This is a genomic window from Nitrosomonas sp. sh817 (assembly GCF_030908545.1).
Taxonomy (GTDB): Bacteria; Pseudomonadota; Gammaproteobacteria; order Burkholderiales; family Nitrosomonadaceae; genus Nitrosomonas.
This window is the reverse complement of sequence record NZ_CP133083.1, coordinates 1,614,031-1,729,373: the sequence shown is the minus strand read 5'-3', so window position 1 is coordinate 1,729,373 and position 115,343 is coordinate 1,614,031. Positions and strand designations below refer to the sequence as shown.

The following is a 115,343-nucleotide window of genomic DNA, read 5'->3' as shown; positions in this document are numbered from 1 at the left end:
GATAACTTGAGGAAGTACATTTGTTGGCGCGAGTTGGCGGTTTAACAAAAATGATGTTGTTTTTCCTGAATTTACCGGATCATCAAAATGGAATATGAATGAATTTGAAGTTTGATAGAACTGCATAAAAGAAATCGTGACTAGTCAATAGGGTATTTGTATCAGCTGAATTGTTCTAATACTTTGTATCTTTGCTGGCGAACTGTCTATTTATTTCCGATATCTTCTTGTAGAATGCTTCATTTGAGGAGGAAATCATGAAAAAAATCAATAATATTGAGAATAAAGTCAACATGTTTTCAAGTGCGAAACACTACTTGCTTGCTAATCCAACAGGAGGTATAGCGCAAATATTTGGTGTTATCGCCATGATGTGTTTAATGAGTATGGAAGCAATCGCAGCAACTGCAATAACAAGAGCGGCTGCGTGGCCGGCAAGTTGGGAACGGCCCTTGAAAAAAACTAGCTTGCAGGTAACAGCGAACTATGGAGCGCTGTCACTTGGGTGTCCGAATGCCATTAAGAATGGTGGTAATTATGAGTATTACCTCGAATCAGGACGGTCGAAGCATACTGGAACTGATTTTGCTGCAACCACAGAGGATGAAGCGCAAGCCATCGGTGACGGTAGGATAATAAAAGTAGGGGAATTGTGGGGTTCAGCATCACACGAAGTATTTTTGATTGAGTATTTTGACAGAAACGGCAAGTCACTGACTATCGCACATGCACATTTACAACTGGCTACTAACCCGCGTACTATTGATCCGGCCATTAAATAGTTTTAAGCGGCATATTTTACATATGGATCTTGGAAGTAAGAAGCAACACGCTCTGGATTGTTCTCCAGCATCGTCATGTGATCGTTGGCAGCGTTACGCAATTTTTCCTTGGTACGCGTCGGCACTTTAGAACCGATAGCCTGTTTCAAATCTGAATTTAATCGCTCTTCTGGATTTAATTCCGGACTGTAGCTGGGCAAATAAAAGCATTCGATTTTTTCCTTATTTTCTTCCAGCCAAGCCTTTACTGGTTTGCTGTGGTGTACTCTCAAATTATCCAGGATCAAGAACACTTTTTTCTCCGTATCTTTGATCAGAAGCTCAAAAAACTCAATGAGCCGATCCGAATTGAAATTGCCATCGATAATCTGCCACCGTGCACAACCTTTGTTTGTCACTGTGGCAATCATTGACAGTCGTTGTCGTGTACCAGGCGCATAGGCTACCGGCGTTTTTCCCTTGGGTGCAAAACCACGTCCTCGCACATCCGTGTTGACTAGTGCTGTTTCATCACCCCAGTGAATTTCACCGCCTTCAGTTCGAGCGCGTCTGGCTATCTCCGGGTATTGCTCATTGAGCCATTGCTTTACCGCTTCCGGGCGTTGTTCGTAAGCACGCCGGATCGGCTTCTGCGGGGTAAACCCCCATCGTTTAAGGTAGTGCCCCACCGTACGTATCGGCATGGATAGGCCACATTCCTGCTGGATTAACTGACTCACCGCGCCACGATTCCACAATGCAAAATCCATCTTCAGTTGCTCAGGACGCTTATCGCAAATAAGCCGTTGCAATCTCAACTCCTGCTCTTCGCTGAGGCTGCGCTTGTCACCCACGCTTCGTCCCCGTCTACCAGGTTTTAGTCCAGCTGCGCCAGCTGTTTCATAAAGTCGAATAATCTTCTTCACAGCCGTGTCGCTCAGTTCCGTTATTTGCGCTATTTGCACAGAAGTGCTGCCTCGCTTGTAAAGACGAATCACTTGCCGCCGCCGTTCATGCAGCGCTTCATCCTTTAAGGTTCTTGCATCTATTTTCTCCATTCTTCTATGGGCATGCAATATCACTCAAAGTTCAAACTATTTATTGGCCGGGTCTATAATCAAGATTGGAAAGAAGGTGATTATGTATTGAAGGGCGAAGTGCTAGGGAAGCCTGTCTACGCCTTTGAAGGAGTACATTTGCACGTTGGTATGGTAACAGGTACAAAAACATCGGTTGCAGCAACAGCAAAACCTAGAGACGTAAGCGGGGATTGCAAGTACAAATCAAACGGAACAGTCGATGTCGAAAAGGAGCTTGCAAAGCGAGTGCATGCGCCGATGAGCGGTAGTATAGTCGGCTGGAAAAATAGTGACGGATCGATTACAAGTTGGAGGGTGTACAAGGTTAATGGTGAACTTGTGCGTCGATGGATTCCGAGTCAGGAAGTCTATTGGTGTTTCAGGAACAAAAGTGTAATTGATCGTGGCCCGATGCCTGCAAAGTTTCTTGACCAACTTCCCGATCAGTATGGTATACACGCGTCATGTAAATGACTTCCTAAACCAGAAGTTCTTGGGGTGCGTTATTTTTTGATTTGTACACGTTTTTCTCTTAAGCAAATTCATTCTGGTAATACAAAAAAGAGCCAGAAATATCAGCGAGAAGGTCTATTTTTTATAGCTATGATTTGTCGTTATTTTTTGAGATGGAGATCAATAAGAATCATGATTTTCCGCGTGATAATTGACTCTGCTGCAACAAAAACACAAATTCATCACCGCTGCTGGTTTCCAGCCAGGTAAACGGTAATTGCGGAAATGCCAGTTCCAGGGCATCGCGGTTGTGGCCGATTTCGACGATAAGGATGCCGTCTTCGGTTAAGTGCCGGGCGGCATGCTGCAGGATTTGCCGGGTGGCATCGAGACCGTCTGCGCCGCTTGCCAGCGCGTTTTCCGGTTCATGACGGTATTCCTGCGGCAGTTGCGCCATCGATTCGGCATTGACGTACGGCGGGTTGCTGATGATCAGATCATAACGTTTTCCTTGCAGCGCCGAAAACAAATCGGATTCGATCAGGCTGATACGATCTTGCAATCCATAATCCTCCACGTTTTTATGCGCGACGGCGAGCGCATCCACGGAAATGTCGGCGGCGTCGATCTGCGCATTTGCAAAGGCGTGAGCCATCAAAATGGCAAGACAACCGGAGCCGGTGCAGAGATCGAGCGCCGATGTGACCTGGTCGGGGTCGCCGATCCACGGTGACAATTGCGTTTGCAGCAGTTCGGCAATGAACGAACGCGGGATGATGACGCGCTCGTCGACATAAAAACTGAATTCGCCGAGCCAGGCCTCATGCGTCAGATAGGCAGCGGGGATGCGCTCATGAACGCGGCGCTCGAGAATGGCGAGAACCTGTTTGCATTCGGTTGCGGTGACACGCGCATCGAGAAACGGTTCAAGCTGGTCGAGTGGCAAATAGAGCGTTTTCAGAATAAGATAGGCGGCTTCATCGTAGGCAGTGGCGGAGCCGTGGCCGGAATGCAATCCGGCTTTGTTAAACTGGCTGACAGCAAAACGTAACAAGTCGCGGACCGTGTGAAGATGTGTGTGCGCTTCGGAAAACATGGTGTCAATAATCGGCTGGTTTAATCAATGTGGAAAAACAATTTGAACCGGCGGTTTCCGCCTTTACGCGCTGCAATGTATCATAATTAATCATTTCTTTACCCAAAACTTTATCATTCCGGATTTAAGAGAACCGATGACGGAAGCGGATACACAATTTATGCAGGCGGCCTTGGCGCTCGCGCAACAGGCGCAGGCATGCGGTGAAGTGCCGGTCGGCGCGGTAGTGGTACAACGCGGCATCATCGTCGGACGCGGCCACAACCGCCCGATTTCCGCCACCGATCCGACAGCGCATGCTGAAATTATGGCGTTGCGCGATGCCGGCAATCATTTACGCAATTACCGCTTGCTCGATTGTACCTTGTATGTCACCTTGGAGCCGTGCGTGATGTGCATCGGCGCGATGTTTCACGCGCGCATTCAACGCCTGGTTTTTGCCGCAAACGATCCCAAGACCGGCGCATGCGGCAGCGTCATCGATTTGCCGATGGAAAACCGCCTGAATCATCATTTACAGGTCACTGCCGGCGTGCTTGCGCCGGAAGCCGGGTCGTTACTCAAACAATTTTTTGCGCAACGCCGCAAATCAACCGGGCCGTGCAATCATGCGCATTAATATTCATATTGCTGTTCAGGAGCTGGAATTATTCGATGCGCAAGAGCGGATTATCAAGCGATACCGCATTTCATCGGCCAGAAACGGCACCGGGCAGGAAAACGGCAGTTTCCGCACGCCGCTCGGTAAACATATCATCCGCGCCAAGATCGGCGCCGGGCAGCCGCTCAATACCGTATTCGTGCGGCGCCGCCCGACCGGTGAAATTTATTCGCCGCAACTGGCGGAACAATTTCCCAAACGCGACTGGATTCTTACCCGCATTCTCTGGCTATCCGGCTGCGAACCGGGATTTAACCGCCTAGGCCCGGTCGATACCATGCGCCGCTATATTTATATCCACGGTACGCCGGACAGCGTGGAAATGGGTAAACCGGGGTCGATCGGCTGTATTCGCATGCGTAATAGCGACTTGGTGGAGATGTTCGATCTCGTCGAGGCCGGCACGCCGGTTAAAATCATTGCATAGCTAATTTTAAGTTTTTCCCTTAAAATTCAGAATAATCTGACACGAGCTACGAGCCGGAGAAGCTGATGAAACTTTGCAAATCAAATATGAATTGGATTGGCTGGGTATGGATGTTTACCGGTTTGCTGGCAATGACGGCACCTGCGGCCGCCGAAGAATGGATTTATACCGTACGTCCCGGCGATAACTTGTGGAATGTCACCGAGCGGCATCTCAGCAGCATGCGCTATGTTCGCCAGTTGCAACAGCTCAACAAAATCCTTAATCCCTATGCGATTCCGCCGGGAACCCAAATCAGGATACCGGTAGCCTGGTCAAAACAAACAACTGATGGTGTCAGCGCCCGCGTGATCAATGTGCAAGGGACGGCGATGTTGAAGCGCTCCGATTCCGGTGAAAATATACCCATCGAACTGGGGATGCAGCTGTTCGCCGGTGATGAGATCCGCAGTGACAACGACGGTTTTGTCACTGTTGAATTTGCCGATCATTCGATTCTGCGCTTACAGGACGGTAGTCTGATCCGCATCAATGCGATGAAAATCTTCGGTGACTTCGGCCTGGTGGATACTTTGATAGATTTGCAGCAGGGAAGAACGGAAAGTGCCGTGCCGGAGAAATCGGAGACCGGTACGCGATTCCGGATTAAAACGCCCTCAGCGGTGAGTTCGGTGCGTGGTACGGATTTTCGTGTCGGCATGACCGGTATGAACGAAAGCACCAGCAGCGAGGTATTAAGCGGATTAGTGCAAGTGAGCGCTGAAGCCAAAGAAATCGGTGTTCCGGCCGGTTATGGAACTGTCACTGCGCAAGGATTGCCGCCGGGTGCGCCGGTCAAGTTGCTGCCGCCGCCGGATCTAAGCAGCACGCCATCGTTGTATGAACAATTACCGCTGGTCATTACCTTGAATCCGTTGGAAGGCGCGGTGGCTTACCGCGCGCAGATTGCCAGCGATCAAAATTTTGAGAGCCTGAGGACCGAATTTACCACCGGCAAACTGCCGTTCCGCGATGGCGATATTCCCGACGGTGATTACTGGCTGCGTGTTCGTGGCATTGATGTGAACGGCATTGAAGGCTATGACGCAGTGATTGCTTTCACATTGAACGCCCGCCCGGAACCGCCTTTCATTCTAGCGCCTTTGCCGGATGGCGTGGCGGACCCGGTGGCCCGGGAATTTCAATGGGCGGTGCAGCCGGAAGCCTCGCACTATATTGTGATGGTGAGCAAGGATGCCGGTTTCACGGATCTGATTGCGCAAGATACGCAAGTTAAAAACAACAAATTCCATTTGACCGATCCGCTGACGCCGGGCCATTATTTTTGGCGGATTGCATCGGTTTCTGAGACCGAGGGCATGGGCCCGTTTACCGATGCCATACCTTTCCGGATGCCTTATCCCGGGCCAGCGATGGAAGAAACCAAGTTCGATAAGTCGCAAATGACATTCGGATGGCGCGCGGGCGGCGAGGGACAGCGCTTTCATTTTCAACTGGCGAGCGACAAGGAATTCCAGCAAATTTTGCATGACGAGCAAACGCCGGCAACACGGCTGACGGTTCAACGCCCCGACGGCGGTACTTACTATCTTCGTACCAAAACCATCGAAGCGGATGGATTTGAAGGGCCTTGGGGGCCGCCGCAAGCCGTTGAAATACCCTATGCCAATCCCTATTGGCTGATATTGCCATTCGCGCCGCTCATTGATCTGTTGTTATGATCCAGTGGTTACACAGGATTTATCGCAGCACGTTTCTGCTGCGCGCATTTCTGTTGCTTTCGGGCGTCGGCGCATTGTCTTATTTCGATACGCTGGAACGGATCGATGCGGTTCTTTATGACCGGCTCACGGTCGTGCGGCACGACGTGCCCGACGATCGTATTGCCATCGTGGCGATTGATGAAAGCAGTTTGCAAATGTTAGGCCGCTGGCCTTGGTCAAGAAGCGTACACGCTGAGCTTATTCAACGGCTCCAACGTGCCGGGAGTCGCGTGATTGCGCTTGATTTATTGTTTGCGGAGCCTCAGGAAAATGATCGCTATGCGGATGAACTGCTTGCATCGGCCATGGCGCAGCATGGCGCGGTAATTTTACCGGTAGCGCCGGGTGAGAACGGTTTTGAACAAATTTTCCTGGTTGAGCCGCTGAATATCTTCCGGCAGCATGCAATTCTAGGTCATACGGATATCGAATTGGATAGCGACGGCATTGCCCGCCGTATTTATCTGAAAGCAGGAATCGATCAACCCGTCTGGCCGGCGCTGGGGTTTGCGGTCGCAAATTATGCCAAGACCGGACCGGTAACCGATGACTCTCAATCTTTTTCCGGTTACGGCAGCGCAGCCGCCGGAATTTGGGTACGGACCCAGGAGGTGTTGATACCTTACGCCGGACCGTCCGGCAGTTTCCGGCAATTTTCGTATGCGCAGGTATTGTCGGATGATCGCCTGCTTGCCGGTTTGCGAGACAAAATTGTATTGGTCGGCATGACAGCTGCCGGCATGGGAACAAGATTTGCAACGCCGGTTTCTCCGGTGAACCGGCAACCCATGAGCGGCATTGAATGGCACGCTAATGTGGTAAACATGTTGCTGCATGATCGTGCCGTTACGCCGCTTCCCAGTGTGATGGCATGTATCGCTTCAGCCACATGGGTATTGATGATTTTGCTCGTGGCCGGTATTTATTTACGCAGTATTTCCATCCCTTGGTTATCGGCTGCGCTGATATCCGGATTATTGCTGGTTTGGCTGTTATTGAATCATGGCCGTATCTGGTTTCCGCCAACGGCAGCCATGCTTGGCACCATTGCAATTTATCCATTGCTGAATTGGAAGCGGATCAACGAGTTCATGTATTCGCTGTTTCAAACCAAAGTCCAGTCGAGCGCAGCGTTGGAGTCTGTAGGAGACGGCGTTATCACCACCGATGCGCAAGATCAAATTGTCTATATGAACAAGGGAGCGGAGAGAATCCTTGGGTTGCCTTTAAATATGGTGCAAGGCGTTTTATTGACCAAGCTGATCAGGCTGAGTCAAATGCGCGATGGCAGCTCAACCGGACCGGATGATTTTGAATTGTTCCTTTCCGCCTCCGATGCGACGACGATGCAGTGTTATGTCAACACCACCGGTAACGAGAAACGCGCGGTGCGTATTTCCCGGCATGTGCTGCGCGATGAACAGGATGTCCTGATCGGCTACGTGGTGGCATTGGCGGATATTACCGATACCGTTGAGTTGACTCGGCAGGTCGCTTATCAGGCAAGCTACGACAGTTTGACCCAATTGCCCAACCGGGCTTTGCTAATGGCGCGATTCGAAGAAATGACGGCGGCCTCAATCCCGCAAACGATTGCCGTTTTTTTTGTGGCACTCGACGGTTTTAAAAAAATTAACGATGCCTTGGGTCATCGCGCCGGCGATGAATTATTGAAAATGGTTTCACAACGGCTTGTCGAAACCGTAGGGCCGGATCCGATCGCGGCGCGCTGGGGAGGCGATGAATTTGTTCTATTATTCAATTCTTTGGATAAAGAAGAAGGCGCGCTTCAGTTAGCGCAGAAAATTCTCGCTGCGATCCGCCATCAATTCCATTTGCTCGATCAGGATATATTCGTAACGGTGAGTATCGGTATCAGCTTTTTTCCGGACAATGGCGCCAATTGCGAAGAAGTTTTGGAGCGTGCCAGTACCGCGATTCATCGCGTAAAAAATGAGGGTGGCGACAATTTCGGATTTTATTCAAGTGAGTCGTCGATGGCATGGACGCGTGACCGGTTGGAGCTGGAGAAGGAATTGCGGCTGGCGTTAAGCCATGATGGATTGCTGGTGTTATATCAGCCGATCGTCGATGTGTACCAGCGGCGCATTGTGCGCTTGGAAGCGCTGGTGCGGTGGCCGCATCGCAGCCGGGGCGAATTATCCCCCAGCGAGTTTGTTCCATTGGCGGAAAGCGTCGGATTGATGGGGCAATTGGGAGAGAAGGTGCTGCGCACGGCGTGCCGGGATGCCCGGCGGTTAATTTCCGATGGGCGAGCCGTTCATATTTCCGTCAATGTGCACCCGCATCAATTGTTGCACGGTAATTTCGTGCACACCCTGTCGCAGGTATTAATGGAAACGCAATTGCCGCCGGCTTCGTTGATACTCGAAGTTACCGAAACCGCCGTCGTTTGCGATTTGGGGCGCGCTTCCGAGATTTTGGAGCGGATCCGGGCGCTGGGTGTTTTGATTGCGCTCGATGATTTTGGCACCGGGTATTCTTCACTGACGCTGCTGCGGGAATTGCCGATCGATATTCTGAAAATTGATAAGTCGTTTATCCGGGCTTTGGATCAGAATCTCAATGACTTAACCATTGTACAAGCCATCATCGGTCTGGGAGGGAATCTTGGGTTGGCGATTATCGCGGAAGGCGTTGAATCGGAAAAGCAGGTGCGGATATTAATGGATAATCACTGTCATTTGCAGCAAGGTTATTACTTCAGCCGCCCGATACCGTTTGACGCGGTGGTGCAACTGCTGAACGAAGCGAATCAACCCAATCCGGTTTCCATCGAGCGATTATGTGGTTTACTTGAAGTGAAGCAGTAGCTCCAATCCATTGATCTGTTACGAAGGCGTGACATCGCAATAATGCTCCAACAAGAGCTGCTGCGCCGAGCGGGGTTTTGAAGTACCGGGTTTTAGCCGCTTGTACGAACCGTCGCTTTGCAGCATCCACGCTTGCGTGTTGTCCGACAGATAGTTCAACAAGCCGTAATCCAATACCGTGTCGCTGGTGCGTTTTTCTTCGATAGGAAAACAGACTTCCACGCGGTAATGCAGATTGCGCGTCATCCAATCGGCGCTGGAGCAAAAAACCAATTCCTCGCCGCTGTTGTGAAAATAATAAACCCGGGTATGTTCCAGAAACCGGCCGACGATGGAACGCACGGTAATATTCTCGGAGACGCCTTTAATGCCGGGACGCAGACAGCAAACACCGCGAATGATCAAGTCGATTTTGACATTGGCTTGCGATGCCTTATACAACGCGGCAATGATCTCCGGATCGACCAGCGCGTTCATTTTGGCGATGATCCAGCCTTTTTTCCCCGCATTGGCTGCGCTGATTTCTTTTTCGATAAAGGTGAGGATGCCTTTGTGCAAAGTGAATGGCGACTGCAGCAATTTCTTCAGCTTGCCGGCGCGTCCTAAACCGGTCAATTGATGAAACAACTTATTGACGTCTTCGCCGATTGCCTTGTCGCAGGTTAACAAACCGTAATCAGTATAGATCCGGGCGGTGCGCGCATGATAATTGCCGGTACCCAGATGCACGTAGCGGCGCAACAGCCGGCCTTCGCGCCGGACCACCAGAATCATTTTGGCATGGGTTTTATAGTTGACCACCCCGTAAACCACGTGTGCGCCGGCATGCTGCAATTCACTCGCTAATTCGATATTGGCTTCTTCATCGAAGCGCGCGCGTAACTCTACCACGACGGTCACTTCCTTGCCGGCACGGGCCGCACCCTTCAGGATTTCGACGATCACCGAATCGGCGCCGGTGCGGTAGAGCGTTTGCTTAATCGACAGCACATTGGGATCGGCGGCTGCCTGGCGCAGAAAATCAATAACCGGCGCAAACGATTGGAACGGGTGATGCAGCAGGATATCGCCGTTATGCAGGACGTCGAAGATGTTGTTGTTTTTAACCAAGCGTCTGGGTATGTCCGGTGTGAAACCGGGAAATTTTAATTCCGGGCGGTCGACCAGATCGCAGATGGCGAGCAACCGTCCCAAATTGACCGGCCCCGTGACTTGATAGAGATCGCCGGATTGCAAATCGAATTTTTGCAGCAGGAATTGGCTCAGGTTGGCCGGGCAATTGTCGGCGACTTCCAGCCTTACCGCATCGCTGAACCGGCGTGACGGCAGCTCGCCTTCGAGCGCGCGCAGCAAATCGTCAATTTCTTCGTCGTCGATAAACAAATCGCTGTCGCGCGTAACTTTGAACTGATAGCAGCCGGTGACATTCATGCCTGGAAACAGATCGCCGACATGCGCATGAATGATTGATGACAGCATCACAAAATCATGACCGCCGCCGCCTACCTTCGCGGGAAGATGAATAATCCGCGGCAACGAGCGCGGCGCTTGCACGATGGCCATGCCGGAATCCCTGCCGAAGGCGTCTTTACCTTCCAGCGAGATGATGAAATAGAGGTTCTTGTTCAGCACACGCGGGAACGGATGTGCCGGATCGAGACCGATCGGGCTTAATACCGGTAGCACCTCATCCTTAAAATAGCGGTGTATCCAGCGGCTGGTTGGAAGCTTCCATTGCGAGCGGCGCAACAGCCGGATATTGTCCTTGGCCAATGCGGGAATGATCAGGTTGTTCCATACGCTGTACTGTTCTTCGACAAATTGATGCGCGGTTTCGCTGACGCGCGCCAAGACTTCCGAGGGCGACAGGTTGTCGGCGCCGGTTTGGGTTGAACCGTACTTGACTTGCTGCTTCAACCCGGCCACGCGGATTTCAAAGAACTCATCCAGATTGGTGCTGGCGATGCATAAGAAACGCAATCGTTCGAGCAACGGTAAGCTCTCGTCTTTGGCTTGTTCGATCACCCGGCGGTTGAATTCCAGCAGACTGAGTTCACGGTTGATATACAGCGCGGCATTTTTTAGATCGAGGGTTTCCATGGATGTCGATGACTGCTCGGATAGGGTTGTAGCGGGGGATTCCGGGTTTCGCATTGTCATTGAGATTGCTTGGGGGTCAGTTTGAGCAGTTTGCCGTTTTCTTCATCGGTCAGCAGGTACAACGCGCCGTCGGGGCCTTGTTCAACATCGCGGAAGCGTACGGTATTCATCAGTAATTTTTCTTCATTGCGTATTGTATTGCCGTCATGTGTCAGTCTTGTGACATGCCGTCCAACCAGCGCGCCGGCAAATAAACTGCCGCGCCAGCCCGGGAACAGATTGCCGGTATAAAAAACCATGCCGGACGGCGCGATCGATGGTGTCCAATGATGAATCGGCTCCTCGAAACCTTGTTCGGCGTGTTCGTCCTTGATCGGTGTTAAATCGTAATGCACACCATAGCTGGCTTTCGGCCAGCCGTAATTTTTCCCAGGTTTGGGAATGTTAATTTCGTCACCGCCTTTCGGGCCATGCTCGTGAATCCACAACTCGCCGGTTTTCGGATGAATCGCCGCGCCTTGCACGCTGCGGTGACCGTATGACCAGATTTCGGGTTTTGCTTTGGGATCGTTGGCAAACGGATTGTCGGCGGGGATCGATCCATCCGGGCGGATGCGGATAATTTTGCCGAAATAATTGTCGGTTTGCTGCGCTTCTTCCAAGTAATTGCCGCGGTCGCCCAAGGTGATGAACAGATTGCCGTCCGGCGCAAACGCTAAGCGCGAACCGAAATGCACGCCGCTTTCGGTTTTGGGCAGTTGCCTGAAGATTACTTTCAAATTTTCCAAACTGCCGTCCTTCAATTCCGCGCGTGCCACCGCGGTACCGGCTTTAAACCCTTCCGGCTCGGCGTACGACAGGTAAATCACCCGGTTTTTTGAAAAATCCGGATCCAGTGCGACATCCAGCAATCCGCCTTGCTGCTGCGCGAACACCGCCGGTACACCCTTGATAGGTTCCGACACGCGCCCATCCGGTGAAATCACGCGCAAGCGGCCAATTTTTTCAGTAACCAGCACATGGCCATCCGGCATGAACGCCATACCCCACGGAAATTGCAAACCCTCGGCGACCAAACGGACATCGAATCCGGTTTGGATGCGTTGCGCGTGTAACGGAGGTGAAATGGTAAAGCTGGCAAAGATAACGAAAAAAAGAATTTTCAGTTGAATCCGCATGATGATGACCGGTTGGTGGACGTTAACTTTTCAACTGTACCATTCCTGACAGACGGTCTCAATACCGGAAAAATAGCGCATGATCCGGTGAGTGCGCGGGCGCGTCCTTTGATAACCTTGTTCCGTTCATTTTCCTGTGTCTTGCCGGGGAGTTAGCTAAATCGCATCTTTTACGGACGGCCTGTGACAAAAATCATAGACAGCATTCCCGCAATTTATCAGAATGAGCAGCCTGGGGGCTTATTACCAATGATGACTGAGACTGCGAATCGTGAGTGAACCATCCAAAACCGACGGCAATTCTTCCCAGATTACTTCCGGAATAGCTTTTGTCGCGCTGATATTAGGGCTTTTTGCCGTCCAGAATACCATTTTTCAGCCAACCCGGCCGCCGATGGAAAATACCGACAGGGCATTCAACGAAAATGTTCGTTCGCGGCTCTGGCAGGATCCTTTTCAGGCAGTAGAAGAGCATCGCAAATTGCATCAGACTCAGAAAAATACAAGTCATCCGATGTTGCCTGCCGAGATATCCTATATCAAGGACAGAAATCTGCCGGAAGAAATTACTTTCAAGATATCGAAGGATCCGAACAGTGGAAAGAATATATTATTATTGATCCGGCCATTAAATAGTTTTAAGCGGCATATTTTACATATGGATCTTGGAAGTAAGAAGCAACACGCTCTGGATTGTTCTCCAGCATCGTCATGTGATCGTTGGCAGCGTTACGCAATTTTTCCTTGGTACGCGTCGGCACTTTAGAACCGATAGCCTGTTTCAAATCTGAATTTAATCGCTCTTCTGGATTTAATTCCGGACTGTAGCTGGGCAAATAAAAGCATTCGATTTTTTCCTTATTTTCTTCCAGCCAAGCCTTTACTGGTTTGCTGTGGTGTACTCTCAAATTATCCAGGATCAAGAACACTTTTTTCTCCGTATCTTTGATCAGAAGCTCAAAAAACTCAATGAGCCGATCCGAATTGAAATTGCCATCGATAATCTGCCACCGTGCACAACCTTTGTTTGTCACTGTGGCAATCATTGACAGTCGTTGTCGTGTACCAGGCGCATAGGCTACCGGCGTTTTTCCCTTGGGTGCAAAACCACGTCCTCGCACATCCGTGTTGACTAGTGCTGTTTCATCACCCCAGTGAATTTCACCGCCTTCAGTTCGAGCGCGTCTGGCTATCTCCGGGTATTGCTCATTGAGCCATTGCTTTACCGCTTCCGGGCGTTGTTCGTGAGCACGCCGGATCGGCTTCTGCGGGGTAAACCCCCATCGTTTAAGGTAGTGCCCCACCGTACGTATCGGCATGGATAGGCCACATTCCTGCTGGATTAACTGACTCACCGCGCCACGATTCCACAATGCAAAATCCATCTTCAGTTGCTCAGGACGCTTATCGCAAATAAGCCGTTGCAATCTCAACTCCTGCTCTTCGCTGAGGCTGCGCTTGTCACCCACGCTTCGTCCCCGTCTACCAGGTTTTAGTCCAGCTGCGCCAGCTGTTTCATAAAGTCGAATAATCTTCTTCACAGCCGTGTCGCTCAGTTCCGTTATTTGCGCTATTTGCACAGAAGTGCTGCCTCGCTTGTAAAGACGAATCACTTGCCGCCGCCGTTCATGCAGCGCTTCATCCTTTAAGGTTCTTGCATCTATTTTCTCCATTCTTCTATGGGCATGCAATATCACTCAAAGTTCAAACTATTTATTGGCCGGGTCTATAAAACCGGAGGATGATAGAAATAAGCATGCGTATGAACATGATGACCGGGAACCCAAGCCGGTTTGTTATGATGAGAGAATTGCAAAAAGAGATTCCGCCTATGACGATACCCAGGTGATTGCAAACTCAATCGAAGAATTGCAATGTCATATCAAGCTTGAGACAGAGAATCCCAATAAGCATTTGCAGATTCTTGCAGTCATGGTGCCGAACGGTCCTTACGCCGAAGACAAGGAATGGCGGTTACGCACTCGCTATGCTGTGGTGGCAGCACTGACAGAACTTGGTTATACGCCCGAAGACCCGGAACATATCGATTATGTTGACTTCGACAGAACCTGCAAGACGGCGCTCCAGGAATTACGCGGAAATCGTAATGATCAGGAATTAAAAAGAAAAACGCATTTCTGTCACATGGGTTCGGTGATGCCGTACGAATGGTTTTCTAAGAATAAACAAGAAACCATTTTGTTGCTCTGGCTGGATAATGGTGGATTTGTTAATCCCGATAATCGGATACCGTTAAAAATGCTGGGTTTCTTAAAGAGTGAAGTTCTCTCTAAATTTGATCGGAAATATAATTTTAATATCATCGGTCCGTTTGGTTCTGGTGCATTGGATACGATGTATCGTGAGGTATTCGCTCTTAATGAAAAGGATAAGAAATCAAAATATTATAATAACCTTGAGGATACTTCATTTTATGTGGCCGCCGCCACAGTCGATTTCGAAAAAGTCTATCCGGGGAGAAACAATAAGAATTGGCTTGATCAAAAAATTATCCGGACAATCGGTACACAAGATAACTTGGCCAATTTATTACTCTGCGAATTGGCATTGCGGGGAGTAACGCCGTACCATGTTGGAACCGGAACGACTCTGTCTGATAATTGTTCAGTAAGGCTGAGCTTAGATGAATTTAGGCATAGGGGATATGATTCACCGCATCATATCGTATTGATCGGCGAGAGGGATACCTATTATTCCCAACGATTGACAGATACTTTTTTAGATGCAATCAAAAAATTCGATGTAAAAGAGAAAGATAAAACTCCATGGATTCATACGTATAGTTACTTGCGCGGCTTGGATGGCATCACTTCGGAACATGCACCTTCCGGTCACAAGGAATCCAAAAATAAGAACCACGAACAACAAGCAAACAATACAAATGCCGCGGAAGCCCGGGAACAAATGGAACGTCCCGTTGGCCCGAGTCAACTCGATTATCTACTCAATCTAGCCGGGCAAATCAAACGGCTTGACAAGCAATATGCGCACGAAGGCGGTATCAAGGCCATCGGCATCACCGGGCACGATGCTTACGACAAGCTTCTGATCTTGCAGGCATTGCGCCTTCAGTTTCCCGGCGTGTTGTTTTTTACCACCGATCTCGACGCGCGTTTTTTGCATCCATCTGAAATTAAGTGGACACGTAATTTGTTGGTTGCGTCGCCATTCGGTCTGCAGTTAAACGAAGACTTCCAGAAAAAAACCCCGCCTTTCAGAGAGAATTATCAGACTTCTTTATTCTTAGCTGCGCAGCTTGCACTGTGTAAAGACAAAGAGAAGCAAAAAAATAGTGAGTGTAATTCTGATATTTTCAGAGTTGATCGCACAGAATGGACAGACAAGCCACGATTGTTTGAAATCGGTAATGAGGGTGCTGTGAATATTAGCCATGAGCCTAATAGATTTTTGGATTCCTATGATGGTGATTTTCAAAGATTTATAAAAGACTCACAGCTTATTACTATTGATGAAAAGATAAGGTTTGAAAAATATTACGATAACTACGAATTAAAAACATTGTTGAGTTCTTTCGCCATGATGATTCTAATGGCGGTGCTTGTTATTACTTTTTTTACACCCAAAGATTTTCGGAAACTTCTAATCTGTTTTGTTTTTGTCTTGGTGTTTTGTTCAGCGATTGCCTATTTTGTTTTTGAGATTGATTTCGAGTTTAAAAACCAGCTTGAGCCATTATCGTTTACCAATGGCACCAGCATGTGGCCTTCCGTGTTGATGAAGGTTATGGCGATACTTCTTGCCGCATATTTCTTCTACCGTATTCACAATAAATTATCGGTCAGCTTTGGAGATACAAGAAAACAATATCTTCAACCAGATGAGAAACAGGGTGATTTGGAAAATGAAAGAGATAAGACTTTCAATTGTAGTGGTGCAGAAAAGATATCGATTGATTGTTGGAGAGATGATTTATTAAATGAGAAAATTAAAAATAAGCGAGGAAATGAAGATGAACAAAAAATAAAAAATAATCAGAAAATTGAGGATAAAAAGCCCATTAAATTTTCCACGCTTTGGGATGAATATCGATGCTGGGGGAAGTGGGAATTTACATGGAAACGAGTAAGTATCGCTTTGTTAGTAACTTCAGCTTTAGTTATTGCTACATTATTTACTTCGCTCAATGATGTTACATTCCACCATATCCGCGGGCAAAGCAATTACGAGATCAACTTATGGTGGTTTGGGCTTGCGACTCTATCCTATGTGCTGTTAATTCTGTATGTCGCCGAGAGGGTGCATTTAAGCAGTCATTTCATCAGGTTGCTGGCCAACCCGAAAATTGAAATCGATTGGCCGGAAGCGGTAAGGAAAACCTACCGGAATAAATACGGTTTACCCGAGGAAGTCGTGCGTTATCGCATCTTGCTGGATTTCATCAACCATCATACCTCCGTGCCGAACAAGTTCATTTATTACCCGTTCTTTTGCTTGTTTCTGATCGTCATGTCGCGCAATTATTACTTCGAGAATTGGCCGACCACACCCTTTGTATTGGTCGTTTATGCGTTTTTCGCGCTCCTGACGCTGATCAGCGCGATCCGGCTCCGAGTTGCCGCGGTGTATGCGAGAGATCAGATCCTTGACAAACTTGAAAACAATTCAGCAGATGCACCTGTTAATGCCACCTGGCATCAAGACCAGGGCAACGCGTTCAAATTTCAATCGTTTATCAGCGAAATCCGGGATTTCAAGGAAGGTATCTACCGGCCGCTCGCATATCATCCGATGGTGCTGAACTTGCTCGTACCTTTCAGTAGTATCGGCGGCATTTATTTGATTGAATATCTGATTTAATCCTGCTGACTAATAAAGCCGATCAAAACACCACAATCCGCACCCGCATGCCGCCGAACAGATTGAGCGGCGGGCCGGGTTCGTAGTAGCGGCCAAGTGCCGCATTGATGCGGGTATTAGCGTTGTAGTCGGCATCGAATAGGTTGTTGACGCCGAAAAAGATCGAACTTTCAAAGTTGTTGCGCCGCAATTCCCATCCCGCCAGCAGTTGCCCGAGGATATACGCCGGATTGGTGGCGGTATTGACATCATTGACATAAAACTGGCCGACGCGGTGCACGTGCAGTTGCCCGAAAAAACCGAGCGGGTGCGAATAGCGCAGCAATCCTTCCCAGCGGTGCCGCGGAATGCCCGGAAAAGTATTGCCTTTCAGGTCGGCGTTGTTGACGGTATATTTTTCAAATTCAAAATCGGAGAAGGTATAACTGACTTCGCCGCGCAAACCTTTCCATTCCGGCGTTGCCAGCCGCGTTTCGACGCCGATGCGGCGCGATTGGCCGGCGTTGCGGAAAAACGCCCGGCCCGGCGAGGACGGCAGTTCAAAGGGCGTAATTTCATCCCAGGTTTTAATGAAAAATACCGCGGTGTCGTATTGGAATCCGGCGGTATTTCCGCGAAAGCCGAGTTCGTTGCTGAGCGAAGTCTGTGGATTCAGATTGGGATTGAATCCACCCCGGCCTGCCGGATTATTGAGCAATTCGGTGGTGGTTGGCGCTTCGAATACGGTTGCGGTGTGTGCGTACAATTGCTGCCGGTCCGAGACGTGATACACCAATCCGGCGGAGCCGCTGCCTTGCGAAACCGTGCGCGAACCGGATTCATTGCCGTCGTTCCGGAATTGATCCTTGACCTGATAACGCAACCAATCCCAGCGCCCGCCAATCACCAGATCCAATTTGTCCACGATGTTCCATTCATTGCGGATAAACGGCCCGATGCTGTGCACGCGTTCGATCTGACTCAGATTTAACGCATCGCGCTTGCCGAAATTGTTATTGAAGCGCTGCCGATCGTCATTCTGAACGCCGTAATCGGCGCCGATCAAAAAACGGTTGGGGCGGTTGAACAATTGATGATCGTTGACAAATTGCGCCATCAATCCGCCGACCAAGCGGTCGAACTGCACTTGCCCGCCGTCGAAAAACGGTTGCCGGCTTTGAAAATCTCGGTGCAGCATGTGCGCGGTGACGGTGAATTCCTTGCCGGCGGCAGGGCGCTGGCGGAAGCGGACGCCCATTTCTTCCTGACGGATTTCCTCGCCGGCGTTGTATTGCACGTTACGGGGCGATGCTTGCCGTGGATTCGCCTGCATTTCCGCATAAGTCAGTCCGCCCGGGTCTTTCGACAGCGGTGAGTAAAATTCGCGGAATACCAGCATCAAATCGGAATTCGCACTGGTTTGAAAATTCAATTTGGCTTGTGAAAAGGTATTTTGCATCGCGCTATGATCGCGCCAGCCGTGTTGCTGCAGATGCGAACCGTAGAGACTATAGCCGAAGCCGCCTTGCCGTCCGCCCATGAATAGCTCGGATTTCGTATAACCGTACTCTCCGAATACCTGGCGCGGCATGATGACGAATTTCTCGTTCGGCGTTTCTCGCGTGGTGATGTCGATCAACCCGCCGGAGGCATTACCGTAGAGCGCCGCCGATGGGCCGCGTACAATGTCCATGCGCTCGATCAACGACGGATCAATTGAGTCCAGTTGCGTTTGGCCGTCCGGCAAGGTGGCCGGAATGCCGTCGACACGCATTTGAATGCCGCGCACGCCGAACGGTGAGCGTGCGCCGAAGCCGCGAACCGAGATCTTTAAATCCTGGGTGAAATTGAATTGATTCTGAAAAAATACCCCTGGCGTGCCGCGCGCAAACTCATCCAGTGTTGCGCCGGGCTGATAGCTATGTTGCGTGTCGCGCTTGATTTGCGTGATGCTGTTCGGAATTTGCTCAGGTGTACGCTCGCTGCGGGTAGCAGTGATGGTGACCGGGCTTAGTATCGCGGAAATTCCCCCAGTTTGATCGTGCGCGGCAGCGGCGGGTGATAACACCATCAAGCCGATGAACGGCAGCCGGGACATAATCGACTGGTTTTCCGGAGAATTGCAATCGGAATTTTGATGATCGGTTATTGATTTCGACAACATGACAGCAAGTGTATCATTCCACTTTGCCGCATGAGGTCTACACTATGATTTGTAATTAGAAGAACTGAAACCGTGCCGCAAGTTTGTGCCGGGCGGCATCGCTCACGGAGCGGAGAAAAAACAAACGGCATTACTAGGAGTGATTTGCCGTTTGTTAGATAAATTACTGACAATAATTATTGTTTTTATAACTAATTTCAGACTTGTTATTGGATGAGTACATCGCAACCGGTCAGAAAAATTTTCTGAACTTGCCGTGCAAACATTTATTTTGCCGACGAGTGGTAAATTACTGATTTATCCTTTTCAATACAATAGCCTATCATGCCTGATTCCGTAGTCTCTTTGTCCTGACTTTGCCCTATGCCGTCGTTTTCCAATTTGAACAATAATTTCTAGCGAGCTAATAACCATGACCATGCAGAGGAACCGGATCATTCTGCTCGGCGCCAGTAATCTGACGCTGTCGTTGCGTCTGGTTATTCAAATTCTGCAGCGGCGATTGGGTGAACCCGGTGAAATTTTCACGGCAATCGGACATGGCCGGGCGTACGGTTGCTACAGCGAAATGTTGTTGCGCGGCTTGCCGGGTATAGCGGATTGCGGGTTGTGGCGGCAACTGGATACTTCAGATGAACAAAAACAACCGGTATATGCGTTGTTGACCGATATCGGCAACGATATTATGTACGAATTGCCGCCTGAGAGAATTTTGCTGGCGCTGGAATGGTGCGTTAAGCAATTGCAGCGCCTTTCCGCGCAGATTGTCATGACCGGCTTGCCGATGGCGTCGATCGAGAACCTGACGGAGAAACGTTTCACTTTCTTTCGCAATCTTTTTTACCCATGCTGCCGGTTATCCAGAAATGAGGCCATCGCTCGCGTGCGGACGATCCATGCCGGATTGGTTGAGATGGCGGCGCGTTATCGATTCACGTTGGTTGAACAGCAAGCCTGCTGGTTTGGCGCAGATGGCATTCATGTGAAATTTAAACGAAGGGCGGACTATTACCGCAATGTTTTGAGCGGATTCACTGAAGCGGATCATGAACCGGAACCCGGTTATGATGACCGTCCGTCATTGCCGTTTTGGCAACGGCGGGCGACCTTCGCATACAAGACGATTCTGGGACGGGAATTTGTTTGTCCGCAACCCAGCGGATTGCTGTTGAACGGTTCGAAAGTTTTTAAGTACTAAAGTGTAAGAACTCTCAGTGTTTCCGTTACTGCCAGCCGGTTACTTCATATCCCTTTTCCTGTAAGCAACGCGATACAAAGTTGATGTATGCGGAATTGGGTTTTGACGATCTTGAAGAAAATAATAAGCTGCGGAGGAATCCGGCCGTGGCGCCACTGGCTGCGCCGATCAACGAACCTTGTCCCGCTGCTCCGTAAATCGCGCCACCTACGGCACCGCTGGCGGCACCCACACCAGCCCCCATGGCGGTGCCGGTTGCAACATTACCCAGTTGTCCAGCACCTTCCTTGGCGCCGGATGATTCCGCTAATTCTCTGCATGCTTCAATATCCTGTTCTGCTACTTGTTTGCCGACCGATAGAAAATGCGAATTGGGATAGATGACCGGACCTGTAGTGGAGCACGCGGATAGGCTCAGAAAAATTAATCCAACCAGCGATATTGTCAGTATTTTCATGGCTGCAGTCCTTTATTTGCTTGAGTGCACAGTTATTCTGAATCAGTATAGCCGGAATTTTGAAAATCTATCAAAGAGAATCTCGTGTATTGATGTACAACCGCTAGGGAAGCGCTGATTAATTCAACGAACGTGATGAAGGGCGAGGCGCACGGAACGCAACACCGAGACATATCAATTTGATAGGCGAGGGAGTGAGTACCGCGCAACGAAGCAATTCGCTCGTGCAGTTAATTAATCAGCGCTTCCCCAGTCAAAGTGCGGTAGTTTAATTTTTTCAAAGTTGCTTGACAACGCGCATGATCGATACATCCTCGGCGCTGACGGTTCTTGCAAAGCCTAACCGGCGGACCAGTTCTAACATGGCGTGATTCGCTTCCAGCACTTCGCCTTCCATAATACGGATTCCTTTAGCACGAGCGGCATCGAACAAGCAGCTCATGAGCTTGTTGCCGATCCCTTTATTCTGCCACTCGTCAGCAACCACTAATGCGAACTCGCATGATTGACCATCGGCGCTGGCGATATAACGGCACACGCCGAGTTCTTTTTCCCGGTTATCCTGTTGCAGCACTGCAATCAGCGCCATTTCACGATCGTAGTCGATTTGGGTAAAGCGCACCAGCATGGTCTGCGAAAGCTCCTGCAGGGTATCCATAAAACGGAAGTATTTGGATTCCGCCGATAACCCGCGCACGAAATCCTGTTCAATTTCAGCATCCTCCGGCCGTATCGGGCGGATTATCAAATCGGTGCCATCCGCTAATTGCCAGTGTGTAATCAGGTGCGTAGGGTAGGGATGAATGGCCATATGCGCATAGCGGTCGGCTGAAGGCGGCAGATAATCGACGATGATACGGGCATCAACCGCGCATGCGCCATGTTCATCGACGATCAGTGGATTGATATCCATTTCTTTAATCCAAGGTAATTCACATACCATTTCCGATACCCGCAGCAGGATATTTTCCAGCGCAGCTATGTCGATTGCCGGCATGTGACGGAACTGTCCGAGCAATTTGGCGATGTGCGTGCGCTGTATCATGTCTTTCGTCAAGAAACGATTCAACGGCGGCAAGGCGACTGCCCGGTCGCCGAGCACATCCACCAGCACACCGCCGGCGCCAAACGTGATTACCGGTCCAAAAACCGCGTCAGTGGTGACGCCCACCATCAATTCCCGGCCATTAGGTTTTATGATCATCGGTTCCACCACAATCCCTTCGATGCGCGCATTAGGGCTGTGCTTTTGCACGGATTGGAGGATTTCTTGGTAAGCCGATCGCACGGCTTGCGCATTGCCGACGTTAAGGCGAATCCCGCCAGTGTCGGATTTATGCGTAATATCCGGGGAGTGGATTTTCATAACGACCGGAAAGCCGAGTTCTTCGGCAATAACTAGGGCTTCATTGGGCGAATGGGCAACCAGCGCTTTGGCGATCGATATCCGGAAAGCTGCCAGAATGGCTTTGGATTCAACCTCACTCAGGATTTTGCGATGCTCGGCCAATGCGCTTTCGATCAATAAGCGTGCGCCTTCTTCGTCTGGTTCGCTGTGATGCGCAAGTGGTCCCGGTGTTTGCAAAAGCAACTGCTGATTCTGATAGTAAGCGGAAATAAATGAGAACACTTCCACTGCGGGTTCCGGCGTACGGAAATTAGGGATTTTTGCTCGATCGAATACTTGCCGGCTTTCGGTGACTTGCACTTCACCCATCCAGCAAGCGATTAACGGTTTGTTAAATTGCGCGGCAGTCTCAACGACCGTGTTCGCCACTTCAAGCGGGTTTGTCATTGCCTGAGGGGTCAGAATCACCAGCACGCCATCAACACCGGCATCTTGCATGCAGCCGCTAATCGCGTGACGGTAGCGTTCGGCTGTCGCGTCGCCGATGATGTCCAACGGATTGCCGCGAGACCATGTATCCGGTAACTGGGTGTCGAGTTGCTGCAGCGTTTCATCGGCAAGTGTCGCAATGGCTACGCCCAGATCCGCGACCCGATCTGCGGCCATAACGCCGGGTCCGCCGCCGTTGGTGACTATTGCCAGGCGGTTGCCGCCGGGGCGGAAATGCGCCGCAAGCGCTTTGGCTGCGGAAAACAGTTGCACGATGGTTTCTACTCGTACGACGCCTGCGCGTTGCAAGGCTGCTTCAAACACGTCATCTGCGCCGACCAATGCGCCGGTATGGGAGAATGCCGCGGCCGAACCGGCTGCATGCCGTCCTGCTTTGACGATGAATATGGGTTTGATTCTGGCTGTCGCGCGCAAAGCGCTCATGAAACGGCGGGCATTTTGGATGCCTTCGATATACAACAGAATACTGTCAGTTAGCCGGTCGGTTGCAAGGTAATCGAGCATTTCTCCAAAATCCATGCTGGCAGCCGCGCCCATTGAGACAATGCAAGAGAAACCGACCCCGTTAGGTTTTGCCCAATCCATGATCGACGTGCAAAACGCGCCCGATTGCGAGATAAGCGCAAGATTGCCTGCTGGAACGCTGCCATTGCTGAATGTGGCGTTTAAACCGGACGCCGGGCACAGAATACCGAGGCAATTGGGGCCGATCAATCGAATTCCGTATCGGTGCGCGTTATCGATCACAGCGCGTTCCAGTAACGCGCCTTGCGTTCCTGTTTCGCGGAACCCGGCTGATAATACCAAGGCAAAGCGCACGCCGCGCTTGCCGCATTCTTCAATGATACCGGGCACGAGGGCGGCGCGCGTGATGATAACCGCCAAGTCTACCGGTCCGGGTATCTGCTCGACGCTGGCAAAGGCTTGGTATCCTTGAATCTCAGCATGATTGGGATTTACCGCATAGAGCTTGCCTTGAAAACCGTTACATCGCATGTTCCGAAATACGACACCGCCAACCGACTCATCACGATTGCTGGCGCCGATTACGGCGACCGACTGCGGGTGAAACATCGCATGGAGATAGTGTTGATTCACCGGCAGATCCTCAAGGCAATGAATGCCGATATGGTTGGTTAATAATCATTTTATATAATTATTAATAACATTTAATGTTTTAATTAAATTTAATTGTTTTTGAGAGAAACTTTGATCTTACCGGTTTATCAAATGGGCGTGTTTACGGATTCTTGGTTTTTCGATAGCCACTAAACTTTTTCAAAATGGCGGATCGGGAAAAAAGATGTTGCCAACGATAAAAGAATTCCCAGGCATAGGGAAAATGAGATTAACTCATCGATATTGAATGGATCGTAGATTATTTTTTGAGAGGAATAATGTGATGAATACAAGCGATCATGAAATAGTGGACGGAAACGTAAACCAAGCCAACGGAACAATCCGCAAAAAGTTGTTGTTTTTTACAGTTTTCATGTTCGGTTTCGGTTATGCGCTCGTTCCGATGTATGAAAAGTTTTGTGAAGTAACCGGAATCAGCAATCAGCGCATACCGATAGTTGCCGAAAATATGTCTGAAATCGATATGTCGCGGATAATCGCGATCGAGTTGGATACTAATGTCCGCGGCATGCTGTGGAAATTTAAACCGCTACAGACGAAAGTGAAAACACATCCGGGTGAACTGGTCGAAGTGATGTACGAGATCAAGAATGAATCGGATCATGAGATTACCGGGAAGGCAATACCCAGCTACAGTCCGCGCAATCTGGATCAGTATCTGAAAAAAATCGAATGTTTCTGCTTTACCATGCAAACACTCAAACCGAATGAAGTGAAACAATTGCCGGTTAAGTTCTTTGTCGATCCGCAATTGCCTGCCGGAATCGATACGGTAACGATTTCTTACACCTTTTTTGCGCAAGAAGCGAGTTGAGAAGCCGAAAAAGAAACACTCCCGCAGTTAATTTTGCGGGGGTGTTTGTATTTAAGTGTTACTTACTTGCTTTGCTGGTTAAAGAACCCAAGAAAGCTTTGACATCTTCGACAAATCCGGGGCCGACTTCGCGGCCCAGTTGATGTTCTGCCATTTCCTCAATGGCTTGTTCCAGCGTGGCGACGGAGCCGTCGTGGAAATAAGGGCCGGTTTTAGCGATGTTTCGCAGACTCGGCACTTTAAATACCTTCTTGTCCGTTTCCAAGCCGGTCACTTCGTATCTGCCGAGATCTTTGGTTTCATACGGTTCGACCAAGCCGATTTTTTTGTACGAATTACCGCCGATGGCTACACCGTTATGACAATTGGCGCACCCCATGTGAATGAATTTTTGTAAACCGCGTTTTTCAGCGTCATTCAAGGCTTTCTCATCGCCTTTAAGATAGTCGTCGAAACGTGAAGGCGTCAATAATGTGCGTTCGAAAGCACCGATGGCTTTACCGATATTTTTGTATTGAATCGGATCTTTTTCACCCTTGAAAGCTTCGGCAAACAGGGTTTTGTATTCGTCGATTTTTTTCAGCTTATTGACGACGGCTTCTTCGCTCGGCATACCCATTTCGATCGGATTCAGAATCGGACCAAGCGCCTGTTCTTCGACATCCTTGGCGCGGCCATCCCAGAATTGAGCGATATGCAGCGCGGCGTTGAAGGTGGTCGGTGAATTTCTGCCGCCGCGCGTGCCGTCATGCCCGGGCGAGGTGGGTTGGCTATCGACGCCGAAGTTAGTCAATTGATGACAGGAATTGCAAGAAATCGTGTCATTGATTGAAAGCCGGGGATCGAGATACAGCTTTTTGCCGAGCGCGATTAAAGCGGCATGCTTCTTCTCATCGATGATCGACGCTGGCAGCGGTTCGAAAAAATGTTTCAGCGTGGCTTTGTCGAGTTTATGGTGCCCGCCATGCATCATCATTCCACCCATGCCGTGATGATCGCCGCCGTGCATATCGCCATGCTGATCGCCTTTTTTCTGCGTTTCACCTTCATGATTATGTCCGCTTTGGGCATAACTGTAGGAACTGACTATCAATGCTAAAAATAAGAATACTTTCATAGAAACCTCCAGGAATTAATTGTTAGCACACCCTAGTCAACATCATGGGAAATTTCTTGATCGAATTAGCAGCAAGAGAAAGAATGATTAAAACTCGATTTCCTGTTTCCAATGAATGATTGACTATATTTTTAGTATACCCAGTTTATCTTTATTAAAGATTATAAGTTACATTTTTAGTGATCTTTGTCCGTTTTTAGCGACCGGTCTATCTGATACCGGCTTAGCGCGGATCTTAAATCGTTTCACCGTCCGATTACATTGACCGGTATTTTGAAATAAACAATCCCGTTATCTTCCGGCGGCGGCATTCGACCCGCCCGGACATTTAATTGAATCGAAGGCAACAGCAGTACCGGCGCTTCCAGTGTCGCGTCTCGCGCGGTGCGCATTACAAGAAATTCATCTTCGGTGACGCCATCATGTACATGAATATTATGCAATCGTTCTTCGGCGACCGTGCTTTGCCATTGAGCCGGACGATCTTTGGGAGGATAGTCATGGCACATGAATAATCTTGTTTCTGCCGGAAAATCAAGTATTTTACGAATGGATCGGTAAAGCTGGCGGGCATCGCCCCCTGGGAAATCGGCGCGCGCGGTACCGACATCCGGCATGAAAAGTGTATCGCCCACGAAGATCGCATCGTCGAATTGGTACGCCATGTCGGCGGGTGTGTGCCCCGGAGCGGCAATGGCTTTGGCGCTCAGCTTACCGACACTCAACAGCTCGCCGTCTGCGAAAAGATGGTCGAATTGACTGCCGTCCGTTGCAAATCCGGTTTCCAGGTTGAATAGCTTCTTGAAGACCTTCTGTACCTCGGGAATATGGCCGCCAATGGCGGTTTTTCCGCCCAGCTTTTCCTTTAAATAGTGTGCTGCGGTAAGATGATCGGCATGTGCGTGTGTCTCGAGTATCCAGCTTACTGTCAAACGCTGTTCATTAATGAATGCCATCAATTTATCCGCCGATGCGGTTTTGGTTCTGCCCGATTTTGGATCATAATCAAGAACGGGATCGATAATGGCGCAATGTCCATTGGGTTCATCGTACACAACATAACTGACAGTCCATGTGGCTGGATCAAAAAATGCTTTGATATTGGATCGCATGCTGATTTCCTTTTTAAAGTTAAATATTCTATTGCAATGATATATTTTATTATGTAATATTATTTTGTCAATAGATTGATTCGAATGGATCGCGCAATTTTGGCGCGGGAAGATCATTAAGCTTGCGCTTATCGGGTTGTGGGTTCGGGATATTGGTTGTTGTTTCTTGCATTACCTTCAAGTAATAAAGATGAGTGACTAATTTTTAGTATAACAATCAGCCAATGAATCAGTTTTTGTACAAACAACCGTATTGGAAATATCGGGAGTTGATACGATCTGAATCGACGCATTCTGGAGGAAAAAAATGAATATTATCACTAAAGAACTGGATGAGAAATTGTCGGTGACCGGTCAAATCACGGTTGAGGACTTGGTGGAAATTGCTGCAGCCGGTTATCAATCGGTTATCTGCAACCGACCGGACTACGAGGATGGAATCACACAACCCGCCAGTGCGGAATTGGAAAAAGCGGCGCAATCGCTCGGCATTAAATTTGTCTATCTGCCGGTCGCCATGGGACCGGTTTCCCTGGAAAAGAGTGAAGCATTCAACCGGCTGGTCGCGGAATTGCCGGGTCCCGTCCTTGCGTATTGCAACTCCGGTAATCGTTCGCGGAAATTGTACGAATTGAGCAAGCAAACGCAAACTGCCGAAGGCGAAGATGAATCGGTCACGGCGGCTTGCAGTTGGACCGGTGAGGCGCTGGAAACGATTCATATTCCCCACTTGCCAAGCGATCAATCGGCTGCGGCGGCAGCCGCTTGCAACTGGGGTAATGCATTTGACATTGTCGTCATCGGCGGCGGCGCGGCGGGGATCGGTGTCGCAGCCAGCCTTTTGCATCGCCATTCCACGCTTCGCATCGCCATCGTCGAGCCGAGCGATAAGCATTATTATCAACCAGCATGGACATTGGTGGGTGGCGGTGCTTACGATATCAAGGAAACGGTGCGGAACATGGCGGATGTCATTCCCCCGGAAGCGGAGTGGATACACGCGGCGGCAGCGGCATTCGATCCCGACAACAATCTGGTTAAACTGGCCGATGGCCGTTTCATCGGTTACCGGCATTTGATTGTTTGCCCCGGCATACGTTTGGCTTGGGAGAAGATCGAAGGTTTGACGGAAACGCTCGGTAAAAATGGCGTAACTTCCAATTATCAATTCGAGTTAGCGCCTTATACCTGGTCGCTGACAAAAAATCTCAAAAACGGCAAAGCCCTATTCACGCAGCCCCCGATGCCGATCAAATGCGCCGGCGCGCCGCAAAAAGCCATGTATTTATCATGCGATTACTGGTTGCGTAACCGGGTGCTGGATAATATCGAGGTCGAATTCAATACGGCAGGTGCGGTGCTGTTTGGTGTCGCCGATTTCGTGCCGCCGCTGATGGAATATGTGAAACGCTATCATGCGCATCTGGTATTCAATTCCACACTGGTGAAAGTCGACGGTGCCGCAAAAATTGCTTTTTTCGACGTTAAGGATAGCGAGGGAAATGTGACGCGTGTGGAAAAACCGTTTGATATGTTGCACGTGACGCCGCCTCAGGCAGCGCCGGATTTTATCCGGCAAAGCCCGCTGGCCGATGCCGCCGGGTTTTGCGAAGTGAATCCTAAAACGTTGCAGCACGTGCGCTATGCGAATATTTTTTCTTTAGGCGATGCGTGTTCCTCTCCCAATGCCAAAACCGCAGCGGCGGCCAGAAAGCAGGTCGTCATCGTCGCGGAAAATATTCTGGCTGCGCGAGAAGGGCGGGAATTGCCGGACGTTTATGATGGTTACGGCGCTTGCCCGCTGACGGTGGAGAATGGCAAGGTGATCTTGGCCGAATTTGGTTTTGGCGGTAAATTAATGCCGACTTTCCCACTGAATCCGGTAGTGCCTAGGCGATTCGCCTGGTTGCTCAAAACCAAATTGTTTCCCTGGTTGTACTGGAACAGCATGCTGAAAGGCCGTGAATGGCTCACCCGATCAGCCGGCGTCAGCTGAGAAACCTTATGGAAACCTATTTAATCAGCATACTACCGGGTTTATTGACGGGCATCGTGCTGGCATTGACAGGGGCGGGCGGTACCATTATCGCAGTGCCGTTGCTCATGTTCAGTTTACATTTAACCGTTGCGGAAGCCGCTCCCATCGGATTGCTGGCTGTGAGTTTATCGGCCGGAATTGGCGCAGTGATCGCATTCCGGCAAAGAAAAGTCCGTTACCGCGCTGCCAGCTTGATTGCATTAACGGGCGCGCTGGCTGCCCCGGCAGGACTATGGGCCGCGCAACATGTGCCCAATACGCCGTTGATTTTGTTATTCGCCGGCGTATTGATTTATGTTGCGATTCACATGTTCCGCCACAACCGGCTCGACAATGACGATGATGTCAAAACCTCTGCCGAGCCGCCTTGCCGGATCAACGATATTGACGGGCGTTTGGCTTGGAATTTTCCATGCTTTAGAGCATTGGTCCTGTCAGGTACGACGGCAGGATTTTTATCAGGTTTGCTGGGAGTGGGGGGCGGCTTTGTCGTGGTGCCCGCGCTCAGGAAAGCCACAAATCTCGACATGCCATCCATCATGGCGACATCGCTGGCGATTATCGCCCTGATTTCTTCCGTTGGAGTTGTTTCGGCGATATTGATCCATACCCTGCAATGGCCGGTTGCCATTCCGTTTTGCGTTGGAACGGTTGCCGGCATGCTGCTGGGTAGAATGTTTGCCGCGCGTTTTGCCGGTCAACGGCTACAGCAAGGTTTTGCGATTTTGGCGATTATTATTGCAATTGCCATGATAGTCAAAGTAGCTTGGAATGTTTTTTCTTTTTAGCGCCGCGCGTTATGGCGGCAATGGATTCTTTAACTATCAATTTGTTTTTAATAAATAACCCCGTGGCGAGACCACGGAGAATCACAAGTTCAAGGCAATGGGTAGACACAGTCGTTGAGCAAAACGATAACGAAGAAAGTGAAATTACAGCGGGTAAATAATGTCATTCAGTGCCATTGTTTAATCCGGGAGTAATTGCGAAGTTTATTGACAGCTTTTACTTTGCAAAAAAGTTTCAAATTTATCGACTGTCAAAGGTTTGCTGAAAAAATAACCTTGACCGTAATCACATCCCATTTCAAGTAACAGTTGTTTCTGCAACTCGGTTTCCACGCCTTCGGCAACGACTTTCATGCCAAGCCGGTGCGCCATGGTGATAACCGCCTCGCATAAAATGCGGTCGTGCGATTCACTATCCAGATTTGCGATGAACGATTGGTCGATTTTGAGGTAATCGATATCAAATTTCTTTAAATACGAGAGCGATGAATAACCGGTTCCAAAATCATCAATCGCGACTTGCACCCCGGCATCCCGGTAGTTGAGTAATTGTTTCACCACCAATTCATGCACATCGAGCAATAAATTTTCGGTTATTTCAACAATAATGCTCTTGCCATTGATTTTGTGCTCATTCAGATGATTGACCCAATCGCTCATTTTGCTGATGAATTGTTTGGGCGATTTGTTGATACTGATCTGAAAATCCTTGTTGTAATTTGTTTGCCAGTGCGAGACCTGGGTAGCCGCTTGTTTAAATACCCAATCGCCAATATCTGTGATCAGATTGATTTCTTCCGCAATGGTAATGAATTCCGTGGGGTAAATGATGCCGTGTTCCGGGTGCTGCCAGCGGATAAGCGCTTCGGCTTTATAGACCCGGCTGGTTGCAAGTTCCACGATCGGTTGATAGGTCAAGAAGAATTGCTCGGATCGCAGCGCATGGCGAAGTTCGTAGGCGGTTCGCGAGCGGATTTCAGTCGCGGTGCGCATATTGGATGTGAAACAGCTCCAGCAATTGCGTCCGCTATTTTTAGCGGCATACATGGCCTGATCGGCATTCTTCATCAATGACTCGGCATCGTTGGCGTCATCCGGAAAAAACGTGACGCCGATACTAGCCGATACGTAGGCTTGCTTGGAATTCAGATGAAAAGGCTTGGCCAACTCGACCAGAATCATCTGAATAATCATTTCCGCACAACGTTGATCGCTAATTCCGTTCAGGATGATGGTGAATTCATCGCCGCCCAAACGCGCGACGGTATCGGTTTCGCGCACACAGCGATTAAGCCGTTTGGCGGCTTCGGCCAATAACGCATCGCCGATGCTGTGGCCGAATGAATCGTTGACTTCTTTGAAACGATCCAGATCAATGAATAGCACGGCTAATTTTATACCGCTGCGCGCCGCATTTTTTATTTCGTGATCCAAACGATCGTGAAACATATTGCGATTCGGCAGCCCGGTTAAGGAATCGTAATTGGCTTGCCGCCAAATAATTTCATACGATTTCTTTTTGTCGGTAATATCGGAGAAATTGATCAGATAATAGTTGATGGCGTTATCCTTACCCAGCACTGGCGTAATGCTGAACCACGCCGGATATTCGAGACCGCGTTTATTCCTGCCCCATACTTCGCCTTGCCAATGGTTAAACTGCTTCACGCTCAACCAGATTTTCTGGAAAAATTTTGTGCCGTGACGGATCGAGGTTACGATCGATACCGGTTTTCCGATTACTTCCTCCGGAGAGTAACCGGTAGTTTTACTCAATGCCCGGTTAATGGAGATGATCATCTTATCGGCATCGGCAATCATGATCGCTTCGGGGCTATTCTCGAAAACTTTGCTGGAGAGATTTAACTGTTCATTGATTTTTTGTTGTTCAAGTGCGATGCCGATGATGAATGAGCCAATTTCCAGCAGTCTGCGATGAAACGGGCTCGGCAACCGCTTTTCGAAACTGGAAAGCGCGAAAGATCCGATGCATTCGCCGCCTTTGCTTCGTACCGGCATCGACCAGCATGAGAGAATATTAAAATCAATGGCTAATTGACGGATGCTTTGCCAGCGCGGATCATCGAGCGTACTTTCGATATATACCGGCTCCTGACGGAAAACCGCGTTGCCGCATGATCCGGCTTCAGGTCCCGGGCGCAAGCCATTCAGTTGCAGGATGCACGCTTCGGGAACGCTCGGCGCCGCGAATACATTCATACATTGTTTTTCCTTGTCCAATAGCATGACAGTCGCAACCGCATTATCCAGCAATCGCTCCAACAACAAACAAACGGTTTTGCAAACTTCTTTGCAATCATCGCCTAATACCACCAGCTGCAGAATTTCCTGCTGGAACTGAAGAATGCTTGCCTGCTCGGCTTTCGTCAGATCAAAATAATCGGCCGGGGTGAAATTATTGTGGAATAGATCTCTGGCAATAGGGATATTGGTGTTCATCACTGGCGATTAATTATTCTTATCATGCGAGTATTTTAAATAAGGCTGTTAACTTACTGAAATTATCATGATAAATCAATCTGATCTTGTTGCTTGCCGCCATTATCTAACACAAAGAATGCTTGCGCAGACGATTTATCAACATTTTCTTGAATTATTGGCATCGATAGGCATTGCCGATATGGATAATTTCTTTTTCTCCGCCGGGAACTTCATATTTCCCGGAGTTATTCGATCGAACGATATGTACGGTATCCCCGCCCAGTTTCTGGGTCACATCGACTAAACTGTTCCTTGCTTTCATCAAGCGTTCAGTATACGGAACATTGTTTGCTTGAACTTCTCCTTCTTTTGAAGAGCCAATGACTTTACCGAGCAATTCGCAGCCGCTTGGGCCTTCAGCGCCAACCATAATGATGACGGACTTGCTTTGTTCCGCTAGAGCGAAGCCATTTGCGAAACAAACAAAAGAAAAAATTAATAGCATCTTAAAGATCAGTTTTGAATGTGGTATTGACACGTCCATGAATGGTATCTCCTGAAAAATTGTCTGATGAATTTCAAGGTAGCATAGATAAACACGATATCAGCCGTCAATATACGGGTGATTTCCGACTCTTTAAATTTGAGAAATAAAGCCACTAGCCCTATCTTTTTGACTCTGCCATCAGCGGCTGGTTAAGTTATATTGGCCGGAAGTATTTAACAGGAGACAAGACATTGGATATGCTCATTTATACCACGCTCGCGGCAGTCGTCGTTGCTATTGTTTACGGTGTCATGTTGTATAACAATCTGGTCGATATCAAGCATTCGGTATCCCAAGCCTGGTCGAATATCGATATTCTGTTAAAGCAGCGCCATGACGAATTGCCGAAGCTTGTCGAGACCTGCAAACAATACATGGGGTTTGAGCAAGAGACCCTGAAGCAGGTCATTTCAGCCCGTTCACAAGTTGCCGCGGCACGGGAAACCGGTAACATCAACGCGCTGGGTTCTGCGGAAAATATGCTGCGCGCAGGATTGGGTAATTTATTTGCCGTGGTGGAAGATTATCCTGAATTAAAAGCCAGTGAAAAATTTCAACATCTTCAAGCGCGCATCACCGGACTGGAAAATAGTATTGCCGACCGGCGAGAATACTATAACGAAGCGGTTAAAATCAATAATGTGCGAATTGAACAGTTTCCGGACGTTATCGTAGCCAGTTGGTTTAAATTTAAACCGAGGGATTTGCTGGTATTCGCGGATAGCGAGAAGCAAGACGTCAATATCAGCAAGTTGTTCGGTTGATCCACGATCTCCGCGCGATAATGGCGGCATTGGAACTTTCCCCGGAAGAATACCATTTCACGCTGGGCATATTGCTGATGGCCGCATTGCTGAGTTTGTATTACTTTGCGCGTAACTGGAAGCGCTTCCGTCTCATCGAAGACACGCCCACCGCAAAACTGCGTTCCGCGCATCAAGGTTACATCGAACTCGTCGGAAAAGGCTTATCGATAGACGCTCAACCGATCTATGCGCCGCTGTCGAATCACCCTTGTCTTTGGTATCAAAGCCAAATTGAGCAACAGGAAACGTATACTGAGAAAGGCCGTACACAGACGCGCTGGAATGTGGTGTACAAAACGATTAGCGATCAGCGATTTAAATTAACTGACGGAACAGCGGTTTGCCTGGTCGATCCGAACGATGCGGAAGTGAATGGCCACGAGAAATTAGTGTGGTATGGAAACACCGAATGGCCCACTCGAACGCAGATATTCGAAAGTCAATCAATCATCCATGCAATGGCTAATCAATATCGATACACGGAATCGTTGATTTTGCCGGGACAACCGGTGTATGTGCTTGGGCAATACAAAACCTGGTCCGCTGCTTCGCAGCGAAGCGTTCGCGATGTGATGATTCATTTGATCAATGGCTGGAAACAGAATCAACAACAATTACGTGAACGCTTTGATACCAACAAGGACGGCAAAATCGACCAAGACGAATGGGAAGCTGCGCGCGAGGAAGCCTTATTGGAAGCGCAGAAACGGCACGATCAATTGGCGTTGGAACCGGATGAGAACATCATAGCCAAACCGGATCGCTCCGATCGTCCGTTTATTATTTCAGTTTATTCTCAAGCGGTGCTGGCGAAGAAATACCGCCGCCATGCGACGATTGCCGGAGCCGCTTGGGTTTTGGCCGTTGGTTATGCGATATGGCTGGTGCATGCGCATGGATAACGCCGGCACCGCTCAATCCATGCATTCAGGGATCGAGCAAAGGTTGTATTTAACGCCAGAATAATTTAGACGCCAGCAATTCTTCCCAAATCTCATGGGATACCCGGGCCGTCTGCTTGGCCTGGCATTGCAATACCCCGGACATTTGTCCGAGTGCAAAGCTGATCGATGCGGTTCGCTTCGGCAGCTTCTGCAATAGCTGCCGGGCAATCACGCGATCATTCGTTGTTCCCAGCTCATCTTGCAGCGCGGATAATGTGCTGATGAAACGATCGGTATGCTTAGGAGGATAGACCGGAGCAAAAATGTCGATGGCATAACGGAGTTTTTTAGCCGCTATCCGGGTTTCGTGGCGTCCGGCGTCACTCAATTTTGCAAAATTTTGCCCGCGCTCGAGTAATCTCTGCCAGCGAGCGTCGAGAACCGCCTGCGCCCAGGATTTTGCCTGGCGTTGCTGATCATCGGCGGGGAGCGATAACAGGTTGTGGCCGAGCCCGAGTATGAGTTGTGTAAATGCCGGTTTCGATAGCACTGCCTGCGCCCGCTGACGAGCTTGCGCAGCCGCATGATACAGCCTGTCCAGGACGATCTCATCCACTCCGGAATCGCCATCCGGCGTTTCGAGTGTTGTCAGAATCATGGGCAGAATTTCGTGCTGAAAAACATCCCAATCACGCGCCGGATTCGAGGTGATCATCAGTTGACGCAGCGGTTGATTAAATCCGCTGACGGTTTTGCGGAATGGCTTCCCCACCGCGACCGCGGTCAGCAACCGCCGGACGGCAACGCGCACCTGGTGCAAGTATTCAGCGTGATGCGCTTGTTCCAGAAAGCCGGGCACATTCGCCGTCAGATGAACCAGTGCGGCTTGCATGGTGGCATGCCAGACAGCACCGGCAAGCGGATTCTTTTCAAAGGCGGGGCGGTTGAATTTGACGGGCGACGAAGTCATTGCGCCACATAAGAGATAGCCGCGTTCAGCCTTGCTGCGCGGTTCAATCTGCAGCGGGACATGACGCAGTAATCGCTGCGCTGTTTCGAACAGAAATTCCGCTGCGCCTGACTTAAGCTCAATTTCGACTTCGCTGATCGTCCGGTTGGATTCTCCGGCGATTATTTTTCCGGTATCGAGCGCTACCTCGGCTTGCGCGTCATCATTCCCAACGAGCCAAGTAATTCGCTGAAATTCCGTGATAAATACCGGAACGACCCGGCGGTGCTCAATCCCGGCGAGCAGCTCCAATGCTTCCACCGGCAATGCGGTGAAATCCGGCTGGTTGCCGTCCGCCACCGTCATTTCCCATTCCGGACGGCTGGTCAAAGCACCAACAGAGCGTGTCTCGGCTTTCAGCGTTTGTATCCAGCGTTCTTCAACACGGCGTAAGCGTAAAGCGATACGGCGGCGGAATAAGTCAAATCCAGGGGTATCGAAGTAGACGCTATGCAGCGTGCGTTGTTGATGGCTGATGCGGCGCAGTAGCGGATGGCGCCGGAAACGATCGTGATGATCGGGATTGATGGCCAGCTTCAGTTCGATTTCCATCGCTGTTCTCCTGTTGTGCGCGCTGTTCGCTATCGGGGCATTACTCAATCTTCAGCGTATCGAAGTCAATATCGCTAACCGGAGGCGGCGTGGTGAGCTTCATGCATTTGAGCGCATCGATAATGCGATCGGCGATGACCAGATTGCGGTACCACTTGCGGTTGGCTGGGACGATATGCCAGGGTGCATGGGAGGTGCTGGTTGCAGCCAGCATGGTTTCAAATGCACGGATATATTGATTCCAGAATTTGCGCTCTTCCAAGTCTCCGGTATTGAATTTCCAGCGCTTCTCCGGGTTGTTGACGCGTTCTTCCAAGCGCTTTTTCTGCTCGTCTTTGGAAATATGCAGAAAGAATTTCAGGATTGTGGTGCCGTTCTCGGTTAATAATTCTTCGAATTCGTTGATTCGATTAAAACGTTGCTTGACTACCTTATCCGAGATTAAACCATGCACCCGGGTGATCAGCACGTCTTCGTAGTGCGAACGGTTGAAAATGCCGATTTGACCTTTGGCCGGCGCTTTCTGATGCACGCGCCATAAAAAATCGTGACCGAGTTCTTCCGCCGAAGGAGTTTTGAAAGTAACGACTTTGCAGCCTTGCGGATTGACTCCGGACATCACATGCTTAATCGTGCTGTCCTTGCCGCTGGTATCCATGCCTTGCAGCACAATCAACAATGCCCGGTTGTTATTGGCGTATAGCCGTTCTTGCAACGCACCCAGTTTTTTTACCAGTTTCTTCGTGACCGCTTTGGCTTTATCTTTGCCGTTTTTTGGGTAATCGCCAGTACTGTCGGGGTCGATTTGCGCAAGATTCAGTTGACTGCCAGGTGGTACAAGATGCGCTTTCATTGAATGATGACACTCCGGTTATTGTGAAATGCCGCAGGTTTTTGCGATAGCTCTGGAAAGTTAGGGCACGAACCTTTGACGATAATAAAGACTACTCGTCAAAAAATAAACCCCGGCGGTGAGGGCGGGGTTTATGAATAACAAACTTAAGGAAAGAACTTATACAGCTTGTTTTTTGCGGCGTAGCGAGAAACCGAGTATGCCAAGTCCGGCCAACAACATCGCGTAGGTTTCAGGCTCCGGAACAGGGGAGATCTCTAATGTAGGCGCAAAAAATTGACCGCCGTAATATCCGGATAAAATACTGGGCGGTAATGTCGCTTCCAAGCGCGCTGCAAAATACTGGCCGCTGCCCAGCGATGAATTGACGAGCGCAGTGACGTCCAGGCTCCAAGTTTCTCCACCCGCAAAGCTATTAACAGCAACGAAGGAGCCATTAAAACGGTCGTTCACGGAAATGATCCCGTCCGCATCGTTACCGCCATAGAGCGAAATGAATGCCGGACCGGAGCCGCCATATAATGAATTGAAATTCCAAGTGAGCACCGCGCTTCCTACAGAAGACGTTGAACCAAGGTCGAAAATCGCGTAAGGAATATCGATGAATCCGGGGTGGTTTAACGCGTAATTGCCGACACCTAACCCATCTTCCGCGCCGATGCTGTAGAAAGGATTATTATCGATGATAACTTGGTTATCGATGAGCGGCACCGAAGCAGCCATTGCGGTAGCAGGCAGCAGTGCCGACAAAGCGGTAATGCCGATCAGTTTATTAATTGTATTCATGTGAATCTCCACTTTCATAAAAATTAAAGCTACGAAAATTTGGAATTGCCGGGATAGGTATTGCGTAAACATCCAATAAATATAAGCGATGTAATTCAATAACTCCTGGCCCGTTTTTTTTGTTTTGATACACCGGCAGTGACCCAATCGTTTGAAAAGCGAACCCGGTATCTCTCTTGCTTTGCCACGTTGGTATTTTTAATCGCTTCTCAACGCGCGATACTAACACAATGTTTTATTTCCAAGAACATGCAATGTTGACTGCATTGCATAGTACATTTGTCCTGGTTTTGGTGTGCCTGGATTTTAGAAACAAACGATTTATCAGCCACGTACGCCGATTAATGAATCGTAGGCCCGGCATCCTTAAAAACCGCATCGATTGCCAGCGCGTCCAGCCGGTATTCGCGATTGCAAATGTCGTCGTTAATCACAACTTCACCGAATTCCTGCAAAATAGAATCGACTTCCTTACGCCCCAATGAGCGCAGCATTGCGTAAATTTTAGCCGGATTGGCCTGGCAGCCATATTGCACGTTTCTGGCATCAAAGATTCGAACGGTCTCTTGATAAAACAGGCGTATCAAAATTTCCTCAACAGGCAAATCGGACAATTGAAATTCATGGATCGTTGCGGCCAAGGCTTCAGCGCGGGTCCAACCGTCTGGATCGAGCAAATCGGCGTTAGGAAGTTTTTGCAGTAATAATCCGAAAATCGCGTTGTTGGTGGCGATCAGAAACATGCGGGTTTGTAATTGCTCGGATTGATTGAAATAATGCTCGAAGATTTCGGCGATGGTGCCGCCGTTAAGCGGTACGATACTTTGATACGTTTCCCGCATCGATAGCATGTCCAGTGTGAGAATCAGTTGTCCGTGTCCTAGTAATTCGGGCACTGAATCTGTTTCAATTTGCCGAGCGCATTTTGCCATGCCCCGCAGCTGTAAATTTTCCGTGCAATCCAGAACCAGCATCGAAACCGGACCATTACCGGTTAATTGAATGGTCAAACGGCCCGTTTGTTTGAGATTCTCACTCAATAGCAGGGTCACGGCGCTCATTTCTCCCAGTAAATGCGTAACAGGATCAGGATAGTTGCGGCCCGATAAAATATCTTGCCAAACCGAATCCAAATGAACGATAGCGCCGCGTATGTCGAGATTTTCCAGCAGAAAGCGCTGTACGTAGTTGCTCATTTCAAAACCTTTGCGTATGTGATTGAGCTGTTATTATAACCCTTTGCTTTGCAGCGCGACCCAAGCTTGCCCCAACGAGATCGCACGATCGTCAGGGGGTAATCGTTGCGGCAATAACACTTCAAGACCGGCAACGGAGAGTTTCCGTTCAAGACCTTGCCGCAGCACGGCATTATAAAAACAGCCGCCGCCAAGCGCGACGCTGGAAATTTGATAATGTTCCGCCGCTTTCATTACCCACTCGCTCAAGCCATCGACCAAGGTGGCATGAAAAAGAGCGGCTGCAAAAGCTTCATCATCTTTGTTATCACGGCAATCGATCAATGCCGAAAGGGTCGGCGAGAAATCCAATTCATTGTCCGCAGTGAGTCGATAGCCCTGAGTCAAGGGGGGAGTCGGCCCAAAGCGCTCTGCAAGTTGTTGTAGCTGAACGGCTGCTTGTGCTTCATGGGTTTGAATCAAGTTGATGCCAAGCAAACCCGCTGCGGCATCGAATAACCTGCCCATACTCGAAGTTTGAGAACAATTGAAGTTTTTCAGCAACATGGATGTAACCGTTGCGGCTGCGGGTTGACCGGCATAACGCAACATAATTTCATTGTGCCGGTTCAGCCGGGCAAGGGCGGCGGCTGCCATGCGCCATGGTTCGAGCGCTGCACGATCGCCGCCCGGCAGCGCCAAGGTTGAGAGATGACCGAAGCGCTCGAATTGCGCGCCATCGACCCATAGTAATTCACCGCCCCAAGGCAGATTATCGGTGCCAAGCCCCACGCCATCTAAAGCTAACCCGAGCACTGGCCGGATCACCTGATGCTCGGCGCAAATCGCGGCAATATGCGCATGATGGTGCTGCACCGGCAAAATAGGGATCTGCCGCTGCTCGCTAAAGGCCTGTGCAAACTGCGTGCTGTAAAAATCCGGGTGAAGATCGTGTGTTATCACATCTGGCAGCTCGGGATTGATACGGAGCATGCGTTGCACGGTGTTATCGAATTGCGCCCGGGCTTCGGCTGTGCCTAGATCGCCGATTAGCGATGATACGAAAGCGGTGCTACGGTGCGTCAGACAAACAGTATTTTTCAGCCAGGCGCCACATGCCAGAACGCTGCGATCGGCATTCATGAGCGGAATAGCGATGTCTTCAGACTGATTCAAGCGGCGTAGAATGGTTGTTAAGGGTTCCGGGTACGATAGCCGCGCGGCGGCAATTGGTTTCTATCCATTCGCACCATGCTTCCATGCCGCTTCCTTGCGTTGCCGAAATTTGAATCACCGGCAGTCCGGGATGAACGCGATGTGCGTAGTCAATGGCCAATCCGGTATCGAAACTCAGATAGGGCAATAGATCGCATTTATTCAGCAGCATCAGATCGGCGGCATGGAACATATCGGGATATTTCAGCGGTTTATCTTCGCCTTCGGTAACCGATAAGATCACGATTTTGTGCGCTTCGCCAAGATCGAAGCTGGAGGGGCAGACCAAATTGCCGACGTTCTCAATGAACAGCAAGCTGTTATTTTGCAGCGATAACTGCTGGATCGCTTGCATCACCATGTGCGCATCCAAATGACAGCCTTTACCGGTATTGATTTGAATTGCCGGAACACCCGTGGCACGGATCCGCGCAGCATCGTGATCGGTTTGCTGGTCGCCTTCAATCACAGCGATTGGAAATTTATCCCGCAACTCTTCAATAGTTTTAACCAGCAGGCTGGTTTTTCCGGAACCGGGGCTGGAAACCAGATTCAGTGCAAAAATCCCGCACTTCGCAAAGTATTGACGGTTTTCAGTGGCGTATTCATTATTTTTGTCCAGAATATCGCGTTCGATTTTAACCATACGCGCCTGACTCATTCCCGGTGCATGCATCCCCGCGATACCGGCGCCAAAATCAATCTTTTTCGGGCTTTCGGCAGTTGCCGGTGCGGTAGGATGATGCTGATCACCAAGATCTATGGAGCGGAATCGCAGCGGTTTACCGGAATTTTGCTGCGGCTCAATCGATTGACCGTTAATGCGAGTGTGACCGGTACCGCATCCGCAGGTTGTACACATAAAACCTCCTTACTCGACTTCCAATTCTAAAATACGCATCCCACCGCCTTGGGTGATCGCGCGGGCGTAACTGCCGCAATGCGAACAGGCCTGGTCATGCGATACAATGGGAAAACATTGCCGGCATTGCGTGCACAGCGCTTGTCCTGCGATTTCAATTATTTCCAGTTTAGCCTGCCGGGCCACGCTATCTTGCGTCACGATTTCAAAATAAAAACGCAGTGACTCCAATTCGACACAAGCCAGTTGCCCGATTTCCAGAAAAACCGTTTTAACTCGTGTAAATTGCTGTTCGTGCGCAGCATCCTCAATGATTTGCAGCAAGTTCTCAGCGAGAGAAAGTTCGTGCATCGGTTGTTACTGCAACCCAAATAAACCGCCTAGTCCCATTACCGCGACGAAAAGCAGCGGTATCGCCCAGATTTTGATTTTTAGTGTCAATTCTTTCATTTGCATTGTAATAGCCATTGCCCGATGGCCGCCGAAGCGGCTTGCAGATTGCTATCGGCTTGCTGGCTTAAGCGATCGCCTAACTCAAAGGAATATCCCCGGATGCGCAGTAACAATGACGGAGGCGGCGGACACCGGTAGATTTGCTGGAAAGTATAAAGTAAAGCTGCCGGTGTTACTGCATGACTGGTGTAGCTATCGTCTTTATTGGCAAATACTTCGGAAAACTCAAAAGGGATTTTGCAAGCCACATCGGCATCGACAAATACCACTTGGCCGTACCCCATCAAATCGGCAGCATGTTCGACCATCAGTTGCATATCGACAAGACTGGTTAAGTGCGGAAGCTTATATTGATTGATCCGCTCAATCAATAACGGCCCCAGCGCATCGTCGCCGCGGCTGGGATTGCCGTAGCCGAAGAATAACAATTTGTGCATGAATGAATGACTCTTCCTAAGAAAAGCAAGAATACCGGAGGTTTGGGGAAACGCTGATTAATTGACTGCGCGAGCGAATCGCATCAATGCGCGGTACTTGCATCCTTGCCTATCTTGTTGATATGTCTCGGTTGCTGCGTTCCGTGCGTCTCGTGCTTCATCTCATTCGTTGAATTAACCAGCATTTTCTTAGAGTATCACCGGTTTATCCGGCAACTCATTTTTTTCTTTTCCGATATCAGGCGGGAAATGTTTTTGTAATTGCATGCCAACTGCCCGGATTCCTTCGATGACGCCGGTTTTGAATTGCTGTTGCCGGAATGAAGTTTCCATCATGCGGCATATCGTTTCCCATTCTTGGGCGGTCACTTTGGCGTGAATGCCGCGGTCGGCGATGATTTCAACGTCGCGATCCGCGAGCAGCAAATAGATCAGCACACCGTTGTTTTGCTCGGTATCCCAGACACGGCGTTGCGAAAAAACCTCGATGGCCCGTTCGCGGGCGGTTTGGTTTTTCAGCAAGGAAGCCATGTTGAGTGATGCTTCCACGGCAAAACAAATTTCACCGCTATGTTGCGCTTCCGATTGCCGGATTGCCTGTTCGATGGCTGCGAGCGTATCGGTCGGGAATAACCGACGTACTGCCAATTGCCCGGTCAGAAAATGCTGCAGCATCCGCGATAAATTCATCTACCATCTCCCCGATGCGCCGCCACCACCAAAACCGCCTCCGCCGCCGCCAAAGCCGCCACCTCCACCGAATCCGCCCGAGCGGAAATTACGACCCGGCCAATAACCGCGATTACCCCGATAGATACCGCCGCCGGGATTTAAAAAGAGCGTTGCGATGAATCCGGCTATGGCAATGAAGATCGCGGTGATCAATGAAGAAAAGAGCAACCACCCGATGAGTCCCAGACCGATTCCGGTCACGGTTGCTCCGGCAAGCCTGCCGAGCATGACTTGTAAAATTCTTCCGAATACAAAAAGAAAAATCAGCAGAAAGACAAAGGCGTCGGAAAGCGATTCCGGATGACTCGGCCGGTTATTTTGCGCCGGAGGAAGCGATTCGCCTTTGATGGTTGCAAGAACCGCATCGACACCGGCATCAATACCATCGGCAAAATGACCTTGTTTAAAGTGCGGCGTGATGATTTCGGTGATGATCCGCTTTGCTTTTGCATCCGGTAGCGCGCCTTCGAGACCGTAACCGACTTCCAAGCGCAGCGACCGGTCATTTTTTGCTATCAGCAGCAATACGCCGTCATCAATGCCTTTGCGTCCGAGTTTCCAGGCTTCGGCGACGCGCATGGCATATTGTTCGATGGTTTCGGGTTTGGTGGTGGGTATTATCAGAACTGCGATCTGACTGCCCTTATTTTTCTCAAACGCTGCTAATTTTTGTTCCAATTGAGTAACTTCACCGGCGTTTAACGTAGCCGTCAAATCGGTAACGCGTGATTTAAGATCCGGGACAGCGACTTCCGCATGACTATGCGCAGCGAAAACGGATAGGCAAGCCGCGACTATCAGCGCATATAACCAATACCGGATCGTGTGATTGAATGTCATTTTGAACGTTAATCAACAACCGGTAAGTTCTAGAGAGTGATGTAGTGCAACGGTTTGCATGTCATTTTCCCGGTATGCCGGGCGCATGAAAGTCAACATCTGGAGGCGCGGAAATTTCTTGTTCATTTTTCACTGTGAAGCTGGGTTTTGTTTGAAAACCAAATATCATGGCAGTGAGATTACTCGGAAAAGACCGAACCACGGTATTATATTCTTGCACCGCTTTGATATATCGATTACGAGCAACCGCGATACGATTTTCCGTTCCTTCCAATTGTGCTTGTAAGTCACGGAAATTTTCATCGGATTTTAATTCCGGATAGTTCTCAACAACCACGAGCAGCTTTGACAGCGCACTCGTTAAATCACCTTGCGCTTGCTGAAACTTAGCAAAAGCGTCGGTATCATTGATCAGATCCGGTGATGCCTGGATACTTCCTACTTGAGAACGCGCCTGGGTGACATTCAGCAGCACTTCTTTTTCTTGAGTTGCAAATCCCTTAACCGTATTCACCAAATTGGGAATCAGATCGGCGCGGCGCTTATACTGATTCAAAACTTCCGCCCAGCTGGCTTTAATTTGTTCATCTGTGGATTGCAGCGTATTGTAGCCGCAGCCGCTCAAGAATAGCGTACTCAGAATGATCATTCGAAATAATAGCGTCCGTATCATCTTTCCCTCGATCAAATAGAAATTGATTAGTTAATTGCAGTAATGATCTTATTCGTGATAACTATAAATAATATGATTGAATTCAAGAAAATCAACGCATGCATTGCGAGTATTGATTTGCGGCGGTTGAATTAACTGAATGGCTTATGATAGTCCGTGTATTTTTATTGAAGTTCTGTAAAATAATCAGCCTGGATACAATGATTATAATCATACCGGTTTTAATTTTTTTATTAAGTGTCAGAATCCAAAGAAATTGACGATGTGCATCAAATAATTGTCTTAATGTATTAATTTTTTTAAAGGGAGAGTTTTATGAGTATGGAAAGTGAGATGAGAATGAGATTTGGAGGTTTTTGGAACTCCCTCATTTTGCTCATTGTAATTATTATTTGTTTACGCTTTTCAAGCCTTGAGTTTGCGGATGAAGGCTTAACAAAACGGATTTTCAGCGCCTTGCATCTCTTTTTAGGGTGTGTTGCGGCAGGCTTTTTATTGGGGATTTTTAAGATCTTCCTCGCATTTTCCAATCAAACGTATACACGCGCGCCGGCATCCGCAAATTTCGCATTAGGTCTTAAATATGGCATTGTGGCCGGTGGAATGTTGATTCTGATCGTGGGTATGTTGCAACTGGATAATTTCCTGGGGGTATTTCAACCGATCGTTACTGGTTTAATCGCAAAGTTGACGGCTTTTTTTGTATAAACAAAAACCGGGGTCAGTCAGAAACCGGCTGCCCCGGTGATATCAGTAAAACTCCTTCTTCATCGTTTTTCGTTCAAACCTGCGAGTTCTCGCCGCCATTACCGGAAGGATTGGTGAATTGATCGTTCAAAGCTTGAATGTAATCATTGGCTTCATTGATGACCTCATCAATCGTTTGTTGCGTGGTTTCATTCCAACCTGCTGGACCTGACAGGAACATCGGCCGGATTGCGGCGGTGCTTTTGTTGAAAGCTTGCATATATTGCTTATAGGTGTCTTGATCATTACCTAATTCGGCAGCCAGTTTCTTTAGTAAGCCATTGGCAACCGCGCGGCGGATGGAAAAATGAGTATACAGAATCGTGATTACTATCAAAGCTGCGATAACAACCGAAGTGGTATCGTGTTGTTGCAGATTTTCCTGAAAGGCCGGCAACAAACTCCAGGAATCCGTCAAGTGTAAAGCGGTTCCAGCTAATACGGCTAATGAGCTGAATGCCAAACCGTCAAACAGTATCACTTTGCTTTTCCATTTGCTCAGCATGTCGGAAAGTTTGACGACAAAATGATTCTTGATGCTCTTGGCGGTTTGCTCAAGTTTTCCGACGATACGGTATGAACGTTCAACCTCGATTTGACGAACGCGCGCGTTGATATCGGCCATGTCCTCTTCGCGCTTTTTCTCGAAACGTTGTCGGATATGCGGGTTGGTGATCGGAACAGCGGCGCTGGGATTATAAATGCGATAAAAACGGCCGCTAATCAAACCGACTTCGGCTAACGAACGCTGCCAAGCTGACACGACTTCTTCGGGATTGTCTTCTTGCGCAGTGACATCGATTTGATTCAGGATATATAAAAATTTATTGGCATCGGCGCGGTTTACGCTGGCCGAAACCAGATAAGCCAACGTATCCTGCATTGCCTTCGGTTCCGGGTGGCGGGCGTCGAAAAAAACCAGAACCAGATCGGATAGATTGATAATGTGTTGCGTTAAGCGCAATGTCGATGCACGTTGATTATCAGCGTCAAAGCCAGGAGAATCGATCAGAATTTTTCCGCGCAGGGTCTCTGAAGGGCAGGTCTTAAGTTGCAGGTAAGCATCAATTCGCTCTTGTCCGGCTTCTGAAATTTCTTCGATGCTGCGGCTAATCTGAAAAAAAGGAAAACGCGGATCAGCGTCTAATGCAATTCCAGGAAGGGTTTTCGCTTCATTGTGACGGCTGTAGCAGATCACTGTGAATTTATCATCGACCGCTTGATTACCGGTGCGCTGCAGCGGTAGTTCCAGATATGAATTGATAAAAGTGGATTTGCCGGCGGAGAATGTTCCCAGAACCGCGATCATCGGCCACCATGTCACAAAAGTCGCATAAGATTCGTCCTTACCCAGCAGTCCCATACTATGACCCACATAATCCATTTTCCTGAAGCTTTTGACAGCATTGGCCAGCGTCGGATTGTCCGGATGTTCGTCAGTCAAATGTTTTTGTAAGCTTTTGAGGTACTTGTTAATTTGTGATGAGCTTTGTGACATAACGATCAATCCCTTTTATTTTCTAAATATATTTCATGAACATTGGTTAAGTAATGCGGCGCGCGCTCATTGTTAAAACATTCATACTTTATACAGCGCGCATAGTGGTCAGTCATTGGATAAACAATCACTAAGGAAACGCCGATTAATTGACTATACGAGCGAATCACTTCGTTGCGCGGCACTCGCTTCCTCGCCTATCTTGTTGATATGTCTCGATTGCTATGTTCCGTGCGCCTCGCGCTTCATCTCGTTCGCCGAATTAATCAGAGCTTCCCTAAAAAACTCACCGGATTTTATCAAGAACACAGCTGGGTTGCCAGTCAATGCCATCGCATAGACTTATGATAGCTTGACGCTTAGTGATATTATCATAGCCAATTTCAGAAGAGCCAAATTTTGGTTAATCGCTCCATTCGAAATGAGATTGCCGGATTGGCATAAAACCGGTCGTATGCAATTCAATCAATCGTTAGAGAAAGAAATCTGGCCATGACAGCGGATAATAATCCAGAACAAAACACTGCGCGTGTCGCGCACATTGGGCGGTATATCCTTATCGGTTTTCTGACGGTTGCTCCTCTGTGGGTTACGTGGCTGGTATTCGATTTCTTGTTAAATTTATTGGCAAGTATCGGTGCCCCGCTATTAAAAGCAATGGCACGTGCAATACGCCCTTTCTCCGACACGACTGCCAGCTGGTTGCTGGATTCGAATTTTCAGCACGCTGTTGCGGCATTGCTGACGATCGCTAGCTTGTATGGAATCGGCCTGCTGGCTTCTTTTGTGATTGGCAAAAAAGTGATCGATATTTACGAAAAAATCCTGGCCAGATTACCGCTGGTGCAAACAATTTACGGCGCGACCAAGCGGTTTTTGCACACGATTAGCCAACCGCCTGTGACTGGCCAGCGTGTGGTTCTAATCAGCTTCCCGTCGTCAGAAATGAAAGCCGTTGGCTTTATTACCTGCGGATTCAACTTCGAAGTGCAACACCTAGCGGTGGCTTGGTATAGCGCACCGTCTTTCCGAAGAACACCTCAAACGGGGTTCTGAATCCAAGCACCTTGCGCGGTCGATGGTTGAGTCTATCCACCGCCCATTGTACTTGTTCCTGGGTCACCTTAATCAATTCCATTCCCTTGGGGAAATACTGCCGCAGCAGCCCATTGCTGTTCTCGTTCAAGCCGCGCTCCCATGAATGATAAGGATGAGCGAAGTAGATATCCACATTGAGTTTCGCAGCAATGGTTTCATGCTCCGCAAATTCTTTCCCGTTGTCGAATGTCATGGTGTGGCACTTGCGTTTATGGGGGCGCAGCAATCGCGTTACCGCCGCCGTTACGCCCGATGCATGTTTGCCGGGCACTTGGGCTGCCAGAATGTAGCGCGACTTCCTCTCGGCCAGCGTAACCAATGCGCCTTGATGGTTCTTGCCGATTACGGTGTCGCCCTCCCAGTCGCCTATGCGGTTCTTCTGATCCACGATCCCCGGACGCTCATCAATGCCGATCCGGTTCTTGATCGTGCCCCGGCGCTCTTGACCGCTCGCATAACGCTTCCTGCGGGGCTTCTGGCAACGCAAATGCCGCCACAGGTCGCCACCTCGACGCTTGTCTGCATATATGTGCAAGTAGATCGTCTCGTGACTGATCTGCAACACACTTTCCAAAGCAAGTCGACGGGCCGCTTGCTCCGGACTCATGTCCAGCCGAACCAATCGCTCAACTTCCGTCCAGTCCGACATTGATAAACGCTGGGCGTTGGCGCATTGTTTTCGGCGCTCGTTCCGTAATTCCTGCGCCTGCTTGGGATACCAGTCACGCCGACCCTTGTTCCGCCTGAATTCCCGCGAAATCGTCGACTTGCTCACGCCCACTGCATCCGCTATTCGCGATTGGTTCAAACCCGCCTTCTTCAAGCCGGAAATCTGGTATCGTTGCTCGCTGGTGAGCTGCTTGTAGTGCTTCATCTGTGCTCCTTCTACTTGGTCGTTTAAGAAGCTCCGATACTACCGCAGCTTGCTTCCTAAACTTCCTTACAAAAGTTGCACTTCAATTTTGAATCCACCACCAAAATCATGCGGGATAAAGACACTGGAAAACAACTGGCTGCGGTTTATGTACCGACCTCGCCGAACCCGACCTCCGGTTATATCGAAATCCTGCCAATGGAAAACGTGATATTAACCGATTGGACTACCGAGGAAGCGATGACATTTGTCGTGACCGGCGGCACCAATGCTCCCGAAAGTTTGCGTTTCTCGCAAAAAACAAAACAGCAAGAGCCAATTGATCAAAGATAACAGTGTGACCGGAACGAATGGTTCAGGCTGGCAATGGATAGGGTAGGGACCGGAATTCCAGGACCGGGCCCTGTAATGAATGGCAGTGGATTTCACTTGCATCATCACTGCTGCACTGCACGACGGCTAAGGCATCGAATCCGCCTTGTGGAGACGGCGCGGCATTCACGATATTTCCACTGGATTGATCGCCGGTTTCGACACTATAGAGAGCGTCACCGGCTGTGATCGCCGAGTTGGCTGCTACGTGAACCAATTGCATGCGCCGCTTGAGCTTTCCAAGATACTGCGTACGCGCCACAATTTCCTGTCCCGGATAGCAGCCTTTCTTGAAACTAACGCCACCGATTGCATCGAGATTAATCATTTGCGGCAAAAACATTTCCTGGGTTTCGGGCAAGATCGCAGGAATTCCCGCTTGAATCTCCAGCCAATCCCAACAACTAAATCCTACCGGTCTGGCGTGCCGGGCGAGCCGATCCCACAATATTTGAGCATTCTCTACGGTAGTGATAATTTCCACGCGATTGATTGAGTGATAAAGAATGCTTAACTTCTCGGTATGTTGCATGCACATCGGGCCGGAAAAATCGTTGAGGGAGTTATCCGCTTCCTGAACGAGTGCGATCGCATCAGGACCGGCAATGCCAAAGCGTATCCATTGATCACTGCAATCGGTGATGGTTACCTTTGCTCGCAATACATACAACGATAGCCGTTTTTGGATCGCATGCAGCATGCTAACAGGTAATTGCATAAACAGTTCATTGCCGTGTTGCCACACGATGAAATTTGCCAATACTCTACCTTTGGGTGTGCAATAACTGCCATATTTTGCTGTGCCCAAACCAATCTCATAAATATCGCAACTGAGCTGACTTTGCAGAAAAGCTTTTGCATCGCCACCGGAGAATTGAATCAAGCCTCGATGAGAAAGATCGGAAATAACCGTCGTGGTTTCTGTTGCAAGCAATTCAGCGGCGCTGTCGCCGAAATGTATTACCGAATCATCTTTGACAACCGCGGAATGTTTAGTTAAATAGTTCTGCCATTCAGTATTCATAATCTTGTCAGCATTCAAATTGACGAGATTATACGATAAGCGCTTTGACTATAATCAAGCGCGGGTTTTAAAAGAATTCGCTCAATTACAAAAAAACTTTCCCGACTTGACCATGGAAAATCTGATCATCCGCCGCAAGCCTTCGTATTTGCTGGCAGCGATCTTGATAATTGCGCACACGGCAACCGCCTGCGTATTATGGACGCTGGCGCTATCTTGGATATTGAAAAGCATGACAATCATTTTGATCATCATCAGCCTTATTCATTATGTGCGCAAAGATGCTTTGCTGATGGCGAATAATGCGGTGACTGAATTGGTTTTGACAGAGAATAGTCAATGCGTGGCAACAATGCGTTCAAATAAGAAAATTGTCTGTAATATCCTTAATAATAGTTTTGTGTCGCCTTATCTGTCTGTATTAATTTTGCAACCGGAAGGAAATTTTTTTACAGATAGCATAACCATCTTGCCGGATGGTATTGATGACGAAGCATTCAGGCAACTTCGCGTGTGGTTGCGGTGGAAGTGGAAACCGGGTGAATGAGGTGGTGTTGGATTGGTTGCCGCGAACGATTCATCAAATAATTAGCCTGACTAAGCGGCTTCGTCATGTCATCACTATTGCGATATACCGGAAAATAATCAGGAAATTTTTATCGATTCACCTACACGTACGCCAACCATGGTTAAATTAGTTGAAAATCTTTTTGCAGGGGCATTATTGCTATTCTTTTTAAATGGCTGTGGCTCGCTTGCAACCACCCATCAGCAACCATTTATCGATGTCAAGTTAATCGGTGTCTGGTCCGGTGAGTTCTTGGAAGAAGGCGGTTTGCTAAAACGCTGGACGCAGACTCGAAATGCCGATGGTTCCTACGCCATTGATTTTAGTTTCACCGACGCGAATGGTGAAAGCACGCATTTCAGCGAATCAGGCCGCTGGTGGGTCGAGAAAAGTTTGTTTCATGAGATTTCCTTGCCGGACATGAAATTACCCGAAAAATATCGATACTCCTTTAAAGAGAAAGATTGTGTCCGGTTTGACTTGATTGAAAGTGACGGATTGGCTGAAGAGCCGGGTAGTTATGTATTTAAAGAATGTCTGATTGCAGATTCGCCACCGGCAATCATCAGCAATACCATTTGACTATTGGATGAATATACGGAACGGTTGGCGGGAAAATAACCGGAAACCGCTCGCCATCAGATTATTAAATTACCAATCGGATGGCGAGAAAGAACCGCGTTAGCGCATATGTGATTCAACAAAAGCAGTTTCTCGGTTGAAATCATCCCATATATAAGCGGGTTTCACAAAAGGCGTTGTGGGAATTAAAAAAGTGGCGATATCAAAAGCACCGCTCAGTGAGCGCCCGACAGCATTTGCGATTCCTGTTAAAAAACCGACAGTCATGCCATGAACGACACCATCACGATTGCCGACAATCGTGATGGTTTTTGGAATTTCAGCGACACCGGTTACTGCATTGGCAAGCCCGTTACCAAGCTTTTCCATGACTTTATCAGGGTATTGCTCGGCAAGCGCTAATTGCGGCAGTGCTAAAGAAATTATGAATACTGCCAGAAGAGTTTGAAGCAATTTGATCATAACGAGTCCTTATAGTGTTAGAGATAATCAATTTAAGCCGATTGGCACCGGTTTATCAGTGTCCATAGTGCTGGGAAATACTGATTAATTGCCTGTACAAGCGATTTGCTGGGTCAAATGGTGCTCAGAAACTCACCTGTCTTTATAGATATAGATTTTGTTTTTCCCATTCTATCTGCCTTGCTGAGCAGGCTGCTTCAGAATTCCAGTAATCCGCTCAACCTCACGCTCTATTTGACTTTCCGGGTAATCCAGGTTTTGTAATTCAGTTCTGATTCGAAAAGCCATTTCAAGCACGAGCAGGTCGGTGACATTTTTATCACCGCGCTTTAACGCTTCCGGATATTCCGATTGGAAACGGCTGATCGCATCCATCAGCGGGCCGTTGTTGATTTTCAAACTGGATAGAATCGAATCCAGTTCGTATTTCAAATTTCCAGAGATAGCAGGTTGAACAGTTTGAGCCGTAGATTCCGGTTGATACGGTAGGTATTTGGGTACTAAAACTGAAACGATGATCAAAGCGACTCCTGAGCCAATTGTAGTTAAGACGAATTGCCAGAGCTTATATTCTTTGCCACGTAGTTTTACTATTTTGATTCGCTTCGCGCCAAATCGCACTTGGACAATTATTCCAACGAAAAACAAGATGGCGCCAAATGCCATGATTATAGGTACAATCGGATGCACAATTAACTCCTAAGTTATTATTCTAAAATATATTTATTCTAATATATTGGCAATGCATTAACGAATTGCGAATTATATCTGATTCAACAGGGTTATTTTTTTGATTATTTTAGCGCATTATCATACCGAGTTATTGCAAGTTCAATAAACCGGGAGTTATGCACCCGATAAGCATGCGAACCGCGACCTTTTTTAAAGCTTCTTCAGCGTAATGGCGGTGGCGGTGGATTTCCTGGCGGCGGTGGCGGCGGGATAAATTCGGGAGCCGGTGATACCGGGTTTCTAGCCCGACTTACGGGTGGGTCTTCAGTAATTCTGCCAGCTATGGGTACCCGATGACCTTTGGCGTACATGCATTGGATATAACCGATATCATAGCGTTGCTGATTGACATACGCGGAAGTGCTGGCGGTACCGGAGCCAACCAATCCTCCGGCCAATAACCCTGCGCCGGCACCCACAGCGGCTCCACCACCGCCAGCAATCGCCGCTCCCGCAGCCGCTCCCAGACCGGCGCCAATGGCTGCGCTTTCCAAACCGCTCGACTGCGCTGATTGCCGGGGAGTCGTGCCGCCCACCTGTTCATAAGCATAGCTGCGGCACTCGTAGTCATCCGCGCGGAACTGTTCAAAGCTTTTGCCGGTACCCGGTAACGCCATGACACTGGGTCCCGATGGCAAATGCACGCATGCAGCCAAAAAACACACGACACAAGCTGCACATAACGAATTGACTGTTTTCATTGAGGATTCTCTCTAAGGAAATACTGATTAATTGACTGCACGAGCGAATCACTTCGTTGCGCGGTACTCGCTCTCTCGCCTATCTTATTGATATGTCTCGGTTGCTGCGTTCCGCGCGCCTCGTGCTTCATCCCGCTCGCCGAATTAATCAGCATTTCCCAAATAATCATAGTGTGGCGGGTTGAGTACATTCCTTGATAACAGGATAATAGTCTCGCGGATCCTGATAAAAATGCCGGTAGCGTGTCTAGGATAGTAATTCTCCGGTTCATGTTGCTGTCTGTAAATGGGTGACAAAAAAAGAATCGTTACTACCGCCAATCTTGGATGATATTAGACTGCAATGAAACAGTAATAAAACAAATAACTGACCGGTTATCATTGCGTGTTTTTCATTGTGAATGCAATTGACGGCCAAAGATAAAAATTTTTCAAAAGTGTTGCGAATACTACAGGTAATTTATGCCTATACAGCGTCTTGGTATACAATAGTCACGAAATTTTAGGCAAAGTATCTGACCGGTATTATTTTTGTAAGTTTCCATACTTACATTTTCAATTTTGACGGCTTGATTTCCCGATTCTGATGACGCACGAAGCAAGTCATGGCTGCTGACTATCAACAGAAACAGTATCATAGCGATGCAAAATTTCCATCGAAGGCTAATATGGTCCGGTAATTTTATTATTATATTTTTAGGAGAAAATTAGAATGTCGCAAAAACACCCGGTTATCGCCGTTACCGGATCTTCAGGTGCAGGCACCTCAACGGTAAAGACCAGCTTTGAACATATATTCCGTCGTGAGAAACTGAATGCAGTGGTGATTGAAGGCGATAGTTTCCACCGATACGACCGCGAGGCGATGAAGCATGCCGTGGCGGAATCAGAAAAAAATAACGGGCGTCCGATTAGTCACTTTGGACCAGAAGCTAACGAATTCGAGAAACTGGAAGCGCTGTTTAAGGAATACGGTGAAAAAGGAACCGGTCAAAAGCGCTTGTATCTCCATAACGAAGAAGAAGCCGCGCCTTGGCAGCAAAAACCGGGAACGTTTACGCCATGGTCATCCATACCGGCGGGTTCCGATTTGCTGTTTTACGAAGGCCTGCATGGCGGCGCCAAGAGCGATACCGCTGATGTTGCAAAATATGTCGATTTGCTGGTCGGTGTTGTGCCCATTGTCAACTTGGAGTGGATTCAAAAAATTTATCGCGATACCAGTGCGCGCGGTTACTCGGCAGAAGCAGTGACGCATACCATTCTGCGCCGTATGCATGATTATGTGCATTACATTACCCCGCAGTTCTCCCGCACGCATATCAATTTTCAACGGGTGCCGACAGTCGACACATCTAATCCGTTTATTGCCAGGGAAATCCCGACATTGGATGAAAGCTTGGTGGTCATTCGTTTCAGATATCCTGAAATGGCCGATTTCCCTTACTTGTTAAGAATGATTCACGATTCGTTCATGTCCCGCCCCAATACGATTGTCGTTCCAGGCGGAAAAATGGGTATGGCGATCGAGTTGATATTGACGCCACTGATTTTGGATATTGTCGCCAAAAGCAGAGCTTAATCACGCTGGGGCAATTCCGGTTAATTCATGAATCGCGACGCATTGCGGCGATAACAGAATCGCGATTCTGAATTAACCAATGCGGCGCATTACGGATTATTTGTATTTTCAGATCAAGTCTGAGATTAATCGCAATATACAAGCTGCATGACATCCTTACTCACGGATCTTAATCCACAGCAACTGGAAGCGATTACCTTGCCGCACCAGTCCGTGCTGGTTCTGGCCGGTGCAGGCAGCGGCAAAACGCGCGTGCTAACGACGCGGATCGCGTATTTGATTCAATCCGGCCAAGCCAGTCCTCACGGCATTCTGGCAGTGACTTTTACCAATAAAGCCGCCAAGGAAATGCTGGCGCGCATTTCCGCGATGTTGCCCATTAATCCGCGAGGAATGTGGATTGGAACATTTCATGGGCTTTGCCACCGTATGTTGCGGGCGCATTTTCAGGATGCCGGGCTGCCGCAAACATTCCAAATCCTCGATTCCGCGGACCAATTGGGGCTTATCAAAAGAATCCTGAAAGATTTGCAGGCCGACGATAAAAAATTTCCGCCCCGGCAGGTGCAATGGTTTATCAATAATGCCAAGGAAGCCGGGTTGCGCGCGGCTTATGTGGTGGTCGAGGACGCTTTTTCCCGCCGTATGCTGGAATTTTATCAAGCGTACGAACTGCAATGCCAGCGGGAAGGCGCGGTTGATTTTGCGGAATTACTGCTGCGCAATTACGAATTGCTGACTCGCAATGAGCCGCTGTGCCAGCACTATCGCGCGCGGTTCCGGCATATCCTGATCGATGAGTTTCAGGATACCAATCAATTGCAATACAAATGGCTGAAATTGCTGGCCGGCACGGAAACCGGACATGCGGCTGCGGTGTTTGCCGTCGGCGACGACGATCAAAGTATCTATGCCTTTCGCGGCGCATACAGCGGGAACATGAAAGACTTTGAGCGTGATTTCGGTATTTCAACGGTGATCAAACTCGAACAAAACTACCGTTCGCACGGTTATATTCTCGATGCCGCCAACGCCTTAATTGAACACAATAGTGAACGTCTCGGTAAAAACCTCTGGACATCGGAGGGAAAAGGCGAACCCCTGCGGGTATACAACGCACCGAATGATTATGACGAAGCCGCTTTTATCACCGATGAAGTGAAGGCATTGCGGGATGACGGCGTTGCATTGTCCGAGATTGCCTTGCTGTATCGTTCCAATGCGCAATCGCGGGTGCTGGAACATAGCTTGTTCAATGCCGGCATACCTTACCGGGTATATGGCGGGATGCGGTTTTTCGATCGCCAGGAAATCAAACACGCATTGGCTTATTTGCGTCTGATTGCCAATCCCGATGACGATAGCGCGTTACTGCGGGTGATCAATTTTCCGGCGCGCGGGATTGGCGCCAGGAGTCTGGAGCAATTGCTGGATGACGCCAAAGTGCAAGGCATCAGCTTGTGGCAGGCGGCTCTCGGAAAAAGCGGCGGTGAAGCGGCGGTCTTGCAAAAATCTGCGGAAGCTTTAAAAGGCATAGCGGGTTTTGTGCAGAAGATGTTATTCATGAGGCGGGATTGCGCGGCGCTGCCGTTGCCGCAAATTATCGAACACATGCTGACTCACAGCGAATTATCGTCGCATTACGCAAAAGAGCGGGAAAGTGTCGAGCGATTGGAAAACTTGCACGAACTGATCAATGCCGCCGCCAGTTTTGTGCACGAAGCGGAAAATGACAGCCTGGCGGAATTTCTGGCGCATGCATCGCTGGAAGCCGGCGAGCATCAGGCGGGCAGCGGCCAGGACGCCTTGCAACTGATGACAATTCATGCGGCCAAAGGACTGGAATTTCACAGTGTATTCCTGAGCGGCTTGGAAGAAGGACTCTTTCCGCACGAAAATAGCCTCAATGAGATCAACGGATTATCCGAAGAAAGGCGTTTAATGTACGTTGCCATGACGCGCGCGCGCCGCCGCTTGTATTTGAGTTTTGCTCAAAGCCGTCTGCTGCATGGTCAGACGCGCTATAACATCGCATCGCGGTTTCTGGATGAAATACCGCAGGATTTTTTGAAATGGTTAAAATCTCCATCACCGCAAAATTTTAGTTTTGCTGCTAATACCACGAATTATTCTCCGGGTGCGCCTTCTTTTTCCGGATTTTCGCGTCAGCATCCAAAGAGTATGACCGGCCTGCCTTGGAAAATTGGCCAGAGTGTACTGCACGACAAATTCGGAACCGGCGTGATTATCGATTACGAAGGCAGCGGCGGCGATACCCGCGTGCAAGTTAAGTTTGCACAAGCAGGAACAAAATGGCTGTTGATGTCGCTGGCAAAATTGACGGCGCTATGAACTGATTGGACAATTAATCGTTTTCTGGCAGACTGTGCGGTATGCTTGCTTAATTGATTTGATCGGTCGTCATTTGATTAACTTCCTGAGAATTTATCGATGGATCGCCGGACTTTTTTACGACAAAGCGGCGCAATCGCTTCCACAGCCGTAACCACCCTTGCTTTTCCAAGGATTGCCAAAGCCTATAACCGGAAACCGACGATCAAGGTGCTCGGCACCCATGTGACATTGCAGGAAACCATCCGGATTCAGGCCGAAAAAGATCTTGGCATCAATATTCAGTTTTTTCCGGGTGGCGATGCCGAAGTATTGCTGAAAGCTGCAACCGATCCGCGTAGTTTCGACATCTATGAGCAATGGTCCGACAGCATCAAAGTACTCTGGATGGCGGATGCTATTCAGCCAATTAAAATCAATAAGTTGCAATACTGGCCCGAGATCAATGAACTCAGCAAAACCGGGCGGTTGACGACGGCCGGATCAATCGGACTTGGCGATGCGCCGCATAGAATATTGTACTTTCAACCGGATGGCAGCTTGGGATCAACGCCGGCAGACGTTATCAGTTTTTTGCCTTACGTGCATAATGCCGATTCCTTTGGCTACAATGCCGCAGTCATTCCCAGAGGCATTCCCTATGAAACCGAGAGTTGGAGCTGGCTGCTGGACAATCGTTACGCCGGGAAAGTAGCCATCGTTAATGCGCCCACTATCGGTATTTTTGATCTTGCGCTTGCAGCTCAGGCGCAAGGGCTGGTGGCATTTAACGATATGGGTAATATGAGCCGTGTGGAAATCGATGCGCTCTTTGAAATCGTTATCGCAAAGAAACGGCTTGGGCATTTTCGCGGTGTCTGGTCGTCCGTACCCAATTCCATCGAGTGGATGGCAAATGGCGAAGTCATTTTATCCAGTATGTTTTCACCGGCGGTCAGTGTTCTGAACGGTAGAGGCGTGCCTTGCATTTATGCGGCGCCAAAGGAAGGTTACCGGGCATGGCATGGCGTCATGTGTCTGTCGAGCGAAACGCAAGGGGAGCGTGAAGAAGCTGCCTACGCATTTATGAATTGGTGGTTGTCAGGGTGGCCGGGGGCTTTCATCGCGAGACAAGGCTATTACATTTCCAATCCGCAGCGCTCCAAAACCTTTATGTCGCAGGCAGAATGGGATTATTGGTATGACGGCAAGCCTGCGGCGGAATCGTTGTTAGGCACGGATAACAAGATTGCTGTCCGTCCGGGTGATATACGAACCGGCGGTTCCTACATAAAAAGATTTGAAAATGTCGCGATCTGGAACACCGTAATGGCTAACTATGAATATAGCTTGATGAAATGGAACGAGTTTCTCTTGGCGTGACATAATACTTTGATTAAATATCTCATTGACCATTTTAAGCTTCGCCAGCGCATTAATGCCGGTTATATTTTTGCGGGCATCCTGATTTTTTTTGTGATCGGCATTACTAATTTTACGTTTCATAAAACCACTGAAGATTTTCGTGATTTTGTTTCTTTCAGCACGAAAACCCGGATTGATTTGCTACTCACCGCGCAGGTTGCTGAAATACAGCGTCAGGCGCTCATTTATGCGCATTACGGACATCTGTCAGCGGCTGATGAGGTCATCCGTCATTACGAAAATCTGCTTGGTCAAATAGAGCAGAATTTAGAAACTGAATTACCGCTTACCACGCCACTCTTAAGTGAAATCAAACATCACTTGGAAAATTACTATTCAGCTTTTTTACAAGTAAAGCAACAACGAAGCCTGCAACAACAATTGCTCAATGTGGATTTTCGTGAGGATGCGACAAAAGCCGAACGCCTGATCCAAGAGCTGATCGCCCTGGAGGAAGAAAATCCGGGATTGCAATTGATACTGAAAAGCGTGCTCAATCGCGTGTTGCTGGTTGAAAAGAATTTGTTTCGTTACCTGGATTCCCTCGATTCCAGTTATGTGTTGGCGGGAAAACAAAATTTTATCGATGCGCTGAGTTTCTTAAATGCGCTCGACCATAGCGGAGTTGCCCATTCCAAGCTCGATCAAGTGTTTGATAGGCTTGATCGATATCAGCATCGCTTTAATGAATCCGTGCAACTGACGCGAGGCTATCTCTATTTGATTAATGTGGTCATGGCTGCGGAAGCCTATGAAATTCTCTATCAATCAAAAAAACTGTCAGCGCTGCTGGCGGATGAAATAGCAGTCAAGGAACATGGGTTTCTAGCGAATGTGAATGACGCGTTGCATTTGTTGCTGACAATGGGAACCGTTTTATTGCTACTGTTATTATTGTTCTCTTATGTGATCAGGCAAAGCATCATCCGTCCGATCTCGCGCATCGCGATGACTTTCCGGAATTTGGCGCAGGGCGTTAACAATGCGCCCATTCCAAATTATGTCGTGCGCGACGAGATCGGTGAACTGACTGAAGCTGCTAACGCTTACCGGAATATGAATATACGCACCGAGCAATTGCTGCACGAATCGATGGAATTAACACGCGCGCTGGAACAAAGCAACAACGATCTGGAACGCTCGAATGACGAACTGGAACAGTTTGTTCATACCGTATCGCACGATTTGAAATCACCCCTGGTAACCAGCATGGGTTTTATCAGCATGATGCGGAAGCTTGCCGATCAGGGAAACTATCAGTTAGCCATTGAAAAGCTGGAAAAAGTGATCACTTCGATCACACGCATGGAACAACTGATTAATGATTTACTGGATTTGAGCCGCGTAAGCCGGATCGAAACCGAGATGAATCCGATTGATTTGAATGTCCTGCTGCAACAGTTTGCCGAGCATCAAAGCGAGGAATTAAAGAAAGCGAATTTTGATTTAATCATCCATCCGGGATTGCCGGTGATCAATGGCAATGAAAGCCGCTTGCTGCAGTTATTTGAAAATATACTTTCGAATGCGATTAAATATGCGCATAATACGGAGCAAGGGCCGCGGCTTGAAATTGGCGCGATACACAGCGATCAGCAGTGGCTGATCTTTTGCCGGGATAATGGCGAAGGGATCGATCCGGCGTTTCATCAAAAAATTTTCGGCTTGTTTTATCGATTGAGTTCGCAGCAGGGAGGTTCCGGAATCGGATTGGCTATTGCTAAGAAAGTCATGAAGTTTCACGGCGGTGATATTTGGATTGAGTCATCTCCCGGAAACGGCGCGACATTCTGGTTGAAATTTCCATTGGTAAAAAAGGTTGAAAACGAGAATTCACCATGAAATCTGACCATCGGAACCTGCTACTGATTGAAGACAGCGATGAGCACGCGGAGCTGACCAGTTTTTACATTTCGGAGCATCGCCCTGATATCAATGTAATTCGTGTCGCAGACGGCGGTGCGGCAATGGCCTATTTTGAATCAGTCCGCAACCGGCAACAACCGATGCCATGGCTTTGCATATTGGATTTGCAGCTGCCGAAATACGATGGCCATGAGATATTGGCTGCAATTAAGACCGATGCATCGCTAAAAGTCGTTCCTGTAGTTGTTTTTACCACTTCGGCAGCGGCCAAAGATATCCACCGTGCGCTCGAAAATCAAGCCAACAGTGTGATTACAAAACCGATGGGTGCGGATCGTTATGAACAAGCGATTGAATCGATTTTGAGTTATTGGGAACTCAATCAACATCATTTGGCAATTCCGCGATCGTGAGACACCGGAATCTCGGCAATAAGATTTAAAAATAAAAGACTTATAACTGATAAATGAGGTAAATCATGCTGAAAGCGGTGTTAACGGACTTGATGCAACGAATTCCTGGAAAAGCCAGCCCCGAATGGCCTTCAGGCGAACCCTTCACGCTGGCTTTTGCGCATGGCACCATGTCGGTTGAAGTTTACGCTCCGGAAGGGACCGATATCCAGACGCCGCATGATCAAGATGAATTGTATTTCATTCATTCCGGTCACGGCGAAATCGTAGTCGCCGGGGAGCGTCATGCATTTGAACCGGGTATGGTTTTTTTTGTAGCGGCGCATGTGGAACATCGCTTCGAGAACTTCTCACCGGATTTTGTCACGTGGGTTGTGTTTTGGGGACCTAAAGGCGGTGAATAGCTTTAGAATAACCGCTAAATAATTGTTTATGATTAAATTATATGGCTATAAGAAATGCAGTACTTGCCGGAAAGCCGAGCAATTTTTGCAGCACGCCGGTGTTGCGTATCAATTTATCGATATTACCGAAAATCCGCCGGATGCCGTGGAGCTTGCCGCAATTGCCCGGCGTGCGAATGTATCCGTGAACAAACTCTTCAATACCAGCGGTTTGCAGTATCGTGAATTAAACATTAAAGAACGATTGACGGCATTGTCCGATCAGCAAAAGATCGATTTGCTGGCAAGTAATGGCCGTTTGATCAAGCGGCCGCTGATTGCGGACGGGGACCGCGCTACCGTGGGTTTTGATGATGAACAGTTTGCCGCGATCTGGTTGTAGGATGGTCGCTTTCACGCCGATTCGCTGGCTGGCAAATGCATCGCTTCCGCTGCAGCCGCTGGATCAAACTTGCGCTTTAGCGTTCATGCTTGTACTCTTCTATTCAAAATCAGCATCAGAAAAGCTAATCAATAACCAACCGGATTCGGCAGGAGGAGAAATTGAGAGATCAGCGCTTCTTAGTGCGTAAAGCAGCGGTACTTGGAGCCGGCGTGATGGGCGCGCAGATTGCAGCGCACTTGGTGAACGCGAATATTGAAACATTGCTGTTCGAGTTGCCGGGAGAAGCGGACAATCCCAATAGCAACGTGATCAAAGCCGTGGAAAAACTCAAAAAGCAAGAGCCTGCGCCATTATCGATTAAAAGCAAAGCATCGTGTATTCAACCGGCCAACTATGATCAGCATCTCGAATGGCTGAGAGATTGCGATCTGGTGATTGAAGCGATCGCGGAACGTATGGACTGGAAACGCGACTTGTACGCCAGGATTGCGCCTTATTTGGGGGAATCTTGCGTATTCGCCAGCAATACCTCGGGATTGTCGATCGATCAACTCGCCGAAGCATTTCCGGAAGATTTGCGTCATCGTTTTTGCGGTATTCATTTCTTCAACCCGCCACGCTACATGCACCTGGTTGAATTGATACCTTGCCAAGCCAGCGATGCGGACATGCTGGATCATTTGGAAGAATTTCTTGTAACCGGCTTGGGGAAAGGCGTTATCCGGGCGAAAGACACACCGAATTTCATCGCCAACCGCATTGGCGTATTTTCGTTGCTGGCAACGATGCATCATGGCCGGTCATTCGATTTCGGCTTCGATCTGGTCGATGCCTTGACCGGCGTATTGATCGGCCGGCCCAAAAGCGCGACGTTTCGCACCGCGGACGTTGTCGGATTGGATACTTTGGCGCATGTCATCAACACCATGCGCGATACCTTGCCGGATGACCCATGGCACCGGTATTTTGAGGCCCCGGATTGGCTGCAGGGATTAATCGAAACCGGGGCGCTCGGAGAAAAAGTTAAACGCGGTGTCTATCAAAAGCGCAACAATGAAATTCATGTTTTGGACCGGCATTCCAATGCGTATCGCGTATCGGGCGCGGAAGTCGACGAGGATCTGAAACGTTTGTTGAAGTATAGCAATCCAGTCGAGAGATTTGCTGCGTTGCGCAGCAGCCAACAGCCGCAGGCGCAATTTCTGTGGTCGATATTCCGCGATTTGTTCCATTACTGCGCGGTACAGCTGGAATCGATTGCCGATAATGCGCGCGATCTGGATTTGGCGATGCGGTGGGGGTTTGGCTGGAATCAAGGACCTTTTGAAACCTGGCAAGCTGCCGGATGGAAACAAATCGCCGGGTGGATTCAAGAAGATATCGACGCAGGCAAAAGCATGGCGCAGGTGCCGCTGCCGCCGTGGGTGATGACAATTGCCAATAACGCGCAGCCGGTGGTTCATTCCAATGCGGGATCCTTTGCGCCTGCCGCGGATCAACTGCATGCGCGGTCGCAATTGCCGGTTTACCGGCGCCAGCTTTTTCCTGACCGGTTATTGGGTGAGGATACTTCGTATGGTGAAACCATTTTTGAAACCAGCGCAGTGAGGTTGTGGCACACCGGCGATGAAATAGCCGTACTGAGTTTTAAAAGTAAGATGCATACCATCGGCATCGATGTGCTGGACGGCATACAACAAGCGGTTAAAGAGGCCGAACAAAACTGGCGGGCTTTGGTAATCTGGCAAACCGAGCCGCCTTTCTCCGCCGGCGCGAATTTACAAAAAGCCGCGGAAAAACCCAAACCTGAAGCGCAGCCGGGCAATGCGCCACCGCCGCCGCCCCAGCCGCCCACCGCATTCCAGATGCTGTTGAAAAAGTTGAGAAAAACAACGCAAACCGCGGTGCTGCAGGTTGCGCGTGAACTGGATCTTGCCGATGTCTTGATGGCCAAGAAACTGGTGGAAGTCGAAGCGATGATCCGGCAATTTCAGCAAACATCGCAAAGGTTGCGCTATTCGATGATTCCGACTGTCGCGGCTGTCGACGGCTTGGCGCTCGGTGGCGGTTGCGAATTTGTCATGCATTGTGACCGCGCGGTCGCAACCATGGAAAGCTATATCGGATTGGTGGAAACCGGGGTCGGGCTGTTGCCGGCGGGCGGCGGTTGCAAAGAACTGGCCATGCGAGCTGCGCAAAGCGCCAAGGATGGCGATCCATTCCCGCATTTGAAATATTATTTCCAAACGGTAGCAATGGCGGAATTGGCCAAAAGCGCTGAGCAAGCCAAAGAACTCGGCTACTTGCGTTTTGCCGACACTGTGGTGATGCACCGGTTTGAGTTGTTGCATGCTGCCAAGGCCCAGGCATCGGCATTGGCGGAAGCCGGTTACCGGCCGCCGTTGCCGATGCGCGAAATCCCGGTTGCGGGTAACACCGGTATTGCGACCATTCAGAGTCAATTGATTAACATGCGTGAAGGCGGATTCATTTCCGAGCACGACAATCTGATTGCCACCAAAGTGGCGCATGTGATGTGCGGCGGCGATCTGACACCCGGCAGCCTGGTCGATGAAGACTGGTTCCTGGAACTGGAGCGTACCGCTTTCATGGAATTGCTGGCCACCGAGAAGACCCAGGCGCGAATCGAATACACGCTTAAAACCGGCAAACCGCTGAGAAACTGATATCACGATCGACGGAGATCCTATGACAAAGCAAATTCAAGAAGCTTATATTGTGGCTGCCGCACGCACACCGGTCGGCAAAGCGCCGCGCGGCATGTTTAAAAACGTGCGGCCTGATGACATGCTGGTGCATGTGTTGCGGACCGTGATGAAACAATGTGAAGGATTGGATCCCGCTGCGATCGATGATGTCATTGTCGGCTGCGCCATGCCGGAAGCGGAGCAGGGTATCAATGTCGCTCGTGTTGCATTGCTGCTGGCAGGTTTACCGAATAGCGTGGCCGGCATGACAGTCAATCGTTTTTGCGCTTCCGGCTTGCAATCTGTCGCATTGGCTGCGGATCGTATCCGCCTCGGTGAAGCGGATGTCATGATCGCCGGTGGAACCGAAAGTATGAGTATGGTACCGATGATGGGTAATAAAGTTGCGATGAATCCGGTGATGTTCCAGCACGAGGAAAATGCCGCGATTGCTTATGGCATGGGGATGACGGCTGAGAAAGTGGCTGAGCAATGGAAAGTATCGCGCGAAGATCAGGACGAATTTGCGTTAACCAGTCATCAACGTGCGATAAAGGCAGCCGCAAGCGGTGAATTCAAAGATGAAATCGCGCCGTATACCATCGATGAGAAACGCCCCGATTTGATCACGCATACAGTACGAGAAGCAATCGCTGTCAAAGATACCGATGAAGGGCCGCGGGCCGATACCAGTCTCGATGCGCTGGCAAAATTGCGCCCGGTTTTCGCCGCAAAAGGCTCGGTAACTGCGGGAAATAGTTCGCAGATGTCGGATGGCGCGGGCGCGGTGGTATTGATGAGTGAGGCTGCGCTGAAACGTTTCAATTTGACTCCGCTTGGACGTTTCGTAGGATTTTCGGTGGCCGGTGTGCCGCCGGAGATTATGGGCGTCGGTCCCATTAAAGCCATTCCAAAAGTATTGCAGCAAACCGGCATCAAACAGGATGATCTGGATTGGATTGAATTGAATGAAGCTTTTGCCGCACAAAGCTTGGCCGTCATCCGCGATTTAAATTTGGATCGCAGTAAAGTCAATCCGCTCGGTGGTGCCATTGCATTAGGCCACCCATTGGGAGCTACCGGCTCTATCCGGGTTGCAACCTTATTGCATGGTCTCCGGCGTTATCATAAAAAATATGGCATGGTGACCATGTGTATTGGCAGCGGGATGGGTGCAGCCGGTATTTTTGAAGCTTTATAAGCGGTTGCAGCAATCGAATGAATGGATTATTCGTTCGATTGTTGCGCGGCTTGATGTTGCTCGCGATGTTTGTCACTGCAATAAAATTGTTCTTTGTCAGTAATCGCTTCATGACGCGGGATGCGTAAATGGCACTGCGCGCATTCCACCAGTTCATCGTGTTCTTTTAGTGTGTTCTCACCCGGAGTTGCAGTTTCCGTTTTTTTGTTATGGTCATTCGAGTTTGATTCATTATCGGCATGACTCCAGTTGGCTTTCTGAAAATCCGCTTGGTTACCCGTGTTTTTGAAGCGAATGGGTTCCTTCAGAAAAATATCTTTGTAGCTCACATAAATCGATGCAAAAATCGTGGGAATCAATACCACCAGTCCGACACCGTAAGGCATAACGCTGATAATGGTCAGGATAATGAGCACGATGCCATAGATCTGGAATGGAATAATATTTTTCAAACAGGCAAAAAAACTTTTTTGCATTGCCGGAATTGGTTCAATGTTATGAAAAATAACCAATAACGGGGAGAACCAGGAAGCCATCATCAACGGAATGGAGAGCACTAAGGCCAGCAGTATTGAAGTCAGGAAACTACTCATGACACCCATCAATTGGGTTTCGTCCACTCTTTTGCCATATAGCATCATGTCGGTCATCTGAGAACCGCCGATCAGCATGACCAAACCGATAATCAATACTTGTCCAATCAGATAAATACCGCCGATGGTGATTAATGGCGTCACATTACGCTTAAATGCCGCAAATAGATGTGCGATTTCAAGTGCCTTGCCTTGTTCCATATCTTTGCAACCCAGCATGATCCCGGCAAGGAAAACCGGCGATACCAGCGTGAAGATGAATTGCCCCAGCATGGGTATCAATGCAATGGTCATGGCAACGAGCATCAGCGTAAAGCATACGAATACCCAAGGGAGCGGTGCTTTTGCAAACAGATAAAAACCGCTTAAGATCCATTGCAGTCCTTGTTTGGCGTTGACTTGATGAATTTCCATGGATGCGTCTCCAGTTAATTTCAGTGATCGGGATGAATATCAGCAGCTATACCCACAGCTGCTGCAGTTTCTTGGTATTGGCAATGTGGTTCTGCAAAATGTCGCGGAAATGCGTTGGGTCTTTGGCGTGCGTTAACTCACCCGGACGTGGTAAATAATAATCGTAAAGCCGGGAAATCCAGAACCGCAATGCACCCGCACGCAGCATCGTGGACCAGGACGCATGTTCGGATGCGGTGAGCGGACGGATGGCGTGATAGGCTTTTATCAGTAAAAGCGTGCGCTGCTCATCCAATACTTTGTCTCCAGTCATGCACCAATCGTTGACGGTAATTGCCAAGTCATACAAGAAAAAATCGTTACAGGCAAAGTAGAAATCGATCACTCCGCCAATGTGGTGACCGGTAAACAGGATATTATCGCGAAACAGATCCGCATGAATGACGCCGCTTGGTAATGCATCTGCAGGTGTTTTGCGGTGAAAATCCAACTCGCTGGTTAACAGTGATTGATCGGCGGCGGATAGGAACGGTGAAACTTCCGGCGCTCTTGCTTGCCGCCAAGCGGGTCCGCGCGGGTTGCCCATGTGGCCGGTATACGATTGTCCCGCGATATGCATGTTTGCCAGCATGGCGCCAACTTCTGCGCATTGCGCACCGGTCGGCGACAGCACGGATTGTCCGGGTAAACACGTAACAATCGTGGCGGGTTTGTCATTCAACTCACCGAGCAATTGCTGATCCAATCTGGGAATCGGGGCAGGGCATGGGATACCGTGTTGTGCCAAATGCGCCATCAAATTCAGATAATAGGGTAATTCCGCGTTGGTTAATTTTTCAAAAAGCGTTAATACGTATTTACCCTCTGTCGTCGTCACAAAATAATTGGTATTTTCGATACCCGATGAGATACCTTGCAAATGGACAAGCTGGCCAAGCGAATAATCTTTTAACCAAACTGTAAGCTGGCTATCCGTGACAGGGGTAAAAACAGACATGAATTCGTTGAATAAGAAAGCGGAGCGATAATATGGGGAATATGTTTTTAATACAATTGTTTGTTCAATATTTCTCAACTAGAATTTTAATATCTGCCACATGGGAGGACTGACATCAATACCTGCTTCTCCAGGATGATTGTGATAATCACGCGCGGTATTTTTTTTCAAGTAATACGGAGGGCCGATGCGCGGTATGACTTTAATCATCAGTAGCTCTCCATTAACACGATGCTCTTCAATAATATCCTCCCCGCGTTTAATGATGGTTACTTGCGTTTCCAGTTCAGGATCCGCTTGAATATCCGGTAGATGTGGCGGCGGGTCTGCCAGTTCCGCCGGTAATTCCGGAGGTTCTGGCAAGGGAATCAAGTTTTCCGGGTGTGACGGTTTTTTCGCTTGCTTGGGCTGTTCAGATTGCGCTATGACGGGCGTTGCAATGCTAAGCAGCAGGATTAGAATGAGTCGATGCAGGTGCATGTCAGTTGCCGGTAAGTCCAGATATAGCGGATATTCTACCTAAAATTGTTGGTATAAGTTACAAATTGAGCTGAATTTCTTTTTCCGCGGCAGTAGGTTCGAATCCGCTGGTCTCATAATATTGAAAGATTGCCTTGACCACCTGATCCGGTTCATCGATGACTTGAATTAAGTTCATGTCTTCAGCTGAGATGAAACCTTCAGCAATCAATGCATTTTTAAACCAACCCAATAATCCATTCCAGAACGCTGAATACACGAGAATGATCGGCATTTTGCGGGTTTTCCCGGTTTGCACCAGTGTGAGCGCTTCCATTAATTCATCCAGAGTGCCGAATCCTCCCGGAAGAACGACGTAGGCGGTTGCAAATTTCACAAACATGTATTTGCGTGCAAAAAAATGCCGGAAAGTTTGACTGATATCTTGATAGGCATTGCGGTGTTGTTCGTGCGGTAGCTGTATATTGAGGCCGATACTGGGAGATTTTCCATAATAAGCGCCTTTATTAGCAGCTTCCATGATCCCGGGGCCGCCGCCGGAAATTACTGCGAATCCCGCGTCGGAAAGTTGTTTTGCAATTTGCTCGGCTAATTGATAGTGTGGATTGTCGGGATGAGTCCGGGCGCTGCCGAAAATGCTGACAGCGGGTTGGATGGTATCGAGACGCTCTGTTCCTTCGACAAATTCTGCCATAATTCCGAACAATCGCCATGATTCTTTGGCTGACCAGGGTTTTTCGACAGACATTTGGGTATTCAGTTTATCTTGTAGGCTCATAGGAAATTAAAAGAATGAAAACATTGCTGTTGGTTGATGGTTCATCGTACCTGTATCGCGCGTTTCATGCGTTGCCGGATTTGCGTAACCGTCATAACGAGCCGACCGGAGCCGTTCATGGTGTGCTCAATATGCTGCGGCGCTTACACAAAGACTATCATGCGGATTATAGCGCGTGTATTTTTGACGCAAAAGGCAAAACATTCCGCGACGAGCTTTATCCGGAGTATAAAGCGCATCGGCCTGCCATGCCGCATGATTTGGCGGTTCAGATCGAACCATTGCATGCATGCATACGCGCAATGGGTTGGCCGATGCTGATCGTTGACGGCGTGGAAGCCGATGACGTCATCGGCACCCTGGCAAAGCAGGCAGTGGAAACAAACATGCGTTGCATCATTTCAACCGGCGACAAGGATATCGCGCAACTGGTTAATCCGCAGATCACATTGGTGAACACCATGACTAACGAAGTGTTGGATGAAGCCAATGTGCTGGCAAAATTCGGCGTGCCTCCCGAGCGGATTCTGGATTATTTGATGTTGGTGGGGGATGCCTCCGATAATGTCCCGGGGGTGCCGAAAGTTGGACCTAAAACGGCGGTTAAGTGGCTGGTGCAATATGGTTCGTTAGCCAATTTGATTGCGCATGCGGATGAAATCAAGGGTGTAATCGGTGAAAATTTACGCAAAACACTGGATTGGTTCGACACGGCGCGCCAGCTGATTACGATCAAATGTGACGTGAATCTGCCGGTTAAAATATCCGAACTCGCGCCGCAACCTCAAGATACCGAAGCGTTGATCGAACTTTATGAAAGATTGGATATGAAAGCCTCGTTGCGGGAGTTGCAGCAACAAGCCGGTACTTATCAAACGAATCCAGTCGGCTTGAATCATCATTCCGGCGCGATAATGCCCAGTATCCATGATGATTCTGTGTCAACGAAGCCGGGAGATTATCAAGCAATTTTATCGGAAGCGGACCTTGAAACGTGGCTTAAACGGCTGGAAACCGCTTCACTGGTTGCTTTGGACACTGAAACCACGAGCTTGGATCCGATGCAGGCAAAGCTTGTCGGTATTTCGTTCGCAACGGAAGCATGCCATGCAGGGTATCTGCCGCTCATGCACAATTATGCGGGCATGCCGTCGCAATTATCCCTGGATTTCGCGTTGATGAAACTGAAGCCTTGGCTGGAAAATGTTTCCCGAGCAAAACTGGGACAGAATATCAAGTACGATAAGCATATTTTTGCAAACCATGGTATTGAATTGAAAGGGATTGCGCACGATACTTTATTGCAATCGTATGTCTTGGAATCGCATCAGCCGCACAATATGGATAGCCTGGCTATGCGGCATCTCAATGTTAAAACAATCAGTTATGACGAGGTCACGGGAAAGGGTGTCAATCGCATCGGATTCGATCAGGTTGCCATCGATAACGCAACGCAATATGCCAGCGAAGATGCGGATATTACGCTGCGGCTGCACCAAACGTTATATCCCAATATTGCACAGGATGACCGATTAAGCGGCATCTACCAAAATATCGAAATGCCCATTCTGGAAGTATTATTTGAAATTGAGCGTAATGGCGTACTGCTGGATTACCGGTTATTACAAAAACAAAGCCACGAACTGGGCGAAAAGCTTTATGCCCTGGAAGTGCAAGCGCATGCACTGGCCGAACAGCCATTTAATCTGAATTCCCCGAAGCAAATTCAGGATATTTTATTTAACCGGCTGAAGTTGCCGGTCATCAAAAAAACGCCGACCGGCGTGCCTTCGACCGATGAAGATGTATTGCAGCAATTGGCGCTCGACTATCCATTACCAAAATTGCTGCTTAACTATCGCAGTCTCGCCAAATTGAAATCCACTTATACCGATAAACTGCCACTAATGAAGAATCCGGTCACAGGCCGCGTGCATACCAATTATGCGCAAGCCGTCGCGGTGACCGGCCGCTTGGCAAGTTCGGATCCAAATTTGCAGAATATTCCGGTTAGAACGGCGGAAGGCCGCAGGATTCGTGAAGCGTTTATAGCGCCGCCAGGCCACCGAATCCTATCCGCAGATTATTCGCAAATCGAGTTACGGATCATGGCGCATATTTCGCAGGACGAAGGCTTATTGAAAGCTTTTGCTGTCGGCGAGGACATTCACAAGGCAACCGCCTCTGAGATATTAGGGATAACACCGGATCAGGTCGATCAAGAACAGCGCCGGTACGCGAAAGTGATTAACTTCGGGCTTATTTACGGCATGTCGGAATTTGGATTGGCCGCACAACTCGGTGTTGAACGTGGCGTGGCTCGAGCCTATATGGAACGCTACTTTGCGCGTTATCCCGCAGTCGAACGATACATGCAGCAAACCCGGGAGCAAGCGAGAAAATCCGGGTATGTCGAAACCGTATTAGGCCGCCGGTTATGGTTACCGGAAATTAATCATGCCAACGGTAATCGCCGGCAAAGCGCGGAACGGGCCGCCATCAACGCACCGATGCAGGGAACAGCGGCTGATATCATCAAGCTCGCAATGATCGCCGTAAGCGATTGGTTAAATCAACATAAGCTGCACAGTAAACTTATTATGCAGGTTCATGATGAATTGGTTCTTGAGGTTCCCGAAGGCGAAGTCGAGGTAATGCAAAAAATGCTACCGGAGCTGATGGGCAATGTATTAACACTGAGCGTGCCATTGCGCATTGAAGTCGGGGTTGGTGACAATTGGGAGCAAGCACATTGAGTGTGATTCGAATGTGCCTGCGCTAGGGAAACGCTGATTAATTGACTGCGCGAGCGAATCACTTCGTTACGCGGTTCTCGCATCCTCGCCTATCTTGTTGATATGTCTCGGTTGCTGCGTTCCGTGCGCCTCGTGCTTCCTCTCGTTCGCCGGATTAATCAGCATTTCCTTAGGTATTATCAGATTACTCGCGTGTTTCTATTTGAACCAGCGGCTCCGCTGAAGCTTCAGCGGTGGGTTTGGTTTTCTTCCTCGGCCGTTTAGGAATCACGATTTCTTCAGCAATCATCTCAACTTTTTCGGGCGGGGTCTCGATCATCACAAGACCGGATTCAGAAAAATCCGGTAGTGTTTTGCGGACGATCGGAGCTGCAGGTTTTTCTTCGGTTGTTTCGGAAACTGGCACCGGCGGATCAATGGCAGGCGCTTTAGCAACGGGTTCCTTGAGGACCTTGGAGGGTTGAATATCGGCTATCTCAACTTGTGGTGCTTGTTCGTTTTCGATGCGCGCGACATCTATCACGGAATCGGCAACGGCAATGAAGTTTTGCGCTGAATCCGTTGAATCATTTTCCTCGTTAACCTTGCTGACGCTCTCTAATTGGTCGCGGGGTTTTGTACTGCGGTGCCGGCGTGTACGCTTGCGATCAGTGGTTTTAGCATTAATGCCGTCTGCGGTTTCAATTGGTTTTTCCGTCGTCAGTTCATCCGCTGCCGTCTCCTCGGTGCGCACGTTGTTACGCTGCCGGGCAGGCCTGCGATGGTTCTTATGCGATTCCGCGCTTTCGTCAGTAGTATCATGTGCTATGACTGTAACATCCGGACTGATTGAATTGACTTCAGGGTCGGGCGATTCATTTGGCTTCGCTTGTCTAGCTCCCGATGAGTCTTTGTTGCGGTCACTTCGCATGCGGCCGCCGCGACGGCCTCGTGAACGCCCACGTTCTGATGTTGATCGCGATTTGTCGATTTCGGTCGATTGTTTTTCTTCTAAACTAATTCTCGTTTCTTCGACGCTTGCCGGTTTGAACCAGCTAAAAAATTTATCTAAAAGCGACGTGTCGCGTGACCTCTCATCTCTGATGGGAGCCGGTTGCGCGGGTGTTATGCCTTGAACGGCCGCTTGCGGCCGCGCGGGCTTGCTTTTCGGTTCAATCGCGATTGCCTGATTATCATCCGCATTTTTCTCTACCATCTTATAACTGGCAATGGATTCTGTAGCTTTGATATCTTCGTGACGGATACGGGTTACCGTGTAATTGGGGGTTTCAATATGAATATTAGGTATCAAGACAATATTGATTTTTTGCCGCACTTCAATATCGTATATTTCCGGTCGCTTTTCATTGAGCAAATAGGTAGCGACGTCCACTGGCAGCTGCACATGCAACGCATAGGTATTTTCTTTCATCGCTTCTTCTTGAATGATCCTGAGTACATGCAGTGCTGATGAATCGGTGCCACGAATAAAGCCGGTTCCTTGACAGCGCGGGCATGGAATATAATTGCTTTCACCGAGTGATGGACGAAGCCGCTGGCGGGAAAGCTCCAGCAACCCGAAACGGGAAATCTTGCCCACCTGGATGCGTGCGCGATCCTGACGCAGCGCTTCATGTAGTCGAGCTTCAACTTCACGCTGGTTTCGTTGCACGTCCATATCGATGAAGTCGATTACGATCAATCCGCCTAAATCGCGTAACCGTAATTGCCGGGCGATTTCATCGGCTGCTTCAAGATTGGTGTTAAGTGCCGTGTGTTCAATGTCTAATCCGCGGATTGCACGTGCTGAATTGACGTCAACGGATACCAACGCTTCGGTATGATCGATCACGATAGACCCGCCTGACGGTAATGGAACTTGCCTGGAATAGGCTGTTTCGATCTGATGTTCAATCTGAAAACGTGAGAACAACGGTACATCATCATGATAAAACTTTAGTCGATCAACATTCGCCGGCATCACATGTGCCATGAATTGGCTGGCTTGCTCGAAAATGTCGCGGCTATCGATCAGGATCTCGCCAATTTCTTGATGAAAATAATCGCGAATGGCTCGAATCACCAAGCTGCTTTCCTGGTAAATCAGGAATACGCCATCCTGACTGTTCGCCGCTTCTTCAATTGCATACCAAAGCTGCGTCAAGTAATTCAGATCCCATTGAAGCTCTTCCGCACTCCGGCCAATACCGGCAGTACGAGCAATAATGCTCATTCCATCCGGGACTTCAAGTTGTGCAATCACTTCACGTAAATCATTCCGTTCGTCGCCAGTAATGCGGCGCGATACGCCGCCGCTATTCGGATTATTCGGAATCAGCACCAGATAACGGCCAGCGAGAGAGATATAGGTGGTAAGCGCCGCGCCTTTGTTGCCGCGCTCATCTTTATCAACCTGAACGATTAGTTCTTGGCCCTCTTGCAAAAGATCTTGCACGCGGCCGGTTGCGGCTACGTTTTCAGCAAAACAGGAGGAGGCAATTTCCTTGAAAGGCAAGAAACCATGACGCTCACAGCCATAATCGACAAATACGGCTTCCAAACTCGGTTCGATCCGCGTGATAACAGCTTTGTAAATATTGCTCTTGCGTTGTTCCTTACTGACTGATTCGATATCCAGATCAACGAGTTGCTGACCATTTACAATTGCAACCCGCAACTCTTCAGGCTGGGTCGCATTAAATAACATTCTTTTCATTTCCAAACCTTACGTGTTCATTTTATTAATTTCCTGATCCCAATCGAGTGGGATAGATTTTTTGGTATACGTAGTTGTGATGACGAGGTCTGGGTTTTATATTTTTATAATAGCTTATGTTTATCAATTATTTATTTCTTTTTCTTAATGTATTTGTTATGTTAAAAAAACTTTCTGAGCTTTCTGAGACGTATTTATTGTAATTTTAAGTAATTCAATATTATATTAGAACCCGGTTAACTACTGCTATCCTGCCGTACGGTCACGTTTAAGGTAACAGATTTTACATAAAGTTCCAAATACAAACTGATTTTTCTGTAATAATATTAGTGAATTTCTCACTGTAGTCTGTAAAAAACCAAAATATTCCAGAGAAAATTCGGGTTCATTTTCCAGAAAGAATTTTCAATGTGTTAATTTTTACAGAAAGAGGGCTAAAAAGAAATAAAAAAATTACCTCGCCATCGCTAATAAAACCTTTCTTACCATCTTGAACGATCATCGCACAACAATTCCGAATTCCGGTAAGTTTCTGACATCAGTTTGCAAAGAGCATATTGAAGAATCAGGAAATGATCAGCGGATTGATAATTTCCTGTTCAAGCGGCTGAAAAATATCCCGAAGAGTCATATCTATCAATTGCTCAGAAGCGGTCAAGTCCGCGTTAACGGAAAACGGATTGACGCCAAATACCGCTTGCAGCTTGGTGATCTGTTGCGTATCCCGCCGATTAGCAACCTGTCGAACCAAAGTCCTGCATCGCAAACTGCTATCAGTCCCCGCAAAACATATGCTTTCTCCATCTTGCATGAAGATGACGCTTTGCTGGTTATCAATAAGCCCAGCGGCATGGCTGTTCATGGAGGGAGCGGTATCAGTTTTGGCGTAATCGAACAATTGCGGATGCAGAATCCATCCTGGAAATTTCTGGAACTCGTGCATCGGTTGGACCGGGAAACATCCGGTGTGTTACTTCTCGCTAAAAAAAGGAACGCATTAGTCGAGCTTCATCGCCAAATCCGTGAAGGATCGATGAAGAAACATTATTTAGCAATGGTCAAGGGGCAATGGCGCAACGCTAGACAACACGTCAAGCTGGCGCTCAACAAATATATCGCCGCGAACGGTGAACGTCGCGTGGCTATATCGCCACAGGAACAGCCGAACAGTAAACCGGCGCATACAATATTTACATTGCGTAGCGCATGGAAATCGTTCAGTTTATTGGACGCTGAGATCAAAACCGGGCGCACGCATCAAATTCGTGTGCATCTGGCACATCTCGGTTTTCCCATTCTGGGCGATGATAAATACGGTGATTTTGAGATCAATAAGCAACTGGATAAAGCAACTGCGTCATATCGGCTGACGCGCATGTTTTTGCATGCGCATACACTGCAAATTGCGCATCCCGTTACGGGGATCACGATGACATTGCAAGCGCCGCTGCCTGAGGATTTGCGGAAATTTGTCGAGTGCTTGGATGAATCGGAAACAATCAGTTAGAAGGCAAACAACCGGATACCCAAAATTTGATGGATTACTCGGATTGATCCGGTTTGGCGGCAACCTTTCCGGTATCGAGCATGGTTTGCAGTACCTCCCAAACATTTTCTGCGATCATTGCTTGCGCCATTTCATTGGGATGTATCCCATCCGGTTGAAAATAATCGTGTTTCTCGCCAAAGCCGGTGAGTAAGAATGGGATTAATTCAGTTTGATAGCTTTCAGCGAGTTGCTGGAAGATTGCCTGGAACTTTTGCGTATAAGTACCACCATAGTTGGGTGGTAATTGCATGCCGACAAGCAGCACTGCCGCATTAGCTTGCAAGCATTTCTCGATGATCGTTGCCAGATTCTCATAAATCGATTGAATCGCCGCGCCGCGCAACCCGTCGTTGGCTCCCAACTCGAGAATCACGATCCCGGGCCGGTGATTCTCAAGCGCTTGCGTAATTCGATTGCGGCCGCCTAGTGATGTTTCGCCGCTGACGCTGGCATTGATAATCCGGTAGCTGGCATGCTGCGATTGCAGCCGTTGCGATAATAGATTAACCCAACCGGCTTCTACCGGTATACCATAGCCGGTTGACAGGCTATCGCCAAAAACCATGACCGTTTTGCTCACCGCCGACGCAGGAGCCGCAAACGCGATAACGATAAATAGAATCAACAGGAAGTTTTTTTTCATGTTAGTGGATGACCAAAATAAACAATATGTTATTCGTACTGATGCGCTTACCAAGCAAGTAACAACCGGTGAACAGCAACTGACCATTTTGCACGATATCAATTTGCAAATCACATCCGGTGAAGCCGTCGCCATTATAGGCGCATCCGGATCCGGCAAATCGACTTTGTTGGGTTTGCTGGCCGGATTGGATTTACCGACATCCGGGAAAGTTCATCTGGATTCGGTCGACATCTTCGCATTGGACGAAGACGAGCGGGCTGCTTTGCGCGGCAAAGTAATGGGTTTTGTGTTTCAATCGTTTCAACTGTTACCCGCCTTAACGGCGCTGGAAAATGTCATGCTGCCGCTGGAGTTGGCGCGTATTCCCGATGCCGAAACGCCGGCCAAGCGCTTGCTGGAGCGGGTAGGGCTGGGGCAACGCTTGGATCATTATCCCAAGCAATTGTCCGGTGGGGAACAACAACGGGTAGCGATCGCACGGGCATTTGCGACCAATCCGCGGTTATTGCTGGCCGACGAGCCGACGGGTAATCTCGACTCAGCAACCGGCACGCAAATTATCGAATTAATGTTCGAACTTAACCGCGAGCATGGCACGACGCTGGTTTTGGTCACGCACGACGAAGCTTTGTCACGGCGTTGCTCGCGCCAGATCCGGCTGGTCGATGGACGGTTGATTCACGAATGACGATTCTGCGCGGTTTTAATCATTATTCCAATAATCAACGCCACCATGTATTCAATTAAATTACCTTTTCAAATGATGCGCCGGGATTGGCGCGCGGGCGAATTGAATGTGTTGTTGCTGGCGCTGATCATTGCGGTGAGCGGCATGGTGACGGTCGGCTTTTTTGCGGAACGTGTCGAATTGGCCCTGGCCCGGGAGAGCAACCAGTTGCTGGGAGCGGATTTGTTACTGATCTCCAGTAAGCCGATCCCCGGGCATTTTGCCGAAGAAGCCGGCCGGTTAGGTCTTAAAATTTCATCGCTTACCAAATTTCCGAGCATGATTTCCAATGGCGAAGGAAATCTTCTGACGCAGATAAAAGCCGTGACAGATGGTTATCCATTGCGCGGGCGTGTTTATTTATCCAGCCAGCCGTCCAGCGCCGCCGCATCGCAACCGCAGTTGCAAGCCGCAGATGGAATCCCGCCACGGGGTGCTATCTGGATCGATGAAAAAGTCATGGCGCAACTGGCGCTGCGGGGCGGGGATGTTGTCGAAGTCGGCGCCACGCAGTTAATCGTAACCGAATTGATTGTGCGTGAACCGGATCATTCGGTGGGATTCATTAATATGGGCGCGCGCGCCATGATAAACGCCGGCGACCTGGAAGCCACCGGTTTGATCCAGGAAGGCAGCCGTGTTTCTTACCAATTGCTGCTTGCCGGAGAGATCGACTCGGTGAAGCAATTTCGTGATTGGGCAAAAAAACGGTTGACTAACTATCAACGGCTGGAGGGGATTCGCGATGCCCGGCCTGAAATCAAGGCAGCGTTGCAACGCGCGGAGAAATTTCTGAATTTGACCGCGCTGGCCAGCGTGGTGCTGGCAGGGGCAGCGATTGCATTGGCGGTGCGCCGTTTTACCCAGCGGCATCTGGATGGCTGCGCCGTGATGCGCAGTCTGGGCGCCAGCCAGAACCAATTGCTGTTTTTATATCTTGTTTACTTCATAAGTTTCGGAGTCATCGCCAGCGCGATCGGCTGCTTCATCGGTTTCGCCGGGCAACAAGCGTTGGCGCTGTGGTTGACAGGCATTGTCGAGACCGATCTGCCTTGGCCAGGCGTTATGCCGGTGCTGCAAGGGTTGTTGCTGGGCTTGGTTCTGCTGCTGGGTTTTGCCTTGCCGCCGGTGCTTAACCTGCGCAGCGTTCCGGCTTTGCGGGTATTGCGGCGCGATGCCGGTTTGTCCAATTTTCACAGCATCGCCGGTTACTTATTAGGTTTGGCGTCTTTATCGCTGCTGTTCATTTGGAAAGCGCAAGACTTGAAACTGGGTCTTTACGTGGTGACCGGTTTTGCAGCCGCAATCGTCATCTTCGGTTGCCTTGGCTGGCTGCTGATCGGCATTCTGGCAAGCATCCGGCACCAGGCCGGCGGAGCCTGGCGCTATGGGCTTGCCAGTATCCGCCGCCGTTCGATTTCCAGTATTTTGCAAGCCGTAGCGCTCGGTTTAGGGCTCATGGCACTGTTGATCCTGACGCTGATTCAGGATGATTTGGTCAAGGATTGGCACGCCAGCTTGCCGCCGGAAGCGCCGAATCATTTCCTGGTGAATATTCAGGCCGATCAATTACAGCCTTTGGAAGAATTTTTTCAGCACCATGCGATGGAACAACCCGCGATGGCGCCGATGGTCCGCGGGCGTTTGGCGCAGATTAACGGCAAAAAAGTGTCTGCGAAAAATTATGCCGACGATTTACACGCTGAACGCCACATCCGGCGCGAATTCAATTTATCCTGGGCGAACGAGCTGGCGCTCGATAATCAAATCGTGCAGGGTGTCTGGTGGCAGGATGGCAGCAATGAACCCGAGTTGTCGATCGAAGAAGGCATTGCAACGACTCTGCGCGTCAAACTGGGCGACACCTTGACCTTTGATATTGCAGGCAGTCATTTCACCGCAAAAATCACCAGTATCCGGAAAGTCGATTGGGATACCTTCCGGGTCAACTTTTTTGTGCTGGTACCGGCAGGGCAACTGGAAAATTATCCGGTGAGTTATATCACCAGCTTTTATGTGCCGCCAACCGATCTTGCGGTGATACATGATCTGGTTAAAGCTTTCCCGAATATTCTGGTCGTCGATGTTGCATTGGTGATCCGGCAGGTACAGCAGATGATTCAACAGGTTTCCCAGGCAATCGAATTTGTTTTCTTGTTTACTGTGCTGGCGGGCTTTGCAGTGTTATACGCCGCCATTGCCGCTACGCAGGATGAACGCATTCAAGAAGCGGCGATTTTCCGGGCGTTGGGCGCTAAGCGTGAACAATTGTCGCGGGCTTGGGCTGCGGAATTCGCAATACTCGGCGGTTTGGCGGGATTATTCGCATCCGCCGGCGCGACCGCGATGGGATTTGCCATCGGCAAGCATGTCTTGCATCTCGAATATACGTTCAATCCCTGGATTTGGGTGGTAGGAATTTCAACCGGCATTATCGGCGTTTTAATCGCAGGGTTGCTGGGCACGCGCTCGGCGCTTTCGACGCCGCCGCTATTGACGCTGCGGAAACTAGGTTAATTCCATGTCCATGCCGGTTTTGCCAGTCCCGCAATTTAAAGCGCTTCCGCCGCTGAGTTTGTATGTTCATATCCCCTGGTGCCTGAAAAAATGCCCGTACTGCGATTTCAATTCGCATGAAATCCGCGAGCAGGGCAACCAGGCGCTTGAAGACGATTACGTGAAGGCGTTGATCAAAGACCTGGAAACGGCGTTGCCGGATATTTGGGGCAGGCGGCTCAGCACCATTTTTTTCGGTGGCGGCACTCCCAGCCTTTTTAGCGCGAACGCGATCGACACGCTGTTAACCGCTATCCGCATGCTGCTGCCGGTGGAGCATTTCGCGGAAATTACCCTGGAAGCCAACCCCGGCACCTTTGAAGCGCAGAAATTCGCCGATTACCGCAAAGCCGGGATTAACCGGCTATCCATCGGCATACAAAGTTTTAACCGGCAACATCTGCAAGCGCTCGGCCGCGTGCATGACGACCAGGAAGCGCACCGCGCGGTCGAGATCGCGATGAAAAATTTCGACAACATCAATCTCGATTTGATGTACGCGCTACCCCGGCAATCCTTGCAGGAAGCACAGCAAGATATTGAAACCGCTTGCGCGCTGGGCGTCACGCATGTTTCCGCTTATCATTTGACCCTGGAACCCAACACGCTGTTTCACCGCTATCCGCCGAAACTTCCGGATGACGAGCAAGCCGCGCAAATGCAGGAAATCATCGAGTTAACCGCTGCCAATCATCACTACCGCCACTACGAAACTTCCGCGTTTGCGCAGACCGGCAAGGAATCCCGTCACAATTTGAATTACTGGCTGTTCGGCGACTATCTCGGTATCGGTGCCGGCGCGCACAGTAAAATCAGCTTTGCCGATAAAATCGTGCGCCAGATGCGCTATAAACAACCCAAAGAATACTTGTCCAGAGCGCATGCTGGAGATTCGCTGATTCAAACGCAACAGCAATTGACGATCGATGACCGGGGTTTTGAATTCATGATGAACGCGCTCCGGCTTTCCAGCGGTTTTGACACGGTTTTATTTCGCGAGCGGACCGGATTGCCCATCGCCGCCGTGCAAACGCAGCTTGAAGAAGCCGAACAACGCGGCCTGCTGGTGCACGATCACTTGCGCATCAAACCGACCGTGCTCGGGCGGCGTTTTCTCAACGATCTGCTGCAAATCTTTCTGCCTGAAAATAATCCCGCCGGATAATGCGCTAAAATCGCAACCTCGATTTTTTGCTGAAGGTAAACACGATGGCGTATATCAAACCGGAAGAAATCCTAGAAAACATGCTGCAAGCGGGCGCTAAAAAAGCCGGCTTGCCGGTAAAGCAATTGCTGATCCGCGGATTTCTGGCGGGCGCTTTCCTGGGCTATGCGACGACTTTGGCAATCCTGGCGGCGACCCAAACCGGCTGGGGGATGGCGGGCGCAATGGTATTTCCAGTCGGGTTTGTGATGATCGTGCTGCTCGGATTGGAATTGGCGACCGGTAATTTCGCGCTGATTCCCATCGCAGTCGCAGATCGCCGGACAACCTTTTCGCTATTGCTCAAAAACTGGACCTGGGTACTGATCGGCAACCTCGCCGGCAGCGTTGCCTACGCCTATTTGTATTGCATCGTCGCCACCAAAATGGGCGCCATCGACCCGGCCACCTTACCGGCATTGCAACGCACCATCACCATCGCCGAAACCAAAACACTCGAATACGCCAAGCTCGGTTTCGACGGAACCGTCACCGCCTTCGTCAGCGCCATGCTGTGCAACTGGATGGTCACGCTGGGGGCCGTCATGTCATTTACCTCAACCGCCACCATCGGCAAAATCGCCGCCATGTGGCTGCCGATCATGACTTTCTTCGGTTTAGGCTACGAACACGCCATCGTCAACATGTTCGTCATCCCCGCCGGTATGTGGTTGGGCGCGGATATTACCATCGCAGATTGGTGGCTATGGAACGGCATTCCGGTAATCGCAGGCAATCTGCTCGGCGGCATGTTGTTTACCGGATTTTTGTTGTATTGGAGCTATGAGAGAGCTGCGGGTTAAGTTTAAAATAAACAACCTAGTGATCTTGCCATGGGGTTGTTTATTCTAAAGCTTTCTACTGTATGCTCTTATTAAAAATATTGGAAATACAGTGCATATATTTTTTCAACAAGTATTTTCTTATTTGACACCGCAGGTGATGTCATAAATGACAAAATTTGATAAACTTCTAGTCCAACTTGACGCTATAAAGACCAGTCGGAACACATCATGCAGTGATTTTTGTAAATTATTGCGAAAACTCGGCTTTGAAATTAAAGATTGCGGAAATGCAGGACATAAAGTACTGATACATCCTTACATTCCTCTGTTAGAGAATACACATTTCAATTGTGGACATAATGCTGGCGAGGCAATTAAAGCTCCATATATCGCTAAGATTCATAAATTAGTTGCAGATCATGAGGAAAAAATTAGGGAATATTTCGATGAAAAACAGAATGGAATTTGATCCTGAAGCTTATACGATTTCGATTCGTAAAGAAACGATCGAAGATGAAGTTTATTATGTCGGTAGAGTAGCAGAGCTTCCGAATATTACTGCATTTGAGTCTACTTATAGCGAAGCCTACGCTATTGTTATTGATGCAATTCGCACTTTTAAGGCCATTGCGGATGAAACTAATGAAAATTTCCCACTTCCATATCATTCGTTGTCCGACGAATTCAGTGGGCGAATTACCTTGCGTATACCTCAATCACTTCATGCTAAGGTTTCATATTTTGCAACTAAGGAAAACGTTAGCATTAATCAATACTTAACGACCGCTATTGCATCCTATGTAGGAGAGTCTGGAGGTATTTCTAAAGTTACAATGATGGCAAAAAAAATAGTGGAGCAAATTGTTACTTCAACTTCAATTAGTATGAAATCGACTTCAAATAAATATAATGTTCTTACAGGTGAGCGTTTTCAGTATATTGATTTAGTTACTTTCAATTCTCAAACGACGGAACCAAGTTTAATTGAAATAGGACGATAAAATAAATGGCTGAGATAACAAGGATTGATTATTCGACTAAAGAATTGATTGGATTGATGTTAAAAGATCAAAATATTCATGAAGGTAACTGGATTTTAACTGCTACTTTTTTGCAAAGTGCGATCAATATCGGGCATTCAACAGAACACTCTGATATTGCTCCAGCTAGTTTATCCATATTAAATCGTATAGGTATTGAACATGTAAATGAACCTTTACCATTTTCTGTTGATGCCGCTATTGTTAATCCAAAGAAAACCATCTCAAAAAAATAAAAGCGATTGAAAACATAAAATTATCTGATAATAAATAATTATTTTCTATATTTATAAATTTTTGATGATAATTTTTCTGCAATATCCACCCAAATCGGCTTTCAAGCACTACCATCATTCATAAAATTCGATGCGTGCTGATAAATCCACTCATTCAGCAGCGAGCGTGCTTCCACGATCACTTCTGACGCTGTCATTCCCAGCATTCCTTGATGTTGCCGCAACCAGCGGTCTGCCGCGGCGCCGTGCAGATAAACCGCAAGCAGCAATGCCGGGCCGGGATTCAGGCCTTGGGCAAGTAGCGCGCCGATGATGCCCGCCAGCACATCACCGGTACCGGCGGTGCTGAGCGCGGGATTGCCGCTGGTGTTGAGGTAGCGTTTGCCGTCGGGGAAGCAGCAGATGCTGCCGGCGCCTTTCAGCACGACATAGCTGTTGAATTTTTGCGCGATTTGCAACGCGGCATTCATGCGGTTGCTTTGTATCGCAGCGCTGTCGGTATTCAGCAGGCGCGCGGCTTCCGCCGGATGCGGGGTTAGGATGCCGGGGGCGTTGCGCTGCTTGAGCCGGTTGGCTAAATTCGGATGCTGCGCGAGCAAATTCAGCGCATCGGCGTCGAGCACCAGCGGATGATTGCAGTCCAGCGCGGTTTCGAGCCATGCCAGGGCTTGCGCCGATTGTCCCAGGCCGGGACCGGCGATCAAGCAATGCAACTGTGTCAATTCGAATAGTCCGGATGGCGGACGCAGCATCAGTTCGGGTTGGAAGAAGTCCACCGCCGGTGCATTTTCCGCCAATAATCCGGCATAAACCCGCCCGGCGCCCGAATGCAACGCCGCCCGGCCAGCCAGCAGCGCAGCGCCTGTCATGCCGGCCGAGCCGCCGAGAATCGCGACATTACCGAACGAGCCTTTATGGCTATTGGCAGAACGGGGCGGCGGCAATAGGGATGCGGCGAGCATATGGTTCAGCAGCCAAATTTGCGGTTGCGGCGCTGACGGTAAATGAATGCCCAGATCGCACAGAATCACTTCACCGCAGCATTCCGGCCCGAAATTGGTGTACAGACCGGGTTTACGCCCGATAAAAGTAATCGTCAGCGTTGCGCGGATGGCGACGCCGTAAATACAGCCGTCGTCGCTGCCCAGGCCGGATGGAATATCCAGCGCGACGACCGGCGTTGCCATGCGGTTGACGGTTTCGATCCAATCCCGGTATTGACCTTCGATAGGCCGGTTGTTCGATTGATCCAGACCGATGCCGAACAATCCATCCACTGCTGCATCCCAATTGCGGTCGCCATCCGGTATGCCGGGATGAAGATCGCCGCCGCATGCCAGCCAAACTTGTAGTGCTTGTTTGGCGTCGGCTGGAATGCGGTTGCGGTCGCCCGCGAATACTACGGTGACGGTGTTACCCCATCCCTTGAGGTAACGCGCCACGACAAAAGCGTCACCGCCATTATTGCCGGGACCGGCAAGCACCAGGATTGACTGATTCGAGCGTTTCAACAACCGGTCGCGGATCGCCTGCGCTGCCGCCAGGCCGGCTTTTTCCATCAGCGGCGGCGGATTGGGCAGTTTCATGGCTTGTTGCTCGATATCGCGGATTTGAGCGGTAAAGAAAACGGGATCGGTAGCAATCATAATGACCGTGCAAATGGGACGATGATCAGCGATAAGTACATCTTCTCGTGTAAAATTGCAAACTTTTAATCTTCGAACGATTGCCTTTGATGCTTCAATTTTGTGGTGGACGTGCGTTGTCGCCATTCCGGCTGGAAAAATTACGACAACAATTCAGCGCGTTAAATATTCCGATAGTTGAGATTGATACCGAATACTGGCATTTTTGCCCGGTAACACGCGATTTACAGAGCGATGAAATGACGGCATTGCGCAAGCTGTTGAATCATCAGCCATCGCGAAACCTTATGCCGGAAAACGGCGATTTCTATTTGATCGTGCCGCGTCCTGGCACGATTTCGCCGTGGTCGAGCAAAGCCACCGATATCGCGCATCATTGCGGGCTAGACGCGGTTGAGCGCATCGAACGTGGCATTGCGTATTACCTACGCTGCAAGTCTCCTTTATCCGCTGAAGAGATATCCCGGCTGAAACCATTGCTGCACGACCGCATGACCGAGACTGTGCTGGCGTCGTTGGACGATGCCGATCGGTTGTTTCAGCACTTTCCGCCGAAACCGCTGAATACCGTCGACGTGACCGGCGGCGGCATCGATGCGTTGCGGCAAGCGAATCAAGCGATGGGATTGGCGTTGTCGGCGGATGAAATCGATTATTTGCTGCGACATTTCCAGCAAGTGCAGCGCAATCCGACCGATGTCGAGTTAATGATGTTTGCGCAGGCCAATTCCGAGCACTGCCGCCATAAAATTTTCAACGCGGACTGGATCATCGACGGCAAGCCGCGTAATCATTCGTTGTTTGCGATGATACGCAACACCCATCAACAGCATCCGCAAGGCACCTTGGTGGCGTATGCCGACAATGCCAGCGTCATCGAAGGCGCGGACATCGACCGGTTTTATCCGGGAAACGGGCAAGCCTACGGTTATGCCCGCGAAAAAACGCATGTATTGATGAAAGTGGAAACGCATAACCATCCGACCGCGATTTCCCCATTTCCCGGCGCTGCAACCGGTGTCGGCGGAGAGATCCGCGATGAAGGCGCGACCGGACGAGGCGCGAAGCCGAAAGCCGGTTTGTGCGGTTTCTCGGTATCCAATCTGAATATTCCGGGTTTCGTACAACCGTGGGAGGTTGACCGGTTGGGAGGGCAAGGATCTTACGGCAAACCGGGGCGGATTGCGTCGGCGCTGCAAATCATGCTGGAAGGCCCGATCGGCGGCGCGGCGTTCAATAATGAATTTGGCCGCCCCAATCTGGCTGGCTATTTCCGCACCTTCGAAGAACGCGTTGGCGGCGAAATGCGAGGCTATCACAAACCGGTCATGCTGGCTGGCGGCATTGGTCAAATTGCGGATGCGCATGTGCGCAAGGAAAAATTTCCGCCGGGTGCATTGCTGATTCAATTGGGCGGCCCCGGCATGCTCATCGGTTTGGGCGGCAGCGCGGCTTCCAGCATGGATACCGGCGCGAATACCGAGGCACTGGATTACGATTCGGTGCAACGCGGTAACCCGGAAATGCAGCGGCGCGCGCAAGAGGTGATCGACCGTTGCTGGCAGTTACAGCGCAGCGGCATGGAAAATCCGATTTTGTTTATCCACGATGTCGGCGCGGGCGGTCTTTCCAATGCGTTTCCGGAACTGGTGCATGATTCCGGGCGCGGCGGGCGTTTCGACTTGCGCGCCGTGCCTTCGGAAGAAACCAGCATGTCGCCGATGCAGATCTGGAGCAACGAAGCGCAAGAACGTTATGTATTGGCGATCAAACCGGAATCGCTGGAGTTGTTTCAGCGCATTTGCGAACGCGAGCGTTGTCCGTTTGCCGTGGTCGGGGAGGCCACCGCCGATGAATTGCTGCAAGTGAATGATCCGCAGTCCTCGGCACCGCCGGTCGATATGCCGTTGCCGGTCTTGCTCGGCAAGCCGCCGAAAATGACGCGCGATGTGATGCACGATTGCCGGGTGCTGCCGGGGCTTGATTGGACCGATGTTGAATTAACCGATGCGGTTTACCGGGTATTGCGCTTGCCCGCGGTCGCTTGCAAGACTTTTTTAATTACCATTGGCGATCGCAGCGTCGGCGGATTATCGGCGCGCGATCAAATGGTGGGGCCTTGGCAGATTCCGGTGGCCGATGCCGCAGTGACCAGCATGGGCTATCAGACGGTGCTGGGTGAAGCCTTCGCTATCGGCGAGCGCACGCCGCTGGCGCTGATCGACCCGGCAGCGTCGGCGCGCATGGCGGTTGGTGAAGCGATAACCAATATCGCCGCAGCGGCCATCGAGCGTATTGAAACTGTCAAATTATCGGCCAACTGGATGGCGGCCGCCGGTCATCGCGGCGAAGACGCCGGATTGTACGATGCGGTTCATACCGTCGGCATGGAATTATGTCCGCAGCTTGGCATCAGCATTCCGGTCGGAAAAGATTCGATGTCGATGAAGACCGCATGGGAAGAATCGAGTGAGCGCAAGGAAGTGACCGCGCCGTTGTCGCTGATCATCTCGGCATTCGCGACAGTTTCCAATGTGCGTCAAACGCTGACGCCGCAATTGCGCACCGATTGCGGTGAAACCGAACTGATTCTGATCGACTTGGGGCAGGGATTGAACCGCCTCGGCGGTTCCGCGCTGGCGCAAGTCTACAAGCAGACCGGTAATCTGGCGCCGACCATCGACGGCGAATTCGGCGCGGCGCGGCTGAAAGCTTTTTTTGGCGCGATTCAATGCCTTAATCAGGCTGACTTGTTATTGGCGTATCACGATCGTTCCGATGGCGGTTTATTGGTGACGCTGTGTGAAATGGCATTTGCCGGCCATACCGGATTGACGGTCAATCTGGATCAATTATGTTTCGATCCGCACAGCAGCGACATCGACGGGTCGGAAACGCGCGCCGGACAGTTGGGCGGGCGTTTCAAGGAGCGTTTGCTGGCGGTATTGTTCAGCGAGGAACTGGGTGCGGTCATTCAAATTGCCGCCGCGAAACGCTCGGAAGTCATGCGGATCTTGGACGAAGCCGGCTTGCGCGATCATAGTTTTGTCATCGGCCACTTGAATCAATCCGGCGAGATCCGCCTGATGCGCGACAACAAACCGGTTTTGGCGGAGAAACGCGTGGATTTGCAGCGCGCCTGGTCGGAAACCAGCTATCAGATGCAAAATTTGCGTGACAATCCGGTGTGCGCGCAACAGGAATTCGATCGTATTCTGGATACGGACGATCCTGGTTTGAAGATTGCGTTGCGTTACGAAGCATGCGATGACATCGCAGCGCCATTTATTCAATCCGGTTCGCGTCCGTCGGTTGCGATCCTGCGCGAACAAGGCGTCAATGGTCACGTCGAAATGGCGGCAGCGTTCGATCGCGCCGGTTTTACCGCGATCGACGTGCATATGAGCGACATCATAGCCGGGCGTGTCTCGTTGAAGGATTTTCAGGGTTTTGTGGCTTGCGGTGGATTTTCGTACGGCGATGTGCTCGGCGCGGGTGAAGGCTGGGCCAAGTCAATTTTGTTCAATACGCGTGCGCGCGATGAATTCGAGGCATTCTTCCAGCGTTCCGGTACCTTTGCATTAGGCGTATGCAATGGCTGCCAAATGATGAGCAATTTGCAGGAGATCATCCCGGGCGCAAGCGCCTGGCCGCGATTTAAACGCAATTTGTCGGAACAATTTGAAGCGCGTTTTGTCATGGTAGAAGTGCAGCAAAGCCCATCGCTGTTTTTCGATGGCATGGCGGGAAGCCGCATGCCGGTCACGGTGGCGCATGGAGAAGGAAAAGCGGAATTTGCGGCTGCTGAGCAGGTGCAGCAAGCGGCTAATCTGGTGACACTGCGGTATATCGATCATCGCGATCAAGTCACGGAAATTTATCCGTATAATCCGAATGGCTCAATCCAAGGAATCACCGGTTTAACAACGCCGGATGGGCGTTTTAACGTATTGATGCCGCATCCGGAAAGAGTCTTCCGGGTGACGCAACATTCCTGGCATCCCGATGCACGCAATGACAGTGCGGAGGATGGTTCGTGGATACGCTTGTTCCGCAATGCGCGCAAATGGATCGGATAGCCGTAAAAACCTTTTAACTCACTAAAAGAACAATTCAAATGGCAAATTTTCTTGATCATCAAGGTAATCGTTTTTTAGGTTTCGCGGTACTGGCATTGGGGCTGGTATTGAATCCGGCGCATGCCGTAGTGACGCCGTCGAAAAAACCGGCTTCGAATCAATGCGTGCCGTTGGGCGATTGGGTGACGCCGGGATCCGGCAAAATCCCGCAGCAGCAGGTGATTGCGCGCGCTGCGAAAGCGGAGGTGGTATTGCTAGGCGAAACGCATGTCAATGCTGACCATCACCGCTGGCAATTGCAAACATTGGCGGCATTGCATGCGCAACGTCCGGATATGGTCATCGGTTTTGAGATGTTTCCTCGCCGGGTGCAAGCGGCACTTGACCGCTGGGTTGCGGGTGAATTGACGGAACAGGAGTTTTTACGCGCGTCCGATTGGAATCATGTGTGGAATACCGATCCGAATTTGTATTTGCCGCTGTTTCATTTCGCGCGAATGAACCGGATTCCGATGCTGGCGCTGAATATTGAAACCAAGTTGCGCCGCCAGGTGGCGGAAAAAGGTTTTTACGGCGTGCCGGTCGAAGACCGCGAAGGTTTGACGCGCCCGGCCGAGCCGAGCCAGGCGTATATGGATTATTTGTTGCCGATTTACAAACAGCATGATCGGCGAGATAAACAGGGAGGGGAGATATCGCAACACGATCCCGATTTCCGCAAATTTATCGATGGTCAATTGCTGTGGGACCGGGCCATGGCGCATGTGTTGCAGCAAGCCGTCAACGGCTCCGTCACGCCGGGCAAACCGCTGGTTGTCGGTGTGATGGGCTCCGGTCATGTGCTGCACGGTTTCGGTGTGCCGCACCAATTGCAAGACTTAGGGGTCAGAAACGTTTCGGCGTTATTGCCTTGGGATGGCGATAAATCCTGCAAGCAACTGGTGGCCGGTGTTGCGGATGCGGTATTCGGCGTTTTGCCGCACGTTCCGGAATTAATCCGGCCGCAATTCCAGCGGCTTGGAATCCGCTATGAAATGGGGCGCGGCGGTGCAGTCGTTTTGCAGGTTGAAAAAAACAGTATTGCCGAAGTTGCCAAACTGATGGAATCCGACGTCATCGTGGAGATGGCCGGATTATCGCTGCAAACGACTGAAGACGTGATCAACATCGTGCGGCGGCAAGCGCCGGGAACCTGGCTGCCGATTAAAATTAAGCGCGATAATCAAGACATGGAAATTATCGCGAAATTTCCACCGCTCAAATCGTAACTTTCCCGGTTTAACCTTATGACACCGTTAGTATTGTTCAGAGCCGGTTTGTTGCTGATTTTGGCGAGTGTTATCAGCAGCAATACATTGGCGCGTCCATCACCGTTCAAATTTAATCAGATCGAATATGATATGACGGTGACCATTGATCCCGTTAAACGCACGATCGAAGGCGTCAGCATGATTACCGTCGAACGGCCGCGGGAGTTGCAATTGATATTGGGCGCGGCGTACGAGGTCACGCAGGCGGAATTCAACGACGGTCCGCTAGGACAAGGGCGCGAGCAGGCCGGTCAACCGCATATCTGGAATATTCCTTTTCATTTCCGCCAGCAAATCCAGTTTCTGATCCGCTGGCACGGCGTTTTGGATACGCTCGATACATCACTCGATCATCATCAAACACTGGGAAAACCGCTTGCGGTTAGCGGTGCGGACGGGAGTTTTTTACCGGACGGCGCCAACTGGTATCCGCGCATAGCCGGTGAATTGGCCAAGTACAAAGTAAAAATCGAACTGCCGCCCGGCTACAAAGGTTTGGTCGCCGGGCGTTTGGCTGAAGAATCCGATACCGAAGAAGGCTATCGCGCGGTGTTTGAATTTTCCCAGCCCGCCGAGGGCATCGACTTGATGGCCGGGCCGTATGTAATCGAGATGCAAACCTATCACAACATCAAGCAGAAGCCGGTGCAATTGCGGACTTATTTTCATCCGCAAATCCACGAACTGGCGGCTGATTACCTGGATGCGGTGAAACAATATCTGGCGCGCTACGAGGCACAAATCGGCGAGTATGCTTACTCCGAATTCAGCGTGGTATCGAGTCCGACGCCGACAGGATTCGGTATGCCGACCCTGACTTATCTGGGTATCGACGTATTGAAACTGCCGTTTATCCGTCATACCTCATTAGGCCATGAAGTGCTGCACAATTGGTGGGGTAACGGGATTTATCCGGATTATCGCAGCGGTAACTGGTCGGAAGGCCTGACCACGTTCATGGCCGATCATGCGTATCAGGAAGAACAAAGCGAGGAAGCCGCGCGGGAAATGCGCCTGGGTTGGCTGCGCGATTTTGCCGCGTTGCAGCCGGGGCAGGATCAGCCGCTCACCGCATTCACTTCGCGCACGCATGATGCATCAAAGATCGTCGGTTATAACAAAGCGGCGATGTTATTTTTCATGCTGCGCGATCAATTAGGGTCAGCCATGTTCCAGCGCGGCTTGCAGGGATTGTGGGCTACGCACCGGTTTAAAATCACGCCGTGGAGCGATCTGCAAAAAATGTTTGAAATTGTTTCCGGGCAATCGTTGCAGCCGTTTTTTTCGCAATGGCTCGAACGTTCGGGGGCACCGGATATCGCAATCGCTGCGGCGGCGAGCAGCGCAGTGGATAGCGGTTATGAATTAACGCTGATGTTGACGCAATCGGAACCGGCGTATCAATTGCAAGTGCCGGTCGTGGTTGAAACCGGTCAAGGACCGGTCTCGCATCGGCTCGATTTGCAGCAAACGCAACAGACATTTACCTTAAAACTTTCCGGAACACCGCAAGCCGTGTTGCTCGATCCGGACCTGCGGCTGTTCCGGAAATTAGCACCGCAGGAAGCGCCACCGATCCTGCGCGATGTGATGGTGCATCCGGCAACGGAAACGCTGATCTTGTCGGACAAAGACGATATCCGGCAGCTTGCCGCAGCGCTTGCGGAAAAACTGCAACGCCGGACGCCGGAATTGCTCGCCGATGACCAAACGCTTACCGCCGCTCCGGCTGTAATTATCGGCCTGCAGGCGGATATCGAACGCTGGCTGGAAGCGCAATCGCTACCCGGCATTCCGCAAGCCATCGCGGCAAAAGGCAGCGCGCAAGTATGGACCGTCGCCCGGCCGGATGGTGCGACGCTGGCGGTGGTTTCCGTAGCCGACGCTGCCGCTCTCGAAGCTCTGTTGCGCCCGCTGCCGCATTACGGGCGCCAAAGCTACCTCGCTTTTGATAGCCGGCAAGTGATTGAAAAAGGTGTCTGGCCGATGCAGGTGCAGCGTAGGGCGATCGAATAAATCAACAGCCGTGTGCATGGCGCTGTAAGCATGCACGCTATGTTTTTATGCGTAATTGTTGAATGTCATGAATTCATCGAACAGAAAACCGCAGGTTATTTCGGAGTCCCTTATACCAACGATCTTTTTCCATGAATTTCACCGCATTCCTGAATTGGCTGGCTGATGAAGGAGATGGATTTGCCGTGTCGGGCGTCATTGTCACGCTGCTGGAGACGATATTTACGGAATCTGCACCAGGCACGCTTACACAACGCAAGGCCACTAATTTAATGCCGCCAGATGCATTGCGGCCTGTTTTGAAAAAGAAAAGAGGTTAGTGTTTTTCACCAACCTCTTCGATTTGGTAGGTCGTGGCAGATTCGAACTGCCGACCAACGGATTAAAAGGTATGATATCTAACTGTTTTTATTAACATTAAACTCGTCAGTGCTCGCTAACACTCGTCAATAATTGTCAGAATTGTCACGTTTTATTCTTAGAGTTTTCTTAATAGCTGTACGCGAAAGTAAGAAAGTAGTAACTATACTGATATGCGACAATGGCATTATAGTAGTGGCGAGCTTCAGTAGAAAATCTCTTCTAATATTAAATACTCTCTTACATAATCACACTATTTTGCCCAGCTGGTGCTGACCAGGGCACAAGCTAATGTTTTACATTGCAATCCCAGTCAACGGAGCTTTCATTTTGGCTTCCTGTTAAACTTTACTTAAATGTTCCTGCAGGAACTTAATAAAGTGCTGTGTTTTTGCGGGCAGTAATCGGGTTTCCGTAACAGCGTAGATGGAGACTGGAGTGCCGTACCATTGGGGAAGTACGCGACGCAATCGCCCACGCGCAAGATCATCAGCGACAATTTTCTCCATCATCATGATGATGCCCATATCGAGTGTCGCCAAGCGGCAAATCATGCCGACACTGTTGAGTGTGAATCGACTGCCAATAGAAATTTTGGCGGTGTTCTCTCCATCGTGCAATATCCAAGTGCCAGTCTTCATGAGACCTAAACACTCATGGCGCGCCAAATCGGCTGGCTCGGCAGGTTCTCCCGCACGCTCAAGATAACGAGGCGAAGCGTATAGGTACACAGGGAGCACGCCCAATGGGCGCGCGATCAATTGCGAGTTCTCCGGTTCTCCAATGCGGATTGCTACATCGAAAGGCTCACTCACCAGATCGATCCGCCGTGACGTAAGATCGAAATCGAAGACGATGCCCGGATATAGTCTTGCAAATTCGGCGATTAAGGGTGTCATGTAGATCACGGCAAAATCTACAGGCAACGAAGCGCGTAGCACGCCACTGGGCTGCTTGAGCATTTCGCCGAGTTGCTCGTGCGCGAGCTTGGCTTCCTCGACGATGCGCTTACAGCGCTCGAAATAAATCTGACCAGCCTCGGTTAATGTGATCTTGCGTGTTGTGCGATGCAAAAGACGCAATCCGATCATCTTCTCCAGCGCACTGATCCGTCGCGATAGGGTTGAGTTCGGGATCCCAATAATATCGGCGGCCCCGCGAAAACTCCTAGCCCTGACAACTTCCACGAATAAGGCCATGTCATTCAAAAATTCCATATTAATTGCTCCATTAATGGATCAATCATATCCAAAAAACGGTATTTATTCTATATAAGAAGCAATAGATAATTCTACATTGAAAAATTAAGTGCAATCATCATGAATAATTGCGTGAGAAACTTCAAAAAGAAAGGGTGAACATTGAGCCATTCGGATTTATGTTGATCTTGTTGGAGCTGATTCTATTACACCGATACCAAGTGGAACTAAATAATGCACATACTTCGCTGAATCGTTCCTAACTTGCAGAAGATTCGATGCTTATTACATGGAGCCTTATCCATCAAATAGTGCAAATTGATCTCGGGTTGGTAAAAAGTAAAGTTATTGTAAATTTTATAGGGGGTTATTTTTATGAAGCGTATTATCAATGTAGCTACTATTACTTTGTTAGCTTTGTTAGTTATGCTGATAGCTGCATGTGGTCGTCCTTCGGTGACGATTAATGAAAGGGAAAGAGAGAATTATGAAAAAAAACTTGCTGGTGAAAAAATAGAGTGTGCATACGGACTGGATGCAAATGGATCATGCCTGAAAGAAGGTGATGATGGCATCTGGTATTAATGGTTGTTATTCTTTCTGTATTCTTAACCGCCTAGTAACAAATTGTGGAGCAGTACATATATGGAAGTGGCAGAAATGTCGCCATGATCTATCTCAATGACGATCTATAGGCACACACTTTTTGTGCTGGTAATAGTAAGTAAGGCTGGTACAGCATTTGCTACTGAAGGCGGAGGCAGTATTTATCCGCTTGGGGCTGAGGAATATATCTGTTGTGCGTTACCTAAACCCGGGGTTTACGGGATGCTGTGGGGACGGCATTACAGTGCTGATAAAATTCGTGATAATGAGGGAGAGGTTGTATCACACCCGTCTTTCAGGGTGACTGCCAGCGCTATTGTCCCTCGAGTTGTATGGATCACACCAATAAATATTATGGGGGCTTCATTAGGTTTTCACACGATCATGCCTATTGTGAACCTCAATGTTAAGGTTGCTCCGGAAGTTTTTCAAAATAAAACAGGTATCGGGGATATGACGATAGGAGGAGTATTAGGCTGGCAGCTCAGTGATAAATTACATAGCGTGGCTGCGCTTGAATTGTTTGCTCCAACTGGAAATTATCATAAGGATAACATTGCAAATATTGGCCGAAATCACTGGGCAATTCAACCTGTTCTTGGCATTACTCGTATTGATCCAACCGGCTTGAATATGGGTATCAAGGCGATGTGGACATATAATCTCCAAAATAAAGATACAAATTACCTGTCCGGACAAGAGCTTATTATTGACTATACCCTAGGCTGGGGGGTGGGAAGAGGCTGGGTATTAGGTATCGGTGGTTATGCTTACTGGCAGGTCACTAATGATTCCCAAAATGGCGAATCGGTTACAAATAATAAGGGGCGTGCTTATGCGATAGGTCCGTCAATACGTTACGATAGTGGACGGGGATGGTTCATTACCGGTAAATACCAAATAGATACGGCAGTCAGGAATCGCGCTGATGGAACTGCATTCTGGCTTAAAGCTGTTCTCCCATTCTGAGATAGCATGAATTTGCTGAAGAACGATGCAATTGATTATATGCATATATTTATCCATCGCTACATCCACGATTGCAGATTCAAGCAGCCGTATATTATAGGGCAGCGATCTCAATCGGGTCACTGCAATAATGGAACACGATCTATCCATGGGAAAGTACTAGTGTCATTTTCAGGAGACAACTGCATTAAACGTCAAAAATCGATAACATAAAACTAATTGTTATAATTATTGATTTTTTATGCATACATCCTCCAATCTAAATTTCACCACAGTGATTAATATGAATTTGTGCGGATCCCAGAATATACCCAGTTGAATGAAAGGAAATCTGAACGCCATTGACGTAAAAGTTTTCACCATAGTTATGTGTTTTCACGACTATATGTAAAAATCGCTAAGTGGACAATAAAGCCCTTCTGAAGTCATTATCAGCATTGGTTTATTTCTAAGTTAACTATTATCGCGTTGAGTAGGTCCTAGACCTTTTGCATTCAATTCTGCAAGTGCCTCTTCAGTTTTTTTAAGATGACCCAGACCCATTCCCCGTAATACATGATCAGCTTTAGTGTATTGAATCTTGCTATACGTCGTTATTTCAATACGATTTCCCCAAGGATCAAGAAAATCTAGAAAAGAGCCACTTAGAAATTTAACTCGCATATGCTCAAGTGTTTGTCTCACCAATTCCTTATTGTCCACTGCTATGCCAACATGACGCTTTTGATCGGCTTGTCTATTATCATTTTTTATGAAATTGATAAATTGATCTCCAAAATAAATAGATGCTTGCATCTCATTTTTTTCCTGAACTTCGAAATTCAAGAAATCGCTATAGAATTTTATGGCTTCCTCTATATCCCCAACTTCTAATGCCACGTGATTTATACCTATTGCATTTGCTTTCATATTTTTCCTTTTTAAATCTATTAATAATTATCTAGTACACCGAATACATAAAACCTCAGCAAAGTACAAAGATAGTCCGTTAGAAACTGATATATCCAGATATTTAATATGACAGATACATTTATCTATCTCTTAATCTGGAATTTTATTGTCCATCATAAGGTTAAAACCACCGGCTTCAGCCGGTCAGCTTTAGCTGCGAGAATATGCCACACAGGAGGTGTGGCATGGATTATAGATATGGAAGTCATACGGTTTATCAGATTGAATATCATTTTGTATGGGTAACGAAGTATAGATATAAGATTCTGAAGGGAGAAGTAGCAGAACGAGTACGAGAGTTGGTTCGTCAGACGTGTGAAGCATTTGAAATCGGAATTGTACAGGGTGTAGTAAGTAAGGATCATGTGCATATTCTGGTGAGTTGTCCGCCGGAGATGGCTCCGAGTGAGATCATGAGGCGGCTAAAAGGACGAACATCGAGCTATCTGTTTGAAGAATTTCCTCACTTGAAGAAGCGGTACTGGGGAAGGCATTTTTGGGCGCGAGGGTATTTCTGCGTGACAGTAGGCCAGATGACAGAAGAGATGATCACAATACTTGGAGCATCATTTTGAGCCAAATCCAAACGACAATTTTAAAATGGAGCCGGAATAAGACGCGTCGTTTAGTCGACGCGTATCCGGACTTTCAGTCCGTAACTCAAACCCACCGGCTTTAGCCGGTGGTTGTTTAGTCTAATCAATGGAATTCTGAGCTACATATGCAACCTCGTATAGAAAAATCCATTGCCATAAAACTGGCTTCGGAACTGGTGCCTATATGTGTTGGGCTTTTGATGGATTATATGGCTAAACGTAATGGCTGGATTAAGATGCCTAAAGAATTTGAACAAATTCGGAAAAATTCAAATCTTGATGATTCATATGTGCTGGCTTACGAAGAAGAAAATAGAATCTTATCGTGCTTAATGAAATCTTTGTTTCCTGGAGATCCAACAAAGCAACTAAACCAATTTGATGATGAATTTCAAGCTATTAAAGAGGATGAGAAACTCAAGTTTGTGGATTCATATTTATGTGAAAAGCTAGGGGGCGATCTTTTTTATCTGTTTGAAAAGATTTCTAATGCTACCAACGAAGATCAGGAAATTGCTCGAAAAGAATTGGAAGCATTGTCTGAGAACGAAAAGAGAGAAATTTTTCTCTCAATGCAGTTATTCTTTGCTTATATTTATGCCTATTTTTACAACCATATTGCGCTCATGGTACACGGTCAAAAGTTGACTACACTTGTACCACTAGCACTAAAAGGTGATAAGAAAGCTTTCTGCAGAGCTATACAGATAGATCGAAATATTTTGACGGGCCATCCTTACTTTCGCGATACCTATGCACGCCTCCAGACAGGTGAAGACCCTAATTTTTTGAATTCAGTTACAGCATATATCGACCGTCCCGCTATTAAATGCAGGATTGATTATCCAGCGTTATATATGTTATTTGCTGTGCTGGATGGGTTTAAATGGCTAAATGATATGAAAGCGCGCGAGATTCTGGATTTGTATAACGGAATGGGATTGAATGGCGACAAGGGCTACATTGAAGATGAAAATTCTGTAATTAAGAAACGTATCGAATACCGTAATAAGCAGAAAAACGGCTATTAGTCAATGCACTAAAAAATAATTTTTATTGTCCATCATAAGGTTAAAACCACCGGCTTCAGCCGGTCAGCTTTAGCTGCGAGAATATGCCACACAGGAGGTGTGGCATGGATTATAGATATGGAAGTCATACGGTTTATCAGATTGAATATCATTTTGTATGGGTAACGAAGTATAGATATAAGATTCTGAAGGGAGAAGTAGCAGAACGAGTACGAGAGTTGGTTCGTCAGACGTGTGAAGCATTTGAAATCGGAATTGTACAGGGTGTAGTAAGTAAGGATCATGTGCATATTCTGGTGAGTTGTCCGCCGGAGATGGCTCCGAGTGAGATCATGAGGCGGCTAAAAGGACGAACATCGAGCTATCTGTTTGAAGAATTTCCTCACTTGAAGAAGCGGTACTGGGGAAGGCATTTTTGGGCGCGAGGGTATTTCTGCGTGACAGTAGGCCAGATGACAGAAGAGATGATCACAATACTTGGAGCATCATTTTGAGCCAAATCCAAACGACAATTTTAAAATGGAGCCGGAATAAGACGCGTCGTTTAGTCGACGCGTATCCGGACTTTCAGTCCGTAACTCAAACCCACCGGCTTTAGCCGGTGGTTGTTTAGTGCATTCAGATTCTTTGTCTTGATGCATAAAGTTCGTATCCGTTGCGATGCAGCAATATTTGCATGATCGCCGTGGATACGAGATTTTATCATGAAGAAAAAAATAAACGTTTTACCTGAATCTGTAGCATCTAATAAAATCGAAGCCGCCGAACCAACGCAGATGACGACGAGCTTCAGCGAGGAGGATAGATGCGAGGGAGAGGTGGAAAAAGATTCGACGGATGCGCTGCATCAGTCAGATTTATCCCCAGAGGGTACGCCACCTAGTAACACAGTACCCAATAACAGCAATAGAGAGTATTTCAAGTTTTTAAGGTTTGGAGTTGATAGTCTTTATTTATCCTATCCGGGGGAATTATTGCCGGAAGTGGATGAAGAGTTACAAGAACTAAAGCAGGTTGCGCAGTCGTCTGAGTTGCATGAGCAAGCGCTTGCCCAATATCCAATCAATGAGCATATCTTTGAAGTAAAAAGCAGCGGCAAAGGATTCTTTCCGTATGTGCTGAGAGATAATGCTTTCCACATTCAGCTATCCCGTAGCCGGTCTATTCCATTTGCTTATGTTCAGCTTTCCAGTGCATATCTGACGCATAAGGCGCCATTGGATGCGGAAAAGGCTTTACATCAGGTGCTAAAGCAACTGGGAACAATAGAAGAATCCGCCAATGTCAGCCGGATCGACCTGTTTGTGGACTTTGTCACTTCGGAAAATATGGAAAGCTGGGATCGTCATGCCTGGGTTACGCGTGCAGCAGCCATCAATACTTATTCGGTTGAGCGGGAATTCTCCGGCTGGATGATCGGGGCAGGGGGAGTTATCAGTTGCCGTTTGTATAACAAGACACTGGAAATAAAACAATCCAGGAAAGCTTATCTGCTCGAATTGTGGCATAAAGCCGGATGGAATGGATACGATCCGGTATGGCGGCTTGAATTTCAATTAAAACGGGAAGTACTCACGCAAAAGGGCTTAGGTAAGCTTACCGAGGTAATGGATAACCTCAACGGCTTATGGAGCTATGCCACCACCGAATGGCTACGGTTAACGCTACCCAATCCGGAAGATAAAACCCGTTCACGCTGGCCGATTCATCCATTATGGGGCTATTTATCATCGGTAGATTGGCAAACCGATAACAATCCTTTATTGCCACGTTTCAGTTCTGCACGGATTCCCAGCAATGAAATGATTTTCCGTGGTGCATTAAGTTCTCTTACTTCCTTCATGGCGCGCGAGCAAATCACAAACTTCGATCAGGGCTTTGCTGCCTATAAATTGGCTTTCTGTCAGCACTTCGAAGAAAAAAGTTTCAATCTGGGATTATCTTTCGATGATTTCATCAAAGAAAAGGTAGCCATTAAAGCGCGTCAGTTCAATACTATCCTGAATCGCGATATCGAATCCGAAGAAAAAGCCAAGCTGGATAAATCTGCCACTGAGTACCGGAAGCAGTCAGACGGTGAATAACGATGGGTAAAGTTAGTCTGCCCCTGCCTGCCATTCGATGCTTATCTAAAGAAGAAGCGGCGCAATATCTCGGTATCGGTGTCACATTACTGACGGAATTGGATATTCCTTGTATCAAGATAGGCCGCCGCAGTCTTTATGACAGGGTTGACCTGGATGCCTGGATAGAAGAATATAAGCAAGGCGAGCACGGGCGGGCTAAGAAGGAGGCAATATGGCCCAAACCCAAGAAGGAGTCTACCGGAGACAAGATTCTCGCTTCTGGTGGATTGCAACAACGCTCCCAAACGGCAAAAGAATACGCCAAAGCGCTGGGACTGAAAACCGGCAAGATGCCGAAGCACTGCTAGCCAAAATCCGGCTTGAAGCATTTCGTGAACATCATTTCGGTATTAAACCCCAACGCTCATGGCAAGAAGCCGTAGTACGGTATCTCACAATCAAAGCGAGTTTGCGTAGTTTTCGGGATGTAAATCGGATTTGCCGGATGCTTGATCCCTATTTGGGAAGTCTGACATTGAATCAAATTAACGGTGACGTGATTTGGTCAGTGGTACAGGGACAACTCAAGAAGGGTAACACACCGGCAACGGTGAATCGTTATCTGGCTTTGATTCGCAATTTGCTGAAAATGGCGCGCGATGAATGGCAGTGGATTGATAGCATCCCTAAAATTCGCTTATTGCCTGGCGAAGTGGAACGGGATCGGTGGTTAACCAGAGAAGAAGCAGATCGATTGATTGCAGCTGCACCTGAACACCTGGCGGCATTGATCCGGTTTGCACTGGCAACAGGCTGCCGGGCGCGTGAGATAACCGGATTGGAGTGGAATCGAGTCGATTTAGATCGACGCACTGCATGGTTGAATCGTACTAAAAATGGCACACCGAGAGGCGTTCCGTTAAATGCGGATGCAGTGGTAGTTTTGCAGGAACAAATGGGTAAGCATGAGCAGTTTTGTTTTACCTATCAAGGCAAACCGATTCTCTGGGAAGTTACAAATAGTGCATGGCATACCGCTCTAGCTAAAGCAGGATTAAAAGATTTTCGGTTTCATGATCTCAGACATACTTGGGCTTCATGGCATCGACAGGCTGGGACAAGCTGCGATGAATTAAAGGATTTAGGTGGCTGGAAATCTAGAATTATGGTGGATCGCTATGCTAAGTATGCAACCGAGCATTTAAGGGTTGCGGCGGCTAGAATCGAGGATGGACGTGGCGGGAATGTTGTGAATCTGTCACGTTTTTGTCACGTTCAAAAAGAAAAAAGGAGTTAGTGTTTAACTAACCCCTTATTCTATTTGGTAGGTCGTGGCAGATTCGAACTGCCGACCAACGGATTAAAAGTCCGCTGCTCTACCGGCTGAGCTAACGACCCAAAGCGCAGCATTATACCTGATTCCGGCACCGTAATAAAAGACCTATCAGCGGGAATGATTCGATCGGCGGTAAATTCATCAATCTAACAATGCACATTCATTATATTACATAAGATTATGTTTATTAAGTATAATGAAGGATGTTGCCAATATAAATAACTTACAACCGCTTAATCACATATCACTTTGTTTAAAAAAACAATTTTAATTTTTGGCAAGTGACGTGGAACAGGTCCGGTAGTTGTTGCTTGGAAGTTATGATCTCGCTTTAATCCTCAAATGTTAGCCGGTAAGCCGTATTGCCTAAGTTCCAGGTGTTAATCAGATCGCAATAACTACTGAAAAAGCCCGTCAGATTTGTATTTTGCCCTGCAGAACATTATGAGAAAATCGAGCCAAATGATAATCCATTGGATTTTATGAGTAACTCAGCACTTCATAAAATTAATGATGGAGCGTGAAAACATTTTGGCGCAGGAATTAATTATCTGCTTTGATCCATGACATCGCGTTGTCATAATTTTTAAGCATCATTTTAGTAGTGAATATCAAAATGCAATCCTGCAGATTGTGCAGGATACGGTTGCAGTAATTGTTATTTTTCATTAGGTTCTTTTATGATTTTTGTTACAGGCGGAGCAGGGTATATCGGGTCGCATACTTGCGTTGAATTGTTGAATGCTGGGTATGATGTAACCGTTTTTGACAATTTTAGTAACAGCAGCCCCGAAGCACTCGTTCGTGTGCAGCGGATCACCGGCAGGAAATTACAAATTATCCAGGGCGATTGCCGGGATCGCAGTGCTTTGATCGCTGCATTGCAACAGAGCCGGGCTAATGCAGTTATTCATTTTGCCGGTTTAAAGGCCGTCGGCGAATCTGTGTCAAAGCCGCTCAATTACTACGATCATAACGTCGTCGGTGCTTTGCGATTACTGGAAGCGATGCAGACATGCCATGTTCAAACGATCGTCTTTAGCTCTTCCGCTACGGTGTATGGCGATCCGGTTTACTTGCCTATTACTGAAGATCATCCATTGTCGCCCACTAACCCTTATGGCCGCAGTAAATGGATGATTGAAGAAATTCTACGCGATGCGTACCGCAGCGATTCTTTGATGAGGATTTGCATATTGCGTTATTTTAATCCGGTGGGTGCGCATGACAGTGGTTTAATCGGTGAAGATCCGCAAGGTATCCCGAACAATTTGATGCCTTTTATCGCGCAAGTTGCGGTAGGTCGAAGAGAGCATTTGAATATTTGGGGTAACGATTACTCGACGCACGATGGTACTGGCGTGCGTGATTACATTCATGTGGTTGATTTAGCTATCGGTCATATCCGCGCACTGGCGGCGTTAAAAAACATCAATAGCGCACAAAATGATCAATCTTCCGGTTGCATGACCGTAAATCTAGGCACAGGGCAGGGCTATAGCGTCATGGATGTGTTGCGTGCTTATGAAAAGGTTAGTGGATGCCGGATTCCGTATCAGATAGCGCCTCGGCGTTCCGGTGATATTGCGGCGTGTTATGCCGATCCTCAACTGGCGTCCCAAGTACTCGGCTGGAAAGCGCGATTTGATTTGGAGGCGATGTGCAGGGACAGCTGGCGCTGGCAGAGCGGGAATCCAAGCGGTTATCAGCAGTGATTGTGAGTCCTGATATTGTTTATAAATTTTTACTTTCTATTGTTTAATTTTTAAGGAGAGCAGCCAATGAAAGCGATAAAGAAAGCGGTTTTTCCTGTTGCCGGATTGGGAACACGTTTCTTGCCCGCGACCAAAGCAAATCCCAAGGAAATGCTGCCAATTGTCGATAAGCCGCTGATTCAGTTCGCTGCCGAAGAAGCCGTTGCTGCCGGGATTGATGTGTTAATTTTTATTATCGGCAGAAATAAAAATTCAATTCCGGATCATTTCGATAAAGCATTCGAACTGGAAGCCAAACTGGAAGCGGAGAGCAAGTGGGATATGCTGAATGTGGTCCGCGATATTCTGCCATCGCGTATTGATTGCATTTACATCCGCCAAGTGGAAGCCTTGGGCCTCGGTCATGCGGTTTTGTGCGCCCAATCGGTGGTCGGCGATGAGCCGTTTGCGGTTTTGCTGGCCGACGATTTGATCAAAGCGGGTGAACGCTGCTGCCTGAGTCAAATGGTTGATATTTATAGCCAGCATCATTGTTCGATATTAGGAATTGAGCGAGTGCCGCACGATACCGTCCACCGGTATGGAATTATCGACAGCTCGATCATGGCGAAAAATCTGTCAAAAGTGAATGCCATTGTCGAAAAACCGGCGATTGACGCAGCGCCTTCCAATCTGGCGGTAGTGGGCCGATACATTTTGACGCCGCGCATTTTCAAGTTGCTGGAACAAACTGAACGCGGCGCCGGAAACGAAATCCAGCTAACCGATGGGATTGCTAAATTGCTAAAAGATGAAACGGTTTTAGGCTATGAATTTACCGGAAAACGATACGATTGCGGTAGTAAATCGGGCTATTTGCAAGCAACGGTGGAATTTGCCTTACAGCACCCGGAGCTAAAAGATGGCTTTGAAAAGTATCTGCAGGATCTTGTGAAGAAAAATTCAACCAACCCGGTATAACGCAAAACAACTTCATTGACCGATATGAACCGCGACATCGGATTTACGATTTCTATCCGGTCCTTTATCGACTGGAAACGGGATGGATCAATTGGGTGGCACCAGCTTCATTTGACGATCAACCAGGCCGGGTAAAAAGGGTGTTGGTTTCCCTTGAGCCCAGTTAGTATGGCCGCTGCCGTAATACGGTGAGAGCGGATGCCCGCTTTGCCCTCCGGGCATATCGAAATAACTCAATTCTTCCTGGCCGGGAGCGATGACTGAGCGTTGCGAAGCGCCAAAGTTCGGGGATTGCACACGCGGCATATTATGATCCCCTGGCAATGGATCGCTGGGCATATCCAGCCACCGCCCGATCCAATCCGGGAATTGCCGGCTGAAAGGATGCTTGATTTGCGCGGAATTTACGGCGCCCCATTTTTGTATGATAAAGCGGCCATCTTGATTCATCCGAGCCGCGACTGCCTGCAGGCAATGTTGCAGTAATTCATTCCAGTTCTGATGCGGCGCTGGAAGCAAGTGCAGCGGTTGTTGTTCGAGTAATTGCCACACGGCCCATTCGGTTTGGCTCAGCCGAGGAAACTGGAATTCCGGATCGTTTCGCCGGATCTGCGCTACAAAACCATTCATCAAGGTATCCATGACTTCATAGCGGAATGCTCGGACAAGGTGATATGCCGCCGAATCCGTCGATGCTTTGCCGGTCCAATCCGCCAGCGCCGTTTGCACCGGTTGCAGCCATTTCGCGCGAGTATCGAATGATTCAGCGGTTTTTTGTAACAATTCAAACCAACGAGTTAACAGCAATGCGCGATCGTCGAGCTGAATGGCCTGTACGTCAACAATGGAGAATTGATCGCGCTCAAACAAACGATTGCGAATTTGCGTCGCTCTTGCTCCCAAGTCGTAACCGCCGTTACCTATCAATTTGAGTTGCTCCGCCGAAACGGCGCGAGCATTGGCTGACCATAGCCGCCCCGAGTCAGGGTTGTGAAGCAGCGGATACAAATCATAATCCAGCCAGCCGCGCCATCCGGCGCCGGGCAGCGACCAATCCGCAGGCGTTTGCGGATCGTAACTGGAGAACCTGCCGGGAATGCGGCCAGCCAGTGTCCAGCTGATATTGCCGTTACGATCGCCGGCAATGAAATTTTGTACCGGGATGCCGAATTGGCGCGCGATGCCGGCGGCATCCCCAGCCGTTGTGATTCGCTCCAATTCCAGCAATTTGAGGTTGATTGCGTCCGGCTGCAGCGCAGTCCACACCAATGCAAGCGGTGTTCCATCATGATCTTGCGCAATAATCGGCCCCCACTCGGTTTCGGAGATTGTGAGTTGCTCATCCGGCGCGTTCCGGATACGAATCGTTTCGGTAAAAATTTGGAGCGGTTGCCAGCCATCTGAGTTGCGATATTGCGCACGATCGGTATCGTTGATACGAATCCGAGCCCAATCTGAGAAATCACCGTGGCTATTGGTAAAACTCCAGGCGATATGACGATTGGAACCGATCACGATGGATGGAACGCCCGGCAAGCTGATGCCCGTTATATCGTGAGACCGGGCGGACGAAGCATCCGGATAAATCAAACGCACCCGGAACCATACATTGGGCACGCGTAACTTTAAGTGCATGTCATTCGCGACAATTGCAGCGCCGCCGGTTAATTGCCCCGAGACTGCAAAGCTGTTACTGCCGGGCGATTGCTCGGTCCGGGAAAAATCATCCGCCGGCTTTTGCGCATTAATCGCTCGCAGATCGATATCATTTTCAGAGGGCAGCGGCGGCAGTTGCATGAATTCACCGAGCAAGGGCGCGTCCCAGTTTCCCGCCGGCGATGTAAGAAAATCATAAACCGGTTCAGGCAGCATGGCGCGCATGCTGGAAAGCGCCAGCTCACGATTAAAATTTTCTTCATTCAATGTCAAAAACATGGCCAATATGACCAGCAGGCTGTCTTCGTTGCGCCATGGAACAGGACGGGTTCGGGTAAGCACATAAGGAAAAGGACGCACTGCCAATGCGTGCAAACCGTGATTAACGCCCGCCCGGTATGCGTCAAGCAGTTGCAAATGTTCGCCCGGCAATTGCTGCAAGATCGCGGAAGCGCGTGCGCGCAGTCTCAGCAATCGAATTTTCCGGTCATGCGAGAGCACATCGATCCCGAACAATTCGGCTAATTCTCCGGCAGCTTGCCGTCTCATCAGATCCATTTCGAAAAAGCGTTCCTGCGCATGTACAAATCCCATCGCCATCGCAAGATCCAGGCGGCTAAGGCCGGTTAAGGTGACACTGCCGAGTGCATCCCGATCAATCGTCACTGGTGCAGCCAATTCCGGCAGCGCGGTTTCGCCATCGTATTGCGGCAGGCTTCCGCGTAGTAACAAGCCAGCGGCAATCAAGAATAAGACAGTCAATATTGAGCTTATTAATAGGATGGAACGAATTGGACTTGCAGTAAATTTTCGAATTAATGAATGCGTGGCGAAGGTCATAGAAATCTCAGCAGAAAACGCAGCTTAAAAAATGAAATCGAACGAAATTAATTGATAGTGAATTGATATTAAAAGAATTACTGCATGAAATCGAAACTATTGGTAATTAAAGGCATGAATCCTTCTTTATTCCAGCCATTGAATCAATAGCAGCGCAATGATAATGCATTGGTAGAAATTTGGAGCTTGTTATGTCGGAAGAGAGTGATTTAGAACGTACCGAAGAGGCCACGCCGAGGCGCTTAGAGAAAGCGCGGGAAGAAGGCCAGGTTGCACGTTCTCTTGAACTGACGACATTTACCGTGTTATTGGCTGCGGCTGCGGGCGTTCTGTTCTTGGGCGCTGGATTAATGGACAAGTTGCTGAAAATCATGAAAACCGGCATGACCGTTGAACGGGAGCTGGCTTTTCAGCCGGAATTGATGCTAGTGCGGTTCTATCACTTAGCCATCGAGGGGTTGATTTCGATGGCTCCCTTATTGTTCCTGCTGCTGGTTGTCGCCTTTTTCGCGCCGATGCTGTTGAGCGGCTGGATGTTCAGTACCAAGGCATTAATACCGAAATTTGATCGCATTGATCCGATTAAAGGTTTTGGCCGGATTTTTTCGGTGCACAGCTTGGTCGAGCTGGTCAAAGCGATACTTAAAACGGTAATCATCGGCGGCGTTGCGGCATTGGTCATTTGGTCAAACAAAGATACGGTCATGGCGCTGATGACCGTTCCGGTCGATCTCGGAGTCAGCCGTACCGGTGATTTTCTAGCCATCAGTTTCCTGTTGATCATTGGCGCAATGGTTCTGGTTGTGGCAATCGATATTCCCTACAAAATTTGGGAGCATGCCAAACAATTGCGGATGACCAAAGAGGATGTTCGCAAGGAATTTAAAGAAAGCGAAGGAGATCCGTTTGTTAAAGCCCGTATCCGGAACATTCAACGCGAGGCCGCGCGCCGCCGCATGATGGCGGAAGTGCCGAAAGCAGACGTCATTGTCACCAATCCGACGCACTATGCTGTGGCATTGCGATACCAAAACGGCATGCGTGCGCCTAAAGTGGTTGCAAAAGGTGTGCACTTGCTGGCCGCTCGCATCCGTGAAATCGCCGAAGAGAATCGCATACCGATTCTGGAAGCGCCACCGCTGGCTCGTGCCTTATATCACCACGCTGAGCTGGAAAGCGAAATTCCGGAAAAATTGTATACCGCGGTTGCCGAAGTGTTGGCTTACGTCTTTCAGTTGAGACGCTATAACGAATACGGCGGAAAAGCACCGCAGCCGCCGGTTGATGTACCGGTTCCGGTGGAATTGGATCCGGGACAGCAGGCAGTCTAGCCGGACCGGATAACGTTGAACACTCTTAATTATCAGTTTTTATGGCTCACATTATGAATAATGCAGCTACATTGTCATCCGTAGGAATGCTTAATAATCTTAAGAATTTGGCCGGGCCAATATTGATTATTATGATTCTGGCCATGATGGTGTTGCCGCTGCCGCCATTCATTCTGGATGTGTTCTTCACTTTCAATATCGCGGTATCGATCATCGTGCTGATGGTCAGTCTGTACACCCGGAATCCACTGGATTTCGCGGTTTTTCCGACAATTCTGTTGATTACTACCTTGCTTCGGTTATCGCTGAACATCGCTTCCACCCGGGTGGTATTGCTCGACGGTCATACCGGGCCCGATGCGGCCGGTAAGGTGATCGAAGCGTTCGGGCACTTTCTGGTGGGCGGGAATTACGCTGTCGGTATCGTCGTATTCATTATTCTGGTGGTGATCAACTTTGTTGTGATTACCAAAGGTGCGGGACGTATTGCCGAAGTCAGCGCGCGTTTCACCTTGGATGCCATGCCGGGCAAGCAAATGGCGATCGATGCCGACCTGAACGCCGGTTTGATCGGTGAGGATGAAGCGCGCAAACGCAGAGCAACTATTTCCCAGGAAGCGGATTTTTACGGTTCGATGGATGGTGCCAGCAAATTCGTACGCGGCGATGCGATTGCCGGCATATTGATTATGTTGATTACCATCGTCGGCGGGTTGATTGTCGGTATCATGCAACATGATCTGGAGTTAGCTGCGGCGGCGAAGAATTATACCTTGCTGACCATCGGCGACGGTCTGGTCGGGCAAATTCCCGCGCTGATCATTTCAACGGCTGCCGGTTTAATGGTGAGCCGTGTGACGACCGACGAAGATCTCGGCGAGCAGGTTTTGAGCCAACTGTTCAATCAGCCGCAAATCTTGGTTATCACTGCTTCCATACTAGGCATCATGGGATTAATTCCCGGCATGCCAAATTTCGTATTTCTGCTGATTGCCTCCATTTTAGGCGGGATCGCTTATTTAAAACTGAAGAATCCGGTTGTACAACCAGTTGCGCCCGCGCCTGCCGAAGTTCCTTCGCTGGAGAGATCAGATGCCAGTTGGGAAGATGTAACACCGATTGATACGCTGGGACTGGAAGTTGGATATCGTTTGATCCCTCTGGTCGATAAAAACCAGCAGGGCGAGCTGCTAAAAAGAATTAATGGAATACGCAGAAAGTTCGCGCAAGAAATCGGTTTTCTGCCGCCAGTCATTCACATTCGCGACAACCTTGAATTGCGGCCCAATGCTTACCGGATCACGCTGAAAGGCTCGGTCATCGGTCAAGGAGAATCGTATTCCGGCATGTATCTGGCGATTAATCCGGGCAGGGTAACCATGCAATTACCCGGCACTGTCACAAGCGACCCTGCTTTTGGGTTGCCCGCCGTGTGGATCGAATCCTCGCTGCGTGAACAAGCGCAGCTCAACGGCTATACCGTTGTGGATGCGAGTACCGTTGTGACCACGCATATCAATCACTTGATCCATGCGCATGCCGCCGAGCTTTTAGGCCGGCAGGAATTGCAGAAGCTATTCGATTATTTGAATGTGCAATTTCCTAAACTTATTGAAGACTTGGTACCCAAGCTACTGCCGTTATCGACGGTGCAAAAAGTCTTACATCATTTACTCGAAGAAGATGTTCATGTCCGGGATATGCGCACCATTATTGACGTATTGACCGAGCATGCGGCAAAAACCCAAGATGCCATTGAATTGACTGCTTTAGTCAGATCGGCGCTCGGCCGCGCTATTGTCGATCAATATTTCCCCGCTGAATCTGAAGTGCAAGTCATGAGCCTGCATCATGAATTAGAAAATTTATTGACCCAAGTCATGCAAGGCAATGGAACGCAAGGCCCCGGAATCGAACCCGGATTAGCGGATACCTTGTTGAATGAGACCCGCGTTGCCGCACAACAGCAAGAAAAATTGGGCCTTCCATTGGTATTGCTGGTACCCGGAAGCATACGTTTCTTAATGGCGAAATTTTTACGCCGCGCTTTGCCACAGTTACGCGTGCTGGCGCATTCCGAAATTCCTGATTCGAAGAAAATCAAAATCACTTCCCTGGTCGGAGGTAATCCATGAAAGTAAAACGATATATTGCATCGACATCGCGCGAAGCGTTGCGGCAAGTCAAAGAAGAACTTGGCGAAGATGCCGTTATTTTATCCAACCGGAAAATCAGAAACGGTGTAGAGATCATGGCATTAGCCGATGCCGAGATGTCCAATTTAGTCCAGCAGGACACGCCTGCGCCGAGTTTATCTTCTCTCAGCAGACACTATGAATCGCAAAATGATTTTACCGAAGCAGAGACTTATTCAAAGCGAGTGCCTGAAAACCCGCTGCAACAACCGTCATTGCATGAAAATGACTCGATTTCCGCAACGTTTGCACGCGACATAATCGCCGAGATTCAAGCGATGCGCACTACCCTGGAAGACCAAATGGCAACTGTCGCTTGGGGAAACTTCACACAGCGCCGGCCGGATAAAGTAAAACTGCTGCGAACTTTGTTGGATTGCGGCTTTAGCCCGCTATTAACACGTCATTTGATCGGAAAATTACCGGAAGATTTGGACTATGAACAAAGCCTGAAACAAGCCATGTCAATTTTGACGGCTAATCTTCGAACAGCCGTCAGTGACGACATGATTGAACGGGGCGGTATCTATGCGTTGGTCGGGCCGACCGGCGTCGGTAAAACGACGACTACGGCAAAGCTTGCGGCCCGCTGTGTTATTCGCCATGGTGCGGATAAAGTTGCATTGCTTACCACCGACAGCTACCGGATTGGCGGTCATGAACAGCTTAGAATCTATGGGCAATTGCTGGGAATACCCGTCCGCAATATCAAAGATACTGAAGACCTGCAACTGACGCTCTCCGAATTGCGTAATAAACATATGGTATTGATTGATACCGTCGGGATGAGTCAACGCGATCGAATGGTGGTGCAGCAAATGTCCATGCTCAGGAATTGCGGAATGGAAGTAAAACGCATTCTGATCTTGAGCGCTACTTGCAATGGCAAAACATTGGACGAAATCATTTCAGCTTATCAAGAGGGGGGCATATCCGGTTGCATCATCACAAAGGTTGATGAAGCGGCGAGCCTTGGTGTGGTATTGGATGCGGCGATACGCCGGAAACTGATGTTGCATTATGTCGCCAACGGACAAAAGGTTCCGGAGGATATTCATGCCGCGCATTCACGCTACTTGTTGCACCGCGCTTTCAAATCGTCACCTAAGGATTCCGCGTTCACTTTGCAAGATGCGGAATTCGCCCTGATCATGGCTACCAAGGGCGAAGCGGAGACGTTGTCATCGATGGGTCAAGCGATTGCAGGATTGGCATATGACTAGATTTATTTTGCAAGATCAAGCGGCAGGATTACGTCAGCTTACCGGTCTGCGAGCACTTGATTCCGGACGGGTATTTACGATCGTGGGCGGAAAATCACGTGTGGGAAAAACCAGCGTTATCGTGAATCTGGCCTCCGCATTGGCTCAGAATGGGCAACGGGTGCTCCTGATCGATGAGAATCCCTGTCATAACAACATTTGCACGAGTTTTGGCATAAAAGCGCGCTTCGATTTATTGCATGTGATTCACCGCGATAAGCGTCTGGAACAGGTGATTTTGCGCGGCCCGGACAACATATCCATTTTGTCCGCAATGCGCGGCATCCAGGCTTTGAGCAAGCTCAATCCTCTGGAACAAAACTGGCTTATCAAGAGTTTCTCGGAGCTTACCGATACTGTTGATATCGTTCTAATTGATACTGCAATGACCGGTACAACGCATGTTTTACCACTCAGCCTGGCATCGGAACAGATCTTGGTTGTAATTTCTGGATCGGTTGCATCTCTGACAGGTGCTTATGCGCTCATTAAAATCATGAGCCAGGAGTATGCCCGGCAGAATTTTCTAATATTAGTCAATCGGGTCGATTCCGAAGCCGAATCTCTCGCGATCTATCAGAACTTATACAAAGTCGTGCGGCATTACCTATCCGCATCACTCGAATACGTCGGTTATATACCAAATGATGACAAGCTGCATTACTCGACACAGTTATGCAAATCGATATTGTCAACCTACCCGAATTCTCAGACAGCCGAGTGTTTTAAACATCTCGCTCAAAACATTTTACGCTCTGCGTGTCCGGATCGGTATGACGGTGGAGTTAATGATTTTATGCAACGGTTAATTCGAACAAGCCTTTTAAGTATGGACAATTTTACGGTGTGAGTGAATATGTATACTGCGACTGGAACCAAAGCAATTGATAAAGAACAATTTATCGTTGAGTTTACACCGCTGGTGAAACGGATTGCTTATCATATGATGACTCGATTGCCTGCGAGTGTGCAAGTCGACGACCTTATTCAAGCCGGAATGATCGGGTTGCTGGATGCGATCAACCGCTATGAAGGTTCATACGGACGCCAATTCGAAAGCTACGCGGCGCAGCGTATCAGGGGATCAATCCTGGATGAATTACGCGAAGCGGATTGGCTGCCTCGAAGTATCCGCAAGAAAATGCGACGAATCGAAGCTGCCGTGAATCTTTTGGAGCAGCGCAACGGTTGCGCGCCAAGCGAGCAAGATTTGGCGAATGAGCTCGATATGTCTCTCGATGAGTACCACGAAACTCTACAAAGTGCACGCGGCGCCCAGTTAATCTATTACGAAGATTTTCAACAAGATGATGAAGAACCGTTTTTGGATCGGCTATTTGTTAATACCGAAGGCGACCCGCTTAATGCGCTATTGGATGATAATTTTCGCAGTCTCTTGATTGCTGCGATTGATAATCTACCGCCAAGAGAAAAACAGGTCATGGGCATGCATTACGAGCAAGAAATGAACTTACGGGAAATCGGGGAAGTGCTTGGTGTGAGCGAATCACGCGTATGTCAATTACATACACAGGCTGTTGCAAGGTTACGCAGCCGCTTAAGAAATCTTTAAATCGTCAGGCCGGCTATCCAGTGAATTAATTGGATTTCGCGATGAATAAAAAAGCAAAGATGGATTTAAACAGTGTCGGCGGCATTGTACTGGCATTTGTTGCCATCATTGGCGGGCAAATCCTTGAAGGAGGGCATGTCGGCTCATTGCTGCAACTGGCAGCCTTTTGTATTGTTGTCGGGGGCACGGTGGGTGCAGTTCTACTACAAAGCCCTATGAAAGTTTTTGTTAATGGTATCAGAATGAGTGCTTGGATTTTTTACCCTCCTGAATATTCACCGCAAAACTTAATTAAGCAAATTGTCAATTGGTCTCATATCTCAAGAAAAGAAGGATTATTAGCGCTGGAATCCTATGTATCCACAGTTAAAGATCCTTTCACAAAAAAGGGATTGCAGTTATTAGCTGATGGAAGTACCCCGGAAAAATTACGAGAAATTTTGGAAATCGATATTTTGACTCTAGAAACGTATCAACGGCAATCCGCCAAAATTTGGGAGGCTGCCGGCGGTTATGCTCCAACTATTGGGATCTTGGGGGCTGTATTGGGGTTGATTCACGTGATGGAAAATTTATCTGATCCCAGTATTCTGGGAACAGGAATTGCAGTTGCTTTTGTAGCGACTATTTATGGCGTAGGTCTGGCCAATCTGATTTTCTTGCCAATCGCTAATAAACTCAAAAGTATTATTAACGATCATGTAACCATGCACGAATTATTGGTTGACGGTTTTGTCGCGATTGCCAACGGTGAGAATCCACGATTTATCGAGAATCGCTTAAAAGGATATTTTGTTTAAGCCGTATTGTTATTTCGATCGCTAGAGTATTGTATGCCCAGAAAAAGAGCCGACAGAAATGAAGATTCACAGGAGAATCACGAACGGTGGCTTGTGTCGTATGCGGATTTTATTACGCTTTTATTTGCTTTTTTTGTGGTGATGTATGCGGTTTCATCAGTCAACGAAGGTAAATATCGAGTACTCAGTTCTTCGATAGTGAATGCATTTAAAAGTAACAATTCGCCTGCATTGGTTACATCTGCACAGTCTATCGAATTTTCAGCTTTGCAAAATCAACACCCAAATTCAGGCGAACCGATCAAGCTGATTGATCATCCAGGTGCCAATAAGGAGAAAAAGCAGGAAAAAATGAAAGGGATGGCTAAAAACATTCTTAATGCCTTAGAACCTTTGATAAAAGATGGCCAAGTAAGAGTAACTCAAAGTTCTCTGGGGATTACTGTTGAAATTAATGCAAGTGTTTTGTTCTCTCCGGGGCAAGCCAAACTTGCAGAGAGTTCTAGTTTAACACTTCAAGCAGTTGCAAATGTTATCAAGGGGCACGAACACGATATTCGCGTCGAAGGACATACCGACAATGTACCGATCAATACAGAGAGTTTTCCATCAAACTGGGAATTGTCGTCAGCCCGCGCTAGCAGCGTGATCCGATTATTTATTGAAAATGGTGTAGAGGCACATAGGCTGACAGCAATAGGTTATGGTGAAAATAGGCCAATCGAAAGTAATGAAACGCCAGAGGGAAGGAAAAGAAATCGACGAGTTACTGTAATGATTTTATCCGCAGATCCCGATAAGATTACTGAGATACCGATTGTTGAAAATTAATCCAGAAAAATCAGATATAGGCTTGGCCTTTTGGTCCATAACAAGAAACATTCCCGGCTGCACTGTGAAGTGCAGCTAAGGCTCGTTGATGATGTTGGTGTCTAGTAGAAATAATTAAACCATTAGATTGGTTTATGCGTTGAGCAGTTTTGGCAAGATCTAAAAGTTCGTTCCAAATCTCTACTATATTGGTCTGATCGGAATTTTGTTGTTTGCGTAACCAATTATTAATACAGCTTTTATCTAAAGTAAGACCTTGCGCTTTAAAGTATTCTTCACGCTGATCGTTCAGTTGAATTAGTATTTCAATTGAACGAAGCTTGTCAGAAGTGTAGAAATCAATTTCATCAATTTTTCCTTGTACAAGCGCTAGTTCTTCTTTTTTGAGAATGTCAATGAATGAACGCAATTCCTTGGCTTCTTTTAACAAGCTTTCACTTGATACTGAGAAAGATGAATCTTGATTCAATGGCATTACGCTGCACCCTTTTTAGAATGAATCAGTTCCTTGACAGTTTCAAGTAATCGGTCAGCAACAACTTCCGGGTTAATCTGGAAGCTTCCTTCGCTGATTGCTTGTTTAATTTCTTGAACGCGCGCAGTATTTACAATTGAGCCTGAAGCTGAATTGCTATCGATGTTTTGTAGTTTTGCGACATTGGAACTCAAATGCACATTATTTTCTTGCTCAGTATTGGTATTGGGAGTGAGGTCCGTACGTCTTTTTCCATCACTAACAGATACAGTTGAAACTGGCTGTAATGATTTATCAATTTTCATTTTCTAATCCTCATAACGAATTTTTCTGAATATTGTATCGACAGTTTTATATAGAACTTTAGTTTTCGATCCTTATTCAATCGCTGTTTTGACAAAATTAAGAAATTATTGCACTCACGTGCTAGTGTTAGTGTTATTTACGATAGAATCTAAATTTAATTTAGTAGTTTAAATATATTTACTGATACGTTCTTCAGTTAAAAATTTCATATTTAATGTAGTCTTCGCCACATTTGTTAATTAATCTTAAAGATTTCATTAAAACAAGATGACTCTCGTAACTAAAGCCATTATAAGTGCCTTTCGTGATTTGATGCGATTCAGAATCGCGTGGATTATTTTATGGCCAATTATAGCTTCGATTCTCTTCTGGCTTCTTGTCGGGTATTTTTTTTATGATGTTTTTTCCGAGTGGATTTATGTTTTGCTGAATGAAACAAAAATTTATGAATGGCTGAAAAATTTAGAATCCAATTGGTTGGAATCTTTCATGATGATTCTAATCGATATATTGGTATTTATTCCCCTTGTTGTCATGACAACACTTATCATCACAGCCATTTTCGTGATGCCTACCCTGATAAAAATCGTTGCTAAGCATTACTACCCCGAACTTGAGCGTGAATATGGAGGAACAATCAGCGGAAGTATTGTGAATGCTGTAGTAGCGAGTGTAGTGTTCAT

Annotated in this window: 97 protein-coding genes, 1 tRNA gene and 2 pseudogenes (1 of these 100 running past the window's edge); 58 read left to right on the top strand and 42 right to left on the bottom strand. The window is 48.7% G+C overall.

All coding sequences use genetic code 11. The features are described 5' to 3' along the window. The first annotated feature begins 257 nt into the window (after positions 1 to 257). Positions 258 to 782, top strand: a complete 525-nt coding sequence (locus RBH92_RS08085) for a hypothetical protein (RefSeq protein WP_307931602.1) — start codon at positions 258 to 260, stop codon at positions 780 to 782. A 2-nt stretch (positions 783 to 784) separates the two neighbouring features. On the opposite strand, the gene RBH92_RS08080 is transcribed toward RBH92_RS08085, so the two are convergent. Continuing rightward, positions 785 to 1,819 (bottom strand): IS630 family transposase, encoded by a 1,035-nt coding sequence (locus RBH92_RS08080; RefSeq protein ID WP_307931601.1) that lies wholly within the window; start codon positions 1,817 to 1,819, stop codon positions 785 to 787. 6 nt (positions 1,820 to 1,825) lie between these two features. On the opposite strand from RBH92_RS08080, the gene RBH92_RS08075 reads away from it, so the two are divergent. Further along, a complete protein-coding gene (locus RBH92_RS08075) occupies positions 1,826 to 2,314 on the top strand; it encodes a hypothetical protein (protein ID WP_307931600.1) in 489 nt (162 codons plus the stop codon). A gap of 169 nt (positions 2,315 to 2,483) precedes the next feature. Here the strand turns inward: RBH92_RS08075 and prmB are convergent, their stop codons facing one another. Continuing rightward, positions 2,484 to 3,389 (bottom strand): 50S ribosomal protein L3 N(5)-glutamine methyltransferase, encoded by a 906-nt coding sequence (gene prmB / locus RBH92_RS08070; RefSeq protein ID WP_307931599.1) that lies wholly within the window; start codon positions 3,387 to 3,389, stop codon positions 2,484 to 2,486. Positions 3,390 to 3,525: 136 nt separating this feature from the next. On the opposite strand from prmB, the gene tadA reads away from it, so the two are divergent. The 4 genes from tadA to RBH92_RS08050 all read left to right on the top strand — a co-directional run bounded on the left by tadA (position 3,526) and on the right by RBH92_RS08050 (position 9,074). Further along, a complete protein-coding gene (tadA, locus tag RBH92_RS08065) occupies positions 3,526 to 4,008 on the top strand; it encodes a tRNA adenosine(34) deaminase TadA (protein ID WP_307931598.1) in 483 nt (160 codons plus the stop codon). Beyond that, on the top strand, positions 3,998 to 4,477 hold the full coding sequence (locus RBH92_RS08060) for a L,D-transpeptidase (RefSeq protein WP_307931597.1): 480 nt from the start codon (positions 3,998 to 4,000) through the stop codon (positions 4,475 to 4,477). The genes tadA and RBH92_RS08060 overlap by 11 nt, the downstream gene beginning before the upstream one ends. Before the next feature lie 65 nt (positions 4,478 to 4,542). Then, the gene (locus RBH92_RS08055; RefSeq protein ID WP_307931596.1) at positions 4,543 to 6,198 is read left to right on the top strand and encodes a FecR domain-containing protein; all 1,656 of its coding nucleotides are present in this window, start codon (positions 4,543 to 4,545) and stop codon (positions 6,196 to 6,198) included. Then, entirely contained in the window at positions 6,195 to 9,074 is a 2,880-nt protein-coding gene (locus RBH92_RS08050; protein ID WP_307931595.1) for an EAL domain-containing protein, read from the top strand. The genes RBH92_RS08055 and RBH92_RS08050 overlap by 4 nt, the downstream gene beginning before the upstream one ends. An 18-nt stretch (positions 9,075 to 9,092) precedes the next feature. Here the strand turns inward: RBH92_RS08050 and ppk1 are convergent, their stop codons facing one another. The 3 genes from ppk1 to RBH92_RS08035 form a co-directional block, all read right to left on the bottom strand. Further along, on the bottom strand, positions 9,093 to 11,174 hold the full coding sequence (ppk1, locus tag RBH92_RS08045) for a polyphosphate kinase 1 (protein WP_307933947.1): 2,082 nt from the start codon (positions 11,172 to 11,174) through the stop codon (positions 9,093 to 9,095). Positions 11,175 to 11,230: 56 nt separating this feature from the next. Beyond that, positions 11,231 to 12,352 carry a PQQ-dependent sugar dehydrogenase gene (locus tag RBH92_RS08040; protein WP_307931594.1) on the bottom strand — a complete coding sequence of 374 codons (1,122 nt, stop codon included), beginning with the start codon at positions 12,350 to 12,352 and terminating at the stop codon, positions 11,231 to 11,233. A gap of 638 nt (positions 12,353 to 12,990) precedes the next feature. After that, entirely contained in the window at positions 12,991 to 14,025 is a 1,035-nt protein-coding gene (locus RBH92_RS08035; protein WP_307931593.1) for an IS630 family transposase, read from the bottom strand. Positions 14,026 to 14,068: 43 nt separating this feature from the next. Here RBH92_RS08035 and RBH92_RS08030 point away from each other — a divergent pair, with 43 nt between their 5' ends. Continuing rightward, positions 14,069 to 17,191 carry an energy-coupling factor transporter transmembrane component T family protein gene (locus tag RBH92_RS08030; RefSeq protein WP_307931592.1) on the top strand — a complete coding sequence of 1,041 codons (3,123 nt, stop codon included), beginning with the start codon at positions 14,069 to 14,071 and terminating at the stop codon, positions 17,189 to 17,191. Positions 17,192 to 17,213: 22 nt separating this feature from the next. On the opposite strand, the gene RBH92_RS08025 is transcribed toward RBH92_RS08030, so the two are convergent. After that, positions 17,214 to 19,334 carry a TonB-dependent receptor family protein gene (locus RBH92_RS08025; RefSeq protein WP_307931591.1) on the bottom strand — a complete coding sequence of 707 codons (2,121 nt, stop codon included), beginning with the start codon at positions 19,332 to 19,334 and terminating at the stop codon, positions 17,214 to 17,216. Positions 19,335 to 19,746: 412 nt separating this feature from the next. On the opposite strand from RBH92_RS08025, the gene RBH92_RS08020 reads away from it, so the two are divergent. Beyond that, the gene (locus RBH92_RS08020; RefSeq protein ID WP_307931590.1) at positions 19,747 to 20,532 is read left to right on the top strand and encodes a hypothetical protein; all 786 of its coding nucleotides are present in this window, start codon (positions 19,747 to 19,749) and stop codon (positions 20,530 to 20,532) included. Between the two features lie 25 nt (positions 20,533 to 20,557). Here the strand turns inward: RBH92_RS08020 and RBH92_RS08015 are convergent, their stop codons facing one another. Together RBH92_RS08015 and RBH92_RS08010 are read right to left on the bottom strand one after the other, a co-directional pair. Beyond that, positions 20,558 to 20,989 carry a glycine zipper family protein gene (locus tag RBH92_RS08015; RefSeq protein WP_307931589.1) on the bottom strand — a complete coding sequence of 144 codons (432 nt, stop codon included), beginning with the start codon at positions 20,987 to 20,989 and terminating at the stop codon, positions 20,558 to 20,560. 277 nt (positions 20,990 to 21,266) lie between these two features. Continuing rightward, complete coding sequence (locus RBH92_RS08010) at positions 21,267 to 23,945, bottom strand: bifunctional acetate--CoA ligase family protein/GNAT family N-acetyltransferase (protein WP_307931588.1); 2,679 nt, start codon at positions 23,943 to 23,945, stop codon at positions 21,267 to 21,269. Positions 23,946 to 24,249: 304 nt separating this feature from the next. Here RBH92_RS08010 and RBH92_RS08005 point away from each other — a divergent pair, with 304 nt between their 5' ends. Beyond that, a complete protein-coding gene (locus RBH92_RS08005) occupies positions 24,250 to 24,801 on the top strand; it encodes a cytochrome c oxidase assembly protein (RefSeq protein ID WP_307931587.1) in 552 nt (183 codons plus the stop codon). Between the two features lie 58 nt (positions 24,802 to 24,859). Here the strand turns inward: RBH92_RS08005 and RBH92_RS08000 are convergent, their stop codons facing one another. Continuing rightward, complete coding sequence (locus tag RBH92_RS08000; protein ID WP_307931586.1) at positions 24,860 to 25,918, bottom strand: cytochrome-c peroxidase; 1,059 nt, start codon at positions 25,916 to 25,918, stop codon at positions 24,860 to 24,862. 245 nt (positions 25,919 to 26,163) lie between these two features. Further along, positions 26,164 to 27,030, bottom strand: coding sequence for an MBL fold metallo-hydrolase (locus RBH92_RS07995; RefSeq protein ID WP_307931585.1), 867 nt, complete (start codon positions 27,028 to 27,030; stop codon positions 26,164 to 26,166). A 307-nt stretch (positions 27,031 to 27,337) separates the two neighbouring features. Between RBH92_RS07995 and RBH92_RS07990 the strand changes: the two genes are divergently transcribed. Then, positions 27,338 to 29,026: a bifunctional protein tyrosine phosphatase family protein/NAD(P)/FAD-dependent oxidoreductase gene (locus tag RBH92_RS07990; protein ID WP_307931584.1), complete on the top strand. Its 1,689-nt coding sequence runs from the start codon at positions 27,338 to 27,340 to the stop codon at positions 29,024 to 29,026. An 8-nt stretch (positions 29,027 to 29,034) separates the two neighbouring features. Continuing rightward, entirely contained in the window at positions 29,035 to 29,856 is an 822-nt protein-coding gene (locus tag RBH92_RS07985) for a sulfite exporter TauE/SafE family protein (protein ID WP_307931583.1), read from the top strand. A 204-nt stretch (positions 29,857 to 30,060) separates the two neighbouring features. Here RBH92_RS07985 and RBH92_RS07980 read toward each other — a convergent pair whose 3' ends face one another. After that, complete coding sequence (locus RBH92_RS07980; protein ID WP_307931582.1) at positions 30,061 to 32,316, bottom strand: bifunctional diguanylate cyclase/phosphodiesterase; 2,256 nt, start codon at positions 32,314 to 32,316, stop codon at positions 30,061 to 30,063. Between the two features lie 154 nt (positions 32,317 to 32,470). Continuing rightward, complete coding sequence (locus tag RBH92_RS07975; protein WP_307931581.1) at positions 32,471 to 32,842, bottom strand: DUF4156 domain-containing protein; 372 nt, start codon at positions 32,840 to 32,842, stop codon at positions 32,471 to 32,473. 200 nt (positions 32,843 to 33,042) lie between these two features. Between RBH92_RS07975 and RBH92_RS07970 the strand changes: the two genes are divergently transcribed. After that, complete coding sequence (locus RBH92_RS07970; protein WP_307933946.1) at positions 33,043 to 33,609, top strand: LemA family protein; 567 nt, start codon at positions 33,043 to 33,045, stop codon at positions 33,607 to 33,609. After that, positions 33,606 to 34,553, top strand: coding sequence for a GIDE domain-containing protein (locus RBH92_RS07965; RefSeq protein WP_307931580.1), 948 nt, complete (start codon positions 33,606 to 33,608; stop codon positions 34,551 to 34,553). The genes RBH92_RS07970 and RBH92_RS07965 overlap by 4 nt, the downstream gene beginning before the upstream one ends. A gap of 49 nt (positions 34,554 to 34,602) precedes the next feature. Here the strand turns inward: RBH92_RS07965 and RBH92_RS07960 are convergent, their stop codons facing one another. The 11 genes from RBH92_RS07960 to RBH92_RS07910 form a co-directional block, all read right to left on the bottom strand. Further along, on the bottom strand, positions 34,603 to 36,096 hold the full coding sequence (locus tag RBH92_RS07960) for a CYTH and CHAD domain-containing protein (protein ID WP_307931579.1): 1,494 nt from the start codon (positions 36,094 to 36,096) through the stop codon (positions 34,603 to 34,605). Positions 36,097 to 36,136: 40 nt separating this feature from the next. Beyond that, positions 36,137 to 36,949 carry a polyphosphate kinase 2 family protein gene (locus RBH92_RS07955; protein WP_307931578.1) on the bottom strand — a complete coding sequence of 271 codons (813 nt, stop codon included), beginning with the start codon at positions 36,947 to 36,949 and terminating at the stop codon, positions 36,137 to 36,139. A gap of 159 nt (positions 36,950 to 37,108) precedes the next feature. Beyond that, positions 37,109 to 37,735 (bottom strand): PEP-CTERM sorting domain-containing protein, encoded by a 627-nt coding sequence (locus RBH92_RS07950; protein WP_307931577.1) that lies wholly within the window; start codon positions 37,733 to 37,735, stop codon positions 37,109 to 37,111. Positions 37,736 to 38,076: 341 nt separating this feature from the next. Further along, on the bottom strand, positions 38,077 to 38,931 hold the full coding sequence (gene hslO, locus RBH92_RS07945; RefSeq protein WP_307931576.1) for an Hsp33 family molecular chaperone HslO: 855 nt from the start codon (positions 38,929 to 38,931) through the stop codon (positions 38,077 to 38,079). Between the two features lie 33 nt (positions 38,932 to 38,964). Next, a complete protein-coding gene (locus tag RBH92_RS07940) occupies positions 38,965 to 40,086 on the bottom strand; it encodes a Kae1-like domain-containing protein (RefSeq protein WP_307931575.1) in 1,122 nt (373 codons plus the stop codon). Continuing rightward, positions 40,073 to 40,987 (bottom strand): hydrogenase nickel incorporation protein HypB, encoded by a 915-nt coding sequence (gene hypB / locus RBH92_RS07935; RefSeq protein WP_307931574.1) that lies wholly within the window; start codon positions 40,985 to 40,987, stop codon positions 40,073 to 40,075. The genes RBH92_RS07940 and hypB overlap by 14 nt, the downstream gene beginning before the upstream one ends. Before the next feature lie 9 nt (positions 40,988 to 40,996). Continuing rightward, positions 40,997 to 41,338 (bottom strand): hydrogenase maturation nickel metallochaperone HypA, encoded by a 342-nt coding sequence (gene hypA / locus RBH92_RS07930; RefSeq protein WP_307931573.1) that lies wholly within the window; start codon positions 41,336 to 41,338, stop codon positions 40,997 to 40,999. A gap of 95 nt (positions 41,339 to 41,433) precedes the next feature. Continuing rightward, positions 41,434 to 41,877, bottom strand: coding sequence for a hydrogenase maturation protease (locus RBH92_RS07925; RefSeq protein WP_307931572.1), 444 nt, complete (start codon positions 41,875 to 41,877; stop codon positions 41,434 to 41,436). A 189-nt stretch (positions 41,878 to 42,066) separates the two neighbouring features. Beyond that, entirely contained in the window at positions 42,067 to 42,567 is a 501-nt protein-coding gene (locus tag RBH92_RS07920) for a TPM domain-containing protein (RefSeq protein ID WP_307931571.1), read from the bottom strand. Then, positions 42,568 to 43,449 carry a TPM domain-containing protein gene (locus RBH92_RS07915; RefSeq protein WP_307931570.1) on the bottom strand — a complete coding sequence of 294 codons (882 nt, stop codon included), beginning with the start codon at positions 43,447 to 43,449 and terminating at the stop codon, positions 42,568 to 42,570. Positions 43,450 to 43,510: 61 nt separating this feature from the next. Beyond that, the gene (locus tag RBH92_RS07910) at positions 43,511 to 44,122 is read right to left on the bottom strand and encodes a LemA family protein (protein WP_307931569.1); all 612 of its coding nucleotides are present in this window, start codon (positions 44,120 to 44,122) and stop codon (positions 43,511 to 43,513) included. A 321-nt stretch (positions 44,123 to 44,443) separates the two neighbouring features. On the opposite strand from RBH92_RS07910, the gene RBH92_RS07905 reads away from it, so the two are divergent. Then, a complete protein-coding gene (locus RBH92_RS07905) occupies positions 44,444 to 44,830 on the top strand; it encodes a hypothetical protein (RefSeq protein ID WP_307931568.1) in 387 nt (128 codons plus the stop codon). Between the two features lie 73 nt (positions 44,831 to 44,903). Here RBH92_RS07905 and RBH92_RS07900 read toward each other — a convergent pair whose 3' ends face one another. Further along, entirely contained in the window at positions 44,904 to 46,367 is a 1,464-nt protein-coding gene (locus RBH92_RS07900; RefSeq protein WP_307931567.1) for a dynamin family protein, read from the bottom strand. A gap of 492 nt (positions 46,368 to 46,859) precedes the next feature. On the opposite strand from RBH92_RS07900, the gene RBH92_RS07895 reads away from it, so the two are divergent. Further along, the gene (locus tag RBH92_RS07895; protein ID WP_307931566.1) at positions 46,860 to 47,423 is read left to right on the top strand and encodes a DUF502 domain-containing protein; all 564 of its coding nucleotides are present in this window, start codon (positions 46,860 to 46,862) and stop codon (positions 47,421 to 47,423) included. Here RBH92_RS07895 and RBH92_RS07890 read toward each other — a convergent pair. After that, entirely contained in the window at positions 47,344 to 48,339 is a 996-nt protein-coding gene (locus RBH92_RS07890) for an IS30 family transposase (RefSeq protein ID WP_307931565.1), read from the bottom strand. The two genes, RBH92_RS07895 and RBH92_RS07890, sit on opposite strands and share 80 nt — an antisense overlap. A 108-nt stretch (positions 48,340 to 48,447) precedes the next feature. Here RBH92_RS07890 and RBH92_RS07885 point away from each other — a divergent pair, with 108 nt between their 5' ends. Continuing rightward, positions 48,448 to 48,672, top strand: a complete 225-nt coding sequence (locus tag RBH92_RS07885) for a DUF502 domain-containing protein (protein WP_307931564.1) — start codon at positions 48,448 to 48,450, stop codon at positions 48,670 to 48,672. A 22-nt stretch (positions 48,673 to 48,694) separates the two neighbouring features. Here RBH92_RS07885 and ygfZ read toward each other — a convergent pair whose 3' ends face one another. Then, the gene (ygfZ, locus tag RBH92_RS07880; RefSeq protein ID WP_307931563.1) at positions 48,695 to 49,735 is read right to left on the bottom strand and encodes a CAF17-like 4Fe-4S cluster assembly/insertion protein YgfZ; all 1,041 of its coding nucleotides are present in this window, start codon (positions 49,733 to 49,735) and stop codon (positions 48,695 to 48,697) included. A 19-nt stretch (positions 49,736 to 49,754) separates the two neighbouring features. On the opposite strand from ygfZ, the gene RBH92_RS07875 reads away from it, so the two are divergent. Beyond that, positions 49,755 to 50,282, top strand: coding sequence for a protein YgfX (locus RBH92_RS07875; RefSeq protein WP_307931562.1), 528 nt, complete (start codon positions 49,755 to 49,757; stop codon positions 50,280 to 50,282). Between the two features lie 138 nt (positions 50,283 to 50,420). Next, complete coding sequence (locus RBH92_RS07870; RefSeq protein WP_292923902.1) at positions 50,421 to 50,885, top strand: hypothetical protein; 465 nt, start codon at positions 50,421 to 50,423, stop codon at positions 50,883 to 50,885. A 99-nt stretch (positions 50,886 to 50,984) separates the two neighbouring features. Here the strand turns inward: RBH92_RS07870 and RBH92_RS07865 are convergent, their stop codons facing one another. The 3 genes from RBH92_RS07865 to RBH92_RS07855 all read right to left on the bottom strand — a co-directional run bounded on the left by RBH92_RS07865 (position 50,985) and on the right by RBH92_RS07855 (position 52,780). Beyond that, a complete protein-coding gene (locus tag RBH92_RS07865; protein WP_292923903.1) occupies positions 50,985 to 51,347 on the bottom strand; it encodes an exosortase system-associated protein, TIGR04073 family in 363 nt (120 codons plus the stop codon). Positions 51,348 to 51,518: 171 nt separating this feature from the next. After that, positions 51,519 to 52,037 (bottom strand): hypothetical protein, encoded by a 519-nt coding sequence (locus RBH92_RS07860; RefSeq protein ID WP_307931561.1) that lies wholly within the window; start codon positions 52,035 to 52,037, stop codon positions 51,519 to 51,521. 203 nt (positions 52,038 to 52,240) lie between these two features. Next, positions 52,241 to 52,780: a hypothetical protein gene (locus tag RBH92_RS07855; RefSeq protein WP_307931560.1), complete on the bottom strand. Its 540-nt coding sequence runs from the start codon at positions 52,778 to 52,780 to the stop codon at positions 52,241 to 52,243. A 712-nt stretch (positions 52,781 to 53,492) separates the two neighbouring features. Between RBH92_RS07855 and RBH92_RS07850 the strand changes: the two genes are divergently transcribed. The 9 genes from RBH92_RS07850 to RBH92_RS07810 all read left to right on the top strand — a co-directional run bounded on the left by RBH92_RS07850 (position 53,493) and on the right by RBH92_RS07810 (position 65,095). Beyond that, a complete protein-coding gene (locus tag RBH92_RS07850; RefSeq protein ID WP_292923906.1) occupies positions 53,493 to 54,362 on the top strand; it encodes a phosphoribulokinase in 870 nt (289 codons plus the stop codon). A gap of 147 nt (positions 54,363 to 54,509) precedes the next feature. Then, the gene (locus tag RBH92_RS07845) at positions 54,510 to 56,714 is read left to right on the top strand and encodes a UvrD-helicase domain-containing protein (RefSeq protein WP_307931559.1); all 2,205 of its coding nucleotides are present in this window, start codon (positions 54,510 to 54,512) and stop codon (positions 56,712 to 56,714) included. Between the two features lie 99 nt (positions 56,715 to 56,813). Next, the gene (locus RBH92_RS07840) at positions 56,814 to 58,076 is read left to right on the top strand and encodes an ABC transporter substrate-binding protein (protein ID WP_307931558.1); all 1,263 of its coding nucleotides are present in this window, start codon (positions 56,814 to 56,816) and stop codon (positions 58,074 to 58,076) included. Between the two features lie 9 nt (positions 58,077 to 58,085). Next, positions 58,086 to 59,960, top strand: a complete 1,875-nt coding sequence (locus tag RBH92_RS07835) for a sensor histidine kinase (protein WP_307931557.1) — start codon at positions 58,086 to 58,088, stop codon at positions 59,958 to 59,960. Continuing rightward, positions 59,957 to 60,397 (top strand): response regulator, encoded by a 441-nt coding sequence (locus RBH92_RS07830; protein WP_307931556.1) that lies wholly within the window; start codon positions 59,957 to 59,959, stop codon positions 60,395 to 60,397. The genes RBH92_RS07835 and RBH92_RS07830 overlap by 4 nt, the downstream gene beginning before the upstream one ends. A gap of 65 nt (positions 60,398 to 60,462) precedes the next feature. Beyond that, positions 60,463 to 60,801: a cupin domain-containing protein gene (locus RBH92_RS07825; protein ID WP_307931555.1), complete on the top strand. Its 339-nt coding sequence runs from the start codon at positions 60,463 to 60,465 to the stop codon at positions 60,799 to 60,801. A 28-nt stretch (positions 60,802 to 60,829) separates the two neighbouring features. Next, on the top strand, positions 60,830 to 61,183 hold the full coding sequence (locus RBH92_RS07820) for an arsenate reductase family protein (protein ID WP_307931554.1): 354 nt from the start codon (positions 60,830 to 60,832) through the stop codon (positions 61,181 to 61,183). A 161-nt stretch (positions 61,184 to 61,344) separates the two neighbouring features. Then, entirely contained in the window at positions 61,345 to 63,873 is a 2,529-nt protein-coding gene (locus RBH92_RS07815) for a 3-hydroxyacyl-CoA dehydrogenase/enoyl-CoA hydratase family protein (RefSeq protein ID WP_374049927.1), read from the top strand. A 22-nt stretch (positions 63,874 to 63,895) separates the two neighbouring features. Further along, complete coding sequence (locus tag RBH92_RS07810; protein WP_307931553.1) at positions 63,896 to 65,095, top strand: acetyl-CoA C-acyltransferase; 1,200 nt, start codon at positions 63,896 to 63,898, stop codon at positions 65,093 to 65,095. Positions 65,096 to 65,121: 26 nt separating this feature from the next. Here RBH92_RS07810 and RBH92_RS07805 read toward each other — a convergent pair whose 3' ends face one another. From RBH92_RS07805 to RBH92_RS07790, 4 genes are all read right to left on the bottom strand, one after another. Further along, positions 65,122 to 66,102, bottom strand: a complete 981-nt coding sequence (locus RBH92_RS07805; protein WP_307931552.1) for a BPSS1780 family membrane protein — start codon at positions 66,100 to 66,102, stop codon at positions 65,122 to 65,124. A 46-nt stretch (positions 66,103 to 66,148) separates the two neighbouring features. After that, on the bottom strand, positions 66,149 to 67,099 hold the full coding sequence (locus tag RBH92_RS07800) for a homoserine kinase (RefSeq protein WP_307931551.1): 951 nt from the start codon (positions 67,097 to 67,099) through the stop codon (positions 66,149 to 66,151). Between the two features lie 78 nt (positions 67,100 to 67,177). After that, the gene (locus RBH92_RS07795; protein ID WP_292923919.1) at positions 67,178 to 67,579 is read right to left on the bottom strand and encodes a DUF2782 domain-containing protein; all 402 of its coding nucleotides are present in this window, start codon (positions 67,577 to 67,579) and stop codon (positions 67,178 to 67,180) included. A 58-nt stretch (positions 67,580 to 67,637) separates the two neighbouring features. After that, complete coding sequence (locus RBH92_RS07790; RefSeq protein WP_307931550.1) at positions 67,638 to 68,357, bottom strand: LOG family protein; 720 nt, start codon at positions 68,355 to 68,357, stop codon at positions 67,638 to 67,640. 14 nt (positions 68,358 to 68,371) lie between these two features. Between RBH92_RS07790 and polA the strand changes: the two genes are divergently transcribed. Further along, positions 68,372 to 71,113 carry a DNA polymerase I gene (polA, locus tag RBH92_RS07785; RefSeq protein WP_307931549.1) on the top strand — a complete coding sequence of 914 codons (2,742 nt, stop codon included), beginning with the start codon at positions 68,372 to 68,374 and terminating at the stop codon, positions 71,111 to 71,113. 184 nt (positions 71,114 to 71,297) lie between these two features. On the opposite strand, the gene RBH92_RS07780 is transcribed toward polA, so the two are convergent. Beyond that, the gene (locus tag RBH92_RS07780; RefSeq protein ID WP_307931548.1) at positions 71,298 to 73,808 is read right to left on the bottom strand and encodes an Rne/Rng family ribonuclease; all 2,511 of its coding nucleotides are present in this window, start codon (positions 73,806 to 73,808) and stop codon (positions 71,298 to 71,300) included. A 490-nt stretch (positions 73,809 to 74,298) separates the two neighbouring features. Here RBH92_RS07780 and RBH92_RS07775 point away from each other — a divergent pair, with 490 nt between their 5' ends. Next, positions 74,299 to 75,315, top strand: coding sequence for an RluA family pseudouridine synthase (locus RBH92_RS07775; protein ID WP_374049926.1), 1,017 nt, complete (start codon positions 74,299 to 74,301; stop codon positions 75,313 to 75,315). A gap of 34 nt (positions 75,316 to 75,349) precedes the next feature. Here RBH92_RS07775 and RBH92_RS07770 read toward each other — a convergent pair whose 3' ends face one another. After that, complete coding sequence (locus tag RBH92_RS07770) at positions 75,350 to 76,000, bottom strand: arylesterase (protein WP_307931547.1); 651 nt, start codon at positions 75,998 to 76,000, stop codon at positions 75,350 to 75,352. On the opposite strand from RBH92_RS07770, the gene RBH92_RS07765 reads away from it, so the two are divergent. From RBH92_RS07765 to RBH92_RS07735, 7 genes are all read left to right on the top strand, one after another. After that, positions 75,999 to 76,691 carry an ABC transporter ATP-binding protein gene (locus RBH92_RS07765; RefSeq protein WP_307931546.1) on the top strand — a complete coding sequence of 231 codons (693 nt, stop codon included), beginning with the start codon at positions 75,999 to 76,001 and terminating at the stop codon, positions 76,689 to 76,691. The genes RBH92_RS07770 and RBH92_RS07765 overlap by 2 nt on opposite strands. Positions 76,692 to 76,736: 45 nt before the next feature. Then, positions 76,737 to 79,247: an ABC transporter permease gene (locus tag RBH92_RS07760; RefSeq protein ID WP_307931545.1), complete on the top strand. Its 2,511-nt coding sequence runs from the start codon at positions 76,737 to 76,739 to the stop codon at positions 79,245 to 79,247. Positions 79,248 to 79,257: 10 nt separating this feature from the next. After that, positions 79,258 to 80,451 (top strand): radical SAM family heme chaperone HemW, encoded by a 1,194-nt coding sequence (hemW, locus tag RBH92_RS07755; RefSeq protein WP_307933943.1) that lies wholly within the window; start codon positions 79,258 to 79,260, stop codon positions 80,449 to 80,451. A gap of 44 nt (positions 80,452 to 80,495) precedes the next feature. Beyond that, the gene (locus RBH92_RS07750) at positions 80,496 to 81,293 is read left to right on the top strand and encodes a formate/nitrite transporter family protein (protein ID WP_307931544.1); all 798 of its coding nucleotides are present in this window, start codon (positions 80,496 to 80,498) and stop codon (positions 81,291 to 81,293) included. Between the two features lie 148 nt (positions 81,294 to 81,441). Then, positions 81,442 to 81,744 (top strand): hypothetical protein, encoded by a 303-nt coding sequence (locus RBH92_RS07745; RefSeq protein ID WP_307931543.1) that lies wholly within the window; start codon positions 81,442 to 81,444, stop codon positions 81,742 to 81,744. Further along, positions 81,722 to 82,276 (top strand): toxin-antitoxin system HicB family antitoxin, encoded by a 555-nt coding sequence (locus RBH92_RS07740; RefSeq protein ID WP_307931542.1) that lies wholly within the window; start codon positions 81,722 to 81,724, stop codon positions 82,274 to 82,276. The genes RBH92_RS07745 and RBH92_RS07740 overlap by 23 nt, the downstream gene beginning before the upstream one ends. 5 nt (positions 82,277 to 82,281) lie before the next feature. Beyond that, on the top strand, positions 82,282 to 82,551 hold the full coding sequence (locus RBH92_RS07735; protein WP_307931541.1) for a hypothetical protein: 270 nt from the start codon (positions 82,282 to 82,284) through the stop codon (positions 82,549 to 82,551). A 101-nt stretch (positions 82,552 to 82,652) separates the two neighbouring features. Here RBH92_RS07735 and RBH92_RS07730 read toward each other — a convergent pair whose 3' ends face one another. Beyond that, positions 82,653 to 84,197, bottom strand: a complete 1,545-nt coding sequence (locus RBH92_RS07730; protein ID WP_307931540.1) for an NAD(P)H-hydrate dehydratase — start codon at positions 84,195 to 84,197, stop codon at positions 82,653 to 82,655. 89 nt (positions 84,198 to 84,286) lie between these two features. Here RBH92_RS07730 and purL point away from each other — a divergent pair, with 89 nt between their 5' ends. From purL to RBH92_RS07710, 4 genes are all read left to right on the top strand, one after another. Beyond that, entirely contained in the window at positions 84,287 to 88,276 is a 3,990-nt protein-coding gene (gene purL, locus RBH92_RS07725) for a phosphoribosylformylglycinamidine synthase (RefSeq protein WP_307931539.1), read from the top strand. 38 nt (positions 88,277 to 88,314) lie between these two features. After that, on the top strand, positions 88,315 to 89,544 hold the full coding sequence (locus RBH92_RS07720; protein WP_307931538.1) for a ChaN family lipoprotein: 1,230 nt from the start codon (positions 88,315 to 88,317) through the stop codon (positions 89,542 to 89,544). Positions 89,545 to 89,562: 18 nt separating this feature from the next. After that, a complete protein-coding gene (locus tag RBH92_RS07715) occupies positions 89,563 to 91,602 on the top strand; it encodes a M1 family metallopeptidase (protein ID WP_307931537.1) in 2,040 nt (679 codons plus the stop codon). Between the two features lie 131 nt (positions 91,603 to 91,733). Beyond that, positions 91,734 to 91,922: a hypothetical protein gene (locus RBH92_RS07710; protein WP_307931536.1), complete on the top strand. Its 189-nt coding sequence runs from the start codon at positions 91,734 to 91,736 to the stop codon at positions 91,920 to 91,922. Positions 91,923 to 92,303: 381 nt separating this feature from the next. Here RBH92_RS07710 and RBH92_RS07705 read toward each other — a convergent pair whose 3' ends face one another. Then, positions 92,304 to 93,179, bottom strand: a complete 876-nt coding sequence (locus tag RBH92_RS07705; RefSeq protein ID WP_307931535.1) for a LysR family transcriptional regulator — start codon at positions 93,177 to 93,179, stop codon at positions 92,304 to 92,306. Positions 93,180 to 93,536: 357 nt separating this feature from the next. Here RBH92_RS07705 and RBH92_RS07700 point away from each other — a divergent pair, with 357 nt between their 5' ends. Both RBH92_RS07700 and RBH92_RS07695 read left to right on the top strand, forming a co-directional pair. After that, positions 93,537 to 93,746: a hypothetical protein gene (locus RBH92_RS07700; protein WP_307931534.1), complete on the top strand. Its 210-nt coding sequence runs from the start codon at positions 93,537 to 93,539 to the stop codon at positions 93,744 to 93,746. Positions 93,747 to 93,842: 96 nt separating this feature from the next. Further along, positions 93,843 to 94,736 (top strand): SphA family protein, encoded by an 894-nt coding sequence (locus RBH92_RS07695; RefSeq protein ID WP_307931533.1) that lies wholly within the window; start codon positions 93,843 to 93,845, stop codon positions 94,734 to 94,736. 453 nt (positions 94,737 to 95,189) lie between these two features. On the opposite strand, the gene RBH92_RS07690 is transcribed toward RBH92_RS07695, so the two are convergent. Further along, the gene (locus RBH92_RS07690) at positions 95,190 to 95,645 is read right to left on the bottom strand and encodes a VOC family protein (protein ID WP_307931532.1); all 456 of its coding nucleotides are present in this window, start codon (positions 95,643 to 95,645) and stop codon (positions 95,190 to 95,192) included. Positions 95,646 to 95,872: 227 nt separating this feature from the next. Between RBH92_RS07690 and tnpA (RBH92_RS07685) the strand changes: the two are divergent. From tnpA (RBH92_RS07685) to RBH92_RS07660, 6 genes and pseudogenes are all read left to right on the top strand, one after another. Continuing rightward, positions 95,873 to 96,302: pseudogene (gene tnpA, locus RBH92_RS07685) on the top strand (IS200/IS605 family transposase). A gap of 106 nt (positions 96,303 to 96,408) precedes the next feature. Continuing rightward, complete coding sequence (locus tag RBH92_RS07680; RefSeq protein ID WP_307931531.1) at positions 96,409 to 97,314, top strand: hypothetical protein; 906 nt, start codon at positions 96,409 to 96,411, stop codon at positions 97,312 to 97,314. A gap of 104 nt (positions 97,315 to 97,418) precedes the next feature. After that, positions 97,419 to 97,848, top strand: a pseudogene (gene tnpA, locus RBH92_RS07675) (IS200/IS605 family transposase). Positions 97,849 to 98,018: 170 nt separating this feature from the next. Further along, positions 98,019 to 99,398, top strand: a complete 1,380-nt coding sequence (locus RBH92_RS07670; protein ID WP_307931530.1) for a replication initiation factor — start codon at positions 98,019 to 98,021, stop codon at positions 99,396 to 99,398. Positions 99,399 to 99,400: 2 nt separating this feature from the next. Further along, the gene (locus RBH92_RS07665; protein ID WP_307931529.1) at positions 99,401 to 99,748 is read left to right on the top strand and encodes a helix-turn-helix domain-containing protein; all 348 of its coding nucleotides are present in this window, start codon (positions 99,401 to 99,403) and stop codon (positions 99,746 to 99,748) included. Then, entirely contained in the window at positions 99,667 to 100,677 is a 1,011-nt protein-coding gene (locus RBH92_RS07660) for a tyrosine-type recombinase/integrase (protein WP_307933942.1), read from the top strand. The genes RBH92_RS07665 and RBH92_RS07660 overlap by 82 nt, the downstream gene beginning before the upstream one ends. A gap of 25 nt (positions 100,678 to 100,702) precedes the next feature. Here RBH92_RS07660 and RBH92_RS07655 read toward each other — a convergent pair. Next, positions 100,703 to 100,778, bottom strand: a tRNA-Lys gene (locus RBH92_RS07655). 618 nt (positions 100,779 to 101,396) lie between these two features. Here RBH92_RS07655 and galE point away from each other — a divergent pair. Together galE and galU are read left to right on the top strand one after the other, a co-directional pair. Next, entirely contained in the window at positions 101,397 to 102,431 is a 1,035-nt protein-coding gene (gene galE, locus RBH92_RS07650; RefSeq protein WP_307931528.1) for a UDP-glucose 4-epimerase GalE, read from the top strand. A 66-nt stretch (positions 102,432 to 102,497) separates the two neighbouring features. Then, complete coding sequence (galU, locus tag RBH92_RS07645; protein ID WP_292923942.1) at positions 102,498 to 103,391, top strand: UTP--glucose-1-phosphate uridylyltransferase GalU; 894 nt, start codon at positions 102,498 to 102,500, stop codon at positions 103,389 to 103,391. A gap of 87 nt (positions 103,392 to 103,478) precedes the next feature. Here galU and RBH92_RS07640 read toward each other — a convergent pair whose 3' ends face one another. Beyond that, the gene (locus RBH92_RS07640; RefSeq protein ID WP_307931527.1) at positions 103,479 to 105,779 is read right to left on the bottom strand and encodes a penicillin acylase family protein; all 2,301 of its coding nucleotides are present in this window, start codon (positions 105,777 to 105,779) and stop codon (positions 103,479 to 103,481) included. Positions 105,780 to 106,078: 299 nt separating this feature from the next. Here RBH92_RS07640 and flhB point away from each other — a divergent pair, with 299 nt between their 5' ends. From flhB to motD, 7 genes are read left to right on the top strand one after another with little or no spacing between them, the layout of a single operon-like run. Further along, entirely contained in the window at positions 106,079 to 107,218 is a 1,140-nt protein-coding gene (gene flhB, locus RBH92_RS07635) for a flagellar biosynthesis protein FlhB (protein ID WP_307931526.1), read from the top strand. Positions 107,219 to 107,271: 53 nt separating this feature from the next. Further along, positions 107,272 to 109,353, top strand: coding sequence for a flagellar biosynthesis protein FlhA (flhA, locus tag RBH92_RS07630; RefSeq protein WP_307931525.1), 2,082 nt, complete (start codon positions 107,272 to 107,274; stop codon positions 109,351 to 109,353). Then, positions 109,350 to 110,636 carry a flagellar biosynthesis GTPase FlhF gene (gene flhF, locus RBH92_RS07625; protein ID WP_307931524.1) on the top strand — a complete coding sequence of 429 codons (1,287 nt, stop codon included), beginning with the start codon at positions 109,350 to 109,352 and terminating at the stop codon, positions 110,634 to 110,636. The genes flhA and flhF overlap by 4 nt, the downstream gene beginning before the upstream one ends. After that, positions 110,629 to 111,525: a MinD/ParA family ATP-binding protein gene (locus RBH92_RS07620; protein ID WP_292923952.1), complete on the top strand. Its 897-nt coding sequence runs from the start codon at positions 110,629 to 110,631 to the stop codon at positions 111,523 to 111,525. The genes flhF and RBH92_RS07620 overlap by 8 nt, the downstream gene beginning before the upstream one ends. 6 nt (positions 111,526 to 111,531) lie before the next feature. Continuing rightward, positions 111,532 to 112,248, top strand: a complete 717-nt coding sequence (locus RBH92_RS07615; RefSeq protein ID WP_307931523.1) for an RNA polymerase sigma factor FliA — start codon at positions 111,532 to 111,534, stop codon at positions 112,246 to 112,248. Positions 112,249 to 112,289: 41 nt separating this feature from the next. Continuing rightward, entirely contained in the window at positions 112,290 to 113,048 is a 759-nt protein-coding gene (locus RBH92_RS07610) for a flagellar motor protein (RefSeq protein WP_307931522.1), read from the top strand. 33 nt (positions 113,049 to 113,081) lie between these two features. Then, positions 113,082 to 113,879: a flagellar motor protein MotD gene (motD, locus tag RBH92_RS07605; protein ID WP_307931521.1), complete on the top strand. Its 798-nt coding sequence runs from the start codon at positions 113,082 to 113,084 to the stop codon at positions 113,877 to 113,879. A gap of 10 nt (positions 113,880 to 113,889) precedes the next feature. Here motD and RBH92_RS07600 read toward each other — a convergent pair whose 3' ends face one another. After that, positions 113,890 to 114,354 carry a flagella synthesis protein FlgN gene (locus RBH92_RS07600; RefSeq protein ID WP_307931520.1) on the bottom strand — a complete coding sequence of 155 codons (465 nt, stop codon included), beginning with the start codon at positions 114,352 to 114,354 and terminating at the stop codon, positions 113,890 to 113,892. Continuing rightward, entirely contained in the window at positions 114,354 to 114,659 is a 306-nt protein-coding gene (gene flgM / locus RBH92_RS07595) for a flagellar biosynthesis anti-sigma factor FlgM (RefSeq protein ID WP_292923962.1), read from the bottom strand. Before flgM ends, RBH92_RS07600 begins: the two co-directional genes overlap by 1 nt. A 268-nt stretch (positions 114,660 to 114,927) precedes the next feature. Here flgM and RBH92_RS07590 point away from each other — a divergent pair, with 268 nt between their 5' ends. Further along, on the top strand, positions 114,928 to 115,343 hold the 5' portion of the coding sequence (locus RBH92_RS07590; protein ID WP_307931519.1) for an EI24 domain-containing protein. It continues 316 nt past the right edge of the window; only the first 416 of its 732 coding nucleotides appear in the window; its start codon is at positions 114,928 to 114,930; its stop codon lies beyond the right edge, outside the window.

What these genes read in the sequence shown, in the direction of transcription:
- flhA (WP_307931525.1), top strand. Translation starts at nt 107,272, where the DNA reads ATGAATAATGCAGCTACATTGTCATCCGTAGGAATGCTTAATAATCTT.
- RBH92_RS07985 (WP_307931583.1), top strand. Translation starts at nt 29,035, where the DNA reads ATGGAAACCTATTTAATCAGCATACTACCGGGTTTATTGACGGGCATC.
- hslO (WP_307931576.1), bottom strand. Translation starts at nt 38,931, where the DNA reads ATGAGCAACTACGTACAGCGCTTTCTGCTGGAAAATCTCGACATACGC.
- ygfZ (WP_307931563.1), bottom strand. Translation starts at nt 49,735, where the DNA reads ATGAATACTGAATGGCAGAACTATTTAACTAAACATTCCGCGGTTGTC.
- RBH92_RS07680 (WP_307931531.1), top strand. Translation starts at nt 96,409, where the DNA reads ATGCAACCTCGTATAGAAAAATCCATTGCCATAAAACTGGCTTCGGAA.
- RBH92_RS08000 (WP_307931586.1), bottom strand. Translation starts at nt 25,918, where the DNA reads ATGAAAGTATTCTTATTTTTAGCATTGATAGTCAGTTCCTACAGTTAT.
- RBH92_RS08040 (WP_307931594.1), bottom strand. Translation starts at nt 12,352, where the DNA reads ATGCGGATTCAACTGAAAATTCTTTTTTTCGTTATCTTTGCCAGCTTT.
- prmB (WP_307931599.1), bottom strand. Translation starts at nt 3,389, where the DNA reads ATGTTTTCCGAAGCGCACACACATCTTCACACGGTCCGCGACTTGTTA.
- RBH92_RS07730 (WP_307931540.1), bottom strand. Translation starts at nt 84,197, where the DNA reads ATGATTGCTACCGATCCCGTTTTCTTTACCGCTCAAATCCGCGATATC.
- RBH92_RS07620 (WP_292923952.1), top strand. Translation starts at nt 110,629, where the DNA reads ATGACTAGATTTATTTTGCAAGATCAAGCGGCAGGATTACGTCAGCTT.
- RBH92_RS07795 (WP_292923919.1), bottom strand. Translation starts at nt 67,579, where the DNA reads ATGCACCTGCATCGACTCATTCTAATCCTGCTGCTTAGCATTGCAACG.
- purL (WP_307931539.1), top strand. Translation starts at nt 84,287, where the DNA reads ATGCTTCAATTTTGTGGTGGACGTGCGTTGTCGCCATTCCGGCTGGAA.
- flgM (WP_292923962.1), bottom strand. Translation starts at nt 114,659, where the DNA reads ATGAAAATTGATAAATCATTACAGCCAGTTTCAACTGTATCTGTTAGT.
- RBH92_RS08035 (WP_307931593.1), bottom strand. Translation starts at nt 14,025, where the DNA reads ATGGAGAAAATAGATGCAAGAACCTTAAAGGATGAAGCGCTGCATGAA.
- RBH92_RS07955 (WP_307931578.1), bottom strand. Translation starts at nt 36,949, where the DNA reads ATGAAAGCGCATCTTGTACCACCTGGCAGTCAACTGAATCTTGCGCAA.
- RBH92_RS07760 (WP_307931545.1), top strand. Translation starts at nt 76,737, where the DNA reads ATGTATTCAATTAAATTACCTTTTCAAATGATGCGCCGGGATTGGCGC.
- RBH92_RS07895 (WP_307931566.1), top strand. Translation starts at nt 46,860, where the DNA reads ATGACAGCGGATAATAATCCAGAACAAAACACTGCGCGTGTCGCGCAC.
- RBH92_RS07770 (WP_307931547.1), bottom strand. Translation starts at nt 76,000, where the DNA reads ATGAAAAAAAACTTCCTGTTGATTCTATTTATCGTTATCGCGTTTGCG.
- RBH92_RS07975 (WP_307931581.1), bottom strand. Translation starts at nt 32,842, where the DNA reads ATGGACGTGTCAATACCACATTCAAAACTGATCTTTAAGATGCTATTA.
- RBH92_RS07920 (WP_307931571.1), bottom strand. Translation starts at nt 42,567, where the DNA reads ATGAATTTATCGCGGATGCTGCAGCATTTTCTGACCGGGCAATTGGCA.
- RBH92_RS07950 (WP_307931577.1), bottom strand. Translation starts at nt 37,735, where the DNA reads ATGAATACAATTAATAAACTGATCGGCATTACCGCTTTGTCGGCACTG.
- RBH92_RS07700 (WP_307931534.1), top strand. Translation starts at nt 93,537, where the DNA reads ATGAAGCGTATTATCAATGTAGCTACTATTACTTTGTTAGCTTTGTTA.
- RBH92_RS08005 (WP_307931587.1), top strand. Translation starts at nt 24,250, where the DNA reads ATGAATACAAGCGATCATGAAATAGTGGACGGAAACGTAAACCAAGCC.
- hypB (WP_307931574.1), bottom strand. Translation starts at nt 40,987, where the DNA reads ATGTGTACAACCTGCGGATGCGGTACCGGTCACACTCGCATTAACGGT.
- RBH92_RS07695 (WP_307931533.1), top strand. Translation starts at nt 93,843, where the DNA reads ATGACGATCTATAGGCACACACTTTTTGTGCTGGTAATAGTAAGTAAG.
- RBH92_RS07970 (WP_307933946.1), top strand. Translation starts at nt 33,043, where the DNA reads ATGCTCATTTATACCACGCTCGCGGCAGTCGTCGTTGCTATTGTTTAC.
- galE (WP_307931528.1), top strand. Translation starts at nt 101,397, where the DNA reads ATGATTTTTGTTACAGGCGGAGCAGGGTATATCGGGTCGCATACTTGC.
- RBH92_RS08085 (WP_307931602.1), top strand. Translation starts at nt 258, where the DNA reads ATGAAAAAAATCAATAATATTGAGAATAAAGTCAACATGTTTTCAAGT.
- hypA (WP_307931573.1), bottom strand. Translation starts at nt 41,338, where the DNA reads ATGCACGAACTTTCTCTCGCTGAGAACTTGCTGCAAATCATTGAGGAT.
- galU (WP_292923942.1), top strand. Translation starts at nt 102,498, where the DNA reads ATGAAAGCGATAAAGAAAGCGGTTTTTCCTGTTGCCGGATTGGGAACA.
- RBH92_RS07855 (WP_307931560.1), bottom strand. Translation starts at nt 52,780, where the DNA reads ATGAAAACAGTCAATTCGTTATGTGCAGCTTGTGTCGTGTGTTTTTTG.
- RBH92_RS07705 (WP_307931535.1), bottom strand. Translation starts at nt 93,179, where the DNA reads ATGGAATTTTTGAATGACATGGCCTTATTCGTGGAAGTTGTCAGGGCT.
- RBH92_RS07715 (WP_307931537.1), top strand. Translation starts at nt 89,563, where the DNA reads ATGACACCGTTAGTATTGTTCAGAGCCGGTTTGTTGCTGATTTTGGCG.
- RBH92_RS08075 (WP_307931600.1), top strand. Translation starts at nt 1,826, where the DNA reads ATGGGCATGCAATATCACTCAAAGTTCAAACTATTTATTGGCCGGGTC.
- RBH92_RS08025 (WP_307931591.1), bottom strand. Translation starts at nt 19,334, where the DNA reads ATGTTGTCGAAATCAATAACCGATCATCAAAATTCCGATTGCAATTCT.
- RBH92_RS07900 (WP_307931567.1), bottom strand. Translation starts at nt 46,367, where the DNA reads ATGTCACAAAGCTCATCACAAATTAACAAGTACCTCAAAAGCTTACAA.
- RBH92_RS07735 (WP_307931541.1), top strand. Translation starts at nt 82,282, where the DNA reads ATGGCTGAGATAACAAGGATTGATTATTCGACTAAAGAATTGATTGGA.
- flhF (WP_307931524.1), top strand. Translation starts at nt 109,350, where the DNA reads ATGAAAGTAAAACGATATATTGCATCGACATCGCGCGAAGCGTTGCGG.
- RBH92_RS07615 (WP_307931523.1), top strand. Translation starts at nt 111,532, where the DNA reads ATGTATACTGCGACTGGAACCAAAGCAATTGATAAAGAACAATTTATC.
- RBH92_RS07810 (WP_307931553.1), top strand. Translation starts at nt 63,896, where the DNA reads ATGACAAAGCAAATTCAAGAAGCTTATATTGTGGCTGCCGCACGCACA.
- RBH92_RS07720 (WP_307931538.1), top strand. Translation starts at nt 88,315, where the DNA reads ATGGCAAATTTTCTTGATCATCAAGGTAATCGTTTTTTAGGTTTCGCG.
- RBH92_RS07845 (WP_307931559.1), top strand. Translation starts at nt 54,510, where the DNA reads ATGACATCCTTACTCACGGATCTTAATCCACAGCAACTGGAAGCGATT.
- RBH92_RS07850 (WP_292923906.1), top strand. Translation starts at nt 53,493, where the DNA reads ATGTCGCAAAAACACCCGGTTATCGCCGTTACCGGATCTTCAGGTGCA.
- RBH92_RS07885 (WP_307931564.1), top strand. Translation starts at nt 48,448, where the DNA reads ATGCGGGATAAAGACACTGGAAAACAACTGGCTGCGGTTTATGTACCG.
- RBH92_RS07925 (WP_307931572.1), bottom strand. Translation starts at nt 41,877, where the DNA reads ATGCACAAATTGTTATTCTTCGGCTACGGCAATCCCAGCCGCGGCGAC.
- tadA (WP_307931598.1), top strand. Translation starts at nt 3,526, where the DNA reads ATGACGGAAGCGGATACACAATTTATGCAGGCGGCCTTGGCGCTCGCG.
- RBH92_RS07995 (WP_307931585.1), bottom strand. Translation starts at nt 27,030, where the DNA reads ATGCGATCCAATATCAAAGCATTTTTTGATCCAGCCACATGGACTGTC.
- RBH92_RS08080 (WP_307931601.1), bottom strand. Translation starts at nt 1,819, where the DNA reads ATGGAGAAAATAGATGCAAGAACCTTAAAGGATGAAGCGCTGCATGAA.
- RBH92_RS07710 (WP_307931536.1), top strand. Translation starts at nt 91,734, where the DNA reads ATGAATTTCACCGCATTCCTGAATTGGCTGGCTGATGAAGGAGATGGA.
- RBH92_RS07960 (WP_307931579.1), bottom strand. Translation starts at nt 36,096, where the DNA reads ATGGAAATCGAACTGAAGCTGGCCATCAATCCCGATCATCACGATCGT.
- RBH92_RS07990 (WP_307931584.1), top strand. Translation starts at nt 27,338, where the DNA reads ATGAATATTATCACTAAAGAACTGGATGAGAAATTGTCGGTGACCGGT.
- motD (WP_307931521.1), top strand. Translation starts at nt 113,082, where the DNA reads ATGCCCAGAAAAAGAGCCGACAGAAATGAAGATTCACAGGAGAATCAC.
- RBH92_RS08015 (WP_307931589.1), bottom strand. Translation starts at nt 20,989, where the DNA reads ATGAAAATACTGACAATATCGCTGGTTGGATTAATTTTTCTGAGCCTA.
- polA (WP_307931549.1), top strand. Translation starts at nt 68,372, where the DNA reads ATGAAAACATTGCTGTTGGTTGATGGTTCATCGTACCTGTATCGCGCG.
- RBH92_RS07665 (WP_307931529.1), top strand. Translation starts at nt 99,401, where the DNA reads ATGGGTAAAGTTAGTCTGCCCCTGCCTGCCATTCGATGCTTATCTAAA.
- RBH92_RS07890 (WP_307931565.1), bottom strand. Translation starts at nt 48,339, where the DNA reads ATGAAGCACTACAAGCAGCTCACCAGCGAGCAACGATACCAGATTTCC.
- RBH92_RS07910 (WP_307931569.1), bottom strand. Translation starts at nt 44,122, where the DNA reads ATGATACGGACGCTATTATTTCGAATGATCATTCTGAGTACGCTATTC.
- RBH92_RS07800 (WP_307931551.1), bottom strand. Translation starts at nt 67,099, where the DNA reads ATGTCTGTTTTTACCCCTGTCACGGATAGCCAGCTTACAGTTTGGTTA.
- RBH92_RS07790 (WP_307931550.1), bottom strand. Translation starts at nt 68,357, where the DNA reads ATGAGCCTACAAGATAAACTGAATACCCAAATGTCTGTCGAAAAACCC.
- RBH92_RS07830 (WP_307931556.1), top strand. Translation starts at nt 59,957, where the DNA reads ATGAAATCTGACCATCGGAACCTGCTACTGATTGAAGACAGCGATGAG.
- RBH92_RS07765 (WP_307931546.1), top strand. Translation starts at nt 75,999, where the DNA reads ATGTTAGTGGATGACCAAAATAAACAATATGTTATTCGTACTGATGCG.
- flhB (WP_307931526.1), top strand. Translation starts at nt 106,079, where the DNA reads ATGTCGGAAGAGAGTGATTTAGAACGTACCGAAGAGGCCACGCCGAGG.
- RBH92_RS07740 (WP_307931542.1), top strand. Translation starts at nt 81,722, where the DNA reads ATGAAAAACAGAATGGAATTTGATCCTGAAGCTTATACGATTTCGATT.
- RBH92_RS08055 (WP_307931596.1), top strand. Translation starts at nt 4,543, where the DNA reads ATGAAACTTTGCAAATCAAATATGAATTGGATTGGCTGGGTATGGATG.
- RBH92_RS08050 (WP_307931595.1), top strand. Translation starts at nt 6,195, where the DNA reads ATGATCCAGTGGTTACACAGGATTTATCGCAGCACGTTTCTGCTGCGC.
- RBH92_RS07610 (WP_307931522.1), top strand. Translation starts at nt 112,290, where the DNA reads ATGAATAAAAAAGCAAAGATGGATTTAAACAGTGTCGGCGGCATTGTA.
- RBH92_RS07805 (WP_307931552.1), bottom strand. Translation starts at nt 66,102, where the DNA reads ATGGAAATTCATCAAGTCAACGCCAAACAAGGACTGCAATGGATCTTA.
- RBH92_RS07780 (WP_307931548.1), bottom strand. Translation starts at nt 73,808, where the DNA reads ATGAAAAGAATGTTATTTAATGCGACCCAGCCTGAAGAGTTGCGGGTT.
- RBH92_RS07840 (WP_307931558.1), top strand. Translation starts at nt 56,814, where the DNA reads ATGGATCGCCGGACTTTTTTACGACAAAGCGGCGCAATCGCTTCCACA.
- ppk1 (WP_307933947.1), bottom strand. Translation starts at nt 11,174, where the DNA reads ATGGAAACCCTCGATCTAAAAAATGCCGCGCTGTATATCAACCGTGAA.
- RBH92_RS07820 (WP_307931554.1), top strand. Translation starts at nt 60,830, where the DNA reads ATGATTAAATTATATGGCTATAAGAAATGCAGTACTTGCCGGAAAGCC.
- RBH92_RS07745 (WP_307931543.1), top strand. Translation starts at nt 81,442, where the DNA reads ATGACAAAATTTGATAAACTTCTAGTCCAACTTGACGCTATAAAGACC.
- RBH92_RS07980 (WP_307931582.1), bottom strand. Translation starts at nt 32,316, where the DNA reads ATGAACACCAATATCCCTATTGCCAGAGATCTATTCCACAATAATTTC.
- RBH92_RS07825 (WP_307931555.1), top strand. Translation starts at nt 60,463, where the DNA reads ATGCTGAAAGCGGTGTTAACGGACTTGATGCAACGAATTCCTGGAAAA.
- RBH92_RS07915 (WP_307931570.1), bottom strand. Translation starts at nt 43,449, where the DNA reads ATGACATTCAATCACACGATCCGGTATTGGTTATATGCGCTGATAGTC.
- RBH92_RS07905 (WP_307931568.1), top strand. Translation starts at nt 44,444, where the DNA reads ATGGAAAGTGAGATGAGAATGAGATTTGGAGGTTTTTGGAACTCCCTC.
- RBH92_RS07600 (WP_307931520.1), bottom strand. Translation starts at nt 114,354, where the DNA reads ATGCCATTGAATCAAGATTCATCTTTCTCAGTATCAAGTGAAAGCTTG.
- RBH92_RS07670 (WP_307931530.1), top strand. Translation starts at nt 98,019, where the DNA reads ATGAAGAAAAAAATAAACGTTTTACCTGAATCTGTAGCATCTAATAAA.
- RBH92_RS07865 (WP_292923903.1), bottom strand. Translation starts at nt 51,347, where the DNA reads ATGATCAAATTGCTTCAAACTCTTCTGGCAGTATTCATAATTTCTTTA.
- RBH92_RS08020 (WP_307931590.1), top strand. Translation starts at nt 19,747, where the DNA reads ATGACCATGCAGAGGAACCGGATCATTCTGCTCGGCGCCAGTAATCTG.
- RBH92_RS08060 (WP_307931597.1), top strand. Translation starts at nt 3,998, where the DNA reads ATGCGCATTAATATTCATATTGCTGTTCAGGAGCTGGAATTATTCGAT.
- RBH92_RS07750 (WP_307931544.1), top strand. Translation starts at nt 80,496, where the DNA reads ATGGCGTATATCAAACCGGAAGAAATCCTAGAAAACATGCTGCAAGCG.
- RBH92_RS07870 (WP_292923902.1), top strand. Translation starts at nt 50,421, where the DNA reads ATGGTTAAATTAGTTGAAAATCTTTTTGCAGGGGCATTATTGCTATTC.
- hemW (WP_307933943.1), top strand. Translation starts at nt 79,258, where the DNA reads ATGCCGGTTTTGCCAGTCCCGCAATTTAAAGCGCTTCCGCCGCTGAGT.
- RBH92_RS07690 (WP_307931532.1), bottom strand. Translation starts at nt 95,645, where the DNA reads ATGAAAGCAAATGCAATAGGTATAAATCACGTGGCATTAGAAGTTGGG.